Here is a 115343-nt window from a genome sequence, read left to right as displayed (position 1 = left end):
ATTTCCACCCTGCTCATTCTTGGCGAGTTCGGCATTTCCGTCGCGCCACTTCTCGGCGCCGCCGGCGTCGCCGGCATCGCCATAGGCTTTGGCGCCCAAAGCCTGGTCAAGGACTACTTCACCGGCTTCTTCCTTCTCCTGGAAAACCAGATCAGCATTGGCGACGTCATCGAGGCGGGTGGCAAGGTAGGCGCCGTCGAGGAACTCACCCTGCGCTACCTGCGCCTGCGCGACTACAGCGGCAACGTGCACTTCATCCCCAACGGCCAGATCAGCATCGTCACCAACATGAGCGTCGGCTTCGCCTACGCCGTCATCGACCTGAGCATCGCCTACAGCGAGGATACCGACCGGGTCGTCGAAGTCATCAAGGAAGTCGGGAAGGAGATGCGCAAGGACGCGAACTTCGGCCCGCGCATATTCGGCGACCTCGAAATCGCCGGCATCGACCAGTGGGCCGATTCGTCGGTGATCATCCGCTGCCGCTTTCAGGTCATGCCCAACGAGCAATGGAGCGTGCGACGGGAGTTTCTGCGCCAGGCCAAGCACGCCTTCGACCGCAACAACATCGAAATTCCCTTTCCTCACCTCAAGGTGGTCGCCTCACCCCAGGGCTGAACCGGAAGATTCCGGCGCCCAAGCACGAAGCACGCACCTCAAAGTGCGGCCACGGATTCATGTCGGCCGCCAGGGGTGGTTACCGCCACAAACAGCGTAGGCCGCGCCCCCTCGCGAACAAAATCCAGGGGCGACAGGCCGCCCCGCGCGCCCCTATCCGCCCGACACCTCGGCGTGAGCCGCCTGCGTTTCGCGGAAGGTGAGAAAGCCGGAAATTTCCACGCCAGCCCGCCGCCACCATCAAGCAAAGCAGCTTCACCTTGAACCGCCAAAAGCCCCAGCACGCCTGCACAACACCACAAAAAGACCAAAAACCACAAAAAAGAATCCACAAAAACTAAATATTCCGCAATACTGATAGCCAACACACTTATTGTGGTTATAGCAGTTTTCGTCACCGCAACCTCCCTTCTCATATCGGAGAGGCGACTCAATGCTCGGCTTTCGTATTGCGCATCTTTCAGCAAGCTTGCTGCTCTCCGGCCTGCTCGTCTGGCTTGGTGGTGGCGCATGGCCATTCTGGCTCGTCGCTGCCGCGTTGTTGATTCATGCTGCCTTACTGGTCTTCCGCATCGCCCCCATCCTCTCCCCGGAGGATGTCGTCGCCACGCCAACCCTCGACAACCCAGCAGATATCCCATCCTCATCCAAACTGGACGATTTTCTGGAAGAGCTACTACCGCTGTGGAACCGCCATATCGAGCTGGCAAAAACACAAACCAGCGAGGCGGCAGACGGCCTGGGCGAGCAGTTTCTCAGGATGAAGCAGGAGCTTGAGGAAACCATCGCGCTTTCCGGCATCAGCGGCGACAACAGCGTCATCAGCCTGATACACGAAGCGGAGTGCGAATTGCCGAAGGTATTCACCGCGCTTGAGGAAAGCCAGAAACGAAGAAGCGGCCTGCTTGCCGAATTGCACACGATGACCAAGCTGGTCGGCGACCTCTCCAACATGGCCAAGGATGTGGGCGAGCTTGCCAGCCAGACCAATCTGCTGGCGCTCAACGCTGCCATCGAGGCAGCCCGGGCCGGTGAAGCGGGGCGAGGCTTCGCCGTCGTCGCGGACGAGGTACGCAAGCTATCGACAGCCTCGGGCAACACCGGCAAACGGATTACCGAGCAGGTGAACTCCGTGACGCAGACGATCCAGCACGTTATCCAGGCGGCTACCGCGAGCAGCAGCGATGCCAATCGCCTGATCAGCGATGCCGAGAACGTGGTCCGCGATGTCCTGCAGCGCCTGGGCGGCAATGCTCAAGAACTGGAAACGCGCCTCGACACCATGCGCGGCATCAGCAGCAACGTCGATGCCACCCTGAACCAGGTACTCGTCGAACTGCAGTTCCAGGATCGCATTTCGCAAATCCTCGGACACATCCAGGCCGATGCCGACAGGCTCTGCCACACCTTGAAACAGGGCCAGCCGCTTGATCAGGAAAGCTGGCTTCAGAACCTGAAGCAAACCTATACAACGGACGAGCAGCACGCCCTGCACGGCAAACCGGGGACTCTCCCGACAGCGCAGGGCAAAACGCAACAGCAAACCAGCGAAATCACCTTTTTCTAGGAAAGGAAAACAGCGTGGATAAAACCATTCTGGTTGTGGACGACTCGTCGAGCTTCCGCAACGTCGTCTCCATCGCGCTCAAGGATGCCGGATACCAGGTCATTCAAGCCTGCGACGGCAAGGATGCCCTGGGCAAACTGGACGGCAAGAAAATCAACCTGATCATCTCCGACGTCAATATGCCGGTGATGGACGGTCTCAGCTTCGTCAAGGCCGCCAAGCAACTCGCCGCCTACCGCTTCACGCCGATCATCATGCTGACCACCGAGGCAGGCGAAAGCAAGAAGGCAGAAGGCAAGGCCGCCGGCGTGCGCGCCTGGGTGGTCAAGCCATTCCAGCCGCCGGTGCTGCTCGACGCGGTCTCCAAGCTGGTCCAGGCCTGAACCCGCGCGCCACCGCCCCTTTCCACCGGAGGACGAAACATGCTTGATGCAGATATCGAATCCCCGCTCCATCTCGACGGCCACGAGGCCACATTGACCCTGCAGGGCGACCTGACCATCTTCACGGTCGATGCGCTGAAGGACGATGTCTTCCTGGCGCTCAACTGCCCACGCATACGTGTCTCGCTCAGCGGCGTAACCGACATCGACAGCTGCGGATTGCAGTTGTTGCTCCTGCTGGCGCAGCAAGCACAGCACCTGGGTCGCGATTTCGCGCTCAGCGAGCGTCACCCGGAAGCCGATGCCTTGCTGGCGCTCTACGGACTCGACCTCCCGTCAACCGCCGCCGAGGAAAGCACGCCATGAACAGCGAATCCGCCCTGGCGCTTTTTTTCGAAGAAGCCTTCGAGCAAAGCAATCTGCTCGAAAGCCTGCTGCTTTCGCTCGACGAGCAGCCGGAAAGCAACGCCGAAGACCTCAGTGCCATGTTTCGCAGCGCCCACACCATCAAGGGGTCTGCCGGCCTGTTCGCGCTGGACGGTCTGATCGCCTTCACCCACGTGATGGAAAACGTGCTGGATCGCTTGCGCAACGGCGAGCTCGCCATCGACAAACCGCTGGTCGCACTCCTGCTCGCCTGCAACGACCATCTGCAGCAAATGCTGGTGCACTACCGGAACGCCCCCTCCGAGCCCTTCCCGGAAGATGCGGAGCACCGCCGCCTGCTGGCCGCGCTGGAGGAACACACGCAATTCGAGCATTCGGGCGCATCCACGCCGCCAGCCGCCGCACCGGAAAGCACGGCGTGCGGAACCTGGCACCTGTTTTTGCGCTACCACCCGGATTTGTTCCGGCATGGCTTCGATCCCGCGTCCTTCCTGCGCTATCTCGGGAAGCTGGGCGAAATCGTCCACATCCATACCCGTCTCGAAACACCCGACACGCTGCTCGAACTTGACCCAACCACCTGCCGCCTGAGCAACGAACTGGCTTTTCGCAGCCCGGCCACGGCGGCCGAAATCGCCTCCGCCTTTGAATTCATCCAGGACGAGAGCGAAATCGACATCCTGCCGCCCGCCAGCGGCTACGACGTGTTCGCCGCGTTGGCCGCCCGCTATGGCGGCTCGGCGGAAAGCCACCTGGCACGCTGGCAGGAAGCCGGCTACCTGCCGGCCAACACCCCACAGCCGACCGCTCCTCAAGTGCAGGTGCCGACCAGCGAAAGCACGGCAAAACCGAGCGCTGTGCCGGAAAAACGCCGGGGCGCCGACCGCGTCGAAGGCAGTCGTTTCATCCGCATCGAAGCCGCCAAGCTCGACGCCCTGATCAACCGGGTCGGTGAACTGGTCATTTCTGCCGCCAGTTCGCGCATGCGCGCCAAGGAAACCGACGACAGCGACATGATCCAGGCGGTCGAAGTGCTGAGCCAGTTGGTCGAAGGCATACGGGACGATGCCTTGAACCTGCGCATGGTCCCGATCAGCGAGATATTCAATCGCTTTCCGCGCATGGTGCACGACGTTTCCGGGCGCCTCGGCAAGGAAATCGAGCTGGACCTCGTCGGTGCCGACACCGAGATCGACAAATCGATGATCGAAAAGCTCACCGATCCGTTGATGCACATCGTCCGCAACGCCATCGACCACGGCATCGAGGATGCCGCCAGCCGTATCGCGCAGGGCAAGCCGGCGCGCGGGCTGCTCCGCCTCAAGGCCTATCACGACACTGGCGCCATCGTGGTCGATGTCAGCGACGACGGGCGCGGCATGAACAAGGCGGCCATCCTGGCCAAGGCACAGGAGCGCGGCTTGCTGCCGGAAGGGCGGCAACTGAGCGACCAGGAAATATACAAGCTGATCTTCCTGCCCGGCTTTTCCACCGCCGAGCAAGTCAGCGACATTTCCGGACGCGGCGTCGGCATGGATGTCGTGCGCCGCAATATCGACGCCCTGCGCGGCGAAATCGAAGTCCTGAGCAAGCCGGGCCTGGGCAGCACACTGCGCATTCGGCTACCGCTGACCCTGGCCATCATCGATGGCTTCCATGTCGAGGTCGCCGGCTCCTCCCTGGTCCTGCCGCTCGACATGATGGCCGAATGCATGGACATGCCGACCGAACAGATTTCGCGTGAAACCCGGCAGATCTGGCTGCGCGACGCGTGGATTCCCTACGTCAGCCTGCGCGAACTGTTCGCCCTGCCCCCTTGCGACGGCCCGGAATACGTTGTCGTCGCCCAGTTCGGGCAAACCACGGCCGGCATCATCGTCGACCGGCTGATCGGCGACATCCAGGCCGTGATCAAGCCGCTGGGCAGCCTCTTTCGCTCGCTACGCGGCGTCAGCGGCTCGACCATCATGGGTAACGGCCGCCTCGCCCTCATTCTCGACATACCGCAACTGATCCAGCTCGCCCTCAATCGGGAGCATCGCCTGGTCGAACAACGCCAGGCCGAGCTGACCGAACACGGCATCACCCCCACTCATCCCGAAACACGCGCCACTCAACCGCTCACCCCCTGGAGGTCATCATGAATATCGCCAGCAACATGAAAGTCGCCCATCGCCTGATGCTGGGATTCGGCCTGGCTATCGCCGCCCTGATCGGCCTCAGCGTGGCCGCGATCATAGGCGTCGCCAACCTGACCACTTCGCTGACCAGTATCGTCGAAGTCAATTCCCCGGAAGCGACGGCTGCTGCCCGCATGCTGGACTCCGTACAGGAAATGCGCATCCAGTACCGTCAAGCCATGCTCGACAACGACGACCCAGCCAAGCGCTCGAGTGCCATGGAGAAGCTCAAGGCCGCCGAAGCAAGCTACATGCGGGCGGAAAACGAACTGATCAAGCTCTTCGATAAATACGCCTACCTGACCTCGCCCAAGGAACGCGAACTGATCGCCCAGATCGCCCAGCAACGGCCGATCGCCTTCGCCGCCACCGAGCGCGTGCTGCAACTCAACCAGGAAGGCAAGATCGAAGAAGCCAAGCTTTATCTGGATTCGACCACCTCGCCGGCCAACGCCAAGCTCAACAGCATCCTGCGCGAGGTGGCCAAGGAAGAAGAGGAACTGAACAACCAGGCCGCGGCCGATCTGAAAGCCAGCGCCATGTCGATGCGCACGACCTTGACGACGGTGGCAGCAATTTCGATCATCCTGCTCGTACTGATCGCCTGGGCCATTATCCGCGCCATCCTGAACACGCTCGGCGGCGACCCCAGCGAAGTGAAAACCATCGTCGAGAAAGTGGCCCAGGGCGACTTCAGCCTGCAGATCGCGCTCAGGCAAAACGACCAGAACAGCCTGATGTATGCCTTTTCCAGCATGGTCCAGCGTCTGGCCGGCGTGCTCAACGAGGTCCGCTTCATGTCGTCCAACCTCAGCTCGGCCTCGGAGCAACTGGCCCTCACGGCCACCTCGCTGTCCTCCAGCGCCGTACAGCAGGCCGCCAGCGTCGAACAGACCAGCGCCTCGGTCGAGGAGATGTCGGCCACCGTCAGCCAGAATACCGACAACGCCAAGATCGCCGACGGCATCGCCAGCAAGACGGCAGGCAATGCAAACGAAACCGGCCAGGCGGTCGACAACATGGTGCATGCGATGAAGGAAATCGCCGGCCGCATCACCGTCATCAACGACATCGCCAACAAGACCGACCTGCTGGCGATCAACGCCGCCATCGAGGCGGCCCGCGCCGGCGAACACGGCAAGGGTTTTGCCACCGTGGCCGTCGAGGTGCGCAAACTGGCCGAACGCTCGCAGGTTGCCGCCCGCGAAATCGGCGACCTGGCCGGCCGCTCGGTCGGGCTGGCCGAAAAGGCGGGTGGGCAACTTGGCGAAATGCTGCCCGGCATCCAGCAAACCGCCACGCTGGTCCAGGAAATCGCCGCCGGCTCGCGCGAGCAGGCTACCGGAATCCGCCAGATCAACCAGGCAATGACGCAAATCAGCGCGACGATGCAGACCACCTCGTCCTCCGCCGAGGAACTGAGCGCTACGGCCGAAGAGGTCAGTTCCTCGGCCATGCAGCTAAGGGACTTGATGGAACAGTTCAAACTGGCCAGCGGCTCGCCGCGAGAGGCCGGTGGCAATCGCTTCCAGTCCAGCACGAAACCCGGCGGCCCGCTGCGCGCGCTCGAACCGGTAGGAGAAGGCGGAGATGCCGGCGTCGCTAGCAAATTCTCCCGCTTCTGAAAGGAGCCCGGCCATGAGCATGCACGAAAATCGCCCCACGCCCGCCAGCGATGGCGACGAAGGCGTCGCGCATTGCGTCACCTTCGTTCTCGGCGACGAGATGTTCGCGATCGGCATCCACCATATCCGCGAAATCATCGAATACGAAGAAATCACCACCGTTCCGATGATGCCGGTGTTCGTTCGCGGCATCATCAACCTGCGCGGCGCGGTCGTCCCGGTAATTGACCTCTCGTCGCGCTTCGGGCGTCCATTGAGCGAGATCAAGCCGGGGACCTGCATCGCCATCCTCAGCATCGAGGGTGACGACGAATTCTCCCTGCTCGGCATCCTGCTCGACGGCGTGCGCGAGGTGGTCGAGATTCCGCTTCATGCAATCGAGCCGCCGCCCTCATTCGGCACCCGCCTGCGCAGCGAATTCATCCAGGGCATAACGACCGTCGCCGGCCGCTTTGTCATCCTGCTCGACGTCCAAAAAGCACTATCGGTCACCGAATTGAGCGAACTCGCCGACGAAGTGGCAAGAGCCCATTGCAGCGATTCGCTGCTCGGTGAATCCGCCCGGGCATCAACCTGAAGCGCTCCCCATGCCCACCCCGCTGACCCAAGCCGACTTTCTACGCATACGCCGCTTCATGTACGAAGCGTCCGGCGTCGATTTGTCACCCAGCAAGCATGCGATGGTCGAGGCGCGCCTGACGAAGCGGGTCAGCCAACTCGGGCTCAGGGGGTTTTCCGAATACTGGAATGTGGTCAGCGCACCGGAATCCGAAGCTGAGCGGCAACACGTCATCAACGCCTTATCGACCAACGAAACCTATTTTTTCCGCGAACCCGACCACTTCAGCTGGCTGGCTGAATTCGCCCGCGCCAATCAAACACCGGGGCAACCCTTCCGCGTGTGGTCCGCTGCAGCCTCCAGCGGAGAGGAGGCTTATTCGGCAGCCATTTCCCTGACCGAGGCGCTCGGTGAAAAAGGCGCCTTCGAGATTCTGGCCACCGATATCAATACCGAGGTACTGAAAGAAGCCCGCAGCGCGATCTACCCGCGCGACGAGGTGCGCAAGCTTCCCCCCAATTTCATACAACGCTACTTCCTGTGGGGACGCGACGAATACCGCGGCATGCTGATGGTCGCCCCCGAAGTCAGTCGACGAGTGCGTTTCCAGCAACTCAACCTGAACCAGTGCGAACGCAGCGCGATCGGCCTGTTCGACGTGATCTTCCTGCGCAATGTGATGATCTATTTCAACCCGTCGACCAAGGAAAGCCTTCTGGCGCAGATTTGCGACAAGCTGAAAGACAACGGCGTACTGGTCATCAGCCACGCGGAAACCATTACCGGCCTGAACACCCCCTTGGTTCAGATCCGTCCATCGTTGTATCGCAAGAGAAACAACAATGAATAAAACCATCACCGTCCATATCGTCGACGACTCAGCGGTTGTTCGCGAGGTGCTCAGCACCATTCTGGGCAAGGCACCCGATATCGAGGTCATCGCGGCATCGCCCGACCCCTTGTTCGCGATCGAAAAACTCAACCGTCGCTGGCCCGACGTGATCATCCTCGATATCGAGATGCCGCGCATGGATGGCCTCAGCTTCCTGCGCAAGATTATGAAGGAACATCCAACACCGGTGATCATCTGCTCGTCGCTGGCCGAAGCCGGGATGCCGGTGACGCTGGATGCAATGGCGGCCGGCGCGGTATCCATCGTCACCAAGCCCAAGGTCGGCCTGCGCGACTTTCTCGGCGATGCCGCCCGCCAGTTGATCGATGAAGTGCGCGCCGCGGCAGGCGCCCGCCTGGGCAACCTGAGAACGACCGAGCCCCCTCAGATCACAACTCCGCAAAAACTCAGCGCAGATGCGATGCTCTCGGCGCCGACCGGTCGCAACATGTTTCGCACTACGGAGCGCATCGTTGCGCTCGGCACCTCGACCGGCGGCACCCAGGCGCTTGAGTATGTTCTGCCCCGGCTGCCCCGTGACTGCCCAGGCATCGTCGTGGTGCAGCACATGCCGGAAGCGTTTACCGCCTCGTTTGCCCGTCGCCTCGACCAACTGAGCCAGATTGAAGTCAAGGAGGCCAGCAATGGCGACCGCCTGGTCGCCGGGCTGGCCCTGATCGCTCCCGGCGGCAAGCACCTGATGCTCAACCGCAGCGGCACGCAGTACATCGCCGAAGTACGTGACGGCCCCCTGGTCTCCCGGCACAAACCGTCGGTCGACGTCCTGTTCCGCTCCGTCGCCATCAGCGCCGGCAGCAACGCCACGGGAATCATCATGACCGGCATGGGCGACGACGGTGCCCGCGGCCTCGGCGAAATGCTCGCCAACGGCGCCCGCACCATCGCTCAGGACGAAAAGACCTGTGTCGTCTTCGGCATGCCCAAGGTTGCGATTGAGCTTGGTTCCGCACAAAGAGTGGTTTCGTTGAAAGATATTCCCTCGTTGATCTGCGAGGCTTAAGGAGCACCCCATGAATCCACCTCTCACCCAATGGCAAGGACGTACAGCGATGGTGGTCGACGATTCGCCCAGCATGCGCCTTGAGTGCTCTCGAATACTGCGGGAACTCGGCTTCGCCAACATCCTGCTGGCAGAAAACGGACAACATGCCCTGAATCAGCTGATGCAAGGACAGTTGATCGACTTCCTGCTGACCGACCTCAACATGCCGGTACTTGACGGGGTCGAACTGCTGGACGCCGTCGAGAAATCCTTCAGCGGCAAACTGTATGTTGGCGTGATGAGCGGACTCGACAGCAGTTTGCTGTCTTCAGTACGGGAAATCGTGACCGGCAGCGAGCTTGAATTGGTCGCCATCCTGCCCAAGCCGATCACGAGCGACTGCCTGTACCGCGCCCTCAAGCCCCACGACCCGAGTCACCATCAGTTCATTTCCCGCCAGCACGGCACCTTCCCCCCCTTGTTCAGCGACGAGTTTGCCAACGCCATGCAATCGGGCGAAATCCTGGCCTATTACCAACCGAAAATCTCGCTGACCGATGATCAGATTGTCGGCGTCGAAGTCCTGGCTCGCTGGCAGCACCCAAAGCACGGCCTGGTACCACCGGCCGCCTTCCTCGAACATATCGAAAACGGCCCGCTGGCACTTCCGCACTTTCTTTTCCAGCTCGCCACCACGCTGGATTTTCTCAAGGAAGCAAGCGCCTACCACCCCGGATTCTGCGCCAGCATGAACCTCCCCGTCCCGCTGCTGAGCGAACATGAACTGGTCGACAAAATCGCCTCTCTGGTCGAACGAACGGATATTTCCGCTGCGCAACTCACCTTCGAAGTCACCGAAACCTCGGTCATGTCCAACCTCAAAGCCTGCCTCAGTACGCTGACACGCTTGCGCATCAAGGGCTTCGGCATCGCCATGGACGACTACGGCACCGGTTATTCATCGATGAAGCAATTGGCCAAGTGCCCCTTTACCGAGCTCAAGATCGACCGCTCCTTTGTCCATGCCGCGTCGTCAGATCAGAAACTCCTCTCCATCCTGACCGCGGCAATCAATATCTCCCAGGAACTCAAGCTGACCTCGGTTGCCGAAGGCGTCGAGGACTTCGAAGACTGGCGCCTGGCGCGCAGCCTGAATTGCGAAATCGGACAAGGTTATTACTTCAGCCGCCCGCTACCGAAACCAGAAATGCTGGCCTATCTGATCAAGCGCAGCGAATGACCCCGACCCGACCACTGTTTTTGCTCCATTGGCCGGAAGCTCCGCGCCATCGGCCTGCCGAATGCAGCGCATGCTTGGCAACGCGACATACAGTACGATACGCACTGTTGCAAACGGTTACTTGAAACCGCGCGGCCCAGCCCTTATCTTGGACACATGCGCTGAACAGACATCAGCCATGACGGCCCAACCCTCCCCTGACCCCCAAGGGCCGTCCAGAAAGCCTCGTACTCCCCCCGGTACGAGGCTTTCGCCTTTCTGGCGAAGGAATCCTTTTCCAGCTAGGCTAGCGACATGGCAAAACGTAGAAAGAAGAAGCCCGAGCGCATCGTCCACCTGTCCGCCGGACCGTTGCCGGAACGTCATGCACCACGCTTTGCCAACCAGGCGCTACTCTTCACCGACGCCAGTCGCCTGCGCCACGGCGGGCTGGCCGCAGCCCTCTATCGCACGGCCGACGCCACGGTACAAGTCTTCACGCGCAGCGTGGCACTGACCGGCAGCAATGAGCTGGAGCTTCAGGCAGCCATCTTCGGGCTGGAGCTAGCCGCCTTGCACATCCCCGACACGTACTTTGCCCTCTTCTCGGACAATCAGGATGCCATCACCCGCCTGACCCGAGCCAAGCGGCTGGACGCCCCCCAGGACGAGCAACTCGGCCTGCTGTTTCCCGGTGTGGACCTCGATGCCTTGTTGCAATACGCCACGCCCGTCTGGGTTCAGGGCCATGGCCGCTGCCGCGGGAATGCGCTGGCCGATTGGCATGCCCGGCTGGCGGCTGGCGGCACCCCGCCGCCGGATGATCCGTTCAGTCCTTGACCCAGGGCTGCAGCAACTGGCGCAGCGCCCCTTCGTTCCAGCCCTTGATCACATCGTCGCCGACCACGATCAACGGCACGCCGTTGCCGCCAAGCTTGCGATGCTCCTTGAGTGCCTCGGAACTTTTTTCGATGTCGTACTCGGTATAGCGAATGCCATTGGCCGCAAAGAACTCGCGGGTCATCTTGCAGTATCCGCACCATTCGGTTGCATACAGGCGGACTTCGGGCTGGCTCGCCGAGGCTGCCGCAATCGGTGCCGCCCCCGACGGGAGCAGCGGGCGGCCAAACCAGAAGGCCGCGCCGAACGCGAGCAGCACGAGGAACCAGCGCCCAGTGCCGGCACGCCTCGCCGGTTGCACGTTGGGGCCATACTCGCGCAGTCCTTGTGGTGGCAACGAACTGCTCGCCTTGTCGTAAGCTTTTTCACAGGCAGGGCATTGCCAGTCCGGCGCCGTTTCGTCGGCCTTGCGGGCATGGTTGCAGTGAGGGCAAATGCGGGACACGTCGTAATCTTTCGCAGAAGGGTTCAGGAATGCTTGATCAGTGCCTTGGCCGGTGCCCACTGGCGACGACTGACCGGGAGTTTTTCCGGAACACCGCGCAGCAAGGCCCAGCCATAGGCTTCGATATCGTCGCCCGCCGCCTTCTCGAAGCCGGCCAGGGCATTTTTGGCCACCAGCACGGCACGGTGCAGACGCATGAATCGCTCGGCAAACTCGTGCTCCAGGTGGGTCAGCGCCTCGTCGAGCAGGTATTCACGTTCGGCGGTGCGCGCGGTCACATACTTGAGGTCAGCCTTGAAATACAGCACCTCGCCAACCGGAACCAGCAGCAGCCTGCCCCGTTCGTGGCAGGATAGGTGCGTCCGCCCACCACCTCGTATTTCGTTGCCGATGCTGGTCAACAGGACAGGGTCGGGATGCAGCGCCGGTACTTTCTGCAAGGCGGCCAGCAGGCGCTGGGCACGTACCGGCTTGAGGAGGTAGTCGACGGCGTTCAGATCGAAAGCCTGCACTGCGTAGTTGTCGTAAGCCGTCGTGAAGATCACGGCTGGCGGTTTTTCGAGGCGACCGAGATGGGTCGCCAACTCGATGCCATCCATGACCGGCATGCGGATATCCGCCAGCACGATATCGACGGCATTGGCACGCAGGAATTCGAGCGCCAGCAGGCCGTTGGCCGCTTCGCCCACCACCGTGCTCGGCAACTGGACGGCGAGGTCGCCGAGCAGCGTGCGCAGGCGGTCGCGAGCCAGCGGCTCGTCATCGACAATGAGAATTCTCAGCGGGCTTTCGTTTGACATGGCAGCGTGATGCGGACCTCGTAGCGATGCTCACTGATTTCAGTTTCCAGACGAGCTTCGAGATCGTAATACAGGAGCAGACGTTCGCGAATATTCGCCAAGGCCATGTGGTTGCCGACGGCATGCTGGGGCTGACCGGCGGTCGGATTGGCGATAACGATGTGCAAGGTATCGCTCCCTTGCTGGATTGCCACGCTCACCACGCCACCGTCCGGCGACGGTTCGATACCATGGTAAACGGCGTTCTCCAGTAACGGCTGCAACATCAATGGCGGAATCGGCAGGCTCATGTCGACTTCGTCCAGTTGCCAGTCGACCGCCAGGCGCTCGCCGAGCCGCAGCTTCTCCAAGTCGAGATACTGTCGTCCCAGGGAGATTTCGTCTGCCAGGCTGACCAGTTCGCCCGGATCCCGCATGGCGGCACGGAACAGATCGGACAAGGACTCCAGCGCCTCCTCGGCCTGCTGGGGACGTGCCCGGATCAGCGACAGGACGGCATTCAACGTGTTGAACAGGAAGTGCGGCCGGATACGGGCGTTCAGCGCCGCCAGCCGAGCCTCCGCCTGGGCCGGAGACAGCGCCCGCGAACGCAATTCGAAATAGGCGAGCAGCAGGGCGGCGGTGGCCATGGCGAGCAGCACGGCACGCAAGGCCGCTCCAGCCTCGATCAGCGCCAGGCTGCGGGCGTACAGGAACATGGCAGCCGCCAGCCCTCCGGCCAATCCGACGACGCATGCCTGGCCAAGACGCAGCGGCAAGCGCCACAGGACATCGCGCACCAGAGAGAGCAGGCCCAGCTCGATCAACAGCAGAGGCTCGACGACGGCAGCCAGTTGCAGATAGCTCTCCAGCCATTTCCCGATATCGCCCGCCTGGACCAGGGCGGCCAGCGCCGCCAGTCCGTTGACGCCGAGCAGTGCGCGCAGCATCACGCCAAAATTGCGCCAGTCGGGCAAGGGGTGTGTCGCGGGAAAGTGCCGTATACTTGCCATCTTTGTGCGGGTTTCTTCGAAATTCGTCGCCAACCTGCCCCATTTTAGACCAGAGCCATGACTTCCAACGCCAATCAATACACCTGGGCCGGCCGTTTCTCCGAGCCGGTTTCCGACCTCGTCAAGCGCTACACTGCTTCCGTCGACTTCGACAAGCGCATGTGGCGCCAGGACATCCGCGGCTCGCTCGCGCACGCCAAGATGCTGGCCAAGCAAGGCATCATCAGCGCCCAGGATCTTGCCGACATCGAGCGCGGCATGGCGCAGGTCTCCGCCGAAATCGAATCCGGCCAACTGGAATGGTCGATCGACCTGGAAGACGTGCACCTCAACGTCGAAAAGCGCCTGACCGCCCTCGTCGGCGATGCCGGTAAACGGCTGCACACCGGCCGCTCCCGGAACGACCAGGTGGCCACCGACATCCGCCTCTATCTGCGCGACTCGATCGACGACATCCAGGTCCTGCTCAAGGCCTTCCGCAGCGCGCTGGTCGATCTGGCCGAAAAGGAAGCGGCAACCCCGATGCCGGGCTTCACGCACCTGCAGGTGGCGCAGCCGGTCACCTTCGGCCACCACATGCTGGCCTACTTCGAGATGTTCGGCCGCGACGCCGAGCGCTTCGCCGACGCCCGCAAACGCACCAACCGCCTGCCGCTGGGTTCTGCCGCACTGGCCGGCACGACCTACCCGATCGACCGCGCATTCGTCGCCGCCGAACTGGGTTTCGAAGATGTCTGCGAAAACTCGCTCGATGCTGTCTCCGACCGCGACTTCGCCATCGAATTCACCTCGGCCTGCGCCCTGCTGATGATGCACATCAGCCGCCTGTCCGAAGAACTGGTCATGTGGATGAGCCCGCGCGTCGGCTTCATCCAGATCGCCGACCGTTTCTGCACCGGCTCCTCGATCATGCCGCAGAAGAAGAACCCGGATGTGCCTGAGCTCGCCCGTGGCAAGACCGGCCGCGTCTACGGCCAGCTGATGAGCCTCCTGACCCTGATGAAGTCGCAACCGCTGGCCTACAACAAGGATAATCAGGAAGACAAGGAACCGCTGTTCGACGCCGTCGACACCGTCACCGACACCCTGCGCATCTTCGCCGACATGGCCGGTGGCATCACCGTCCGCGCCGAGAACATGAAGGCCGCGCTGACCCAGGGCTTCGCCACCGCGACCGACCTTGCCGACTATCTGGTCAAGAAGGGCCTGCCCTTCCGCGACGCGCACGAAGCCGTCGGCCACGCCGTCAAGGCGGCAGAAGCCAAGGGCGTCGATCTGCCGCAACTGACGCTCGACGAGATCCGCGCCTTCTGCCCGCAGGTGGAATCGGACGTTTTCGCCGTATTGACCGTCGAAGGCTCACTGGCCAGCCGCAACCACATCGGCGGCACCGCGCCGGAACAGGTCAAGGCCGCAATCGTTCGAGCCCGCCAACGCCTCGGCTAAAGGTACACCTCGCATCCGAAAACCGCCGGCAACCCCGGCGGTTTTTTTGCGCCCATCGCTTTCACGGGGTAATATATAAGCACATTCTGATTTACATAACAAACGCACAACGATCACCCAAGGAAGAAACAGCATGTACGCATCCATTGCCGATAACACCCCGCTCATCAAGGTCACAACAGGCAAGCACGAAGCCAGTTACGCACTGGACGGCTCGCTGATGAACCCTCTCGAAGCCTTTTATGCCGCGCTGGCCGCGTGCGCCATTGTCTTCGCCAAGAAGGCCTGCAAGGGCCTGGGCATCAAGGCGGAAGGCATCGCCGTCGAATGCAAGCCCTTCGCCGGCCCCGGCGGCCCGCTGACGCTGAGCAAGTTCAGGACAGAAGTCCGCTTCCCGGCCGATTTCACAGCCGAACAGAAGGCGGTGATCCTCGACAGCATCGCCCACTGCGCGGTCAAGGAAATCGTCGTCGACGGCCCAAGCATCGATTTTCAGGTCAGCGAAGTTTAGAAGCGCTGACAAAATCAAGCGGAGCTGCCCGGGCAAGGCAGGCTGGCAAAGGCAGTACGAGCAGTAAGGCAAGGAGACCCAACGAGGCCGCGGGCATTTTGCCAGTGTAAATTGAATCTTTTTTTTCGGACAGACGGCAGCCCAACACCGGCGTTGCCGCTCGGTTACCGGTTGCGCGGCCTTGTGTCGCCTACCGGTGCCCGCTACAGTATGCGAAACGATTCTTGCACGGAGTTTTTCGCATGCGACCAGGGCCTTACTCCTGGCAATCCCTGAAAACTCAACTGGCGCTTGTCACGCTCGCCATTTTCCTGATTGCCCTCTGGTCACTCTCGTACTACAGCTATCGCATTCTTCGTCAGGACACCGAGAAACTGTTGGGGGACCAACAATTCGCCACCGTATCCGTTGTTGCCGCAAGCATCAATGAAGAAATCGAACAACGCTTTGTTGCGCTCGAATTGCTGGCCAAGCAAGTCACACCCGAGGCGCTCCAACGCCCAGACCAACTTCACACGCTGCTGGAAAGCCAGCCGCTGCTGCTTGAACTCTACAATGCAGGCATCCGGATCACCGGCACCGATGCCGTCCCCCTCGCCTTGGCACCGCGATCCCCCGAGCGCCTGACAACCAGCTACGCCGACCGAGACTACCTGATTGCGGCGCTGAAGCACGGTCAGCGAGGCTTTGGGCGCCCCGTTGTCGGCAAGGTATCTCACGCACCGGTCATCGGCCTCGCCGTCCCTATCCGCGACTCGCAAGGAAAAATCATTGGTGCGCTCGCCGGAATCATCAATCTGGGGCGACCAACATTCATCGAGCGTAGCATCGAAACCCGGATCGGATCCCACAGCGGCTTCCTGCTGATATCCCCAAAGCATCAAATGATCATCACGGCCACCGACAAGACGCGCATCATGCAAGCAGCCCCCGCCCCCGGCCTCAACGCCATGCATGATCGCTACATGCAGGGCTATGAAGGCTACGGCGTCGCCGTCAATTCGCGCGGGGTAGAGGAAATCTCGGCCGGCCGGCGCATTCCTGTCGCCGACTGGTTTGTCGTCACCACCTTGCCGACCAGCACAGCCTTCGCGCCGATCGCATCGATCTGGAAAAAAATGCTGTTCGCCACACTGGCCTTGTCCCTGCTCGCCTGCCTGCTGACCTGGTGGATCACGACGCATTTGTTGCGCAAACGACTCGCCCCTCTGATCGCCGCCACACACGCCCTGAACTCGCCCGTTTACGACCCGGCGTTGCCGGACAATCTGCCCATTCTGTGTGCTGACGAAATCGGCGAACTGGTCGTCGCCTTCAACCGGCTGCTTGCCACCTCGCGCAACCGCGAGGCGCTGCTCGGCAAGCAAACCGAGGCGCTGCGCTCCGAACAAGCAGTTTCGAAAAAGACGGCGGGCGAGCTTGCCCAGGTCAACGCCCACCTCAATGCACTCATCGAATACCTGCCCGACCTGTTGTGGCTGAAAGATCCGGATGGGGTGTATCTCGCCTGCAATCCTCGCTTCGAGGCTTTCTTCGGCACCTCCAAGGAAAATATCCTCGGCCGTACCGATTACGATTTTGTCGACAAGGAACTGGCCGATTTTTTCCGGGAGCACGACCGCAAGGCCATGCAGCGCGGCCTCCCCAGCGTGAACGAGGAATGGATCACCTTCGCCAACGACGGGCATAGCGAATTGCTGGAAACAACTAAGGTGCCGGTCATCGACGGACAGGGCAAGTTGATCGGCGTACTGGGCATCGGGCACGACATCTCCGAACGCAAGCGCAACGAAGCCGAGCTGGAAAGGCATCGCCAACAACTCGAAACTCTGGTTGGCGCGCGCACGATGGAGTTACGCCAGGCCAAGGAGCAGGCGGAAGCGGCCAACCAGGCGAAAAGCACCTTCCTGGCCAACATGAGCCACGAATTGCGCACGCCGATGAATGCCATCATGGGCATGACCGAGAGCGCCTTGCAGCGAAGCAACGACCCCCAGCAAAAAGAACGGCTCAGCAAGGTCATGCACGCCTCGCGCCATCTTCTCGCGGTCATCAGCGACATTCTCGACCTGTCGAAAATAGAAGCCGAGCGAATGACGCTCGAGCAGACGGCATTTACGCTCGAGGGCATTCTGCGTGACATGGATGCTTTGCTCGGAGGCAAGGCCCACGAAAAAGGGCTGAACCTGAACATCGACTTGCCCGCCGAACTCGGCACACAACACCTGTGCGGCGATCCGGTCCGCTTGCGCCAGATCATGATCAACCTTGTCGGGAACGCCATCAAATTCACGCCGCAAGGCGGCCGTGTCGATGTCCGTATCACGCTCCTTGACGAAAGCGAGACCGATTTGCACTACCGTATCGAGGTGATCGATACCGGTATTGGCATTGCCGAATCCAGCCTGCCTCGCCTGTTCAACACTTTCGAGCAGAGCGACAACACGATGACCCGCAAGTATGGCGGCACGGGGCTGGGACTGGCCATCTGCAAACGCTTGATTGCGCTGATGGGTGGCGACATCGGCGTCAGCAGCCTTGAGGGATCGGGCACCACTTTCTGGTTCTCCCTCCAACAGCGCAAGGCAACGACCGAGGCGGATAATACCGGCACGATCAGCGAGGATGCCTGTGCCGCCATCGCCCGGGAGTTTTCGGGGTGGACCATCCTGCTCGCCGAGGACGAGCCGATCAATCAGGAGGTCACCTGCGAACTACTGATCGACAGTGGCCTCAAGGTCGACGTTGCCGATGATGGTGCGACCGCCGTCACCCTGGCAGGCCGCAAGCCGTACGCTCTGATCCTGATGGACATGCAGATGCCCGTCATGAACGGCATCGACGCCACCCGGGCCATTCGCGCCCTCCCCGGCTACGCGCGGGTTCCCGTTCTGGCCATGACGGCCAATGCCTTCGCCGAGGACCGCCAGCGCTGCCTGGAAGCCGGCATGAACGACCACATCGGCAAACCGGTGGCGCCCGACATGCTTTTCCAGAGCATCCTCAGGTGGCTGCGCCATACAAATGACAAGGCCGGCTCAGCGGCCGGCCCTGGGAATTGAGCAAACGAAGCGATCAGGCTTGCGCAATACCCTCGAGCAGTTGCTGCAACTCGCCGGAGTGGTACATCTCCTTCATGATGTCGCAGCCGCCGATAAATTCGCCCTTGATATAGAGCTGCGGGATGGTCGGCCAATTGGCGTATTCCTTGACGCCCTGGCGGATTTCCTCGTCGGCCAACACATTGACAGTGACGAAATCGTTGACACCGCAGACCTTCAGGATCTGTACGGCAGTGGCCGAAAAGCCGCACTGTGGGAAGCGGGCATCGCCTTTCATATAAAGGACGACCGGGTTGCCGGTCACGGTTTCGCGGATGCGTTGCTGAACGTCGGACATGGAATCTCCAGATTACAGTTGGGCGCCTGATACGCGGTCGATGCCGGCCAGGTCGGGATGAGTGAATGGGGCTTTGAACCCGGCCTCGGCCAATAAGTTCCGGCTGGCGGCACCTTGATCGTAGCCATGCTCGAATAATAGCCAGCCGCCGGGATTCAAGTGGGCGGCAGCGGCAGCCACGATGCGCCGGATGCAGGCCAGGCCGTTGCCGCCGGGCTCCTGATCGCTCAGCGCCATGCGTGGCTCATGCGGCAGACCGTCCTGTTCGAGATGCGGATCGCCATCGGCCACATAGGGCGGGTTGGATACGATGAGGTCGAAACGTCGGCCGGCCAGCGGCGCGAACCAGTCGCCGGCATGGAAATCTACGCGCGCCCCGAGGCGACCGGCGTTGTTGCGGGCCACGGCCAGCGCGCCGGGCGACAGGTCGACCGCCGAGACGACGGTTCCCGGACATTCCAGCGCCAGCGAAACGGCGACGATGCCGGAGCCGGTACCAAGATCAACGACCGCCGCAGACACCCTGCCCGCCAGCCTGTCCAGGGCCAGATCAATGAGCACTTCGGTTTCCGGACGCGGAATCAGAACATCGGGCGAGACCTGGAAGATCCGCCCGCGGAATTCGGCCTCGCCGACCAGATAGGCCAGCGGTTCACCGGCGGCGCGGCGCGCCACCCATTCGGCGAACTGGTCGAACGCCGGCGCGACGACCGGCGTTTCCGGGCGCGCCAACAGGTCGGCATGCGTGCAGCCGGTGGCGTATTGCAGCAGAAGCCGGGCGTCGAGCCGATCGATCTTCTGGCGTGCCCAGGCCAAAGCCTCGCCCAGGGTCATGCTCAGTTCTGCTCCGCCAGTTCGGCCAACTGGTCGGCCTGGTGCTCCGAAGCCAGCGCACCGAGCAATTCGTCCATGTCGCCGTCCATGATGGCGGCGATCTTGTACAGCGTCAGGTTGATGCGGTGGTCGGTGATGCGCCCCTGCGGGAAGTTGTAGGTGCGGATGCGCTCGGAACGGTCGCCGGAGCCGATCAGGCTCTTGCGGGTACTGGCGATGGCGCTTTGCTGGGCGCGTACCTGGACGTCCTTGATGCGCGCGGCCAGCACGCGCATGGCCGAAGCCTTGTTGGCATGCTGCGAGCGGCCATCCTGGCACTCGGCGACGATGCCGGTTGGGATGTGCGTGATGCGCACGGCCGAATCGGTCTTGTTGATGTGCTGGCCGCCGGCGCCGGACGCGCGGAAGGTGTCGATACGCAGGTCGGCCGGATTAAGGTTAACGTCCTCGACCTCGTCGGCTTCCGGCATCACCGCGACGGTGCACGCCGAAGTATGGATGCGCCCCTGGGTTTCGGTTTCCGGCACGCGCTGCACACGATGGCCGCCGGATTCGAATTTCAGGCGCGAATAGGCGCCATTGCCGGCCAGGCGGCAGATGATCTCGCGATAGCCGCCAAGTTCCGATTCGCTGGCCGACATGATCTCGACCTGCCAGCGCTGGCGCTCGGCATAGCGCGAATACATGCGGAAGAGGTCGCCGGCGAACAGTGCCGACTCGTCACCGCCAGTTCCGGCCCGGATTTCAAGCAGGACGCTCTTCTCGTCGTTGGGATCCTTCGGCAGCAGCAGCTTTTGCAATTCGACCTCGAGTTCGGGCAGCCGCGCCTTGGCTGCCGCCATTTCCTCCTCGGCGAATTCACGCATATCGGGGTCGGCAAGCATGGCTTCGGCTTCCGCCAGATCGTTTTCGGCCTGCCGGAAGGCGTTGAACTGGATGGCCACCGGCTCGACCTCGGCCCGTTCGCGCGACAACCTGCGGAACTGCTCCATGTCGTTGGCTGCGTCGGGCGATGCCAGCATACGGTCGATTTCGTCGAGGCGATCGACCAGCAACTCCAGTTTTTGGCGAATGCTCGATTTCATCGGAAAAGTCTGCCAGGTAATTGATTCAGGGGGCGAAATTCTAACCGAGATCATCATTCGTCGGCGACGAAAGGAGATTGCCTGCTGCGCGCCATGACGTGATAATGGCCCACCTTCAGGCACCTCCCCATGAACGAAGTCTCCCATTCCCTCATCGCCCTGGCGAAAACCCTCGATCTCCGCTGGCAAAACTACCGCAGCAGCGGCGAATTCGACCAGTTCGTGGAATTCACGCTGTTGCTGAACGGCCTGACTGAGCGCCTGAACCAACACCACCTGCCGGGGCTGGCCGGCGCCTGCCAGGAACTGGAAAACCGTGCCCTGGCCTTCTTCACCGACCACACCCTGCGCCCGGTATCCGACGAACAGGCGGAGGGCATCAGCCAGCAGCTGAACGTCATCCTGCAATTGCTGCACCGGCACGAAATGCCAGCCGTCATGGCCAAGCGTCTCTCCGACGCAACGGACGAAGAGCGCGACCCCTGGGTACGCCAGCGCAACGTCCTGATCGTCTCCCGCCCCGGCCACGCCTGGCGCGCTGCATTGATCGAACAGCTTTCGTTCTACGGTTTTCGCCCCCACGGCATCGACTGGGAGGAGACGCCCGAGGCGGACGAGGAACCACTGGCCATCATCGTCGTTCCCGATCAGGAAAACAGCATCTATCCGCAGCATACGCTGGCCGCCCTGCAGAAGTTGCGCGCCCGCCACCTGGCCAGCTACGTCTATTGCCTCTCGGTGCCGGCATCGCTGGAAGCCATTGTCACCCTGCAGCGGGCCGGTGCCAACGTCTGCATCCCCGCCGAATACAAGCTGAGCGACATGCTTTCACGCATTCTCGACCTGGTCGAAAGCCGCGAACAGGAAACATATCGCGTCCTGATCGTCGAGGATTCGAAAACCGCCACCGCCCACATCCAGCGCGCGCTGAAACTGCACAGCATCGACAGCCGCGCCATCAACACGCCGCTGTCGCTGCTGCAGGCCTGCGCCGACTACCGCCCGCACGCCATCCTGATGGATATGTACATGCCGTTCTGCACCGGTGTCGAGGTGACACGCGCCCTGCGCCAGATTCCCGAATACCACGCTGTCCCGGTCATCTACCTCTCCGGGGAAACCGACATCGGGCAGCAGGTGGAAGCCTTGCGCCTGGGCGGCGACCAGTTCCTGACCAAGCCGGCCAACCCGATCATCCTTGGTGCCGTGGTCAAGACCAAGATCGACCGTTATCGCGACATGTTGCGCTCAGGACGCCACGACGGCCTGACCGGCCTGCTCAACCACTCCGCCTCCAAGGAGCAACTGGAGCAGATGCTGCGCCGCGCCCTGCCGGCCGGACATCTGACGGTAGCGATGATCGACATCGACCGCTTCAAGTCGATCAACGACAACTACGGACATCCGGTCGGCGATCAGGTCATCCGCAGCCTGGCCTGGCTGCTGCGCGGACGTCTGCGCAATACCGACCTGATTGGCCGCTACGGTGGAGAGGAGTTCATTGTCGCGCTGAGCGGCGTCGATGCCGACCTGGCGACCACCCTGCTCAATCGCATTCGCGAGGATTTCGCCCGCCTGCCGCATGCCCACGGGCGCGGCGCGTTGCGCGCCAGCTTCAGTTGCGGTGTTGCCGCCCTGCCCGATCACGTCACCGGCAGTTCGTTGATCGAAGCGGCCGACGAGGCGCTGTTGCAGGCCAAACGCGACGGGCGCAACCGGATTGTCGCAGCCGGCCGCCAGCAGCAGGAACAATAGCCGCTAACTAATCGCCTGCGTGCAGGTGGAACAGGCGGGCCGCCGCCGCCTGGAGTTCGGCACGCTCGCCGGCATTGGCCACGTTCAGTGTCTGTGTCGGGGCATGCAGGAACTTGTTGGTCAGGCGATGCGACAGGTGATCGAGCACCTTCTCGGGATTTTCGCCCTTGGCCAGGAGTTTCAGCGCATGCTCCATCTCGTGGCGGCGCATGCGTTCGGCCGAATCACGCAATGAGCGGATGACCGGCACGGTATCGCGCGACTCCAGCCAGCCGAGAAAATCCCGTACCCGGTTGGCGATGATGTCCTCGGCCTCGACCACGGCCGCCTGACGCGACTCCAGACCGCTCTCGACCACCTGTGCCAGATCGTCAACGGTGTAGAGGAAGATGTCGTCGAGCCGGCCGACCTCTTCCTCGATGTCGCGCGGCACGGCCAGGTCGACCATGAACATCGGCCGGTGGCGACGTGCCTTGATGGCCCGCTCGACCATGCCCAGGCCGATGATCGGCAAGGGGCTGGCAGTGCAGGACACGACGATGTCGTGGGCGGCGAGATGCTCGCCCAGTTCGTCGAGACGAATCGCAGTGCCCCCATACTGTTCGGCCAGCGCGCGGCCGCGCTCGATGGTGCGGTTGGCGATGGTGACCTGCTTCGGTTTCTGGGCGCAGAAATGGGCGGCGCACAATTCGATCATCTCGCCGGCACCGATGAACAGGATGCGCTGTTCGGAAATGGATTCGAAAATCCGCTCCGCCAGGTGTACGCCGGCCGCCGCCATCGACACGATGTTGGCGCCGATGGCCGTCGTGCTGCGTACCTCCTTGGCAACCGAAAAGGAGCGCTGGAAGAGCTTGTGCAATTGGGTGCCCAACGTGCCGTTTTCCTCGGCGGCACGTACCGCATCCTTCATCTGGCCCAGGATCTGCGGTTCGCCAATGACCATCGAATCGAGGCCGCTTGCAACGCGGAAGGCGTGGCGGATGGCTTCCGGCTGATCGTGGGTGTAGATATAGGGCGTCAGTTCGTGACGCGGGACCTGATGGTAGTGCGCCAGCCAATCGATCACCACATCGGGCGATTCGGCGGCACAGTAGATTTCCGTCCGATTGCAGGTAGACAGGATGGCCACCTCGCGCACCGGCCGCTCGCTGGTCAGGTCGGAGAGCGCGTGTCCCAGCTTGTCGGCGCCGAACGCCACCCGCTCACGAATGGCGAGCGGGGCGGAATGGTGGTTGATGCCGAGGGTAAATATCACCGGGTACGGTTGTTGTGCGAACGGAGTGGGGGCCGATTATAGCACCGGCCCCCGGCCACCCGATTTGCCCCGGATCAGAACAGGAACGGCTGCTTGTCGGGACTGGACTGCACTTGCATGTCGCCGCCGAAGACGCGCATCTGGCGGGGCCTGAACCAGACCGACTGACCGACCGCCAGCTGCAGCGCCTCGTGGCGCTCGCGCGACAGTTCGACCTCGACGATTTCCTGTCCATGCAGCAATTCGACGCGAACCACCGGCCCGATCGGATGCACGTGCTGCACCGTCGCCTCCAAACCGCCCTCGCTGACGACGTGCGAGATGTCGATATCGTGCGGACGGACAAAGGCCGTCGCCTTCTCCGGGGCTTCGCAGCGCTCGACCTCGGCATAGCCACCCTGAACCCGGCTGTGGAAGACGTTAACGTTGCCCAGGAACTGGTAGACAAAGGGCGAGGCCGGCGCGGAATACACCTCGTCGGGCGAGCCGATCTGCTCGATCTTGCCGTGGTTCATCACCACAACGCGATCGGCGACCTCCAGCGCCTCTTCCTGGTCGTGCGTCACGAACACCGACGAGATGTGCATGTCGTCGTGCAGGCGTCGCAGCCAGCGGCGCAGTTCCTTGCGCACCTTGGTGTCGAGTGCGCCGAAGGGTTCGTCGAGTAGCAGCACCTTCGGCTCGACGGCGAGTGCCCGGGCCAGCGCGATACGCTGGCGCTGGCCGCCGGAGAGCTGCGAGGGATAGCGGTCGGCCAGCCAATCGAGCTGGACCAGGCCGAGCAGTTCCATGACCCGGCGCTTGATCTCGGCATCGCTCGGGCGCTCCTTGCGCGGTTTGACGCGCAGGCCGAAGGCAACGTTCTCGAAGACCGTCATGTGGCGGAACAGCGCGTAATGCTGAAAGACGAAGCCGACGTTGCGGTCGCGGGCATGCAGGTGGGTGGCCTCGGCACCGGAGAACAGGATCTCGCCTTCATCAGCGGTCTCCATGCCGGCGATGATGCGCAGCAACGTGGTCTTGCCGCAGCCGGAAGGGCCGAGCAGGGCAACCAGTTCGCCAGTCGGGATGTCGAGGTTGATGTTGTCGAGCGCGACGAAGTTGCCGAAGCGCTTGGAGATGTTGCGGATTTCGATACTCATGAGGTTTTCTCGCCGGGGAGTTCAGCGTTCAGCATGTCGGTCTCGGCCTTCATGCGCCATTCGACGACAGTCTTGGCCACCAGCGTCACCAGCGCCAGCAGCGCCAGCACCGAGGCGGCGGCAAAGGCGCCGATCGCGTTGTATTCGTTGTAGAGGATTTCGACGTGCAGCGGCAGGGTGTTGGTTTCGCCGCGGATGTGGCCGGAAACCACGCTCACCGCGCCGAATTCGCCCATCGCCCGGGCATTCGACAGGATCACACCGTAGAGCAGGCCCCACTTGATGTTGGGCAGCGTGACGCGCCAGAACATCTGCCAGCCGGACGCGCCGAGGGAGATCGCCGCCTCCTCCTCGTCCTTGCCCTGCGACTGCATCAGCGGAATCAGTTCGCGGGCAATGAAGGGGAAGGTGATGAACAAGGTGGCGAGGATCATGCCCGGCACGGCGAAGATGATTTTCAGGTCGTGCGCCGCCAGCCAATCGCCGAAATACCCCTGTGAGCCGAACATCAGGATGAAGATCAGGCCGGCGACCACCGGCGACACCGCGAACGGCAGGTCGATCAGCGTAATCAGTAGGCTCTTGCCCCGGAAGTCGAACTTGGCGATGGCCCATGCCGCCGCCACACCGAACAGGATATTGAAGGGCAGCACGGCCAGCGCGATGACGATGGTCAGCCAGATCGCCGAGCGGGTTTCCGAGTCCTTCAACGCCTCAAGATAGATCGGCAAGCCCTGCGCCAGTGCTTCGACGAAGACGGCGATCAGCGGCAGGCCGAGGAAGAAGAACAGGAAGCCGAGACCGACGGCAAGCAGCGTGTAGCGCACCCAGGTCGGTTCCTGCGTCGCACGGGTCAGTTTGTTGGCACTCATGCTTCACCTGCCTTTGCCTTGCCGGCAGCGACTTCCAGCGGCTCGCTGTTCTTGTGCCGGTTGGCAGCCCACCACTGCAAGGCGTTGATGACCAGCAGCAGCACGAAGGAAATAGCCAGCATGACCACGGCCAACGCGGTGGCGCCGAGCACGTCGTACTGCTCCAGCTTGGAGATGATCAGCAGCGGCACGATTTCGGAAATCAGCGGCAGGTTGCCGGCGATGAAGATGACCGAACCGAATTCGCCGAGCGCCCGGGCGAAGGCCAGCGCGAAGCCGGTAAGCAGCGCCGGGCCGATGGCCGGGAAAATCACCTTGACGAAGGTCTGCCAACGCGACGCACCGAGCGAGGCGGCGGCCTCCTCGACCTCGGTTTCGATATCCTCGATCACCGGCTGCAGCGTGCGCACGACGAAAGGCAGGGTGATGAAGGTCAGCGCGACGACGATACCCAGCGGGGTGTAGGCGACCTTGAAGCCAAGCGGCTCGAGATGGCTGCCCAGCCAGCCGTTGCCGGCGTACAGCGTGGCCAGCGTGATACCGGCTACCGCCGTCGGCAGCGCGAAGGGCAGGTCGACCAGCGCATCGACGAAACGCTTTCCGGGGAAGGGGTAGCGCACGAGAATCCAGGCGACGATCAGGCCAAAGAAGGCATTGATCGAAGCGGCCAGCAGCGACGATACGAAGGTGACACGAAAGGCGGCCAGCGACCGCTCGCCGAGCGCAATGTCGAGAATCTGGCCGAAACCGAGCTCGGACGCCTTGAGGATCATGCCGCCCAAGGGCAGCAGGATGAGCAGCGAGAGATAGACCAACGTGTAACCCAGCGCCAGGCCGAAGCCGGGCAACACGCGTTGGGTTTTAGCAGACATGGGAACTCATTTTTTGACCGATTGTTCTGATTGGATGCCGCAAAAGCAACGGCCGGGCACCCCCGGCCGCCAATGATTCTAAATCGCAGGCTTACTTGGCGACATAAATTTGATCGAAGGTGCCGCCGTCCTTGAAGTGCGTGGCGAAGGCCTTGTTGGCACCACCAAACACCTCATCCACGGTGAAAGTCTTCACCGCCGGGAAGAAATGGGCATATTTCTTCAGCAGTTCGGCATCACGCGGACGCAGGTAGTTCTGCGCGGCATTCTCCTGGCCCTCCTTGGACCACAGGTATTCCAGATAAGCCGTCGCCTGCTTGCGCGTGCCTTTCTTGTCCACCACCTTGTCGACGACAGCGACCGGGAACTCGGTTTGCATCGTCAGGCTGGGATAGACCACCTCGAAATTACCCTTGCCGAATTCCTTGGCGATCATTTCGGCCTCGGACTCGAAGGTCACCAGTACGTCGCCCAGCCCCCGCTGCATGAAAGTGGTCGTCGCGTCGCGGCCGCCAGCAGCAAACAGCGGCGCATTCTTCAGCAACTTGCCGACGAATTCCTGGGCCTTGGCATCGCTGCCGCCCGGCTGTTTCAACGCCCAGGCCCAAGCCGACAGATAGGTGTTGCGGCCGTTGCCGGTATTCTTCGGGTGCGGCAGGATGACCTGGATGCCGGGCGCGGCCAGATCGGACCAATCCTTCAGTGCCTTCGGGTTGCCCTTGCGCACGATGAACACCATCGCCGAGGTGTAGGGCGAAGCATTATTCGGGAATTTCTTGGCCCAATCCTTGGCGACCAGCCCCTTGTCGGCCAGGAATTCGACATCGTTGGCCTGGTTCATGGTCACCACATCGGCCTCCAGGCCATCGGCGACGGCGCGTACCTGCTTGGACGAACCACCGTGCGACTGTTTCAGTTCGAGACTTTCACCGGTCTTCGCCTTCCAGTGCTTCTGGAACATCGGGTTGTAATCCTTGTAGACATCGCGAGCGACATCGTAGGAAGCATTGAGCAACGTCGCATCGGCCAGGGCGCTACCGGCAACCAGGCTGAACAGAACGGCGGCAATTGATTTACGGAAATGAGTCATGGGTCACCTCGCTTTGGATAAGCGCTAATTTAGCGAAGCCACATATAACCACAAAGACAATTTTTGAATTTGCTTATTACCAGACAGTAGAGCGAGATCTACTTCATCCGAGGCCTCTATTCGTCACTCATGCGAGCGGCTATCATTGGGGATTATCAAGCCGCCCCAAACCACGATGCGCGCCACCCTGCCAGCCACTCTCCTGCTCTCCGCCCTGCTCGCCGCTTGCTCGGCCAAGGGCACCATTCCGCCGAGCACGCACATTTCGCAAAGCGGCCAGCTACGTGTGCATCCCGGCCTGCTCGGCCAGCCCGTGCCGGCGGAACTGCAGCAGGATGGACAGATGCTCAAGATAGCCAGTACCACCCCGGTCGCGGCCGAGAAGCCAATCAGGATTGATCCCGTAGGCCTGCGCACGCAACGCAGCGTCTATTTCGATCTGAACAGCGCCGACATCAAGGCGGACTACGATCCCGCCCTGCGCGCCCACGCCCGCTACCTGGCCGAACACCCGAAATCCCGCGTGCGCGTGGAAGGCAATGCCGACGAGCGCGGCAGCGCCGATTACAACCGCAAACTGGGTTTGAAGCGTGCCGAGAACGTGCGTTCGACACTGATCTCCCACGGCGCCGGCGAAAAGCAGGTGAGTATCAAGACGCTGGGCGAAGCCCGCCCCAAGCTGACCGGCCACGACGAAAGCTCATGGGCCGAGAATCGCCGTGCCGACGTGGTTTACGAAATCGAGAACTGATCCGCGTTGCGGCGGTTCAGCCCGGACCGCCGCTCAGTTGTCGAAGTGGTAATAACGCTGGTTCAGCCAGGCCGCGACACTTCCCTCTTCCTCGGGAAACCAGCCGGCGCTGACTTGGGCGTTGCATGCCGACACCCGCTGCAGCAACTCCAGCTTGTTGGACAGCATCCGGCCGTCGCGTGAATACATCTTGCTCCCGTCGCCACCATACATCCGGGCATGGCAACCGACGCAACTTTTCTGGTGCATTTCGGGCGCCACCTTCAGGTCAACCTTGCCCCAAGGCTCTTCAGCCGCAGCGACAAGAGGGGCGAGCAACAGCCAGGGTAGCGTGCGATAGAGGGTCATGGCATATCCTTGAGCGCTATGTCGTCGTTCAGAAACTGGCCGCTTCGGCTTCCAGATAGGCAAGACTGACGTACTTGCCGATGTTCGTCTCGAAACCCCGCGTTTCCTTGGCGCGCGAGGCCACCCGCGGGTCGCGCAGGATCAGTTCCTTGGCTGCCTCGAGCGGCAGACCCTCCTTGACCGCCTGTTCGCAGGGCCGGTAGATGCCTTCGAACAAGGCCTTGTTCCAGGCCAGCACACCAGCCCCGGGCTCGCCATGTCCGGGCAACCAGATCTTGCTTGCCACCTCGCGTTCCAGACGCTCGTAGGCCTTGAACGTACCAAGGAAGGAGCCATCGTCCATATTGGCGATGCGCCGGTCCATGGCCACATCGCCTACGCAGGTCAGCTTGTCTTCGAGCACTTCGACACACAGGTCGTATGGCGTATGCGCCGTCCCGTAGTGATGCATGCGCAGCGTCACATCGCCGAAACGCAATTCGGCGCCATCCTCCATTGGCAGACGCGGGGGAACCACGCGCGTGCCCATCGTTGCCTGATTCGTCCATTGCTCGAGCAGGGTCCGCCACATCTTGCCCTGAACCCCCTCGATTTCGCGAATTGTCCCCGGGTGAGCGTAGATCGGCAGGTCCTTGCCATAGGCGTCGACAAAGGCATGGTTTCCCAACCAGTGATCGCCGTGATAATGGGTATTGACGATGGCCACCACGGGCTTCTTCCATTGCCTGCCGATCTGGCGGATGGCCATTTCGCCGATCTGCACCGAAGCGCCAGAGTCGATGACCACCAGCCCCTTGGCGGTATCGACAAAGGTCAGGTTGCACATCATTCCCTGGTTCTCCGGCGTCGGAAAACCGTCCGGGGAGAAGATCATCCAGACATGAGGCGATACCCGACGCAGGGGATGGTCACGCACCGCCGGTCCGCGCACAAAATCGTCCACTTCCCTGGCCAAGGCGCCGACACCCTGCCAGGGCGCAAATTCGGCCGCCAACAACCCGGCCAGCGCAGTAGCAGCCTTGATGAAACCGCGACGTTCCATGAATGTCTCCTCTTTTGCGTTGCACCCCATCCGCCTGCACAGGAAAATACCGGCGCCAGCGGGGCAACACGCCGTTGTTTGCAAGGCAAGTGTAAGCTAATTATTATTTGATAATATATTTACAATCATCAACACGGGGAATATTTTGGGAACCTTCATCTGCCGCCTGCTGGGAGCAGGCCTGCTCGGAATTTGCCTGAGCACTCCCGTTCTCGCCAACGACCAGGCACGCGCGGAGGAAATCGTCAGTGGCCGCTGCTTTCTGTGCCATGGCATGAACGGCGAATCGGCCAGCGCCGTGTTCCCGCGCCTGGCCGGGCAACACGCCGAATACATCGCCCGGCAACTTGCCGACTTCAAATCCGGCAAGCGCGCCAGCGATACCATGAAGCCGCAGGCGGAGGAACTCACCCCGGCGGAGATGAAGGCCCTGGGAAGTTTTTTCCAGAGCAAGGTTGTCGGCCCGCGCCCGGCGCGTGACAAGGAGCTGCTCGCCGTCGGCAAGTACATTTTCGACCGTGGCAACCAGTTCAGCGGCCTGCCGGCCTGTGGCAGCTGTCATGGCGCCAAGGGGCTCGGCACCCCGCAGCTGCCCCGCCTGGCCGGCCAGCATCCGCGCTACATCGAAGATCAGCTCAAGCAGTTCAACAAGCGCGAGCGGACCAACGACAACGCGATCATGCACACCATCGCCTCGAAGCTGAGCGAACTGGAAACGCACGCCGTCGCGGAATACATCGCAACGCTGGATTAGCGGTCCTCACACCCCATGCAAAAGGCCGCCAATTGGCGGCCTTTTAACTGCTTCGGCAGACCCGAGCACCAACCAGGCAAGCGATTACACGCGTCGATACAGCTCGAACCCGGAAATCACCGCCTCCAGCTGGCGAGAGGTAAGCAGCAACTCATCGGCCGCCTGTCTTGCCGAACTGGCGGAACTGGCGTTCTGTTCGATCAGGTCAGTAATCTGCTGCATGCTGACTGCCACCTCTTCGCTGGCAACACCTTGTTGGCGCGCTGCGTCGGAAATCTGCCCCGCCATCTGCGACACGGTCGTCGAGGACTGCGTAATCCCCTCCAGGCCTGCAACGCTGTCACGCAACTTGGCAATCCCGTTCTCGACTTCATTTGCGGCCAGATCCATGCTTGATACTGCTTGCGCGGTAACGCTCTGAATTTCATTCACCGTCGCATTGATATCGCGCGTCGAGGTTGTCGTCCTCTCTGCCAGCTTGCGCACCTCGTCAGCCACCACGGCAAAGCCTCGCCCTTGCTCCCCGGCGCGCGCAGCTTCAATGGCTGCATTCAGCGCCAGCAGGTTGGTCTGGTTGGCTATGTCGGCAATGACGCCGGTGATGTCGCCAATCTTCGCAATGGACAAGTTCAGCTGGGCAATGGTCTGGTTGGAGTGAGTCACCGCCTCGACGACGCGTGTAGTCGCTGCCATGCTCTGGCTGATGTTGCTATTGCTCGCCACTACCTGGGACTGCGAGTCGCGGGCCGCAGAGGCGGTATCGGCTGCATTGGCCGCAACCTCCTGGACCGACTGGCTGAACTGCTCGGTCGCAGCGGCAACACCTTCGACGCTGGCTTGCTGCCGCTCGGATTGCGCCGAAACATCCCGCATCTGCGCCTCAAGCAGATGACTGCGCTGCTCGATCGCCCGCGAGGCCGTGCTGACCTCGTCCAGCATCGCCTTGAGCGTTCCCTGCATCGTTGCCAGGTTGCACATCAGGCGCCCCGCCTCATCGCGCCCCGAAATATCGATTTCCTCGGTGAGCCTGCCTTCGGCAATGTGCTCAAAGTGCGAAATCGCACGGCGCAGCGGCTTGACGATGGCCGACACCAACAAGGCGCCGCCCACCACGGCAACCACAGCAGCCAGAAGCAGCAATCCAATACTGAAATTACGCACGGATTCGTAATGCACCCTCGCCTCGGCATGTCGCGCCTCGGCATCAGCTGCCAATTGCTGTATCAGCGCATCCCCATCGCGCTTGAGCTCAAGATAGAGCGGATTGATCTTGAGCAACAGGACAGAATTGGCTTCGTTGAACTTGCCCTCCTTCAGCAAACCGCGTGCAACATTGACGCCTTCGCTTGAGAAACGCTCGCGCGTTTGACCTAGTTTTTCGAGCAGTACTTTCTCTCGCTCGGGCAGATTGAGTTTTTTTAGCGTATCCAGTTCTGCATTGATCGCCTCGCGATTTTTCAGGGTGTTTTCGATATGCACGTCGAGCGGGTGATCATGCAGCTTGGCATTCGGATTGGCCGCATCATGCTGCAAACCCAACATGATCTGCGAGCGGTTGTCGGCGAGCAGGAACAGGATTTTGTTGACGCTGTTCGAGGGCAGCAGGTTCCCGCGATAGACCGCATTCAATTGGTCATTCGACGTTGCCAGACTACGCAGGCCGACAAACCCCACGAGACTCATCAAGACCAACAGGACTCCCAGAGCCGCCCACAGACGCGGGCCGATCTCCAAGGTTCGCCGACCTATCGCCGGCAATTTCCCCGAAACGCCGGTCTTGCGGTAAAGCGCCTCGGCAGCGGCTTTTTTCTCAGCCGATAGCGGCGTGCGGACCGACATGTAACCTGTGGTTTGCCCGTTCTTTTTGAGAGGAACGACAAAAGCCTCCACCCAATAGAAATCACCATTCTTGCAGCGGTTCTTGACCGCCCCGCGCCATGGTAAACCGGATTTCACCGTTCGCCAGAGATCCTCAAAAGCCGCCTGAGGCATATCTGGGTGGCGGACGATGTTGTGACTGCGACCGATCAACTCGCTACGTGTAAAGCCGCTGATCTCGACGAAAGGATCGTTGGCGTGCGTAATGACGCCTTTCAAGTCTGTTTTCGAAACCAGATAGCTGTTTGGAGGAAAGGGGATTTCCCGCTGGGTCACAGGCTGATTATTTTTCATCGGTCTCTCGCAAAAGCAGGTCACCAAAATTACAAAATTGATTTTACTAACCAAAACATAAAAAAAGCAATGCCCACCTGCAACGCATTGAAAACCGCCCCTATTCAGGCAGTCATCCAACGGAATGAGCCGCGACGCGCCATTGCGATTCGACCTTCAAAAAAAAGAGGCCGTCATCACGGCCTCTTTCTCGCAGACAACCGCAACCTCTCAAGTCAGCATATCAGCCCAGATGTTCTGAGCCCAGCCCAAAGCGATCTTGCCTTCCAACTCATTGCGCGCGGCCGACACGCCACCGGCGCCCTTGACCGGCTGCACGGTCTTGGTCGCGGCATCGTACTGATGAACGGACGAGACGTGGATGACGTTCTTGCTATCGACAAAACTGTAGCAGGTATTCATCACCACCGGCTCCGGGTTTGGCTCCAGGCCGGACAGCATATTCAGGATGGCGGCTGCGGCCAGCTTGCCGTGCTGGTTGGCCATGTGACCGGACTTGGGCATGGTCGGGGCCGGGAAGATGGCATCGCCCAGGACGTGGATACCCGGTGTACTGGTTGATTCCATACTCAGCCAGTTGATGTCCACCCAGCGGTTGTTGACCAGCTTGATGCCCGACTTGTGCGCGATGTCGCCGGCACGATGCGGCGGGATGACATTGAGCACGTCGGCCTTGAACTTGTCGAATTCAAGCACGGCGGTATTGGTGCCGACCTCGACATCCTTGACCTCGCTGTTGTTGCGATATTCAACGATGCCCTTGTAGAGATCGCTCCACGCCTTGGTGAACAAGCCCTTCTTCGACATCACATCTTCGTTGGCATCGAGGATGACAACCTTCGATTTCGGCTTGCTCTGCTTGAAATAGTTGGCGACCAGGCAGGCGCGCTCGTACGGCCCCGGCGGGCAACGATACGGGGCCTTGGGAATGGAGATCGCATAGACACCGCCATCCTTCATCGATTCCAGCTGCTTGCGCAGGGCAACGGTTTGCGGACCGGCCTTCCACGCGTGCAGGATATTGCCCTGGGCCTCGGTGGATTTCAGCGCGGGAATCTCGTCCCACATGAAATCGACACCCGGCGACAACACCAGACGGTCGTAACTCAAGGCACTGCCGCCTTTGAGCGATACCGTTTTCTTGGCGGCATCGACAGCGACCACATCATCCTGAATGACGCGCACGCCCCACTTGTTGCGCAGGCCTTCGTAGCTGACCGTGATGTCCTCCATGGTCTTGGTGCCACCGATAACCAGATTGGAGATCGGGCAAGAGATGAAGGTCGGGTTGCGCTCGATCAACGTCACCTGAACACCGCCTTCGCTCCACATGCGCAGGTATTTGGCGACCGTGGCGCCACCGTAGCCGCCACCAACCACCACAACATGGCCGCTGGCCTTGCCGCCCCCGGCACAGCCGTAAAGCGAAGCCATCGCGCCGGCTGCCGCACCGACCTTGAGGAAATCTCGTCGTTTCATCAGCATCATCTTCGTCTCCCCTTACTTTTGTGCGGCGAAATAAGTCGCGATCAGGTCAAGCTGGGCATCGGTATAGCCCTTGACGATCTGATGCATGATCGAAGCCGGCTTGTCCCCGCTCTTGAAATCGGCCAGCTTCTGCATCGTCTTGTCCTTGGGAATGCCGGCCAGGCCATCGATTCCGGAGCCTTTGACGGCATTGCCGTTGGTGCCGTGGCAGTTGGCGCAGGTGGCGGCCAGGTTGCGGCCGAGGTTGGGGTCAGCGGCATGCGCTGCACCGGCGGCCGCCAGCAGGCAGGCGGTGGCAAGAGGTACGAACATTTTCATCGGGACATCTCCTTCCTCATCGTGATGTTGTTTGTCATATAGCCGGAGTGCTTATTTTTGCCGTAACCAGCATCGTACAAAGGTTATGAGCCTTTCGCACAAAAAGCATGCTGCGTCGCAACAATATTAGTAGTTGACTATATAAGTACGCAGTTATACATTGATTCTTGATCGAAATCAAAAGAACAGCATGGACGAAACTTTGCAGGTCTTCGAGCAGGTAGCGCAGTACTTCGGATTGTTGGCCGATCCGACCCGTTTGCGCATTCTTTCCTGCCTTTGCGCCGAGGAGCGTCCCGTACACGAAGTCGTGGAAAAGATTGGACTGACCCAAGCCAACATCTCGCGACATCTGAACATCCTGTATCGGGCCGGCGTCGTCGAACGTCGCCGGGATGGAAGTTCGGTCTACTACCGGGTCGTCGACCCCAATTTCGTCGACATCTGCCGGACGGTCAGCATCACGGTGGCAAGCCGCGACCTGGGCGACGAGTTGGGTGTCGGCAAGTAATTCGCAGCAAAGACTCAAAAATATTGGAGGGGTGTTTCCAGATGGGTGATATCACACAACAGCCGGGGCGTTTGCGGCATGCGCCGGAAAGCTTCCTGTCGGCAGAACAGGTACAGGCCGTTGCGGCCGGGCGCCGCGACTTCCTGCGCAAGAGTTTCCTGGCGGCCAGCGCAGCCATGGCGGCACCTTTAGCCGCCCGTGCCAGCGAGGGCGATCCGAACATTCTCAACCTGCCGGCGTGGAGCACGTCGCTGGGCCAACCGGTGGCCACCAACCCGTACGGCATGCCGTCGAAATTCGAAAGCCAGCTGGTACGCCGCGAATCGCCGGGCCTCGCCCGCGTCGGCGGCGCCTCGGTATCGTTTGCCCCGCTACAGGGCCTGTTCGGCATCATCACGCCGTCCGGTCTGCACTTCGAGCGCCATCACCAGGGTTGGCAGGATGTCGATCCGACCCGCCACCGCCTGATGATCAACGGCTCGGACGACACGCTGCTCAAGAAGCCCAAGGTCTACACCATGGACGAGCTGATGCGCCTACCCTCGGTATCGCGCATCCACTTCATCGAATGCGGCGCCAATACCGGCCTCGAATGGGGCAACGTCGCCGTGCCGACCGTGCAATACACGCACGGCATGCTGTCCTGCTCGGAATTCACCGGCGTGCCGCTGAAGGCCCTGCTCGAGGACTGCGGCGTCGATTACAAGAAGGCCCGCTACGTGCTGGCCGAAGGCGCCGACGGTTCCTCGATGACGCGCACCATCCCGATGGAAATGGTCGAATCCGGCGAGGTCTTCGTCGCCTATGGACAGAACGGCGAAATGCTGCGCCCGGAAAACGGTTACCCGCTACGCCTGGTGGTACCGGGCGTACAGGGTGTGTCGTGGGTCAAGTGGCTGCGCCGCATCGAAGTCGGCGACCAGCCCTACGCCACCAAGGACGAGGCGGTGCACTACATCGACCTGTTGCCGAACGGGCTGCATCGCCAGTACAGCTCGATCCAGGAATGCAAGTCGGTGATCACCACCCCGTCGGGCGGCCAGACGCTCGTCGAGAAGGGATTCTTCAACGTCTCCGGCCTGGCCTGGTCCGGCCGTGGCCGCATCAAGCAAGTGGATGTCTCCTTCGATGGCGGCATCAACTGGCAGACCGCCCGCCTCGAAGGGCCGATCCAGAACAAGGCGCTGACCCGCTTCAACATCAACTGGGTGTGGGACGGCAAGCCGGCCATCCTGCAATCGCGTGCCATGGACGAGACCGGCTACGTGCAGCCGAGTTACGGCCAGCTGCGCAAGGTACGCGGCACCAAGTCGATCTATCACAACAACGCGATCCAGTCCTGGAAAGTGGTCGAAAGCGGGGAGGTCACCAATGTCCAGGTTCTCTAAATCAATTCTGGCTGCGGCCCTCGGCTTCAGCGTACTCGGCAGCGCCTCGGCATTCGACAATTTCAAGAGCATCGGTCGCCAAGCCACGCCTGCCGAAGTCAAGGCATGGGACATCGACGTCCGTCCGGACTTCAAGGGCCTGCCCAAGGGCAAGGGCAATGTAGAGCGCGGCAACGAATTGTTTGAGGAAAAGTGCGCTTCCTGCCACGGCTCCTTCGGTGAATCGAACGAGGTGTTCACGCCGCTGGCCGGCGGCACGACCAAGGATGACATCAAGACCGGGCGGGTCAAGGGCCTGTCGTCCGGCGAACTGCCACAACGCACCACTTTCACCAAGGTGGCCACCATTTCAACGGTATTCGACTACATCCAGCGCGCCATGCCGTGGACTGCCCCCAAGTCGCTGAAGCCGGATGATGTCTATGCCATTCTCGCCTACCTGCTCAACCTGCAGGAAATCGTGCCGGCTGATTTCGAACTGTCCGACAAGAACATTGCCGACATTCAGAAATTGCTGCCCAACCGCAACGGCATGACCACCGACCACGGCATGTGGCCCGGCGCTCCAGCCAAGAAAGGCGGCATCGGCAACGGCGGCGTGCCGGACATCAAGAACGTGGCCTGCATGAAGAATTGCAAGCCCGAGGTGCTGATCGGTTCGACCCTGCCCGAGTATGCCCGCACCGCCCATGGCGAACTGGCAGACCAGAACCGCAACTTCGGCCCGATCCGCGGCACCCGCACGCTCGGCCCGGAAGCAGCGAAGAAGGCTGCCGATGCCGGCACGCTGGAACTGGCGACAAAGAGCGGCTGCATGGCCTGCCATGGCCTCAAGAACAAGATCGTCGGCCCCGGCTACAACGAAATCGTCACCCGCTACCAGGGCCAGCCCGACGCCGAGTCGCGCCTGATCGCCAAGGTCAAGGCCGGCGGCCAGGGGGTCTGGGGATCGATCCCGATGCCACCCAACGCGCATATCAAGGATGAAGACCTGAAGACCCTGGTCCAGTGGATTCTGGCCGGTTCCAAGTAATTCCCATTTCTACAGAGGAGAAGTCATGAACAATCAACGTCGCACCGTACTCAAATCCGGCTCCGGCGCCGCCCTGCTGGGCATGCTGGCCGCCGCCGGCATCATCACCCCGGGCATGGCCCTGGCCGACTGGAACAAGGCGGCCTTCGACGCCAAGAGCATGGCCGATACGCTGAAGGCGCTCGGCGCCGGCTCTCCGGCCGACAGCAAGGACGTCCAGGTCACCGGCCCGGACATCGCCGAAAACGGCGCTGTCGTCCCGGTCGGTGTCGCCACCTCGCTGCCCAACGTATCGATGCTCGCCATCCTGGTCGAGAAGAACCCGAATGCCCTGGCCGCCACCTTCACGCTACCGGCCGACACCGAAGCCAATGTTCAGACCCGTATCAAAATGGGCCAGACCTCGAACATCTACGCCCTCGTCAAGTCCGGCGACAAGTTCTTCATGGCCACGAAAGAGATCAAGGTCACGCTAGGTGGCTGCGGCGGCTAAAACGGGGGCAAGGCTACTGCGCTCGCTACGCCTTTCCTCCCGTTTTCACACTTACAGAGTTTAGGAGATAGAAACATGGGTAATCCGATGAAAATCCGCGCCGCCAACAAGGACGGCGTTACCGAAGTGAAGGTGCTGGTCAGCCACGAAATGGAAACCGGCCAGCGCAAGGACGCAGCCGGCGCCATCGTGCCGGCCTGGTTCATTACCGAACTGGTCGCCAAGCACGGCGACAAGACAGTACTGAGCGCCGAGTTCGGCCCGTCCGTCTCCAAGAATCCCTACCTCGCCTTCAAGTTCAAGGGCGGCGCCAAGGGTGACAAGGTCACGGTCAGCTGGAAGGACAACAAGGGCGACAGCCGTACCGACGAAGCCGCCATCGCCTGATTCACCCCGTAGTACGGCAGCAAGGTGGCACAGACCGCCGCTGCCGATTATCACTTCCCCTGGAGGAGTATCCGTATGCTTCAACGCATGTTGAAAACCGCGCTTGGCCTGACTATGGCCTGCGCGTTCGGTGGCTTTGCCATCGCGCAGGACAGCAAGGTCGCCGATGAACTGGCCAAGTACCGCGAAGCCCTGGCCGACGGCAATCCCGCCGACCTGCTCGAAGTCAAGGGCGAAGGCCTGTGGGCAGAGAAGCGCGGCCCGAAGAAGGCCTCTCTTGAGCAATGCGACCTGGGCCTTGGCCCGGGCAAGCTCGAAGGCGCCTACGCCAGCCTGCCGAAATATTTCAAGGACACCGGCAAGGTCATGGATGTGGAGTCCCGACTCGTTCATTGCATGGTGACCTTGCAGGGTTTCACGGCCGCCGAGGCAACGAAGAACTGGTACTCGAAGCCGGGCACCGAGTCCGACATCGAGGCCTTGGTCACCTTCATCGGCGCCAAGTCGAACGGCAAGCCGATCAACGTACCGGCGACGCACCCCGAGGAAGCGAAGCTGGTGAAGATGGGCGAGTACATCTTCTATCGTCGCTCCGGCCCGCAAGACTTCTCATGCTCGATCTGCCACGGCCAGGACGGCAAGCGCATCCGCCTGCAGGAACTGGGCAACCTGACCACCAAGGACGGGGCCGGCACGGCGATGAAAACCTGGCCCTCGTACCGCGTCTCGCAAGGTGCGGTATGGACCATGCAGCGCCGCCTGATCGACTGCATGCGCCAGGCCCGTTGGCCCGAGCCGAATTATCTGGCCGACTCGATCATCGCGCTGGAAACCTATCTGCAAAAAACCGCGACCGGCACCGTGATGGAAACGCCGGGCATCAAGCGCTAAGGGGGAATGGATCATGAAACTGAAATCAGCCCTCTTCGGCACCCTGAGCCTTGCCCTCGCCGCTTCCGCCTTCGCCCAGAAAGCAGTTGAAGCACCCGGCGGCAAATATGCCAAGGAAGCCGAGCAGATGTTCCGCACCTCGTTCCGCGCCGACAATCCGAAGTACTGGATGACACGCCTGGAACAGGACGAAACAATGAAAACCTGCCAGCAGTACCGCGACAACCCGCCGCGCGCGATCGGTCAGAAGCTGGAAAAACTGAATGCCGCCACCATCCGCTACCCGGTTGACGGCAAGCTGATCGGCGACTGGAAGGAGGGCGAGAAGCTTGCCGCGGTCGGCACCGGCGGCCACATCGGCTTCATCCAGCCCGACCCGGCGGGGCGCGTGCGCGGCGGCAACTGCTACGCCTGCCATGAACTGGCCAAGAAGGAAGTCGCCTACGGCACCATCGGTCCGAGCCTGCAGCACTTCGGCAAGATTCGTGGCAACTCGGAAGAGATCATCAAGTATGCCTACGACAAGATCTACAACTCCAATGCCTTCACGGCCTGTACCAATATGCCGCGCTTCGGCCTGCACAGCTGGCTGACCCCGGAGCAGATCACCCATATCGTGGCATTCCTGATGGATCCAGAATCACCGGTCAACAAAGATTAACTTGCGTGTTTAGCCCGGCCGGGGCCACCCGCCGGGATTTTTTACGCCTGACACCATTTCCAAGGAAAAAACAACATGAGCATGAATCGTCGTGAATTTTTGCAGGTGATGGCCGTTGCCGCAGCGGGTGGCATGAGCCTGCACAGCGATTTTGCACTGGCCGAGAAGGGCGCCGCCAAGCTGTACGACCTGCCTAAATTCGGCAACGTCAGCCTGCTGCACATCACCGACTGCCATGCTCAGCTGCTGCCGATCTACTTCCGCGAGCCCAACGTCAACCTCGGCTTCGGCGACCAGTACGGCAAAGTCCCCCATCTCGTCGGTGACCACCTGCTCAAGCATTTCGGCTTCAAGCCGAACACCATCGAGGCCCACGCCTACACCTACCTGAATTTCGAAAAGGCAGCCCAAACCTACGGCAAGGTCGGCGGTTTCGCCCACCTCGCCACCCTCGTCAAGCGCATGAAGGCAACCCGCCCCGGCGCGCTGCTGCTCGATGGCGGCGACACCTGGCAAGGCTCCGGCACCGCGCTGTGGTCGAACGCCCAGGACATGGTCGATGCCTGCAAGGCGCTCAGCGTCAATGTCATGACCCTGCACTGGGAATCGACCTATGGCGAGGCGCGGGTCAAGGAAATCGAGGAAAAGGATTTTTCCGGCCACGTCGACATCGTCGCCCAGAACGTCAAGACCACCGACTTCGGCGATGCCGTCTTCAAGCCCTTCGTGATGAAGAACATCAACGGCGTGCCGGTCGCCATCATAGGCCAGGCCTTCCCCTACACGCCGATCGCCAACCCGCGCTGGCAGACCCCGAACTGGAGCTTCGGCATCCAGGAAGACAACATGCAGAAGACCGTTGACGAGGCTCGTGCCGCCGGTGCGCAGGTCGTCGTCGTGCTGTCGCACAACGGCATGGACGTCGACCTCAAGATGGCCTCGCGCGTGCGCGGCATCGACGCCATCATGGGCGGCCACACCCACGACGGCATGCCGGCCCCGGTCGTTGTCAAGAACGCTGGCGGCCAGACCCTGGTCACCAACGCCGGCTCCAACGGCAAATATCTCGGTGTGCTCGATTTCGATGTGAAGAACGGCAAGATCGCCGACTTCCGCTACAAGCTGTTGCCCGTCTTTGCCAACCTGCTGCCGGCCGACAAGGAGATGCAGGCCCTGATCGATAAGGCGCGCGCTCCTTACCTGTCCAAACTCAACGAAAAGCTGGCCGTCAGTGAAGGCACACTGTATCGCCGCGGCAACTTCAACGGTACCTTCGATCAGGTCATCCTCGATGCGCTGATGCAGGTCAAGGATGCCGAAATCGCCTTCTCGCCTGGCTTCCGCTGGGGCAACTCGCTGTTGCCCGGCCAACCGATCCTGATGGAACACGTGCTCGACCAGACGGCGATCACCTACCCGTGGACCACGGTCAGCAACATGAGCGGCGAGATGATCAAGACCGTACTCGAAGATGTCTGCGACAACCTGTTCAACCCGGACCCCTACTACCAGCAAGGCGGCGACATGGTGCGCGTCGGCGGCCTGCAATGGACCTGCGACCCCACCGCCAAAATGGGCAGCCGAATCCAGAACATGATGCTCAAAGGCAAGCTCATTGACCCGGCCAAGACCTACAAGGTGGCCGGCTGGGCGCCAGTCTCGGAAGAGGCGAAGAACGCCGGCGCGCCGATCTGGGAGGTCGTTGCCACCTATCTGCGCGACATAAAGACCGTCAAGCCGGTTAAACTCAATCTTCCAACGCTGAAGGGGTCAGCGAACAATCCGGGGATTGCATAAATGATGAAAAAAATCAGCACACAGCTGCTGGCGACAGCCTTGATCGCCCTCTCGGTGAGCGCTTGGGCGGCCGACTGGACACCGGGCACGACGACGTGGGAACAACTGCCGGAAATCAAGCGCAGCAAGCTGGGGCTCTACCTGACGCCGCAGCAAGCCTACGACATGAAGAAAAAAGACCCGAAGGGCGTCGCCTTCTTCGACATCCGCACCCGCGCCGAGGCCATGTATGTCGGCTGGCCAGGCGATGCTGATGCGCTCGTTCCCTATGTCGAGCACGCGGAAATCATGGGCGAGTGGGACGACAAACGCTTCATGTACATGCTCGAACCGAACGTCGATTTCGTTCCTGAGCTCGAACGTCGCCTCACGCAGATGGGGCTGGGCAAGGATTCCCCCATCATCCTGATCTGCCGTTCCGGCGACCGCAGCTCGAAGGCTGCCGACCGCTTGCAGATGTCTGGCTACAGCAATGTCTATAGCGTCGCCGAAGGCTTCGAGGGCGACACGGTCAAGGAAGGCGCGCGCAGTGGGCAGCGCGCGGTGAACGGGTGGAAGAACGCCAACCTGCCGTGGACCTACAAACTCGACAAGACCCGGATGTATTTCCCGAAATAGGCGCCCAGCTCCGCTGACTTACCCCAAAACAAAACCCCCGGCACCTGTCCGGGGGTTCTTGTTTCTGCCCGCCACATCGACATCACGGTTATCCGTTTACTGGTGCGCCAACTCCGTTTTGCCCGGCATGTGGGCCAGCCATTCGGAAAATGGGATTTCACTGACTTCCGGGACACGTCGTTCAACCGTCCGGCGCCGTTCGCGCCAGCCGCTCGGCGGCCCGATTTCTTTCTGGCGGCGATCCGATCCGGAGCGTTTGTCATTCTTGAAGACCATGTCAGTTCCCGATTTCCATACTGGCTGCTTACGGTTTCACTATATCGACAGCGCGCGGCACAGGCAGTGAAAAAGCTCACGAATCGGGCGGAAAGATGGAAAATTGCAGCGCAGGCGTGAGATTCCTCACGCTTGGGCAAGCTTCGCAACAGAGAACAAGCCGGAACTCAGTCCGACAACTGGCGGACCACCCGTTTGATCTCCTGGCTGTCCGGATGCGGCAGGAAGGCAAACCCGAGGCTGCTCATCAGGCGCAGCATTTTCTGGTTGTCGGCCAGCACATCGCCAACCATGGTCCGATAGGATTTTTCGCGCGCACAATCGATCAGTGCCCCCATCAGGCGTCGGCCGAGGCCGCTGCGCTGCCAGTGATCATCGACCACCAACGCGAACTCGACTGACTCACCATCGGCCGTCAGCGTATAGCGAACGCTTCCCACTTGCTGCTCGACACCATCCTTGGCGACCAGCGCGATCAAGGCCATTTCCCGGTCATAATCGACCTGCGTGAAGCGATTCACCAGGCTCGGCGGCAATTCGCGCAGATTTTCCATGAACCGGAAATAACGCGATTCGGGACTTAGGCGCTTGAAGAAATCGAGGGTCAGCGCGGCATCCTCGGGGCGGATCGGCCGCACCGTCACTGCCTGCCCGTCGCGCATCGGCCACGTTCTTTCCAGATAGGCCGGGTAAGGATGGATGGCCATGTGGGCATAACGGGCCTTGCCGGTGCCTAGGGTATGATCGATCACCATTCGGGCGGCACCGACCGTCACGCCGTTTTCATCGACAATCAGGGGATCAATCGATAATTCGCGCACCCACGGCAGGTCGCACACCATGTTCGACAAGCTAAGGAGCGCATCCTCCAGCGCTGCTTCGTCAACCGGCGGCAACTGACGAAACTCACCCAGCGTTCGCGAAACCCGCGTCGACTCGATCAGCTTTCGAGCCAGGAAACGGTTCAGGGGCGGCAGTGCGACAGCGCGGTCCTGGAAGACCTCCATCTGCTCACCACCGGCGCCGAAGCTAATCACCGGCCCGAATACCGGATCGCGGAAAACGCCCAGCGTCAGCTTGCGGGCATGCGGACGAATGCGACTGGCCTCGATGGCAATCCCGTCCACCGTCAGCCCCGACAAGGTCTCGGCAGCCATCTCGAGAATGTCCTGATAGGCCAGACGAACCGATTCGAGACTGTTCAGATTGCTGCGACCGGACAGGCTGGCGCAGCCGACATCCTGATCATGGAAATCGATGCGCATGTCGACCGGCAAACCCACCTGCTCGGCCAGGAACATGGCCTCCTTGGCCGAGTGTGCCAGCATCGCGGGCTTCACGCCCAACCCGTAGCTGCGCAGTAGCGAGCGCACCTCAACACCTGAAGGAATGCGCCGATGTTCGCCCAGCAGCGTATCCATCAGCAGCCGGCCATTGTTGCCCGCTGCCCCGCCCGCTCCCTGATCCGGGCTGGGCGTTTGCAACAGCAGCTTCTGGTTATCGTAGTACTGCGAAATATTGTGGAACAGCTCGATTACGGTCTCCGGTGTCCGGAAAATCGGCACCCCGGCATCTTCAAGAATCTTTCGTGCCTCGACGATGAGATCGCCGCCCATGAAACAGCAACAGAGCGGTACCCGCTGGCTGCCCCCCATGGCAGCAATACCCCGAGCGACTACGCTGGGCTGCGCCATCGCCAACGGTGACAGAATAACCAGGACGGCATCGACGCCCTCGTCCATGCGCACGGCTTCGATGCTCTGCAGGTAGCGCTCCGGCGTCGCATCCCCGCCCAGATCGACCGGATTGACGCCTTTCCAGTCGGAAGCCAGGACGCGCCGCAATGCCACCACCGTATCGTCCGACAGCCCGGCCATGGGTACGCCGAATGCACGCGCCGAATCCGCTGCCATGGCTGCCGGCCCAGTACCGTTGCTAATCACGGCCAGGCGCTTGCCACGCGGCCGGAAGCCAGCGGCCAAGGCTCTTGCCGCATGGAACAACTGGCTGATGCCGCTGACCCGGATCGCCCCGGCTCGCCGTACCGCCGCATCGAAGACCGCATCGTCCAGGCTCGCCGTCTCGGGCGCCCCGGCCTCGGACAACCCCGAAACGACCTGATCGCTCGATTTGAAAAGGATGACGGGCTTGACCCGCGCCGCCGAACGTAATCCGCTGAGAAAGCGCCGCGCGTTCCCGACCTTCTCCACATGCAGCAGGATGTAGCGTGTCTGTTCGTCGTATACGAGGTAATCCAGCACCTCGCCAAAATCGACATCCTGCGTGTTCCCCAGCGCCACGACAGACGACACGCCAATCCGGTTCATCGTCGCCCAATCGAGCACGGCGGCACACATGGCCCCCGACTGGGTAACCAAGGCCAGCTCGCCGACCAGCGGCTGCGTTTCTGTAAAGGTTGCGTTAAGCGATAGCGATGGACGCAGCAGACCCACGGATTTGGGACCAAGAATCCGTACCCCATGATTGCGCGCTGCCTCCCGGATACGACGCTCAGCGGTCTGGCTGCCGGCACCTGACGGATTGGTCACGATAGTCACGTAACGAATGCCGATCTTGCCGCATTGCTCGATCAGCTGCGGAATCGTTCTCGGTGCTGTCGTCACGATGGCCAAATCGATTTTTGTGCCGATCTGCTCGAGCGATGCCAGGCAAGGCTGCCCCAGAACCTGCGCGTACTTTGGATTCACTGCCCACAGCCGGCCCTTGTAGCCACCATTCAGGATATTGCGGAAAATCACCTGGCCGATGGCGCCTTCCTTTTCCGAGGCACCGATCACGGCCACCGACAGCGGCTCCAACAAGGGTTTGAGGTAATGGGTGTTCTGCATGACTGGCCGTGCTCCAGGGAAAGGCTAGCAATACGATACCATTAATAACAATAATTTATTAATTTTGTATCGCAAACACCGAAGCCAATCAAGCCGCTCTCGCTCGCCCCAATTGTCGGCGCGCGTTTAAATTTGACCACCTGTGCGCGTTGAATTTTGACCAGGTGTGATAGCCACCTGACATAGGTGGGCTTGTGGATAAGTGTAGCTCAGAACAACTGATTTCCGAGCCACGACGAATGCGTTGGGAAAGCCGTGGAGGACGGAGTCCGGAACGGATTTCCCAACGCGGCCTCGATCAGAACGGATCTGCTTCGGGTGGATTTCCCCGCTTGCTCTGCTCCCGCGCCTTGATCCTCGACTTGGCCGTTGCCGTGCTGTGCCGGAAGCGAAACGACTCATTCCCGGTCTCGACGATATGGCAGTGATGCGTCAGCCGGTCGAGCAAGGCAGTGGTCATCTTGGCATCGCCAAAGACGCTCGGCCATTCGGCGAAGGTCAGATTGGTCGTGATCATCACACTGGTGTGCTCGTAGAGTTTCGACAGCAAGTGGAACAGCAAGGCGCCACCGGCCTGACTGAACGGCAAATAGCCCAACTCATCGAGGATGACCAGATCCATGCGCAGCAGCCCCAAGGCAATCCGCCCGGCTTTGCCAGCAGCCTTCTCCTGTTCCAGCGCATTGACCAGATCAACCGTCGAGAAGAAACGCACCCGCTTGCTGTGATGGGTAATGCCCGAGACACCCAGCGCCGTCGCGAGGTGGGTCTTGCCAGTGCCCGTGCCACCAATGAACACGACGTTCTGGGCTTCCTCGGCAAAGGAGAGGTCGGCCAGTTGCCGGATCAGCTTCTGATCCACCTTCGATTGTTCGAAGTCGAATCCGGCCAGATCACGATGTACCGGGAAGCGGGCCGCATGCATCTGATAGCCAATCGAACGCATCACTCGATCAGTATGCTCGGCTTGCAGTAGATGTTCGATCAGCCAACGTGAGGCTTCGACACGGCTGCTACCGTTGGCTGTCAGCTCCTCCCAGGCACCGGCCATGCCGTGCAAACGCAGTTCCTTGAACTCGCTCATCAGCTCACGCATGATCAGTCACCTCGGTACGCAAGCGGTCATAGCGGCCGGTATCGGCAATCGGTACTTCGCTGAGGGTGAGTGGCGTTTCCACCGGTGGCGGCATGGGACCCGACTTCAGGCGGTTGAGCATGTTCTCGATGTGCTCGGCACTGGGTAGGCCGGACTCCAGCACCAGATCGACGGCAACCAGCACCGCTTCCAGATCAAACTGCGAAATTGCCGATAGCACTTTGGCCATCACCCGATCACCACCTTCCCGGCGCAGGAGCAAGCTGCGTAATCGTTGCAATGGCTCCGGCATGTCGGCAAACGGCGCGCCATTTCTCAAGGCCCCTGGCTTGCGTTCGATCAGCGGGATGTAGTGCTGCCAGTCGTAGAGGGTTTGCTGCCGACTGAAGTTGCGGGGATGACTGGCCACCCGAGTATCGTGCGCCACAATGTCGATCCGTTCCGGATAAAGACGCAGGCTGACGGCTTGGCCCACCAGTTCGCACGGTACCGAGTAGCGGTTGCGATCCAGCGTCACCAGGCAGGTGCTCGATACCTTGCCCAAGGTTTCGACGTAGCCATCGAAGGATGCGACCATCGGCATCAGGCTCGGTTGTTCGTGTTCGAGCATCTCGGCCACTGTCAGGTCAGCGTACTCGGGATGACGCAATTCCTGCCACAGCCCCCGGCAGCGCTCGAGCAGCCAGACGTTCAGTTCGGTGAATGAACTGAATCGCTCCTTGCCGGCATCCTGCCAGAGACGGAGCCGACTATCCTGGACGTTCTTCTCGACGACGCCTTTCTCCCAGCCGCTGGCGACATTGCAGAAATCCGGATCAAACAGGTAGTGGGAGGCCATCGCCGAGAAGCGCGAATTGACGATGCGGGATTTGCCTTTCTGCACCTTATCCACGGCCGTCTTCATATTGTCGTAGATGCCGCGCCGGGGAATGCCACCCAGCGCCGCAAACGAGCGGGTATGGGCATCGAACAGCATCTCGTGACCTTGCGTCGGATAGGCTTGAACGACAAAGGCCCGACTGGCGCAGAGTTTCAGATGTGAGGCGAGAATCTTGCGCCAGACCCCGCCAATGACCAGATGCTCTTCGCTCCAGTCGAACTGGAAGGCTTCGCCCAACTCGAAGTGGAGCGGAACGAAGGCTTTACTGACGGCTGCACCGCCATCGGCCCGCCAGCGCCGGATGAATTCGGTGACCCGGCAGTAGGTACCGGTGAATCCGGCGGCCTGCAATTCGCCAAACAGTTTCAGTGCTGTGCGCCGATCCCGTTTCGGACGGCGGGCATCCGCCTCCAGTGCCTTGATCAGGCGCGCCGCATACGGGGCAATCTTGATGTTCGGGTTCTGCCGTTCGTACTTCGGCTCCGCCCCTTCCGGTGTCCGTAACCAACGTTTGACGGTGTTCCGGCTATACCCCGTCTTCCGCGAAATCTCGGACAGCGATAGGCCATCCCGATAAAACAACCGCCGAATCCTTCCCAGATCCTTCATGGTGATCATCTCCTAAAATCCTGCTCAAAAAATGAGCGGACGAGTTAATCACCCTGGTCAATTTTCAGCGCGCACACCCCCACTTTTCTGGTCAGTTTTCAACGAGCGTCAACACCCAATCACCTCACGCGATCAGATGCGCAGCAGCTTCCGCATGAATTCCTCGACCTTGGCCGGCCGCACCGGCTTGAGGAAATATCCCTTGGCACCACCGGCCACCGCCTCAGCAACAACTTGCCGGGTAGCGTTGCCAGTCACCATGACGACCCGGGTCTGGGGGCTAGCGAGTCCGATATGCGGCAAAGCCTCAAGACCGCTCATACCCGGCATGTCGACATCGAGACAAACCACTGCGGGCCGCAACCGTCTGACCAATTCGATGGCATCCTTGCCGCTTGTGGCCATGCCAACCACCTTGATCCCCACCTCCTCAAGAATTCCCTTGAGCAGGAGGCGGATCGAACCGCTATCATCGACCACCACCGCAGTCCGAGACACCACGGCAGCCTGCACAATACCTGCTGAGGCCTGTGTACCCGCTGCCTTCGCTTCGGTCCGCACAATCGGAGGCGCCGCCAGCTCGACCACAGACGCCGCTGCCGCGCGCGCTGCAATCGCACGCGCCTTGGCAATTTCCCGCAATTCCTCGATGACCTGAGCACTCTCGAAAGGCTTACGAATGAAACCCGCAGCGCCCAGGTCGGCAGCATGCCCCTTCAACTCCGGCTCATCGGAACCGGTGATCACTACCACCGCCACCTGATTGACTGCATGATCCATCTCTGCCAGCAATTCGAAACCGTTCCGCCCCGGCAACTCGTAATCCAGGCACACGACATCCGGACGAGCCCCCCTGACGCAGTCAAGAAGCCCCTCCCCATCGGGAAACTCGGCAACGATCTCGTGCCCCTCGCCCTCGCAGATCGCACGCAACACCTTGCGTATCGCCTCGCTGTCATCAACGATCACTACCTTCACTTCACCACGCTCCACGTGAGCGCCGCTTGTCCAAGCGGCGAAAGCAAGCCGGCTACCGCATGAAATCGGCTCCCCATCCACAGGGCACCTCCCCGCACTCCGTTACGTGGAACCCTATGAACCCGCACTCTACAACAAGCTCCGCATCTTCCGAAAACCATTCGACATAATCCATCAGTCAATCCCGACAGGTGCGATCCTTTGAACGATATTGCACCGTGCCTTGCTGAGATCTCTCTGTAGGGCGTTCACACGGGGGAGGCCGGATAATTGGAGGCCATCACTGGTATCGAGGGCGTTTTGCGCGAGATCTAGTGACGTTTATTGACTCAAGCGCTTCAAAGCAAGTTGTCCTGTGTTCTGGGGGGAGGGGACTTTCTTGATGTTTTTGGAGTAAGCGTTCTAGAAGCTGAAAGCACAAAGCCCCAGACGGCTGACCGGCTGGGGCTTTGAATGGGGAGTCTGGCGTTGACCTACTTTCGCGAGCGGAAGCTCACTATCATTGGCGCGATGCTGTTTCACGGTCCTGTTCGGGATGGGAAGGGGTGGTACCAGCAGGCTATTGACGCCAGACGTAACTTGTAACGCTGCGGTTGCAGCGCAAAACTGGAAGAAGGTGTTGTGATTGTTGGTATGAGTTGTTGTAGAGATCCAAGGTTATAGGATCAAGCCGTACGGGCAATTAGTATCAGTTAGCTTAACGCATTACTGCGCTTCCACACCTGACCTATCAACGTCGTGGTCTTCGACGACCCTTCAAGGAGTTCAAGACTCCGGGATATCTCATCTTAAGGCAAGTTTCACGCTTAGATGCTTTCAGCGTTTATCTCTTCCGAACATAGCTACCCGGCGATACGACTGGCGTCATAACCGGTACACCAGAGGTTCGTCCACTCCGGTCCTCTCGTACTAGGAGCAGCCCCCTTCAAATATCCAGCGCCCACGGCAGATAGGGACCAAACTGTCTCACGACGTTTTAAACCCAGCTCACGTACCTCTTTAAATGGCGAACAGCCATACCCTTGGGACCGGCTACAGCCCCAGGATGAGATGAGCCGACATCGAGGTGCCAAACACCGCCGTCGATATGAACTCTTGGGCGGTATCAGCCTGTTATCCCCAGAGTACCTTTTATCCGTTGAGCGATGGCCCTTCCATACAGAACCACCGGATCACTATGACCTGCTTTCGCACCTGCTCGACTTGTGGGTCTCGCAGTCAAGCACGCTTTTGCCATTGCACTTTATGGGCGATGTCCGACCGCCCTAAGCGTACCTTCGTACTCCTCCGTTACCTTTTGGGAGGAGACCGCCCCAGTCAAACTGCCTACCATGCACGGTCCCCGGTCAGGATTCACTGACCAAGGTTAGAACCTCAAACAAATCAGGGTGGTATTTCAAGGACGACTCCACCGAGACTAGCGTCCCGGTTTCACAGTCTCCCACCTATCCTACACAAACCGGTTCAAAGTCCAATGCAAAGCTGCAGTAAAGGTTCATGGGGTCTTTCCGTCTTGCCGCGGGGAGATTGCATCTTCACAAACATTTCAACTTCGCTGAGTCTCAGGAGGAGACAGTGTGGCCATCGTTACGCCATTCGTGCAGGTCGGAACTTACCCGACAAGGAATTTCGCTACCTTAGGACCGTTATAGTTACGGCCGCCGTTTACTGGGACTTCGATCAAGAGCTTGCACCCCATCACTTAATCTTCCAGCACCGGGCAGGCGTCACACCCTATACGTCCACTTTCGTGTTTGCAGAGTGCTGTGTTTTTATTAAACAGTCGCAGCCACCATTTCACTGCAACCCCATCGGCCTTCGAGAGTAAATCTCTACAACCTACCGGGGCACACCTTCTCCCGAAGTTACGGTGTCAATTTGCCGAGTTCCTTCTCCTGAGTTCTCTCAAGCGCCTTAGAATTTTCATCCTGCCCACCTGTGTCGGTTTGCGGTACGGTCGACTCTAGACTGAAGCTTAGTGGCTTTTCCTGGAAGCTTGGTATCAATCACTTCAGCACCGTAGTGCCTCGTCGTCACGCCTCAGCTTAGCCCCCCGGATTTGCCTAAGGGGCACGCCTACACGCTTAAACCAACTATTCCAACAGTTGGCTGACCTAACCTTCTCCGTCCCCACATCGCATCTAGAATCGGTACAGGAATATTGACCTGTTTCCCATCGACTACGCTTTTCAGCCTCGCCTTAGGGGCCGACTCACCCTACGCCGATGAACGTTGCGTAGGAAACCTTGGGCTTTCGGCGAGGGAGCTTTTCACTCCCTTTATCGCTACTCATGTCAGCATTCGCACTTCTGATATCTCCAGCATCCTTTACAAGACACCTTCACAGACCTACAGAACGCTCCCCTACCATATCTTTCGATATCCGCAGCTTCGGTGCACAGTTTGAGCCCCGTTACATCTTCCGCGCAGGACGACTCGACTAGTGAGCTATTACGCTTTCTTTAAAGGGTGGCTGCTTCTAAGCCAACCTCCTAGCTGTCTATGCCTTCCCACCTCGTTTCCCACTTAACTGTGTCTTGGGGACCTTAGCTGGCGGTCTGGGTTGTTTCCCTCTTGACAATGGACGTTAGCACCCACTGTCTGTCTGCCACACTCGCACTTTCCGGTATTCAGAGTTTGCCATGGTTTGGTAAGTCGCGATGACCCCCTAGCCATAACAGTGCTTTACCCCCGGAAGTGATATGTGACGCACTACCTAAATAGTTTTCGGGGAGAACCAGCTATTTCCGGATTTGTTTAGCCTTTCACCCCTATCCACAGCTCATCCCCTAACTTTTCAACGTTAGTGGGTTCGGACCTCCAGTACCTGTTACGGCACCTTCATCCTGGCCATGGATAGATCATCCGGTTTCGGGTCTACGCCATGCTACTAAACGCCCTTATCAGACTCGCTTTCGCTACGCCTCCCCTATTCGGTTAAGCTCGCAACATAACGTAAGTCGCTGACCCATTATACAAAAGGTACGCAGTCACCCCACAAGGAGGCTCCCACTGTTTGTATGCATGCGGTTTCAGGTTCTATTTCACTCCCCTCCCGGGGTTCTTTTCGCCTTTCCCTCACGGTACTGGTTCACTATCGGTCGATCACGAGTATTTAGCCTTGGAGGATGGTCCCCCCATGTTCAGACAAGGTTTCACGTGCCCCGCCCTACTTTTCGCTAACTTAGTACCACGGATCTGTTTTCAAATACGGGGCTATCACCCACTACGGCCGGACTTTCCATTCCGTTCTCTTAACAGTTCCGCTATCACTAGCAGGCTCTTCCCCGTTCGCTCGCCACTACTTGGGGAATCTCGGTTGATTTCTTTTCCTCCGGCTACTTAGATGTTTCAGTTCACCGGGTTCGCCTCCTGACCCTATGTATTCAGATCAGGATACTCATTGCTGAGTGGGTTTCCCCATTCGGACATCGGGGGATCAAAGCTTCATTGCCAGCTCCCCCCCGCTTTTCGCAGGCTTGCACGTCCTTCATCGCCTGTGATCGCCAAGGCATCCACCACATGCACTTAGTCGCTTGATCCTATAACCTTGTGCTCTCGTTAGAGAGCGGCTACAGGCAACTCATTTGTGCTGTCTCGTACTAGCTGTAATACGAGAACAGATGCAATCACAACGTGTATCAGCAGCTCATCACTGCGATACACAACCTTCTTCCGTTTTGTTAAAGAGCGTAGCAATTTGATTTCTCAAAAGCCAAAGATAAACATCGCTGCTTATCTTTGGGTTTTGGTGGAGGATGACGGGATCGAACCGACGACCCCCTGCTTGCAAAGCAGGTGCTCTCCCAGCTGAGCTAATCCCCCGTAAAGCATGCATTACTTTGTTGCTCGGTCAGTTGCATAGCGCTGCTATGCGGCCTTTCCTTGCGCCTCGTACTGCAAGCTTTCTTGATGACGTTGGTGGGTCTGGTTGGAATCGAACCAACGACCCCCGCCTTATCAAGACGGTGCTCTAACCGACTGAGCTACAGACCCTCGTCTGTTTGCTACTTCTGAACAACCGATAAGTTGTGGGTGCCAGGATGCTTCTCTAGAAAGGAGGTGATCCAGCCGCAGGTTCCCCTACGGCTACCTTGTTACGACTTCACCCCAGTCACGAACCCCGCCGTGGTAAGCGCCCCCCTTGCGGTTAGGCTACCTACTTCTGGCGGAACCCGCTCCCATGGTGTGACGGGCGGTGTGTACAAGACCCGGGAACGTATTCACCGCGACATGCTGATCCGCGATTACTAGCGATTCCGACTTCATGCAGGCGAGTTGCAGCCTGCAATCCGGACTACGATCGGCTTTCTGGGATTGGCTCCACCTCGCGGCTTGGCAACCCTCTGTACCGACCATTGTATGACGTGTGAAGCCCTACCCATAAGGGCCATGAGGACTTGACGTCATCCCCACCTTCCTCCGGTTTGTCACCGGCAGTCTCGTTAAAGTGCCCAACTAAATGATGGCAATTAACGACAAGGGTTGCGCTCGTTGCGGGACTTAACCCAACATCTCACGACACGAGCTGACGACAGCCATGCAGCACCTGTGTTCCAGCTCCCTTTCGGGCACTCCCAAATCTCTCCAGGATTCTGAACATGTCAAGGGTAGGTAAGGTTTTTCGCGTTGCATCGAATTAATCCACATCATCCACCGCTTGTGCGGGTCCCCGTCAATTCCTTTGAGTTTTAACCTTGCGGCCGTACTCCCCAGGCGGTCAACTTCACGCGTTAGCTACGGTACTAAATGGTTTTACCCACCCAACACCTAGTTGACATCGTTTAGGGCGTGGACTACCAGGGTATCTAATCCTGTTTGCTACCCACGCTTTCGTGCATGAGCGTCAGTATCGGCCCAGGGGGCTGCCTTCGCCATCGGTGTTCCTCCACATCTCTACGCATTTCACTGCTACACGTGGAATTCCACCCCCCTCTGCCGTACTCTAGCTTCGCAGTCACAAAGGCAGTTCCCAGGTTGAGCCCGGGGATTTCACCTCTGTCTTACGAAACCGCCTGCGCACGCTTTACGCCCAGTAATTCCGATTAACGCTCGCACCCTACGTATTACCGCGGCTGCTGGCACGTAGTTAGCCGGTGCTTCTTATTCCGGTACCGTCATCCACACAGGGTATTAACCTATGCGATTTCTTCCCGGCCGAAAGAGCTTTACAACCCGAAGGCCTTCTTCACTCACGCGGCATGGCTGGATCAGGGTTGCCCCCATTGTCCAAAATTCCCCACTGCTGCCTCCCGTAGGAGTCTGGACCGTGTCTCAGTTCCAGTGTGGCGGATCATCCTCTCAGACCCGCTACAGATCGTCGCCTTGGTAGGCCTTTACCCCACCAACTAGCTAATCTGATATCGGCCGCTCAATCAGCGCAAGGTCTTGCGATCCCCTGCTTTCCTGCTCACAGAATATGCGGTATTAGCGTAACTTTCGCTACGTTATCCCCCACTGAAAGGTACGTTCCGATACTTTACTCACCCGTTCGCCACTCGCCGGCGGACCGAAGTCCCCGCTGCCGTTCGACTTGCATGTGTAAGGCATGCCGCCAGCGTTCAATCTGAGCCAGGATCAAACTCTTCAGTTCAATCCAACAAACTCGCAAATTCACTGACGGTAGATTTCTCTACCTCGATGGATTGCTCCATCTTTTTTCACCAGTGCGTTTGCCTTAATACTCTTTTGCAACTTGCGTCGCTTCGCATCAAGACACCCACACTTATCGGTTGTCCAATTTGTTAAAGATCAGTGCCGCGCCGTTTCGTTCGATTCGTCAGCAGCAGAGAGGCGAGATTATGAACACGATAAACATCTTCGTCAATCAATTTTTCCTTTGGGCAACTAATAGGCGCTTGGCTGGTGCAATTTATTGCCAGCTACGGAGCAGCGCCCTCGTTTTAGTAGCAATGAGCTTTAGCGTCCGGGGGTAATTCACCCGATTTCCAGGTGAGTGATTTGGCATAGACTGCGGACATCAGACCACTCAAGGATTTTTTCGATCGCCCCTCGTTGCACTCACGCTGCCTGCCTTCGATAGCCACTTGAGCCCCCCACTGAGGCAGAGGATCGGCATCATCAGCAACTTCCTGTACAAACCGAACACGCCTACACTTAAACCTCGGAACCACTACGAAACTCGGGACGATCCAGCACAAACCTGAACTCAACATTTCCTGAAAGTCCACTTCTCCGCGTTGGCAATTTCTGAGTTGGACAGATAACCGACTTTTACGGGACAATAATTCCCCCTCACCATGTCAACCTGGCCGGCCCAGCCGATTTAGTCAAAAAAAGCCCGACGGCGCTAAACCGTCGGGCAAGCGGCCATCGGGGTTGGATGGCTGAGGGTGGGATACTTTTACTTCTTGGCAGCGATGCGGTCGCGGATGTGCTGTGCACGCCCCGAAGATGACGGGTGCGAGCTGAGCATGCTATTGCTGTCGCCCAGCTTGGCGAGCTTTTCGAAGGCGGTGATCAGGCCTTCGCGCTTCAGCTTGGCGGCGGTCAGCAGGTCGAAGGAGTAATCGTCGGCATCGGTTTCCTGGGCTTGCGAGAACTGGGCGTTGACCAATTTTTCGGCGATAGCGCCGATGTCGGAGGAACTCAGCGCGGCGACGGCGGAATTGCCGGAGGCGGCAGCGACCTGGCGGGCAGCACCGGCGGCGTAGGCGACCTGCATCGACTTCTTGGAATGCCCCAGGGCAACGTGGCCGATTTCGTGGCCGACCACACCGCGCACCTCGTCGTCGGTCATCAGGTCCATCAGGCCGGAATAGACGCGCACGCAGCCGTTGTTCATGGCCCAGGCATTCACTTCCTTGGTCTCATAGACCTTGTAGCTGATGGTTACGCCCTCGACTGTCTTGGGCATGCTCTTGACGATCCTGGCCAGGCGTAGCGCGTACTTGCTCTTCGGGGCGGCGATTTTCGATCTGCCGTCGAGTTCGGCACAGGATTTATCGGACAACTGCATTACATCGGCATCGCTCAGCGTGGCCGCCTGGACGGCAGACTTGCCGGCCGTGATCAAGCCTTCGGCATTGGCGGCGGAGACAGTGGAAGTGGAACCGGTATTGCTGCACGCACCGAGGAAAAGGCTCGCCAACAGAGCACCTACAACACAACGACCATTCCGGACAAGCACAGGTGAGATATTTGAGAAAGATGGTGCAATTTTCATGACTGGAATCCTATTTCGTTTGCAAGATTGGCCACGCATCGGAGGCCGAACCGAAATTTTATCACCTTGACATAATTCGAAATTCATTTTTATGCACCGGGAATTTGTTCGCCTTTGCGCTCAGGCAATCTCCAGCCCGCATCGCTTCGTTTGCTTTGGATACAGGCGCCAAACCCCCTCGCGAGGCCGGGGAAAATCCACTACCAGAGGAAGATTTCCAACCCGATTGCGTTCTTGACACGCATCAACTACAGGTGTGCAACAGCCAGCTATCTTCTCGCCCGCCTGGCGCCCGAAACGTCCACCGCTAACGCTTGAATAGCAGCACACGCTTCAGATAGCGCCGTCTTACAAATCCCGCCATTTCCCATAAAAATACATAATGAAAAGCCTTAGCATCGCCGCCCGCCTCGGGATTGGCTTCAGTGTCATCATCGCTCTTATGGTGATCGTCGCTGTCATCGGTATTTCCCGCCTCGCCCTGCTCGACAACAATACCCGGACCATCGAGAGACAGGTCCAGATGATGAATCTCAGCACCGATATCATCAGCAAGACAAACCAGATCGCCATCGCCCTGCGCAACATGATGCTGGCTGAAGCACGTGACGATCAGACCCGCCAGAAGCAGATCGTGCTCGAGCAGCGGGCTTCCATCCTGAAGGATGTCGAACAGCTATGGCCTCTGATCACTGATCCGCGCGCCCGTGAAATCCTCGAACGGGCAAAGATGCAACGCGCCCGCTACATCGAAGGCCAGGAAAAGCTGATAGCCCTGATCGAATCGGGATCATCCGAAGAGTCGCGGCGTTACTTGAACACCGAACTCCGTCCCATTCTGCTCCAGTACCAGAATGCACTTGCCGAGTTCACCACCTTCCAGAGCGGGCTTGTATCCGCCGCCGGTACCGAAGCACACAAAGAACACACAATCGCTCGCAATCTCTGTATCGGGATTGTCATCATCGCCCTCGCTGTATCGGCCGTCATGGCCATGTGGGTAATCCGTTCTGTAACAGGGCCCCTCGGCGGCGAACCGGCTGCCGCCCAAGCAGCAATCGAACGGATCGCCGAAGGCGATCTGACGAGAGTAATCCCGGTTCGTGACCAGGACACGCGCAGCCTGATGGCGGCGACACGGAAAATGCAAGCCAACCTTCGGCAAATGCTCGACGACCTACGTCAAAACGCCGACGGTGTCGCCAACGCGGCACATGAAATGGCTACCACCTCCCAGCAAGTCGCCAGCGCCTCGGCACTACAATCGGAGGCTGCCGCGTCGATGGCAGCGGCCGTGGAAGAAATGACGGTATCCATCAACCACGTTTCGGAAAGCTCCCTGCACGCCCATAGCGTGACGACGCAAACAGGAGAGCTATCGAATGCAGGCAACCAGGCGATCGAAGACACGGTTGCCGAAATGCAACGCATCTCGACAACCGTGCATCAGGCATCGAGCACGATCCGCGACATGGGCGAGAGTTCGCAACGGATCAGCAGCATTGTCGGCGTCATCAAGGATGTCGCCGAGAAGACCAACCTGCTGGCCCTCAACGCAGCCATCGAGGCCGCCCGTGCCGGCGAGGCCGGACGCGGATTCGCCGTGGTGGCCGACGAAGTCCGGAAACTGGCCGAACGAACGGCCAAGGCAACGACCGAAATCTCCGACATGGTCGCCACGGTTCAGGGCAATGCCGATTTGGCTGTCGGCACCATGGATGAGACCGTTGCGTGCGTGACGGAAGGCGTCAATCTGGCACGCAAGACCAGCGAATCGATGCTCAGTATCAACCAAGGCTCCCAACAGGTGATGGATACGGTAACCGACATTTCCAATGCACTACGGGAACAAGGCGTGGCCAGTAACGAAATCGCCGCAAACGTCGAGAACATCGCGCGACGCTCTGAAGAAAACAGCAGTGCCATACATACCGTGGCCGAAATTGCCATACGGCTGGAGAAACTGGCCGCCGATACGCGCCAGACGCTCAGTCGCTTCCACATCTGAGGGCAACCAACCGCATAGAGCGCCAAGGAGAAGCATGCGATGTGCTGTATTTAAATACAGCACATCGTGCAAGATGGGCCGCTTTTGCGTATAGTTTCCTCCTCCCCAGCCCAGCCTGATACAGCGATGGAAACCATCCGCATCCGTGGTGCGCGCACCCACAATCTGAAGAACATCAACCTCGATCTGCCGCGCGACCAGCTCATCGTCATCACCGGCCTGTCCGGTTCCGGCAAATCCTCGCTGGCCTTCGACACGCTGTATGCCGAAGGCCAGCGCCGCTATGTCGAATCGTTGTCGGCGTATGCCCGCCAGTTCCTGCAGTTGATGGAAAAACCGGATGTCGACCTGATCGAGGGTTTGAGCCCGGCCATTTCCATCGAGCAGAAGGCGACCTCGCACAACCCGCGCTCGACCGTCGGCACAGTCACCGAAATCCACGATTACCTGCGCCTGCTCTACGCCCGCGCCGGCACACCGTATTGCCCGGACCACAACCAGCCGCTGGAAGCGCAGACGGTGTCGCAGATGGTCGATACGGTGCTGGCGCTGCCTGCCGAAACCAAGCTGATGATCCTCGCCCCGGTGGTCGCCAATCGCAAGGGCGAACAGCTCGACCTGTTCACCGAGCTACGTGCCCAGGGCTTCGCCCGCGTCCGTGTCGACGGCACGGTCTATGAAATTGATGCCGTGCCCAAGCTGGCCAAGACGCAGAAGCACACCGTCGATGTCGTTGTCGACCGTCTGAAGGTGCGCGACGACATGCGCCAGCGCCTGGCCGAATCCTTCGAGACGGCGCTCCGCCACGCCGACGGCCGGGCCATTGCGCTGGAAATGGATTCCGGCACCGAGCATCTTTTTTCGGCCAAGTTCGCCTGCCCGGTCTGCTCGTATGCCTTGCAGGAGCTGGAACCCCGCCTGTTCTCCTTCAACAACCCGATGGGCGCCTGTCCGAAGTGCGACGGCCTCGGCGTCATCCAGTTCTTCGACCCCAAGCGCGTCGTCACCAACCCCGCCGCGTCACTGGCCGCCGGCGCCATTCGCGGCTGGGACAAGAAGAACCAGTTCTACTTCCAGATCATCGAATCGCTCGCCGCGCATTACGATTTCTCGGTCGATACGCCATGGCAGGAACTGCCTGAAGCGGTGCGCCAGGTCGTCCTCTACGGCTCGGGTAGCCAGGCCATCGCCATCCGTTACCTGAATGAGAAGGGTACCCGGTTCGACCGCACACACACCTTCGAGGGCATCATCCCCAATCTCGAACGGCGCTACCGGAGCAGCGACTCCAATGCGGTGCGCGAGGAGCTGTCGAAGTACGTCAGCAACTCGGCCTGCCCGAGCTGCAGCGGCACCCGCCTACGCATCGAGGCACGCCATGTCCGGGTCGGCGACAAGACCTTGCACGAACTCAGCCGCCTGCCGCTTGGCGAGGCGCGCAATTACTTTAATTGCCTGACGCTGGCCGGCGCCAAGGCGCAGGTAGCCGAGAAAATCCTCAAGGAAATCACCGCCCGCCTCACCTTCCTGATCAACGTCGGCCTCGACTACCTGTGCCTGGAACGTTCGGCCGAGACGCTCTCCGGCGGCGAAGCGCAGCGCATCCGGCTGGCCTCGCAGATCGGCTCGGGCCTGACCGGCGTCATGTACGTACTCGACGAGCCCTCCATCGGCCTGCATCAGCGCGATAACGACCGCCTGCTCGAAACGCTGAAGAACCTGCGCGACATGGGCAACACCGTGCTCGTCGTCGAACACGACGAGGATGCCATCCGCAGCGCCGACTACGTGGTCGATATCGGCCCCGGCGCTGGCGTGCATGGCGGCAGCATCGTTGCCGAAGGCACCCCCGCCCAGGTCGCCGCCAACCCGGCTTCGATGACCGGCGACTACCTGTCCGGACGCAAGGCCATCGTCGTCCCGAAGAAGCGCCGCCAGGCCAACCCGGACAAGCAGCTCAAGGTGGTCGGCGCCTACGGCAACAACCTGCGCGACGTCACCCTTGAAATTCCCGGTGGGCTGCTCACCTGCATCACCGGCGTTTCCGGCTCTGGCAAATCGACGCTGATCAACGACACCCTCTATGCTGCTGCTGCCAAGCACCTCTACGGCTCGACCACCGAACCGGCACCGCACAAGGAAATCGTCGGCCTCGACCTGTTCGACAAGGTCATCAACGTCGACCAGTCCCCCATCGGCCGCACCCCGCGCTCCAACCCGGCCACCTACACCGGGCTGCTGACACCGATCCGGGAGCTGTTTTCGCAGGTGCCGGAATCCCGGGCGCGCGGCTACGGCCCCGGCCGCTTCAGCTTCAACGTCAAGGGAGGCCGCTGCGAGGCCTGCCAGGGCGACGGCATGATCAAGGTCGAGATGCACTTCCTGCCCGACATCTACGTCCCGTGCGACGTCTGCCACGGCAAGCGCTACAACCGCGAGACGCTGGAAATCCAGTACAAGGGCAGGAACATCCACGACATCCTCGGCATGACCGTCGAGCAGGCCCGCGAGTTCTTCGATGCCGTGCCCGTCGTCGCCCGCAAGCTGCAGACGCTGGTCGATGTCGGCCTCAGCTACATCACCCTCGGCCAGAGCGCGACCACGCTTTCCGGCGGCGAGGCGCAGCGGGTCAAGCTGGCCCTCGAACTCTCCAAGCGCGACACCGGCCGCACGCTCTACATCCTCGACGAGCCGACCACCGGCCTGCATTTCCAGGACATCGAGATGCTGCTGGCCGTCCTCCACCGCCTGGCCGACCACGGCAACACCATCGTCGTCATCGAGCATAACCTCGACGTCATCAAGACCGCAGACTGGATCGTCGACCTCGGCCCCGAAGGCGGCGGCGGCGGCGGCCGCATCTTGATTTCCGGGACGCCTGAAATCGTGGCGAAACACAAAACCAGCCATACTGGCCGCTTCCTCAAACCGCTACTGGGAAAAAGCTGACGGAATATGGAACACAACGGTATCGCCCTGCTCATCGATGCGGACAACTGCCCGGCCGGCAAGATCACCGACATCCTCGACGAATTGTCGAAGTATGGGGTGATCAACATCCGCCGCGCCTATGGCGACTGGAAGAGCCAGAACCTGAACGGCTGGGCGGAAATCCTGCATGACCACGCCATCCAGCCGGTTCAGCAGTTTGCCTACACCAAGGGCAAGAATGCGACAGACAGCGCCATCATCATCGATGCGATGGACTTGCTGCATGGGCAGAAACTAAGCGCATTCGGCATTGCCTCCAGCGACTCGGACTTCACGCCGCTTGCCATGCGCCTGCGTGCTGCCGGCCACAAGGTTTTCGGGTTCGGCGAAAAGAAGACCCCGCCGCCATTCGTCAATGCGTGCACCAAGTTCCTGTTTCTCGAAAGCCTTGGTCAGCCTGCAACGACAGAGGCCGCGCCGGTACCATCGCCAGCCATGCCCCAACGCAAGACCACCAACGAACTACGTTGCGATACACGCTTGGTTAACGCGTTGCGCAACGCCGTTGCCGCCATTTCAGATGAGGAAGGCTGGGCCGCCCTGGGCGGCGTAGGCTCGCACATCAACAAAAGCTGGCCCGCTTTCGACCAACGGAACTATGGGTACGCCAAACTCGGCGATCTGGTCATCGCCAGTGAGCTTTTCGAGTTGCGCCGGGACAACCATAACCATATGCAGCTTCGCTCAACCGGCAAAAAAAGCCAAAAACCGAAGCCTGCCGAGAAAAGCACGCAATGAATGACTTCGAAGAATTCAAGGGCAAGCAGGGCCTGACCCGGTTGATCAATGCGCTCGGCTACTCCAGGGACGGCCTGTGCGCTGCCTGGAAGAACGAGGCCGCCTTTCGCGAAGAAGTCATGCTGGCGGCGGTCGCCCTGCCGCTGGCCTTCTACCTGGGCAAGACCGGCATTGAGCGCGCCCTGCTCGCCGGCAGCATCATCGTCATCCTGATCGTCGAAATCCTCAATTCGGCAGTCGAGGCCGTGGTCGACAAAGCCTCGCCGGAAAAGCACGAATTGGCCAAGCGGGCCAAGGACATGGGCAGCGCGGCGGTGCTTCTGTCGCTGCTCAATGCGGCGGTGATCTGGGCCTGCGTTCTGCTCTAGCCTCGCCCGGCGCTCAGGGCTTGCGGCACCCGGCCGAAAAATCCATTTCCCGGGTGTAGACCGAGGTCTTCACATCGAGCAGCCCGAGCAGGCTATGGAAGATGTGATCATGGCTGAGCGGCGTGGCAGCGACCTTGCCGATGCAGCCGTCGTCGAGCGCAAAGCGCGCCGGGAAGCCCGCTGAGAACCACATCACCATCGGCACTTTGGTCTGCACGTCCGGGGCGATCTTGTAAGGTACGCCGTGGAGGAAAAGTCCCTTCTCGCCCAGCGATTCGCCATGGTCCGACACATAGAGCAACGCCGAGTCGTGTGCGGCATGGTCGCGCAATGTGCGCACCAGCGAAGCGACGACGTGGTCGGTGTAGCGGATCGCATTATCGTAGGCGTTCACGATGCTCTCGTTGCTGCATTTGGGCAGGTCGGGGTCCTCGCAGGCCGGGGTGAAATGCTTGAAGGCATCCGGATAGCGCTTGAAGTAGGCCGGGCCGTGATTGCCCATCTGGTGCAGGACGATGAGCAGGTTACCTGGAGTCTCGCCGATCAACTGCTTGAGCGAATCGACCAGCGCGCCATCCTGGCACTCGCCGCCAGTACACGCCGCTGGCGACCTGGCCGGGTCGGGGCGAATCGATTCGACGCCATCGCACACCCCCTTGCAACCGGACTGGTTGTCGACCCAGACGACGCGGAAACCCGCCCGGGCAACGACATCGAGAACCGATTCGCTGCGCCGGATGCGCGTTTCGTCGTAGGCGCGCCGCCCCCACGGAGAGAAGATGCAGGGCAGGGAGGTTTCGGTATCGGTACCGCAACTGGTCACGTCGGCGAAATTGATGATGCCGGCTTCCGCCGCCAGTTCCGGCGTTGTCTGCCGGGCGTAGCCGGACAGGCCCCAGTTGGCGGCGCGCGCCGTCTCACCGAGCACCATGACCATGACCACCGGTTTTGTACGCTCGTTCCAGGCGGCGCCCCGGACAGCGTCGACGCCAACCGGTTCGCGCGGCTGATCGGCCTCCTTGGCCTGGCTGCGCGCCACCTGGGCCAGCGAATAGATATAGTTGGCCGGCGTAACCAGAAAGCGCAGCTCCCGGTTGTTGCGCATCAGCGAAGCGATATCCTGGAAATTGGCGAAAATAGCGCCGCCCGCCGCAAGCAGCGCCAGCAGCAGCGCACCGGCACGAACGACCAGGGCGCGCCAAAATACGCGCTGCCGCAGCTCAATGCGACTCAGCACCCAGAGAGGAAGTGCGGCATACAGCGCCAGTTGCGGGATCAGCGACCAGGTCAGCAGGTCGCGCGCCTCGCGCACATCGGTCGCCATCACGTTACGCAGCATGGCGGTATCGAGATAGACCTTGTAGCGGTTCATGAAATGCACGGCAAAGGCCGTTGCCACAAAGAGCAAGGCCAGCAGCGGCTTGGTCGTCCAGCGTGTGGCGACCAGGCCGAGCAGTGCGAAATGCAAAGCAAGCAGCACGATCAACAGCGAGGCACCGAGCAGCCAGCTGTCCGGCTGCGCCATGTCGTAGCCGGACAGCATGCCGGACAGGAACAAGGTATTGCAGAACAGCGCGAAGAAAAGGCTGGCCAGCAGCAGCACGCTCTCGATGGAGAGAACGACCTGCCCCGCAACGAGGCGTTGAACGAAGGAGAAAAATGCCGCCAGCGGTCGACGCATTGGAAATTCCCGAAAATTTCAGCCCGGGATTTTACTGCCCGACACGACCCGCTCAGGGATTTTCTTGTATCGGATTTGTGACGGCCTTGGCGTCATCGATCACCACCCGGTTGCGCCCCTGCCGCTTGGCGGCATACAGCGCTTCGTCGGCATGCCGCAGGGCGGCCTCGATCGAACATTCGCTGGCGTCGGCCAGGCCGATGCTGACGGTTACCGTCACCCGTCGCCCATCGGGCAGCAACACCGCGTTATCGGCACAACCGGCGCGCAGGCGTTCAGCCAACTTGACGGTTTCCACGGTAGAAATCTCGGGAAACAGGAAGGCGAACTCCTCGCCCCCGTAACGGCAGACGAGATCGGACTGGCGCAGCGCCTCGCGAACCCGCTCGGCAAACGCCTTCAATACGACATCGCCTGCAGCGTGGCCATAGGTGTCGTTCAGCTTCTTGAAGAAATCGAGATCAGCCATCGCCACCGTGACCGGCCGGCGATAGCGCTGAGCCCGCTGCAGCTCCATCTCGGCCGACTGCATGAAATGGCGGCGGTTCGTCAGGCCGGTCAGGCCATCCTTGTTGGCCAGCGATTCCAGGCCGCGCCGAATTTCTTCATTCTGGACCAACAGGCCGTGGTGATCGCGGATGGCCTCCTCGACCGCCTGAATCTCGAGCAGCCGCGAGGTATTGAACAGCGGCGCCGGTTGCTCCGCGCTGAGACCCGACAAGGCATGATCGATGCGCTGCAGCGGATCGATCAGGTGGCGGCGCACCAGCACAACGAGAACAACGAGGAACACGGTAACCAGAAGCAACACCGCCACCAGCTTGTAGCGCGCCAGACTCATGACCGCCGACACCTGTTGCAGGTCGTTGCCGGCCAGGTTGACGCCCTCCATCGACACATCGTCGACCTGAGCGCCCAGCCGGCCGGCAATGCGTTGCCACGCATCGTAATGGGCTGCCGGCCGCTGGTTATCCCGTACTGATTGGCTGACCACCTTACCGAGAAACAGCTCGGCTTCCCGCGCCAATCCGGCCGCCTCAGGATGCTCCAGCACGCTGGGATGGCTGGCGATGAGCGTCACGACGAACATCGACTGCTGCCGCGATGCGTGTGAGCTGACAGCAAAGATACGCTCCCCCTCCTGCCTCAACTGCTCCAGATTTCGCGCCAGGCGCTGGTAGCGAATGATTTCGGGGAAAGTCCGCTCCTGCAGGCGGTCATTAACCTCGATCACCCGCTGCTGATCCTCGGCGAGCAGCAACACCGCCAAGCCGAAGGCAATGACGAAAACGGCGGCCAGCAGGCCGAAGGCCCGGCCGGCATGAAAGCCGCGGCGACTGACCGCGGCTTCAGGCATGGCGGTGCGCCGAGGGGGGATGGAAAATCGACGACGGCATCAACTCACCCGAAAAGGGAGAAAGCGGGAGTTGATACGATCATACGTCCCATTCCGTTTGATGCGCGCGAGTGCCGCGTTAATGTCGTTTTTCAAGTGCGCTCTATGGGGCGAGATGCCGAACGCGATATCGCCGCTCAACTCGGGCGCACGCAAAACGGTCGGTGCCAGGCCCAACCCGCGAAAGGCTCGATTCTTCTGCATCTGCAGCGCGGCGATCATGGGCACCAGCGCCGCCTGCGCTTCGCCGGCGATCAGCATGCGCGTCAGTTCGCCGCTGCCGCGCGCAGCCTTGACATCCCAGCCCTGGCGGCGCGCGTAATCCTCCTGAATCGAACCACCAACCACGGCGACGCGTACCCCTTTGCGCCCCGGCGAGGCATCGGCAGGCCCTAGCCACAGACTGAACGAGCGAAAGTACGGATCAGCCTGGATCAGCTTGACCCGCTGCTCCCTGTTTTCGAAAAGACCGGTTGCGGCGATATCGGCCTTGCCCTGCAACAATCGCGGGAGGGCATCGCCCTGGGCAACGACTTCGAATACGCAGTTGGCACCGATCTCGCCGCACAAGGCCCGGGCGATCTCGACACTGAAGCCGGTCAGTTGCCCCGACTCGTCCCGATAGGCCAGCGGCGCGGCATCGTCGGCAACGACGACGCGCAATTCGATGGGACGCCCTCCTTCTGCTCCAGCCCCGAACGGAAGGAAGAACGTCAGCAGGAGAACGAGGAAGAGCCGCATCCCATGGCAATATTATGACAATCGGTAATTATATGACGAGATACGCGACGGCGTGAGGGCTTATTTCCCTAGTGGATCACCTAGTGGCAACTCGACCAGCAAGCCCTGCATGGGAAAGAAAATCGCCGCCCGTACCGGCAGCGGATCGCTGGCGAACAGCGCGGCATAACGCTCCAATTGCGGCCGGTGGATTTCCGCTCTCTGCCGCAACTCCGGCTCCGGCAGGCGGGCCGTCTTGTAGTCGATGATCCAGCGGCACCCCTCGGCGACAAAACAGCGGTCTATCACGTGATGACTGGCCTGCATGTCCCGCAGGCTGCTCCACGCCTGCTCGGCGGCACCTTCGGCATGGGCGGCAAGCACCCAGCGCCCCGCTTCGCTGTTCAGGGTGCAGGCGAGTGCCGCCACCACGTCGGTAGCGCCAGGCCCGGCTGCTTCGGGGGGATGGCCCCGCCCTTCCAGCCAGCGTCGATAGGTTGGTTCGCAAGCGGCCACGCGCTCGGACGACCAGGCCTCCACGCCCTGCAGCGCGATGATCTCCAGGCAACGATGGACCAGCGTTCCAACCGAGGCCTCCAGCGACAGCGCGCCATCGGCATCGTCGAGTTCGAGCGGATTGTCGGCCGCTGGCCGATCGGCAGGAAGGACTTGCAGGGCGTCCGCCATGCCGACCTGGCGAAGACGCAACAGCGGCGGAACGAAAGCGGCCGAATCAAAACCCTTGCCACCGCCTTGCGGCGCCTCTTCTGCCAGCGCCGCAAGGCACGCCGGCTGGGCGATGCCCGACCAGAGCAGCTTGAGCAGGGTGCCGGCAGCCGGCGGTTTAAGGCCGTCATCCTTGCGCTCGTCCGCCTTGGCGATACCGACCAGATGCAGGCAGCGAATCGCCCGCGTCGCAGCTACATAGAGTAGGCGCTCCGTTTCGTGCGCGGCGCGTTCGGCCTCGACGCGACGCAGGTAATCATAGGCAGTCGGTTCGTCATCACCGGCCCCTTTCTGGCGCATGGGCGCGACCAACAGATGCTCGCGCCCGTCGGCAGCCGGGAACAGGTCCCAGAGCAGCAGGCTGCTTTCGTTGCCTCCCGTATCGCGGTGCAGGCCGGGCAGGATCACCGTATCGAATTCCAGCCCCTTCGATTTGTGGATGGTCATCATCTGCACCGCCTCGCCCTGCGGGTCGGCCGGTGCAAACAACTCGGCCGCCTGTTCGGCCAGCGTGTCGGCATCGAGATTGCGGGCGGCGACCAGGCGATCGACCAGCGCGAAGAAGGCAGCCACGTCGTTGAGCGCTTCCGGCGCCTCCAGGCAGCGCGGGCCGCCCAGCATCAACCAGACGCCCTCCAGCCAGCGTCGCGGATGCTGCCGGTCGCGGGCTGCGAAAGCGCTCGCCAGCACCCCGCGCACGTGCAGCAGGCGGCTGCGGCCATCGGCGGAGAGGCGCAGCACGCGCTCATCGTCCCGCATCAGCTGCCAGATCGTTTTCTGGCGCTCGTCGGCGGCCAGCGCATGCAGATCAGCCAGCGTCAGGCCGCACCATGGCGCCCGCAGCAAGGCCAGCCAATGCACGCGGTCGGCCCGGTGGTGCAGGGCACGGAACAGGGTCAGCAGATCCTGGATGTGCTGCCGCCCGTCCAGCCCTTCGATATCGACCGCCTGGAAACGCAGCTCGGGCGCGCTGCGCCGAATCTCCGCGACCAGCGCATCGAGGTGGCTGCGCGCCCGGACCAGCACGGCGACGCGCTGTTCCGGCGCCTCCCGCCGCGCCTGGCGGATCAGCGCCAGCACCTGCCGCGCCTCCTCGGCGGCGCCATCGTCCCCATCCCGCTCGATGACCGGGTGCACGACCACGGCGCTATCCGCCCTTGCCTCCCGGGTGGCCGCCGATTCGGCGTAACGCACGGCGCCGGTTTCCGGCCAGTCCTCGGCCGGGAAGATGCCGGGAAAGGCGGCGTTGACCCAATCGACAATCCCCGGATAAGACCGGTTGTTGCGGAACAAGCGCAGATGTTCGAGGCGGACATCACCGATGCCGCGTTCGCGGACACGCAGGAACAGGCCGACGTCGGCCTTGCGGAAACGGTAGATCGACTGCATCGGGTCGCCAACCACAAATAAAGTACGACCATCGTCGGGCATCCAACCGCGCATCAGCTGCTTGAGCAGATCGACCTGGGTCGGGCTGGTGTCCTGGAATTCATCGACCAGCAAATGGCGAATACGGTAGTCAAGCGCCTGCGCCAGGTCGGTCGGTGCCTCGTCGTCGCCCAGTGCCAGGCCGGCACGGGCGGCGATTTCGATGAAGTCGACCTCTCCTGCTTCCTGGAAGGCCAGCCACAGTTGCCCAGCGACCAGGCGCAGCAGGCGCGAAAAGCACGCCACCGTCGCCCACTCGGCATCGCTCAGGCGCGGCTGCGGCAGACTGCCCAAGCCGCCCAGCGCCGCCTCGACGCCGGGGGTCGCCCGCAGATCGGCCAGCAGTTCGAGCATGGCCTTTTTCTGCTCGGCGAATGGCTTGTCAGCCGGGAAGCCGCAGCGCTTGTCGACCGTCTTGCGCAACGTTCCCGTGCCGGTCAGCAGCAGGCCGGCCAACGCCTGCCAGCGCGCCAGATCGTCGATGCGGGCGTGCAGCGGTTCGGCCCAATCGAGCAGTGCAGCGAAATTCCCCGCCGCGTTGGCCGCCGCGAAACGGGCCAACGGCATGAGCAGCGACTGCATCCGCCCGTCCAGCACATCGCTGACCGACCGAAGGTCACGCTCGATCAGCCCCGCGAAGCCGGCCTCGACCTCGGCTTTCATCTCGCCGCTTTCGATACGTGCGGTATACGCCAGCCATTGGTCACGCTTACCGAGCATTGCAATGAGCAGGCTTTCCAGGCGCCCGGCGTTGTTGTCCATGAAATCCAGCGCGGCGGCCACCACCTCGGCATCGCTGCCTTCGGACTCGACCATCTCCAGCGTGCGACGGGCCGCCGTGGCATAGTGGGCCGCGGCATCCTCGCTGACCGCCGGCTGGCTGCCGAAGCGGCTGAGGTAAGGCATCTGGCGCGCCAGGCTGGCGCACAGCGCGTCGAGGGTGGTGATGCGCAGCCGCCCCGGATGATCGAGCAGCCCCCAGCCCCGCTCGCCGTCGCGGAGCAGTGCCGCGCCAGCCAGCCTGAAGGTCAACTGCTTGTGCGGCTCGACGGGCAGTACCCCACTCGCCGCCGTTTCCAGGCTGCGCAGGATGCGGTCGCGCATCTCGGTCGCCGCCTTGTTGGTGAAGGTCAGTGCCAGGACCTCCTCCGGGTGGTCGACTACGGCAAGCAGGCGCAGGTAGCGCTGGGTGAGCAGTTCCGTCTTGCCGGCGCCGGCAGGCGCCTCGACGATGAACGAGGCGACCTCCAGCGCCCGCTCGCGGGCCTGCCGATCCTCGGCCAGACGGTCGTTCAGCGACATCGGCCCGGACTCAGGAAATCCGGAACAGGCGGGCGAAGTTGGCCACCTCCAGAACCTGCTTGACCGCCCCCCGGGGATTGGCGAGTTCGACCTCCTTGCCGAGCGCTCCCAGTTTTTCCCGCAGCAGCAGCAACATGCCCAGCGCCGAACTGTCGAGGTAGTCCACGTCGGCAAAATCAAGGACGATGACTTTCACCCCGGCGTCGGCGAGAAATACCTCGTAGGCGCTCCGGAACGCGCGGTGCGAATCGAACTGGAATCGACCGCTCAGTCGGAGTGTGACGCGTTCGTTGGTTTGGGACGGCTGGATATTCATGAATTCTCCCTGATTGTTTTTTGCCGACGCCCTCAGCCGCCTAGGCGTCTACTCCAGGTCGCCAGCGCCTGCATCTGGGCGGCAACTTGCTGGATCAGCTTGGCATCGGTGAGATTGCCGTCGGCATCGAAGGCGCCTGCGAACGCATTGGCGAAGACTTCCGGCTTGTTGAGCGGATGCAGGTCGAGAAAGACGCAGACCTGACGCAGATGGTATTGCGCCCGCGATGTCCCCATGCCGCCCCCGGCCCCCAGGATGGCCACGGCCTTGCCGGCGAGCAGGGCGTTGTTGGGCTCGCGCGAGGCCCAGTCGAGGGCGTTCTTGAGCGCCGGAGCGATCGAGTAGTTGTATTCGGGGCAGGCGAGGACCAGCGCATCGGCTGCTTGCATTTGCGCCAGCAGGGCCTGGACGGCGGCCGGTTTTTCGGTCAGGTCGGCGTTGTATAGCGGCACGGCCGACAGATCGGCGATTTCCATGCTCACCCCTTCCGGCAGTTCGGCCATCGCCGCCCGCAACAGACCGGCGTTGGTGGATTGACGGCGCAGGCTGCCGCAAATGCCCAGAAATTTCAGTTCACGCATGCTTTTTCTCCCGTTCAATGGATAGGGGCGCCGGCCTCGGGGCCGGCCATCTTTCCGGCGGCCGCCGCCAGCAGGCGGCGACGCTCCGGCAAACGCAGCAGCGGCAGCACTTCGCAATACTGCAGCCCTTTTTCATCGGCAAAGCTGACACCGGCCACCCCGGCCTTCACTTCGCCCGCCACGGCATGCAACCGCTCCCGCCAGTGGGTAATGACCGCAATCCAGTCGGGAAATTCGGCCGGATCGAATATTTTCTGGCGCTCATCGCCGACCCCCTGCACGCCGGGGAGGATATCCTTCTCGTCGGCAACGCCGGCAAATGCCGGCTTGTCGAGCAACACCTTGGCAAAAACCACGGCGGCGACCTCGTCGTTGACCAGGGCGGCATAGATCGGCAACTGCGGTTCGGTGATCCGCTGACCGGCCCAGTTCTTCGTGTCGATGCCGGCCCCGGTCTTGTAATCGATGATCAGTTGCCGCCCGTCGTCGAGGCGATCAATACGGTCGACGACCATCTTGACCTTGATGCCATCGATCTCGACCTCGGCCGGCTGCTCGCAGGCAATGACCGAAAAAGCCTGACCACGCTGCCTTTCAACCTGCAGCCAGACATCGAGCAGCTTGTGCAGCCGCGCTGCTTCCAGCACCCGGAAACGCGCCGGCAGCGTCATCCGGCGCTCCGTTTCGAATGTCTGAATGGCCACCGCCACCGCGCTCTCGATGACTTTCCGGCACGCCTCGCCGGAGAGGGCCGCAAGCGCGGCCGAGGTCTGCACCGTGCGCCAGAAGGCTTCCAGTGCCGCATGCACCAGGGTGCCACGGGCGGCTGGATCGAGGCCCTCGACCGGCACTTCCATGGCCTCGCCACCCAGGCGGTACTGGTAATAGGCCCACGCCGGGCAAATCGCCTGCGCACGCAACAGCCAGCTGCCGCCCGAAACCTTCTCGCCATCGGACACCGGCGGCGCGACGGCATCGTCGATCTGCTCAACGACGCCCCCCGCCTCGGCGGCCAACTGCCGGGCCACAGTCGCCAATGCGGCCGGCTCGACCGGCTGAACCGGCAGTTTCGCCAGCAGAGGACTGGGGCGCAGCAAGCGATTGCCGTCGGCCAGCGCATAGGAATAGCGCACTTCCGGTGCCGCCTGCGACAGCCGCGCATGGACGCGGCGGGCAAAATCGAGTTCGACCTCGGCGCTGGCGTGGCTGGCCCCAGCCGCACGCAGCAGTTCCGCCGGCAGTAGCGGATTGGGGCGTGGCGGTGGGGGCCACTGATCGTCGTTCAGACCCATCACCCACAGCGCATCGAAGGACAGGCCGGCACTCTCCAGCACGCCCAGCACCTGAATCGCCGGCTTGCCCCGCGTTTCCGGCTGGAACAGGCGCTGGCGGCACAACTGGGAAAGGCGGCGCACCGCCTCGGCAAAACCCAGCGGCCCCAACAGCGTATCGAAACGCCCGAAACTATCGAGAACTTCGCCGAAAGCCCGACGGGCTTGATATTCGTGGCTGGACAAGGGGCGATCGCCCGGCCAGCCGGCCGCTGCCAGCACGGCGCGGAAAACACCGGTCCAACGGCCGGGTAGCTGCTTGCGCGGCGCCCGCTCGCTCGCTTCGACAAACACCGACAATGCCGCCATGCTTCGCGGACAAAGAGACGGCGCATCGGCCGACAAGCGTTCGGCCAAGCCCAGAATGGCGCGCGGCGTGGTGAAATACGGCAAACTGCGACGCACGGCGGCATCCAGTTGCGCCCGGCCATCGGCCTCCGCCTCGGCGGCCGACCAGCCGCCCGCGAGCAACAGGGCCGACAGGCGGCCCTGCTCGATCTTGGCTCGACTGCCGCCGAGCGACAGCAAGTCGAGGGCCACGCGGACCAGCGGGATATCCGCCAGCGCGCGCCCGAGCGAGAAGTTGAAGCAGCGCGGATGCTCGGCCGCGTCGGAGCGGATCAGCAGCGGATGCAGGACATCGTCGAGCAAAAATTCCAGGCGATCGCGTACACCGGCCAGGTTGGGGGCGACGATGCCGAGCCGGGCATTCGGGCTATCCGCCAGGATTTGCTGCGCCCAAGCCACGACCAGCGCACATTCGGCGTCAAGATCGGCACAGGCATGCACCGTTTGCCGGGGCGCCTCGCAAAAAGTCATGCTTTCCTGCCCGACTTCAACGCCGCGCGTAGCCAGCACAGCCATCAGATCACGCTCCAGCGGCGTGAAGCGATCGAAGCCGGCAAAAAGAACCGTCGCCGGCAAGGCGAAATGGCCGGCCTCGATCAGGCCAATCAGTTGCCGGTGCAGCCCGGCCGCGTCGATCCAGCCATCCGTCCGGCAACGCCGCTCGAACTCGGTCTGCCAGCCGATGAACAGGCGCGCCTCGTCGGACAATTGCTGGCCGCCCGGCTTGAGCTGCCAGACGCGGCACAATGCCTGAGCCTCCGCAGCGGAAGCCGCCATGCCCTGGATATCGAACAGGGGCGCCGCTTCGGTCAGCGAACCGGCGATCACCTTCTCCCAGAGCAAGCGCTCGGCAAAGGGATCGAGCGCTGTCGGCAGCTCGGCAACGCCGCTCAGGGCGGCCTCCTCGGCCAGTCCGCTCAGCCACTGGGCGAGCGTCAGCGCCCGCCGCGTCTGCCACACGCGCCGGCCGGCCGGCACCTCGCCGCGCAGTGTCTGGGCAAGGCGCGTCGTCGCGCACAGGGTCAGGATGGCGTTCAATCAGCGCCCCGAGAACGCCACACGATCAATACGACGCTGCCGGAACGGCCGGTTTGGCCGGGCCCGCAGGTTTTGCCGGAGCAGCCGGCGCCGGAATGATGGCGGGACCGGCCGGCTTGACGACCGGAGCGGCGGGTTTCGCCGGCATGCCGGGAACAGCCGGTGCCGCAGGCTTTGCCGGCACCCCCTCCACCTCAGACACAACAGCCGGCGCTGCCGGCTTGTGGTCGAGCATCGGCCTGGCCGGTTGGGCTGGCTGGAGAGGCGAGGCCGGCGTCATGGGCTTTTCCGCAGCCACAGCCGCCGGTGCGGAAACGGCTGGCTTGGCAGGCGCGGCTGGCGCCATTGCGTTACGGGTTGGCGCAGGCAAGCTCCTCGGCTTGGCCGGGCTGGCTGCGCCCTCCGCCCGGGGGGCTTTTTCCGAGGCAGCTTTCTTGTCGCTTGCCCTCGTTGCCGCGCTATCCGCCGCCTCTATCCTGGTTGGCCCGCTGAATGAAACCTTGCCCTTCAAGCCTTCGATCACGTTTTCGTGCAAACCCGGCACCTTCTTCAGGTCGCGTAGCGACTTGAAAGGTCCGTTCTGTCGCCGGTAGTCGATGATTGCCTGGGCACGGGTTTCACCGATGCCATACAGGGTGTCCAACTCTTCCGCGGAGGCGGTATTGACGTTCACCTTGGCCCAGGCCAGGCCCGAACATAGCAGGGTGGCCATCGCAAACGACAGGAAACGGGCTTTCATGGTCTCACTCCCGGTAAATTGATCGTCCAAGTATGCCACTGCCCGCTGGCTCAAGGCGTGCCAACGAACAGGAAGAGGTTGGAAACGCCACTTGTCGAGTAGCCGAAGCCGACATAGGCCGGACCGAACGGTGTCTGCCCGCCCAAATAGATGGCCGCCGAATCGATCAGACCGTCACGATTCGACTCGCTGTAGCGCATCCCGACCTTGGCGGCTTCGAGGGCGAACCCCAGGCGCATGTCGCCGCTCAGGCCGAGCGGCAGGTGGCCGATGATCTGCTCGGTGCGGAGGCCGATATAGCGGATGTTGTCACCGATCAACTGGTTGGGTGCGAAGGCGGTCATGTTCAGGAAACCACCCAGATTACCGGCGTCGTAGACCGGCAGCACGCCACGCGGGGATCCGGTGTAGCGGAAGCGGGCATTGAAGACCGTGCCGCCCAGCGAAAAGGCGCCCTGCAGATTGGCCTCGGCTTTCGAATAGCCTACTTCCGGCGAATCGAAATAGGAGAGTTGCGCCGCCCAGCCGCGGGTCGGGAAATGCATGCGGTCGAACTGGTCGAAATCGATGCTGGCCTTCCATCCACCAAAGGCCGCATCGGCACTGGGCAGTGACGGCGAACCAATATCGAGATCGTAATAGCGATGGCGCTGCACCCAACCCAGGCGCACCGGCCCGAGAACGCCGACGTTGGCGCCAAGATAGGCGGCATAGCCGCTCTCGGTGACCTTGTATTGCGCGATGCGGGTATCGTTCTGGTAGATGTTCAGACGGCCCTGCTCGATCCCGGCGGTCCCCTCGACAAAAAAGCGCTGCGCAGGATCGAGCGGCTGGTAGAAATTGGCGCCGAGACGGTTGGTCGAGCCGACGTCGCCGGTCACGATCAGTTCGCCGCCAAGGCGATTGAGCCAGGTGGAATGATAGGCGGCGCGCAACCCGAACGAGGTTCCCTGACTGTTGTCGGCCTGCAGGTTGAGGCCGAAGCGCAGGTAATCAGGCCCCCAACGCTTTTCCAGCGGGGTGATGCGCAAGATGTTCTTGTCGCGCTGCGTGAGTACCGTGTAATCAACACTCTCGTACCAGCCGTCGCCATACATGCGCAACAAATCGCGGTTAATTTCGGCCGGCTTGATGCCTTGCCCCGGTTCGACATGCAGGTGGCGCTCAATCACCGCCGGATCGACCTTATTCAGTCCGGCAATTTCGATCTTGTCGATGCGCGGCGAGGTACGGCGCTTGACTTCGATACCCTGCCACCAGGCCGCATAAACTTCGGGCGGCAGGGATAGCGCCGCCAAGCGGTCGCTCACCGTTTCGCCGGCGGCCCTTCCTCGATCGGCGGCTTCTGCATGCCGTGAAAAATCGCCGGCCGTGATGCCGTTCAGATCAGGCTTGATGTAGATGTCGCCCTCGCGCAACAGGGCTACCGACCGGCTGACATTCTGTTCGGTCAAGATGGCGATCATCTGTGCCGAAACGGTGATCAGCGAGCCAACTTCCTCGGCTTTGAGCAACGGGGAGCCAACGTTCACGGCGATCACGACGTCCGCATTGCAGCGCTGGCGCACCTCGGCAATCGGCAGGTTGTCGACCAGGCCGCCGTCGACCAGCTTGTACCCCCGAAAATCAACCGGTGCCAGCAGGCCGGGCACCGACATGCTGGCCCGCATGGCCTGGGTCAGCGGGCCATCGCGGAAGACCACGCGTTCGCCTGTACCAATGTCGGTAGCGACGATGGAAATGGGCAGCGGCAGGTCCTCGATATTGCGTTCCCCCTGGTTGGCCCGCACCAGCTGGTTGAAAAACAGCTTGATCTTCTGGCCGTTGACGACGCCTGCCTGGTACTTGACCCCATCGGTCATCACGCCGCTTTCCGATCCCGCCAGAAAGCGCCGGGCCAGCATCTTGTTGCGATGACTCAGTTCCGCATAGTCCGGATTATCGATAAACATGTCGCCCCAGTCCGCCGCGCCCAGGCTCTCGCGCATCGCTGCAGGCGACATGCCGGCCGCCCACGCACCGGCAACCAGTGCCCCCATGCTGGTCCCGGCAACGCAATCGACGGGCACGCGATGCTGCTGCAGGGTTTCGAGGATGCCGATATGCGCCGCGCCGCGTGCGCCTCCGCCACCGAGAACCAGGCCGACCCGGGGACGGGCAAGCTCGGCGGCTTGTGCCAGAGTGGCGACGGAGAGCAGGGCGGGAAGCAGCCAGCAGACAATTCGGGCGTATCGGGACATGTTTGTTCCAAGCGAAAAAAAGCCCCGCTGGGCGGGGCTTTTCGTTGAAGTTCGGTCGGCTTACTTGGTGCCGATGACTTCGATATCGACACGACGATCCGGCTGCAGGCAGGAGATCAGCGCGGCGGTCTTCTTGTCGCCCTTGCACTTGTCGCCGGTAACCGGCTGCTTCTCGCCCTTGCCTTCGGTGTAGACGCGGTTGGCTTCGATGCCCTTGGCAACCAGGTATTCCTTGACGGCGGCAGCGCGCTTCTCGGACAGCTTCTGGTTGTAGGCGTCGTTGCCGATGCGGTCGGTGTGGCCGACAGCGAGGATCACTTCCAGCTTGATGGCCTTGGCCTTGGAGACCAGATCGTCGAGCTTAGCCTTGCCTTCCGGACGCAGGACAGCCTTGTTGAAGTCGAACAGGGCGTCAGCAGCGACGGTGATCTTTTCACCGGACGGCTTCACGCCAGCCGGGGCGGCAGCGGCGCCAGCCGGAGCGGCAGCGGCCTTCGGCTCGCAGGTTTCCTTCGGCAGCAGGTCCTTGTCGCATTCGCAACCGGCCTTGTCGGCGGCAGCAGCAGCCGGGGTCCAGTAGCCGTCGCGCCAGCACAGGCCGAAGCCGCTCTTGGCGACGACGTCACGCTGGTCGATCAGGTAAACGCGCTCTTGCGCAACAGCGGAGAAACCGATACCGGCCAGCAGGGCCAGAACCAGCGATTTCTTAATCATGTTCATAGTCGGGAGTCCCAGGAAAAGTTTTGCGTAGGTACTTGTAGTTTGAAGCTACCCAATTCTATTACGAATCGTCACCTTTCAACCACTTGTCACACACAATCCGGGGCAGTTCGCCCGCAGCACATCCGGTAACATAGGCGGATCGGGCCATTGCGCGCCATCCTGGGGATCATCAAAAAACGATGACAACAATCCGAGCCCTATTCCGCTGGCTGCTGGGCAAGCCGGCGTCCTTGTCCGACCCGCTGATCAAAGCACTCGACCGCTTCCGTAACCCGGAGGCCGATACGCTGGAGTTGATCCGCCGCCTGGTTGCCGTGCTGCGCCCGGCGAATCGGCGCGACGACGCTTATGTCGAGCGCTACCGCGCCATGCTCGACCGCATCGAGGCCGATGCCGAGCTGCGCGCCGCGTTCTGCGGCCATGTCGTGCACTTTCTGGCAACTCGCCGCCTGGTAACCTTCTTCACCGACAGCGGCATCCTGCCCGGTACCGGTTTCTTCTCCGAATGGGGGCGCATCATCGGCAACCGCCTGTTGCCGGAAGTTCCCGACGAACGCCGCCTGAAGGATTGCTTGCACGTCGTTTTCCCCCACGCCGGCGACTGGCGCTGGCTGCAGGAAATTCCACAGGAACTCTCGCTGCGCTTCTGGGAACTGATGACCCCGGACATGGCATTGCGCAACATCGACTGGCGCGGTATCCAGGAGCAGATGCTCGATGCCGTGCTGCTGCTCGCCCACCGTGTCAGTGGCCTCGGCGTGGAAAGCGAGTTGATGCGCGCCTCGACCAATTTCGACGACGACACGCCGCGCTTCGTCGCACTGTCGGCAGAAGCCCTCGACTACGTCACCACCTTCCGCAGCGCACTGAACGACAACGCACAGTCGGCCGACGACGGCAGCCAGTTGCTGGTCATCGCCGACCAGTGCGCCGAAACGCTGCAAAAAATACGCAAGCGGGCGCTCACTGTCGGCACAAGCCTCCATTTGTCTTATGTATTGACACGCAGCGAACAGAGCATCGAACGCCTGCGCGAGCTGGTCGCCATCCTCGGCGCCGGCCAGCAGGCCGAGACGCATGCCGGAGCGATCCGCGCCTGGGGCGCCTTCGCCCACGCTGCCTTCATCGCCGAGAACCGCCGCAACAGCCTCCGCTTCTACCTCGGCCAGTTATCCAGCCTGCTCGCCGTGCGGGTGACCGAAAACGCAGCCCGCTCCGGCGAGCACTATATCTGCGACTCAGCCAGCGACTATCGCCAAATGTGGCGTTCGGCGGCCGGCGCCGGCGTACTGATCGGCATCATGGCCCTGCTCAAGATCAAGGCCGCAGCGCTGCACGCCCCGCTGTTCGGCGAGGCCTTCCTGTTCAGCATGATCTACGGCCTGGGCTTTGTCGCCATCTACCTGCTCGGCATGACGGTGGCCACCAAGCAGCCGGCGATGACTGCCCAGACGCTGGCCGGCCTGCTCGGCGACCTGCGCCTGAACCGCAGCGCCGATCTCGAACACCTGGTCGACGTCATCGCCGCCGTCTGCCGCAGCCAGTTGGCTGCCATCGGCGGCAACGTAATGCTCGCCCTGCCGGTCGCCATTGCCGTCGGCGCAGGCCTGGGCTACCTCAACGGCGCCCCGGTCATCGATGCCGGGAAAGGCGCCCATCTGGTCGCCAGCCTTGACCTGCTGTCCTGGGCACTGCCCCATGCGGCGATCGCCGGTTGCTACCTCTTCCTCTCGGGCCTGATCACCGGCTATTTCGACAACCGCGCGGCCTATGCCGGGATCGGCCCGCGCATCGCCCGCCTCGGCTGGCTGCAGGCCGTTTTCGGAAGCCGGCGTGCCGGACGCATCGGTGTCTATATTCAGGACCGACTGGGCGGCATCATGGGCAACTTCCTGTTCGGCTGCATGCTCGGCTCGACCGGCGTCATCGGCACCATTCTCGGCCTGCCGCTGGATATTCGCCATATCGCCTTCTCGTCGGCCAACCTGGGCTACGCCCTGGTCGGCTTCCAGTTCGACCTGCCGTTCAAGGTCATCGTCTGGGCCGCGCTGGGTGTTGCCGCCATCGGCTTCGTCAACCTAGCGGTGAGCTTCCTGCTTGCCCTGCGCACGGCCATGCGCGCCCGGGGCGTCCAGTTCACCCACCACGGCCCGCTGCTCAAGGCTTTGTGGCGCCGCTTGCGCCAGCAACCCGCCACCTTCGTCATGCCGCCCCGCCAGCCGGTCGACGACGCGTAAAATGACAGCGTGTTCGCCCGTCCGCTCCCCCTCTTCCTGTCCGCCCTGCTGCTTGCCGTCGCCCCCCCGCTGGCCGCCGGCGAGCTGCGCCTGCAGGCGCCGGACGATATCGATGAACTGCTGGCACCCTACTTGCCCGAGGAAGCCGGCAATCCGCTGCGGCTGCAAGCTACGCTCAGCGAGATCCTGGCCACCGAAGGTTATTTTTCGCCGAATTTCGAATTCAAGGACAGCGACAACGGGCTGCAACTGAACCTCGACCCCGGCCCGCGCACGCTGATCAAAAACGTCGCCCTGAGCCTCGACGGCCCGCTCGCCGCATCGACCCGTGAAGAACTGCAGCGCGACTGGCGCCTGCCAGTCGGCCAGCCCTTTCGCCAGGAGGACTGGAACGAGGCCAAGCAGCAAGTGCTCGCTCGCCTGCTCGCTGTCGAGCACGCCGACGCCCGCCTGGTCGACAGCGAGGCGACGATCGATGTCGAAACACACAGCGCTCGCCTGAGTGCCCACTACGACACTGGGCCGCGCTACCGCTTCGGCCCTTTGCGCGTCGAAGGCCTGCAACGTCATGAGCCTTCGCTGGTCGATCGCTATAACCGGGTCGTGGCGGTCGGGCAACCCTATCGCGAGGAAAGCCTGAACGCCCTGCGGAGCACCTTGCAGGCAACACCCTATTTCGCTTCCGTGCAGACGGTGCTCGATCGCGAGGCTGCGGAGCTGAACAGCGACGGCACGTTGACCGTTCCCGTCGTGGTCCGCGTCCGCGAACGGGCTCCGCACCGGGTCGCCTTCGGGGCGGGCGCCAGTTCGAACACCGGCGCCCGCGTCGAACTCAACTATCACTCGTCCGACCTGCTGGGCCAGGCCTGGGAACTCAACAGCGGCCTGCGCCTGGAGCAGAAGAAACAGACTGCCTACACCGACATCTTCCTGCCGCCGGACGAGCGCTTCCGCCGCAACAGCGTGGGCGCAATGGTCGAAACCACCGACATCGCCGGCCTGAAGACGGAGCGCTATGCCTTTGGGGCGCAAACCGTGCAGCAACGCGGCAGCGTCGAACAGCGCCTGTCACTGAACTGGCAAAACGAATTGCGCGAACCCGATGGCGCCCTGCCAGAAACCAGCCGGGCGCTGGTGCCCAACGCGATGTGGACCTGGCGGCGCGTCGACAACCTGCTCGATCCGCGCCGGGGAACGGTTCTGCAGATGCAAATCGGCGGCGGCGCCCGCGCCGCACTGTCCGACAAGGATTTCGTCCGCCTCCACGGCCGCATCCAGCACTACATTCCGCTCGGACAACACAACACGCTGACCCTGCGCGGGGAAATCGGCACCACGCTGGCCGATTCCCGCCGCCATATCCCGCAGGACTACCTGTTCCGGACCGGCGGAGCCAGTTCGGTACGCGGATACGCCTACCAGAGCCTGGGCGTCAAGGAAGGCGCAGCGACGGTCGGCGGCCGCTACCTCGGTATCGCCAGTGCCGAAATAACACACTGGCTGGACGAGGACTGGGGCATCGCCGCCTTCATCGATGCCGGCGACGCCTTCGATTCGCGACAGGATGTCCGCCTGGCCGTCGGCTACGGACTGGGCGCCCGCTGGCGCAGTCCGGCCGGCCCGATCGGCGTCGACCTGGCCTACGGCGAGCGTGTCCGCGGCTTCCAGCTCCATTTCGCACTGGCCATCCCGTTCTGACATGTTGCGCCGCATTGTCCTTCTCGCCCTCCTCGCCAGCGTTTTCCTGTTTGCTGCCGCCGCCTGGCTGGCGGGCAGCGAAAGCGGCCTGCAAACGACCCTTCGTTTAGCTGCGCAAGCCAGTTCCGGGCGCTTGCAGGCTGAGGACGCGCGAGGCAGCCTGAGCGGCCCCCTCGACATCGCCGGGCTAAGCTGGCAAGACGGCGGTCAGCGAATCGCCATCACCGACATTCACCTCGACTGGTCGCCAAGCGCCTTGCTCTACGGCCAACTGCGGATAACCGAACTGAAGGCGGAGAGCCTGGAAATCCAGCAGCCCGCCAGCGATGCTCCGTTGCTGCCACCGGACAAGCTGACGCTCCCGCTTACCATCGCCATCGAGCGCGTAACCCTGGGCATGTTGAGCGTCAACGGCAATCGACTCGCCGAAGGCGTCAGCGCTCGCCTGGCGAGCGATGGGCGCCAACACCATGTCGAGCAGCTGGCCTTGCGCCTGGCCGATGTGGCCGTCGAAGCGCAGGCTCGCCTTGATGGCCAGGCCCCCTTCCCGCTGTCCGGCACGCTCACGCTCAGCGGCCAGCTCGAGCAGCGCCCACTCGCCCTGGCCGCAACCGCCGGCGGCGAACTGGAGCGGATCGAACTGGCCATCGTTGCCACCCAGGGCATCGACGGCCATGCCGACGTGTCGCTGACGCCCTTTGCCACGGCACCGTTCGCCCGCGCCCGCCTGCAACTCGACCATATCGATCCGGCCAGCTGGGTAGCCGACGCCCCGCGTGCCGACCTCAACGTAGTCGCCGACATCGTGCCTCAGCCCCCGGGGGTTGTCGGCAGTTTCGGGCTGACCAACCAGCGCCCCGGACCGATCGACCGCCAGCGACTTCCGCTGCAGACCCTGGCCGGCACCCTGAACTGGCAGGACAAGCTGTTGCGGCTCAGCGACCTGCACGCCGCCCTGCCCGGCGGCGGCGAACTCAACGGCCATGGCGAATGGCGCGACGCCACCTTGTCGCTCGACTTGCAAGCCCGACGCCTCGATGCCCGGCAGCTCGCCTCCCCCCTCCAGTCCACCCGGCTGGCCGGCCCCCTGGCAGCGACGCTGGCGGCCGAACGTCAAAGCCTGCGCGTCGATCTGCGCGACCCGGCCTTCAGCCTGCTCGCCGAAGCCAACCTGGCCCGGCAGCACCTGCAAATCCCCCGGGTCCTGCTCGCGGCCGGCGAAGCACGCCTGGAGGCGCAAGGCGAATTAAGCCTTGCCTCGCCGCGTACGTTCTCGATCAACGGGGAACTGCGGCACTTCGACCCCAGCCGCTTTGGCAGCCTGCCGGCGGCGCGCATCAACGCCCAGTTGCAGGCCAGCGGGCGCCTTGCACCCCAAGCCGTCGTCGATGCCGGCTTCACCTTGCAGGATAGCCGGATAGCCGGCCAGTCCGTCAGCGGCAGGGGGCAGCTCGCCATCGCCTGGCCGCGTATTCCGCGCGCCGACATCGAACTGCTGGCCGGCAACAACCGCCTGACAGCACAAGGTGCCTACGGACAGGCCGGCGACTTGCTCAAGCTCGACATCGACGCCCGGCAACTCGCTCCCTTTGGCCTCGAAGGGGGCGTGCAAGGCCACTGGGAATTGTCCGGAACACCGCAGGCCCCCATCCTCAGCGGATCACTGCAGGCCGACAGGCTCGGTTGGCCCGGCCATGGCAGGCTGAACGGACTCAAACTGAGCGCCACCCTGGGCAGCGACGCCTCCTCGCCCCTGGCGCTCGACCTGAGTGTCGCAGCCCTCGACAGTGCCGATCAACCCGCCCTGCTGCGCGCCCTGCGCCTGCGTGGCGAAGGCAACAAACTGGCCCATCGCCTGACAGCACAAACCGATATCGCCGGCCAGAATCGGCTTGCCCTCGCTGTGGCAGGCGGCTGGAACGACACCCGCGCAACCTGGAGCGGGCAGCTCGACGAGGCGCGCCTCGACAGCGGCGATCCAGCACGTAACATCCGGCTGCGAGCCCCGGCACCCTTGCTGCTATCCGCTACGGCATGGCGAATCGGCCCACTGCGCCTGGGTGGCGACCCGCTGGACTGGCAAGCGACACTACAGGCGAGTGCCGACGACAAGGCATTCACCGCTTCGCTCGCGGCGCGGGGCAGCCGTATCGGGCAGATCGACGGTCGCGCCGATGCCGCCATGCGGGGTGCCTGGTCGCTGGCCCGCGACAGCCGCTGGCAGGGCACGCTGCAGGCGGATGTCGCCAGCCTCGGCTGGCTCGGCGAGCTGATCGGCGAAGGCTGGCAAAGCGAGGGCAGGCTCAACGGCGAACTTCGGCTCTCCGGTACGCCCAACCGACCGCTGCTCGGTGGCCGGCTGCGCGGCGACCAACTGGCGCTGCGCCTGGCCACGCAAGGACTGAATCTCACCCGGGGCGAACTCGATATCGATCTGCGCGACAACCTGTTGCACATCACGCGGCTGGGATTCGACAGCATCCTCCAACCCATGCCGCGCGCGCTCCGCCTCGAATCCGACAAAGCACTGGCCGGGCTCGACAAGACGCCAGGGCGACTCGAAATCAGCGGCGAGATGCGGCTCGACCGACGCCTGGGAAGCGTCGCCGACGAGCGCAGCAACGACAGCGCCTTTCTCGATGTGCGACTGGACAGACTCGGCGCCTTCCAACTACCCGATCAATGGGTTGCCGTATCGGGCAACGGCCGACTGAGCTGGCAGAATGGCACCCTCGGCGCGCAGGGCAAGCTGGCAGTCGATGCCGGCTACTGGCAATTGGCCAAGAGCGGCACCCCGCGCCTGTCAGACGATGTGGTGGTCAGGCGCCCCGGCAGCGAAAAAACCGCTGCCGCACCGCGCCCAAAACTGGATCTTGACCTCAGCGCCGACCTCGGCAACGCCTTCCTGTTCAATGGCGCCGGCCTCACCAGCCGCCTCGGCGGTGAAATACGCATCACCGCCAAGGGTCGGGACCTGCCGCGGGCCAACGGCACCATCCGGACCCGCAGTGGCCGCTTCGAGGCCTACGGGCAGAAACTCGATATCGAACGAGGCATCCTCAGCTTCAACGGCTTGCTCGACAATCCGGGACTCGATGTCCGGGCCGTCCGCAAGGGGCTGGCAGTCGAACCGGGCGTTCACATCGGCGGTACGGCGCAGAAGCCTGTCGTCAAACTGGTTTCCGACCCGGAGCGGCCGGATGCCGAAAAGCTCGCCTGGCTGGTTCTCGGCCACGGCCCGGAACAGACCGGCGCAGGCGATGCGACCACCCTGCTGGCCGCCGCCAGCGGCCTGCTCGGCAACGATTCCGGCAATGTCGTCCAGCAGATCAAGAAAACCTTCGGCTTCGACGAACTCGGTGTCCGCCAGGGCAACCTCGGCGACAGCGGCGGGCGGCAGCAAAGCAGCCGGGTCGCCGGCAGCAGCGTCGATACGACAGGCAGCACCGGCCAGCAGATATTCTCGGTCGGCAAGCGCCTGTCGTCGAACGCCCTGCTCTCCTATGAACAAACACTGGGCAGGGCGGAAGGCATCGTCAAGCTGACCGTCAACCTCAGCCGTCGAATCGCCGTCATCGGTCGGGCCGGCAGCGACAATGCGCTGGATGTGTTCTACACGCTGACCTTCGGTCGCGACGGGATAAAGGACGGCACCAAACAGTAGGCGATGCCGATAAGGCAAACCGCCTTGGAAGCGGTAATAAAACGAAGCGCAGCGGTCCTGGCCAAGCGTGCCGACGCAGACAGTACAACGCGTACGGCAAGGCGGCACAACAACCCCAGGATCATTTTGTTAGCGCTTCTTGAAGCGGCTCGCCATCCCGAGGCTGTGCCCCCTCTTTTCGCCCCAGGTGGCTGACCACGACAGCCAGCAAGGCATCCTGCCTGAGCGGCTTGGACAGGAAATCATCCATGCCGGCAACACGAGTATGCTCGGCATCCTCGGCGAAAACTCCGGCACTCAGGGCGACAACCGGCAAACGCCCGGCCCCCTGTTCCATTTCCCAGGCACGTATGCGGCGAGTTGCCTCCAGGCCATCCATGACCGGCATCTGCACATCCATGAGAACCAGGTCGGGACGCGGAATGCTGGTCGCCGCGACCACGGCCTCGCTACCGTTGGCCGCCTGATCGATGCTCAGCCCCAGGCGGGAGAGCATGGTCTGGGCGACCTTGCGATTGATCGGATTGTCATCGACGACCAGCACGCGACCAGACATCGCCACAAGATCGCCGGCTGCCTGGCGTACCATTTGCCGGCTGTCCGCATGGCTGTCGAGCGCCTCGACACGAATCCGGAACCAGAAGCGCGAGCCCTTGCCCATCTCGCTTTCGACCCCCGCCTCGCCCCCCATCAATTCAGCTAGGCGACGAACGATGGACAGGCCAAGGCCGGTCCCGCCATACTCCCGGGTCGTCGAGCTGTCGGCTTGTGAAAATGGCTGAAACAGCAGCACAAGCTTGTCTTCCGCGATACCGATGCCACTGTCGGTAACCGAAAACTCCATCAGGAGGTGCCCCTGGGCATTGACGACCTCGTTGGCTTCGATACGCACAAAACCATTGTCAGTAAATTTGAGCGCGTTGCTGAGTAGATTGGTCAGCATCTGCCGAATACGGATCGGATCGGCCATGTAGCGTGCGCCCGCACTCCCGTGCCAAGCCAACTGCAGATCGATGCCTTTTTCCTGCACGCTACCGGCAAACAAGGTGGCGGCCTCGTGGAGAATCTGCGCGGGATCAAAGGGCGCGCTGCTGATATCCAGCTTGCCGGCCTCGATTTTTGACAGGTCCAGCACATCGTTCAGCAGGGTCTGGCCGGAATTGAGGATGGTTCGCGCAAAATCCTGCCGCTCCTCCTCCGTCAGGTTGGGCATTAACAGTAGTTGAGCCATGCCAAGAACCGCATTCATGGGTGTACGAATTTCATGCGACATGACAGCGAGGAAGTCGCTCTTGGCACGGTTTGCCGCCTCCGCCGCCTCTTTGGCTTCGTAAAGCTCGGTAATGTCGATGCGAAAACCGACGATAAAGCCTTCCGGCGTCTTGCGCTCGCGAATTCTCAACCAGCGGCCGTCATCAAGCCGCTGAATGAGATCGCTTTGCCCGCTGCGATGAGCCGCCAGCCGCTCGGCCACCCAGGCATCGAGCCGCCCGCTCGCCTGCTCGTACTGCCCCCGTTCCGCCCCTATCCGGATAATGTCCTCGAAGCGCCGTCCCGGCACCAGCAGATCTGCCGATGACTGGTAATACTCGCGATAGCGCTCGTTGCAATAGGCCAGCCTGTCCTCCTGGTCATAGATGACAAAGGCTTCCCCGATAGTCTCGATTGAGGATTGCAGCATGGCCTGGCTTTCCTGCAGGCGGCCCTTCATGGCCAGATGCTGCGCAAAGGTCCGGAACAAGGTGAGAAGAAGCGCAAGGACAAGCACTGAGAGCAATATCGCCACGAGCACGACCCGGGTTCGGTAATCGCGATAACTGGCAAGTACCTCGTCCTTAGGATGTCCGACGATAAAGCTCAAGCCGTACTCCGGCAGGCGCTCGAAACCGTAAACACGATCGATACCGTCAACCGGATCAAGCTGCGCAAAGCTACCGGACAGGGGTGCGCCCGCTGCCAGATAGGGCACCCCCTGCAGTTTCTGCCCCATGACCCGCTCACCGTCCGGATAACGCGCCATGATATCCCCGCTGTCGGCAACGACCGACACCACCGCGTTCTCGCCCAGCTTGCCCCGGAAGGCGGTCAAGGCATCCGGACTGACCGAAAGCACCAGAACCCCCATGAAGCCTTTTTCGGACAACAGGGGTCGCGTGATCTGGATGGACCACTTGCCGGAGCGCTTGCCCTCAACCGGTTTACTGATCACCAAGCGGTCACCGCCATCGACATGAGCCCGAAAATGCTCGCGCTCGCCAAGGAACAACGGCTCTTTCGGCAGACCCAGGTTGGAATAGACCAACCACCCCTGCGCATCGATTACCGCAATCTGGAAAGTCGTGTCTTCCATGTATTTCTGGCGACGGCCGACCTGCATGTCGAATTGGGCCGGCCCTTCCATCCAGTGCATACGCAGGTCGATCAGCGCCGCATTCAGGCGCTTGATGAGCGACGCGGCATTCTCTGCCGAGGCCTGAGCCTGGAATTCGGTAACGCGCTCCATTTCGTGCAGATCGCCACTCTGGCGGCGCTCGAGCTCGTGGAGCGCGCCGCCCCAGATCATTGCCAGGCAGACCAGAATAGCCAGGCCAAGAATCAGCCGGCGAGACTGCTCGCCCCCGTAGGAAAGAGTCGATTTAGCCATGGTCTTCTTCGTTTATTACAGGGGGGTGACCTGACCGCTGCTCAGGGAAATATGGTAAATCCCAGACATGGCATTTTCATCCAGCTATGACCAAAGTAATGAATACACCCCATCTCTCCACTCTCCCAGACGCGCTCCCGGCACTTACCGGAAAACAATCGATACAGCCAAGATGGCCTTGCTCTCTGAAAGTCGCCCCCTCAACAATAACCGTATTGATTGCGCTTCGCAGTATTTATTGACAAAAGACAAACAATAGAACGACAATCAAAAAAAACAAAATTGACAAATTTACGGAGGCATCACAATGTTAAATCGCTTTGGTATTGCTTCGCGGCTATTGATCGGCTTCGGGATCATCATCCTGATCGCCATCGTGATGGCCATCGCCGGCATCATGCAACTGTCGCGCATCGATACGCATCTGTACAACATCACCCAGGTCAACGGACCGGAGAAAGACATGGTGCTGAGGATGCGGATCATCGCCGATAGTCGCGCCATAGCCAACCGCGACCTGGCACTGGAAAAGGATCAGGCCGGACGCGATGCCGTCCTGGCTCGCCTGAACGAGATGCGCGGCCAGTTCAATGCTGAGCACAACAAGCTACTCGACCTACTCAAGGCAACGGACGGCGAACCGCGCGAATTCCAAGCGCTGGAAAAGATCATGGCGGCTAATGCTGCGGCCCGCGAGCAAGGCGACAAGCTGGTCGCGCTAATCAAGGCGGGCAAAGAAGCCGAGGCCCGGGAAACAGCCCTGACCGTTCGCACTTTTTTTGGCAAGCTCCGCACCGAGATCGAAGCACTCGCCAAGATCGAGGACGAGCTCAACGAACAGGAAATCAAGAATGCCAACGATGCCTATGCCAGCGCCAGAACCCTGCTCATCGGACTGGTGCTCGCCGGCATGGTCATCGCTGTCGCAGCAGCCCTCCTGATCACCCGCTCGATCACCGGCCCGGTCAATCGCGTCTTGCGCTCCGTGGAGACAATCGCCGCCGGCGACCTGACAGTCAAGCTCGCGCCTCAAGGCAACGACGAGATGGCCCGCCTCGAAACCGGCGTCGCCACCATGAGCGAATCCTTGCTCAAGGCTATCGGCGAGGTTCGCCGCAACGCCGAGAGCGTGGCGCAGACCTCAGGCTCCCTGAGCACATCGGCGCAACAAGTCCGCAACGGCTCCGAGGAGCAATCCGAATCGGCTTCGGCCATGGCTGCGGCGCTGGAGGAAATGTCCACCAGCATCAGCCATGTTGCCAGCCTGTCCAACGACGCCCGTAGTCAGGCGCTGGCCGCCAGCGATGGCGCCGACCTGGGGGCGAGGGAGATTGCCGCCATGATCAGGGAGCTGGACAGCCTGTCGCACAGCCTGGAAGGAAGCGCCGCCAGCGCTCATGAGCTGGACAAGGAGTCCGAACGCATCTCCAGCATCGTCAGCGTGATCAAGGATGTGGCCGACCAGACCAACCTGCTGGCGCTGAACGCCGCCATCGAAGCGGCGCGGGCCGGGGAAATGGGCCGTGGCTTCGCCGTCGTTGCCGACGAGGTGAGGAAACTGGCCGAGCGTTCAGCCAGTTCCGCCCAGGAAATCACCAACATGGTTCATGCGATCCAGGAGCGCAGTCGCCAGATGACCGGCAACATGGAGAACACCGTCACACAAATGCGCGACGGCATGGAACGGGCGAAATCTGCTGGCGAATCCATCGCGGCAATCAACGATGGAGCCAAGCAAGTGGCTGGGGTGATCGACGATGTCAGCGTGGCGCTCGAAGAGCAATCGAGCGCCAGCCAGGAACTGGCCAACCGCGTCGAAAAGATCGTACACATGGTCGAGGAAAACACGATGGCCGTCGGTTCGGTTGCTCAATCCGCCACCGATCTGAGCGCGCTCTCCGACTGTCTTGTAAACGCCGTTTCGCGCTTCAGGACCGCCTGATTCAGCCTTTTCACACGGCGCTATCGTCGGTTTTTCGATTGAATAGCGCCACGCAACGTTCGATCAGGTCGTCGACATAGGTAAACACCACCGGGATGACCAGCAGGCTGAGGAAGGTGGAAGTGATCAGTCCGCCGATCACGACAATCGCCATCGGCGCCCGGAAACTCGGATCGACGCCGATGCCGATCGCAATTGGCATCATGCCGGCCCCCATCGCCACCGTCGTCATGACGATCGGCCGTGCCCGCTTGCGGCAGGCATCGAGCAGGGCATCCCAACGGCTCAGCCCATGCTCGCGGCGGGCCAGCACCACGTAGTCGATGAGCAGGATGGAATTCTTGGTGGCGATGCCCATCAGCATGATCAGGCCGATCATCGACGGCATCGACAGCGCCTTCTGCGCCACGAAGAGCGCCAGGAAGGCCCCCGGCACCGACAGCACCAGGGCCGCCAGGATGGTCACGGGCTGCACGAAATCCTTGAACAGCAGCACCAGCACGATGTAGATGCACAGCACGCCGGTGGCCATGGCCAGACCGAAACTGGCGAACAGCTCGCCCATCGCCTCGGCATCGCCGATCGTGGTCTGGATGATGCCCGGCGGCAGGTTGGCGATGCTCGGCAGGGCCAATGCCTTGGCCTCGACCTCGCCGAGCGGCACACCGTTCAGCTCGATCTCGAAATTGATGTTGCGCAAGCGGTCGTAGCGGTCGATCTCGGCCGGGCCGCCGGCAATACCGATCGACGCCACGTTGGCCAGCGTCACCGGCCCGCGCGCGCCGGGCACGGTCAGCCGTTCGAGCAAGGCCAGGTCGGTGCGCGCCTCGGGCGGCAGCTTGACGACGATGGGCACCTGGCGTTGCGCCAGATTGAGTTTGGCCAAGCCTTGATCGTAGTCGCCGGCAGTGGCAATGCGCAGCGTATCGGCGATGGCCTGCGAGGTAACGCCAAGGTCGGCCATGCGCGCGAAATCGGGGCGAATCACCAGCTCCGGGCGAACCAGGCTGGCGGTGGTCGTCACGTTGCCGATACCCGGAATCCCCCGTAGCTCCCGCTCCACCTGGCGGGCATGTTCGGAGAGCAGCGGGCCGTTTTCGCTGGCCAGAACCAGGATGTATTTCTCGTTGGCCGATCCGAGGCCGACCTTGACCTGGGCGCCGGGAATCGCCGACAAACCATCGCGCAGCTGAGCCTCGATATCCTGCTTGGTTGTCCCCGGGCGCTCCTGGCGCGGCGTCAGGTTCAACGTCAGCGTCGCCTTGCGCACCTCGGCCGCACCTTGCGGCGCGAACGGGTCGCTGCCCGCCTTGCCGCCGCCGACGGCGGTATAAACCAGCTTGACGTGCGGATTGGCCTGGGCGATGGCGCGCGCCTGCTCGGCGGCGGCAAAGCTGTCCTTGAAGGTGACGCCGGGCTGCAGGGTCAGGTAGATCTGCGTCTGCGACAGGTCGTCCGGCGGCAGGAAGCCCTTGGGCAGCAGCGGCACCAGCATGAAGGAGCCGAAGAAAAAGACCGCCGCAGCCAGCAGGGTTACGACGCGATGGCGCAGGCACCAGGCCGCCCAGCCTTCATAGACCTGTAGCCAGCGTGGCGGCCGGTGCTCGTCGGCGACCGGCTTGAGGATGTAGGCCGCCATCATCGGCGTCAGCATACGGGCGACAACCAGCGAGAAGAAGACGGCGATGGCCGCCGTCCACCCGAATTGCACGAAGAACTTGCCGGCCACGCCGCTCATGAAGGCCGTTGGCAGGAAGACGGCGATCAGCGTGAAGGTGGTGGCGATGACCGCCAGGCCGATTTCGTCGGCCGCCTCCATGGCCGCCTGGTAGGGCGTCTTGCCCATGCGCAGGTGGCGCATGATGTTCTCGATCTCGACGATGGCGTCGTCAACCAATATGCCGACCACCAGCGACATCGAGAGCAGGGTCACGACATTGAGGGTGAAGCCCATCTGCCACATGACGAAGAAAGTCGGGATCGCCGACAACGGCAAGGCGGCGGCCGACACGAAGGTGGCCCGCCCATCGCGCAGGAAGAGCCAGACGACGAGCACGGCGAGCAGCGCCCCTTCGATGAGCAGCTTCATCGAACCTTCGTAGTTCTCGACGACCGGATCGACGAAATTGAAGGCCTCCGTGATCTCGATGTCCGGATGCTCGGCCTTCAGCTTGTCCAGCGCGACGAGCACGGCATCGCGCACCTCGATCTCGCCCGCCCCCTTGCTGCGCGTGACCTCGAAGCCGACCACCGGCTTGCCGTTGAGCAGGGCCGCCGTCCGGCGTTCCCCTACGGTATCGCTGACCCTCGCCACCTGATCGAGGCGGATGCGCCGACCATCGGAGAGCACGATGTCCATGCCGCCCAACTCGTCGGCGCTACGTACCGTCGCCAGGGTGCGCACCGACTGCTCGACGCCGCCGATATCCGACTTGCCGCCGGAAGCCTCCTGCTGGATACGACGCAACTGCCGCGAAATATCGGCGGCCGTGGCATTCAGCGCCAGCATGCGGGCCGGATCGAGCTCGATGCGTATCTCGCGGGTCACGCCGCCGACCCGCGACACGGCCCCGACGCCGCGCGCCGAGAGCAGCGCCTTGCTCACCGTATTGTCGACGAACCACGACAGCGCCTCGTCGTCCATGCGCTTCGATGCCACGGTATAGGTCAGGATCGGCGCCCCGGACAGGTTAACCTTGCTAACCACCGGATCCTTGAGGTCGCCCGGCAGGTCGGCGCGGATGCGCGACACGGCATCGCGCACGTCGTCCAGCGCTTCCTGCGTCGGCTTTTCCAGGCGGAACTCGACGGTCACGATGGCCGTGCCATCCTGCACCTTGGTATAGATATGCTTAATGCCCTGCAGCGTCGCCACCGAATTCTCGATCTTGCGCGCCACCTCGGTCTCCATCTGTGCCGGCGCCGCGCCGGGCAAGGTGGCGGTGACCGTCACGGTCGGCAATTCGATGTCCATGAATTGCTGGATCTTCATGCCCTTGAAGCCCATCAACCCGGCCAGGGTGAGCAGCAGGAAGAACAGGATGGCCGGCGTCGGATTCCGGATCGACCAGGACGAAACGTTCATGGCTTGGCGTCCGGCGCGACCTTGACGGCATCGCCGTCAGCCAGGAAGCCGGCCCCCGATTCGACGACGCGCATACCCGGCTGCAGCCCGGAAACCACCTCGACCCGGTCGCCCGAGCGCCGGTCGAGCACAACCTTGACCTGCACCACGCGGTCCTCGCCCTCCAGGCGGAACAGGTAGGCAAAGCCTTCGCGCAGCACGATGGCGCTCTGCGGGAGCGTTAAGGCCGGCGCACGCCCGAGTTCGAAGGCGCCGCGCGCGAACATGCCGGCACGCACTGCCGGCGACGGCGGCAAATCGACATAGACCAAGCCGTTGCGCGTCTGCGGGTCGATGCTCGGCGCCACGGCCCGCACCGTCCCCTTCACCGTCTCGCCGCCCGGTGCGGTCAGAACAGCGGCGATGCCGGGCTTGACCTGGCCCAGATCGGCCGATGGAACCTCGGCGCGCCATTCCAGGCGACCGCCGCGAATCAGACGGAACAGCTCCTGGCCCGACTGGGTCAGCGAACCGACGGTCGCATTGCGCGCCGAGATCACACCATCGTCCGGCGCCAGCACACCGGTCTTGTCCATTTTCAATTGGGCTGACTGCAAGCGGGCCTGCCCAGCGGCAAGGCGCGCCTGTGCCGTATGCAAGGCGGTCTGGTACTGGGTGTTGAGCTGCGAGCTGTAGAAACCCTTCTCGCGCAGTTCCCTGGCGCGTTCGGCATTGGCCTTCGCCTCGCCGGCGCTGGCTTCCAGCTCGGCAACCGCCGCCCTGGCCTCGGCCAGTTCGCTGGCCACCGTGTCATTGGCGATACGGGCCAGAACCTGGCCTTTCCGGACGACATCGCCCACCTGCACCCGCACCTCGGTGATCCGGTAGTTCGCGATTTCCGCGCCGATCACCGCCTCCTGCCAAGCCACGATATTGCCGTTGGCCGATAGCAGTTTCGGCCAGTCCAGCGTTTGCGGCAAAGTCAGGCCGACAGTCAGCGCCGGACGGGCTGCGGGCGGCCTGGCCGCCTCGTCGGGCGGCGAGGCATCCGGGCGCAGCAAAACGAAGGCCATGCCCACCACCCCCAGGGTAGCCAGCACCAATAAGCGGGATTTGCGCCCGCGGAGCAGACCCGATGTCTTTTCACTCATGCCTAAACCTGTATCGACCGCATGCAAAGAGAAGTCCCCCTTGCGGGGGACGAAAAAAACGGCCAATGATACCGCGTTCGGCGCTTATGTCAGCGCCGTAATGACCCCTTGGTCATCAAGGTTTCGCCAGCTCGGCCTTGGCCTCGGCCTCCGTTCCGCTGATCTTCGGCGCGATCTGCCGCTTGGCCAGCGCCTCGCCCAGCTTCATGCGCAGGAAGGTGCTGGCGGTGTAGCGCGTCACGTCGTGGTAGTGGCGCTCGACAACGCCTTTCACCATGTCGATGTAGGCATCGACCAGCTCCGGCGAGATGTTGAAACGGTCGTAATTGACGATGGCGTTGACCTTGTGGCCGACCGGGTCGAGCGCTGCGTCAACCGCTGCCTCGATGCGCCGGATGTCGTCAGCGCTGCGCACGTTGAGACCCGAAAAGTCGAGGAAGAACAGGTTTTGCGCCGCATCGTAGGAAAGGCGCTCGGGTAGCGGCACGTCGAGCAGTTCAGGACGGATGCCCATCGGGCCATCGGCGAAGATGCGCGCGTCCATGATCGCCGGTTCACCGTCGATGATCGGCCGGAAGGCCATCTTATCGAGGATGTCCTTTTGCAGGTCGACGCCGGGTGCAATTTCGGTCAGCTGCAAACCCTGCGCCGTCAGCCGGAATACGCAGCGCTCGGTGACATAGACCACCTCCTTGCCACGCCGCGCCGCCTCCGGGCCGCTGAAGGTGCGGTGCTCGACCTCGTCGACGAACTTGACCGACTTGCCGTCTTCCCGGATGTGCAGCTTTCCGGCCTCGATCGCCACCTCCAGGTTGCCGGCGGTGAAGGTGCCGACGAAGACGACCTTCTTGGCGTTCTGGGAGATATCGATGAAACCGCCCGAGCCAGCCAGGCGCGGTCCGAACTTCGAGACGTTGAGGTTACCCTGCTTATCGGCCTGGGCCAGCCCGAGGAAGGCGATGTCCAGACCGCCGCCCTGGTAGAAATCGAACTGGCTGGGCTGGTCGATGATGGCCTGGGTGTTGGTCGCCGCGCCGAAATTGAGACCGCCTGCCGGCACGCCGCCGACCACGCCCGGCTCGGCGGTCAGGGTCAGCAGGTCGATGATGTGCTCCTCGGCCGCCACGTTGGCGACGCCTTCCGGCATGCCGATGCCGAGGTTCACCACGGCATTGGCCTTGAGTTCCATGGCGGCCCTGCGGGCGATGATCTTGCGCTCGCTCATTTCCATGGCCGGAATGGCCGACATCGGCACCTTGATCTCGCCCGAAAAAGCCGGGCTGTACTGCTCGATGAAGGTCTGCATGTGGTACTCGGGCTTCTCGGCGACCACCACGCAATCGACCAGGATGCCCGGGATCTTGACCTGGCGCGGATTCAGCGTGCCGCGCTCGGCCACCCGCTCGACCTGGACGATGACGATGCCGCCCGAGTTCTTGGCGGCCATCGCGATGGCCTGGGCCTCCAGCGTCAGCGCCTCCTTCTCCATCGTGATGTTGCCGTCCGGGTCGGCCGTCGTGCCGCGAATGATGCCAACGTGGATGGGGAAAGCCTTGTAGAACAGGTATTCCTCGCCATCGATCTCCATCAGGCGGACGATGTCCTTGGTCGTCATGGCGTTCAGCTTGCCGCCGCCGAAACGCGGATCGACGAAAGTGCCGAGGCCGACCCGGGTGATCGTCCCCGGCTTGGCCGCGGCAATGTCGCGGAACAAGTGGGTGATCACCCCCTGCGGCAAGTTATAGGCCTCGATGCGGTTGGCCACGGCCAGCGCCTGCACTTTCGGCACCAGCCCCCAGTGCCCGCCGATGACGCGGGAAACCAGGCCGTCGTGCCCGAGGTGGTTGAGGCCGCGTTCCTTGCCGTCGCCCTGCCCGGCCGCATAGACCAGGGTCAGGTTGCGCGGACTCCCCTGGCCTTGCGCATCGGCCGCCTGGCTTTCAACGAAACGCTGCTCGATGGCCACGGCGATATTCTCGGCAAAGCCGATGCCGACGAAGCCGCCGGTGGCGACCGTATCGCCATCGCGGATCAGGCGCACCGCGTCGCGCGCCGACACCACCTTGCCGGTGTCGGAAGCGCGCAGTGAATTCGCCATGGGGTGACGGGTAATTGGCATGTTCATCTCCTCGCTATTTTTGTTGGACTAGACGATACCCGTGGCGTAGAAAACCGCAATGACCACGAACACCGCCAGCGTCTTGATGCAGGTGATGGCGAAGATGTCCTTGTACGACTGGCGATGGGTCAGGCCGGTCACCGCCAGCAGCGTGATCACCGCGCCGTTGTGTGGCAAGGTATCCATGCCGCCGGAAGCCATCGACGCGACGCGATGGAATACTTCGAGCGGAATGCCGGCAGCCTGGGCATTGGCGATGAAGGTATCGGCCATTGCGGCGAGCGCGATGCCCATGCCGCCGGAAGCCGAACCGGTAATACCGGCCAGCGCCGTGACCGTGATCGCTTCATTGACCAAGGGATTGGGAATCGCCGACAGGGCATTGGCAACAACCAGGAAGCCCGGCAATGCCGCAATGACGGCACCGAAGCCGTATTCGGAGGCCGTGTTCATGGTCGCCAGCAGGGCGCCGCCGATGGCCGTCTTGCTGCCTTCGGCGAATTTGGTGAACACCATCTTCCAGGCAAACAGGAAAACGGTCGCAATGCCGATCAGCAGCGCTCCCTCGACCGCCCAGATGGCCGCCACCGCCTTGGTTTGCTGGACCACCGGCGTGGCCTTGCCGATCACCGCCGGGATGAACGACACCTTCTCGCCGTAGAGTGCAGGAATGGCAGCGGTGAACACCTTGTTCATGACACCGACCATGACCAGCGGCAGGATGGCGATCAACGGATGGGCCAGGTTGCTGCTGTCGATCGGCTCCGGCTCGTTGCTGTGACCTTCGCCATACCCTTCACCGGCAGCGGCGGCACGACGACGGCACCATTCGAGGTAGCTCAGGCCGCAAACGAGGATGAACAGGCCACCGATGATGCCCAGCCACGGCGCGGCGTAGATGTCGGTTTTGAAGAAAGTGGTCGGGATGATGTTCTGGATCTGCGGCGTGCCGGGCAGCGAATCCATCGTGAAGGTGAAGGCGCCGAGCGCGATGGTGCCCGGAATCAGGCGTTTCGGAATGCCGCCCTGGCGGAACATTTCCGCCGCGAACGGATACACCGCGAAGACAACGACGAACAGCGACACGCCGCCGTAGGTCAGCAGGGCGCAGACGACAACGATGGCCAGCATGGCCCGTTCGCGGCCGATCAGCTTGATCACCGCCGCGACGATCGACTTGGAGAAGCCGGACAGTTCGATCACCTTGCCGAACACCGCACCGAGCAGGAAGACCGGGAAGAAGTTCTTGACGAAGCCGACCATCTTGTCCATGAACAAGCCGGTGAACATCGGCGCGACCAAGTTCGGATCGACGAACAGCACGGCGCCGAGAGCGGCGATGGGGGCAAACAGGATGACGCTGTAGCCGCGATAGGCCACGAACATCAGGAAAGCCAGCGATGCCAGCACGATCAGAAAATCCACGACTGTCTCCTTGATCCGTTGTTGTAAAGGCGGCCTATATGCACGCCTCGTGCCATAACGCGCAAGCAATTGATCAATAGGGAATTCTCGAAACCCGGAAAGCCCCGGCGCAAGTTACCCTGTTCGCGATTCAGGACAGGGTGTCCGGATCGGCAGACAGGTCAGGCCGAGCGGGCATCCACGTCGAGCGCGGCCATTTTCTCGTATAGGGCAGCCCGTGAAATCCCGAGCTGGCGCGCCGCTTCGGCCTTGTTACCCCGGGAACTGAGCAGCGCCAGACGGATTGCCTCACGCTCCGCCTGCGCCACGGCCTCGGCCATGCCCAGCGGACGCAGGCCAACCACCTTGGGTAGTGCGACAGCAGGCGCCGTCGGCATGACACTTTCCATGTCGTCGGCCTCCAGCGTGTCACTATCCGACATCAACAATGCCCGCTCCAGCACATTGGCCAGCTCCCTGACATTGCCGGGCCAATCGTGCCGGCACAGGCGGTTGATGGCACCGGTAGCGATCCCGCGCGGCGGCATGCCCTGGTTGCGGCAAATGGCATCGACCAGATAATCGGCGAGCAGGGCGATATCCTCAAGCCGCTCGCGCAATGGCGGCGTACGCAAGGTAATGACGTTGAGCCGGTAATAGAGGTCGGCCCGAAAGCTGCCATCGGCGACCATCCCTTCCAGATCGCGGCTGGTCGCCGCAATGACCCGGACATCGACCGACAGCAAGCGATTCGAGCCCACCGGCTCGAATTCGCCCTCTTGCAGGGTGCGCAGCAACTTGGCCTGGAGCGCCGGCGACATGTCGCCGATTTCGTCCAGGAAGAGCGTCCCGCCGTCGGCCAGCTTGAACTTGCCGTCCCGCCCGTTGCGCTCGGCGCCGGTATAGGCGCCCGGCGCAACGCCGAAAAATTCGGCTTCGAGCAGCGTTTCCGGCACCGCCGCGATATTGACGGCGACGAAGGGCGCCTCGGCGCGCACGCTGGCGGCATGGATCGATTGCGCCAGCAGTTCCTTGCCAGTACCCGTTTCGCCGAGGATGAGCACGGGCGCTGCCGTTCGCGCCGCCCGCCGGGCGGCCTGCTTGACGACGCTACTGGCTGTTCCGGCGCCGACGAAACTGGCGAAGGTGTACTTCGTCTTGCGCGCCTCGGCCAGTTTTTTCCGGGTTTCCGCAAGGTCGCGGCGCAAACGCTGGTATCGCGCCGTCAACGACACCACATGCCCCGGATCGTCGTACAGCATGAAGCCGACCGCGCCGAGCACCTTGCCGGCCTTGTCGTGCAGGGGCAGCCGGGTCACCACGAAGGCGGCTTCGCCATACTCCATGATATCGAGCATGATCGGCCGCCCGGTTTCCACCACCTGGCGCATCAGGCTATTGGGAATAACCTTCTCGATCTCCTGGCCAACCACGCACTCGGGCATGGCAATTCCCAGGCGCTCCGGATAACGCTCGTTCATCCAGACGATACGCGCCTCGGCATCGACGATGACCGCCCCTTCGCAATACTCGGCGTAGTGCGCGAGCAGCGATTCGGAAGCCAGCTGCCGCAATTCCTCGGCAGAAGTCATGCCCATGCGAACATGTCAGTCAGCAAGCGCCGCCTCGATTTCGGCAAAGGTGCGTGCCAGTTCAAAACCGAGAACCGGCACACCGAGCAGGCGCCCGATATGGGTGGCCGAGAACACACCGCGCACCCGGGGCTGGCCGGAAGTCGGGTCGACGTCCTCGACCAGGATATGCTGGCGCCCCAGATGCTTCAGGGCATCGAGAATATCAACCACCTTGGCGTGCAGCACCTCGTTCAGGTACAGCGTGTCGACACTGCCGATCGGCGTCATCAGGTCGGCCACCAGCAGCTCGTCACGCTTGCAGCCGCGGGCCTGCGCCACCTGGATCGGCTTTTCGCCGAGAATGTCGCGTGCCGTGATCAGGCCGAGCACCGAATCGCCGACGCCATTGACGATCAACATGCGAACACCCCGCGAAATCATCCGCGCATTGGCCTCGACCACCGATTCGTCGGCGCCGATCATGACCACGTTGACGCGCAGGAAGTCGGTCATCGCCTCGATGGCCGGCGATTCGGCACCGACCAGGTTGTAGCCGGAAGCACTCAGGGTAACGTTCTTGGAAATCTTGTGCGTGCGCACTTTGGCAGCCAAAGTCATGTCTCGATCCTCCTACTGGTTAGTGTTTTGCAGGCAAAACAGCACAGCGGAGCCGGCCCGTCCAAGCCATAGCTGGTCATTACCGGCGAAAGGTCAGTATTCTGCGAATCGCCCCGCAAGACAAGCACCCCAAGGGAAATCCCTAAGTCAACATAACGTCCGTTCAATCGATTAGCCAATGGCAGCAATAGACCTTTACTTCTAAACGACAGGTCTTGAATGCACGTGAACCCTGCTCTCAAGACTATCTCGGCACAATCACACCCGCAGTAAAAACCCAGATACCGCCTGCCTATACGGTGAGGAAGCAGCCATCCCCTTCAACTACCGATTTTCCTGGCAATACATATAGGCATTCGCCAATTGCTGCGTCCAAAACCCGTGCATTTGACCATTGGCATAACTTGCCGCACTACCTCGAAGATCCTTTACTTTGGCCATCGCGGTGTTCAGAAGCTGTCCAATTGCCTCTGCTCTTGAATCTTTATCCATCCGGCACAACAGCTTTTTCGAAATCAGATGTGCCTTCAAGCGCCCATCATTGCGGCAATCATCAAACAAAAAATAACCTTGGTCGATATCCGTCTGCCTTATCCGGAACAGTGTTTTCAACTGTGCAGTATCCAGCACCAGAAACCCGTATTCGTGCGCCTTCTCGCCAACCGGAATTCGCTGGTCTTCGACCAGCAGCAAAAATCCATCCGGTCTGAGTCCCCGCATGATCATGGAACCTGAAGCGAACATCGGCAACCATTGGTTGGGCGGAATTTCATGGAGTACGTTACACATCACAATGACATCTATCGACTCATCGTCTGACGACTCGAAAAATTCCTCTTCCGAGCCAAAGTAGCGCCCCTCCGCATTACCGTACAACTCCCGAATAACGGCACAGCAAATCTCTCTGTCACTCGGATAAGCATCATGAGCAAAATACTGGATACGCCTTGCAACCTCATCCCCGCCAAGCTCTTCGGCAATCCCCTCCAACAGACGCCCCTTCCCAGCGCCGAAATCAAGAATTTTTAAAGCACCAGAGGGGAAATGACGACTCAGCATCTGCGATATCTGACTAACTTGCGGATCATGCTCCCCAGCAGAAACAACCTTCGGCGGCAGCAAGCTTTCTATGGCATATGTCGTTGCCGCCAGAACCGACGGCATTCCGGAAAATGCGTGTAGCTGACCAACACGATCATCCCCTCCCAGCAATGCCTGCAAAATTTTCTCGGGTTTTCTTCCGGCATGGGTCGCTTGCCCCGCATCCATGCACCAAATCGCCATCGGTTCAATGTGCGCTATATGTGCAAGAAGCGGAACCGAATGCGTTGCAATCCAGATTTGCGAACTCGGTGCTGCCAATTGCAGCCTCTCCAGAAACTCGATGACGGCAGAAGGATGCAGATGGTTTTCCAGCTCATCGAGAATAAAAACCGTATCGGCCAACTCCTGGCTCTGTGCATGCAGCGCCACCGCCAGTTGCAGTATTATTTTTTGTCCTTCTGACAGTCCCGCTTCTGCCAGTGGCTCGTTGAACAGCGTTGCTTCGTCTTCAGTACTGCGTCCGAGAGGCACCCCAAGAAACGTCGAAATCAACGCATTCAAGGACTCATAACTTGCTATCGCCGAAGCTCGATCAGTATCGGTCCCGGCATACTCTTGATGCGTGGCTGCCCAGCGCTTGTCCTGAACTTTCTGAATGTAATGAAGACAATGATGCTGGTAGTTCTCTACCGGTGCATTTTTTGCTTCGGAAAATCGCAATTCCAGTATTGATTTGGTCAGGCCCCGCGGATCTTCCAAATCCAATCCTTTCGGCACAAATCGGAGTGTTTTTATGGCCGAACCAGCGCCTTCAACCTCCAACCCTCCATTCAGACGCTCCCGATTCTCCCTGGCCACCTTAACCCCATGCTCATACATGATTCTGCTTGGGCTATCGGGTCTATTCTCAATTTCCTTTTGCCAAATCCCAATGTTGTATTGGAGATTTTCCCGCTCTTTGCGGGTATTGAAATGATCTTTGGCGCAATCCTCAAGGGCATTCAATAGACGGCTTTTACCCGAGCCATTTTTCCCGGCCAGAGAGGTGGTTCCGCGAATCCGGACATCGAGTTAAGTGAAATCTCTGCTTCAATGGGCGATGGAAATCGCCTGCCTAGGAGCAGAAGCAATGAGAAGACCCCGCCGTAACCACACAGCCGCCTTCAAGGCCAAAGTGGCGATTGCCGCCCTCAAGGGCGATGAGACGCTGGCTGCGTTAGCAGAGAAGTTTGACGTTCATCCGAATCAGATTACGCAATGGAAGACACAATTGCTCGAGAACGCCTCGGGTGTCTTTGCGACGGCTGCCGAGAAGCAGGCGGCCACGCCGGACCTGAAGGATTTGCATGCAAAGATAGGCCAGCAGGCGTTGGAGATTGATTTTTTGGCCGTCGCGCTCGGTCGCATCGGCGATGCGAGCGCAAAACGATGATCGACAAGGCCCACGATCTGCCTGTCGTCAGGCAAGTCCAGTTACTTGAGCTTTCGCGTTCTTCTGTCTATTACCAGCCGCAGCCCACATCCGAAATCGATTTGATGCTGATGCGGCGGATTGATGAACTGCACCTGGAGCATCCCTTTGCCGGTGCGCGGATGTTGCGCGATATGCTCAAGCTCGAAGGCCATGAAATCGGTCGCAAACATGTCGGTACGCTGATGAAGAAGCTCGATATCCAGGCCATCTACCGCAAGGCCAACACCAGTCGGCGCAACCAGGCACACCGCATCTATCCCTACCTGCTGCGCGGCCTTGCCATCGAGCGTCCGAATCAGGTCTGGGCCATGGATACGACCTACATCCCGATGCGCCGGGGCTTCGTCTATCTGAGCGCGGTGCTTGATTGGGCAACCCGTCGGGTGCTGAGTTGGCGCCTGTCGAACAGCCTGACGGCTGATCCCTGCGTCGATGCTCTGGAAGAGGCCATCATGAAGTATGGCCGACCGGAAATCATGAACACAGACCAGGGCAGCCAATTCACCAGTTCGGCCTTCATTGGCTTGCTTCAGGAGCACAGCATTCAGGTCAGCATGGATGGCAAGGGCTGCTGGCGCGATAACGTATTCGTCGAACGCCTCTGGAAATCGGTCAAGTACGAGGAGATTTACCTGCACGGCTACGACACCGTTTCCGAGGTCCGACAGGCGCTGGCCCGCTACTTCGATTTTTACAATCGTCGTCGCCCGCACTCAACGCTTGACGGGCAAACCCCGGATACGGCTTACTTCAACCAGCCGCTGCTCGCCGCAGCGGCTTAACCCGCAGAGAACTCACTTAAGAAAACCAAATTTCTGTCCAACTGCGCGGGGCCACCTCTCAGCGCAACGATGCGCCCCAGGCGAGACATATTGATTTCCTTCAGGCCAAAGGCCTCTGATTTAATTTCGGGGTAATAAAACCGTCTGATTAACATGTGAACGAATGCTATCCATTAGTTGGGCAAAAGTGCCCAGCCATCATACGTTTCTTGAATCAAGATGTTAATTGGGTTTTATTGATACCGAGTCAAAGATATCGATTGATAAAACTTGGCAAGGAAATATGATTAATGCCATTTAACTAAAACGGATGCACCGCAGGCCTATACGAGTTTCTTGCCCCCAAAAAGCACTAGGGCAACCTCTTAAGCGTTTAACGGGAAAACAGGCGTAGCGGGCGTACCTTCAGCCATCCTAGCATTTAAAAGCAGGATAAAAAAAGCCAGAAACCTAGATACACCGTGGTTTTCTGGCCTTCTTCGGACTACCTGAAAGTTGTCGATGGTGGTGGAGTTTAACACTCCATCGAACTTTCCTCAATAACGCCTGCGGGTTGGTGCGGAAGCACGCGGAGGAAACTACTATCGCTCCCGAACTCCAGCGGGGCCGATCTCCGGGCGTAGCCCACGTCGTTCCTCGGTACGATCCCGCAACAAGAGCTTCGCGGCTCGCGCCGAATTCGCCACTCCCAACTCGTACAACCACTCAGCCGCAATATCTTCTTGGGCCTGCCGTGCCCGGATCTCACTGCTGTATCGCTGGATTCGCTTTTCCAGTGAGGCCATCCTTTTAGATTCGCGCTGAGCCCAAACGGTTACCAATCCACCACCAAGTGTTCCAACGACGGCGATTGCCGCCGCGATGATCTGACTATCCATCTTCCCTCCCTCTCACATTAGCACCTTCACCCCCGCTGCAAGCAGCACTAACGCCAAGGCGATCTGAACCCCTCGGCCAGTTATCTTCCCGGCCAACAAACTTCCCAGAAGCACGGTGGGTATAGAGCCCACCAACAAACTGGCCAGCATCCACCAATCCACCATGCCCGCGAACAGATAGCCCAACCCGGCCACCACCGCCAAGGGAATGGCATGCACGATGTCGGTTGCCACCAGCCGATGCGGCATCATCCGCAGCGGATACAGGTAGAGCAACATCACACTACCCAGCGCACCGGCACCCACCGAGGTGAGGGCGACGCACAGACCCAACACCCCGCCAGATATCACCGTAAGCGCTGGTTGAATTGCCTTGAAACGTTCTGGCTGCCCAATCCGCCGCCACCGGGCATAAGCCACCAGCCTTGGAGCAACAAGCAACCCGACGGCAGTGATCAACACCACCACGCCAATCGCCTTCGTCAACCAGTCCACCTTCGCAACCTGCGCCCCCAGGCTGACGATGACCACAATCAGCAAAGCCATGGGCAAACTGCCCAACCACAGGCGTTTGGCGACCTGCCAGTCGACATTGCCGTTGGTGTGATGCACCCTGGCTCCAACCAGCTTGGTGATAGCTGCAAACCATAAATCGGTCGCAATGGCCGTGGTCGGCGACACGCCAAAAAAGATCAGCAGGATCGGTGTCATCAATGCACCGCCACCGACGCTGGTTAAGCCTACAACAAAGCCAGTAAACGCACCGGCCAGGGCATACGCGGTATCGATCATGCCGGGATCAGCGCTGTATCACGAGTGGCGATGAATGAGGGATTGAGCACGTCGGGCTTGCCGTACAGCAAGGGAATGCCCTGAGGGTCTACGACCACCCCACCTGCACCCTCCAGCACCGCCTGGGCTGCCGCCGTGTTCCATTCGCAAGTCGGCGCCAACCGAGGATAGATGTCGGCCTCGCCCTCAGCCACCCGGCAGAACTTGAGCGAGCTGCCAGCCTGGACCAGGCTGACATCACCCAAGCGATCTATCAAGGATCGCGTTGCCTCATTGAGATGGCTCTTACTTGCCACAACCCGGCATGCACCCCCTGCCTCGGCAGCCGCCACTTTGATCGCAACAGTTTGGGCACCCATGCATCGAAATGCCCCCATGCCTGCGCCTCCCCAGTACATTGCATCAATGGCTGGCGCATACACCACGCCAAACACAGATCGGGCATCTTCAATCAAGGCAATGTTCACCGTGAACTCGCCGTTGCGGGCGATGAACTCCTTGGTGCCATCCAGCGGGTCCACCAGCCAGAAGCGGTACGAAGGAGCATTCGCTGCCAGTGAAGCCGAATCCTCCTCGGATACCACTGGGCAATCCGGCAACAGAGGCGCCAGCCCTGCTGCCAACACCCGATGGGCAGCCAGGTCGGCCTCAGTCACCGGGCTGGCATCGGCTTTGTATACCACTTGGGACCCACCCTCTTGGTAGATCGCCATGACGGCATCGCCCGCAGCGCGCACAACGGGCAGCAGCTTGTCCAACAATATGGCTCGATCCACTTGTCGCATTATGTGTTTGTTTGTGATTTAATACGAATGTCGATCGTATCACAAGCGATTTTCTATAAAGCACATGAATAAAAAGCAATCTGCGACAGACCTAGATGCCAATCTGCTTGGCCTCGATGCCCCCCAGGTGTGGGACACCGAACTCGCCTTCGCCCACCTCCAATCGCTGGGCGAAGCCGATACCAAACGCACGGCCGAGCGGCGCCTGAACGCCATGGACTTGCTGCCGCAGGAACTGGCGCCCGAGTTGCTACTGGACGAGCGCGATCGATCAACCAACCGGCTGGTGCTGGACTGGGCCATCGAGCAAGCGCGCAAGCGGCGCGACCGGGTACTGTTTGTTCAACTGAATCCCCTGCCTGGCGGCCAACCCTGCCTGCACGCCAACGACGCGCGCGGCGCCCGTTTCTGGGTGCCGTTGGCTAACCTGAACGATGCAGCCGTTCATCAAGCGTTGGCCGACCTGCAACGCCACATCGGCAAACCCATTGCCGTGTTCCCCCATGGTGCTTTGGTGGCGCATCTGCGTCACATGAACAGCACCGCCGACATCCACCTCTGCCCGCAAGCCTACCGCCCGGTATTGCCTGCGGGCTTAAGCTTGAGCGGCAACGCCAAAACCGATCTGGCACCGTCCCCCCACCTCAAGCGGCTGGAGGCCGAGAGCATCCACATCATCCGCGAAGCGGTGGCCGAAGCGCAGAACCCGGTGATGATGTACTCCATCGGCAAAGACAGTGGCGTCATGCTGCACTTGGCGCGAAAGGCCTTTTACCCCGCACCGCCGCCGTTTCCGCTGCTGCACATCGACACGCGCTGGAAATTTCAGGAAATGTACCTGTTTCGGGACTTCATGGCCCGCGAAAGCGGCATGGACCTGCTGGTGCACACCAACCCCGAAGCCGTCGAAAAAAATATCAACCCCTTCGACCATGGCTCGGCGCTGCACACCGACATCACCAAGACCGAAGGCCTCAAGCAGGCGCTGGACCATTACAAATTCGACGTGGTGTTTGGCGGTGCCCGTCGCGACGAAGAAAAGTCCCGCGCCAAGGAACGCGTCTTCTCCTTCCGCACGTCCACCCACCGTTGGGACCCGAAGAACCAGCGCCCAGAACTCTGGAACCTCTACAACACCCGCAAGAGTCCGGGCGAAAGCATCCGGGTCTTTCCTTTGAGCAATTGGACCGAGCTCGACATCTGGCAGTACATCTACCAGGAGAACATCCCCATGGTCCCGCTGTACTTTGCCAAGCCCCGGCCCGTGGTGGTACGGCCCGAGATGATCATGATGGTGGACGACGAGCGCTGCCGCTTGCTGCCTGGCGAAGAGGTGCAGATCAAGAAGGTCCGCTTTCGAACCCTGGGCTGCTACCCGCTCACCGGGGCGGTGGAGTCCGAAGCCGAGACGCTGGAAGACATCCTGCTGGAGATCATTCACGCTCGCCAGTCCGAGCGCCAGGGGCGCAAGATCGACACCGACAGCGCTGGCTCCATGGAAAAGAAAAAACAGGAAGGCTACTTCTGATGGCTCGCCCCAAACACGTGGTCATCATCGGTGGCGGCTTCAGTGGCACGCTCACGGCCATCCATCTGGCGCGCAGCTGCACACCGAATCGCCTGCGAATCACACTCGTTAACCCCACCCCAGACATCGGTCGCGGCCTGGCGTATCGGTTTGACGACGACAACCTGTTGCTCAACGTCCCTGCGGGCAACATGAGCGCCCTGGCCAATGAGCCTGGGCACTTCGTGGCGTATTGCCAGCGCATCGACCCTTCTCTGTCGCCAGGCTCCTTTGTCTCGCGTCGGCTCTATGGTCAGTACCTGCGAAGCCTGTGGTCGCAAACCCAAGTCGCCAGCCCGGGCCTGATCGAACTGCGGGTGGATGAAGCAGTGGCATTGAACCGCGCCATCGGGGAGTCTGGCGAGTCCACATGGCAGGTGGCACTGGCCAGCGGAGAACAATTGATTGCTGACCAGGTGGTCCTGGCCCTGGGCCACCAGCGGCCTCGATTCCCCATTCCATTGGACCCAGAGGTTGGTGCGCACGTGATCGACCCGTGGAACTTTGACGACATGCACCGCCTGCCCAACGATCAGCCGGTGTTGATCGTGGGCACCGGCCATACAGCGGTCGATGCCTTGTTCTGCCTGGCGCAATCTCCGCACCGAGGATCCATCTACCTGCTGTCTCGCCATGGTCTGCTACCGCATCGCCACCGGCTATCGACGACCGCGCCCAAGCCTCAGTCATTCCCAGAATATCTGCGCGATGTGCCACCCACGGTTCGGGCCTACACCCGGGTCTTGCGCCAACACCTGAAAGCACTGGCCCAACAGGGGGGTGATTGGCGCGATGCCTTGAATGAACTGCGCCCGCACACGCCTCAACTCTGGCAATCGCTGCCAGCAAATGAGCAACGGCGATTCTTGCGCCATCTACAGGCGCACTGGGATGTGCATCGCCATCGGCTCGCACCCATGGCCGCCCAGCGGCTGGATCAACTGCTGGCAGAGCGTCGAGCTCAGGTCATCGCAGGGCGAATCACCACCCTGCGGCAACTTTCCGATGGGGTTGAAGTGGCGTATCGGCGCAGGGGATCGCAGCAAGTGAACACCCTGCAGGTCTGCGCTATCGTCAACTGCATCGGACCCAATACCGACATACAACGCCACGCCAATCCACTGATGGCTCAGCTACTCAAAAAGGGCTGGATAGCACCGGATACCCATGGCCTGGGCCTGAGGGTCACACCAGACCTTCAGGTCATAGACACCCACCAGAATCCCGTCGAGGGCCTGTGGTACGTGGGCCCGCTGCTCAAGGGAACGCTCTGGGAAGCGACCGCTGTACCCGAGTTGCGCCTGCATGCCCAACATCTTGCACAAACCCTGCTGCATCTGCCATGAACAAAGCCCCTTCCAAAGCCACACGCCAACCCAAAGCACCCACGGCAAGCAAACACCCGTCGATGGATCGGTGCCCCAAGACCGCCACCATCCACGATTGGATGGTCCAGCAAGCCCAACAGGACTTGCTGCGCTTCATCACCTGCGGCAGCGTGGACGATGGCAAGAGCACCCTGATTGGTCGCTTGCTGTGGGAATCACAACAGGTGTTCGACGACCAACTCACTGCCTTGCAGGCCGACTCCAAGCGGCACGGCACCCAAGGGCAGGACATTGACTTCGCTTTGCTGGTCGATGGCCTGGCGGCTGAGCGTGAGCAAGGCATCACGATCGACGTGGCCTACCGCTTCTTCGCCACGCCCCGGCGCAAGTTCATCGTGGCCGACACACCCGGGCACGAGCAATACACCCGCAACATGGTGACGGGTGCCTCCACAGCCGATGTGGCGGTGCTGCTGATCGATGCCCGCCAAGGCGTGCTCACGCAAACCCGGCGCCATGCCTACCTGGTGTCGCTGGTGGGCATCAAGCAGGTCATCCTGGCTGTCAACAAGCTGGACCTGGTGGGCTACCAGCAAGCGGTCTTCGACGCCATCGTGGCCGACTTCCACATACTGGCCCAGCCGCTCGGCTTCACGAGCATCACGCCCATTCCGCTATCGGCCCTGAAAGGCGACAACATCACCGAGCGCTCCCGGCACACCCCCTGGTATCAGGGTCCCACCTTGATGGGTTGCCTGGGGACACTTCCCATCACCCAACCCGTTCACAACAAAGTTGTGTTCCCGGTGCAGTGGGTGAATCGGCCTAATGCCAGCTTCCGGGGCTTCAGTGGCACCCTGGCAGCAGGTCAATTGAAGGTTGGCGATCTAATCCGAGTCACCGCGTCTGGTCAGACGGCGACTCTGTCACGGATGGTCACCGCAGACGGTGATTTGCCAATTGCCCATGCTGGCGACGCCGTCACCTTGGTGCTCGACAGAGAAGTCGACGCCTCGCGCGGCGACGTGTTGGCCCTGGCCGAACAACCGCTGGAGATGACCGACCAGTTCGAGGCCACGCTCGTGTGGATGCACGATGAACCCGGTCATATGGGGCGGGCCTACGAGATGAAGCTTGCCAACCAGTGGGCCAGCGCCAGCCTCACCAGCCTGAAATATCAGGTCAACGTGAACACACAGGCGCATGAGTCGTGCAAACAGCTCACACTCAACGACATTGCCGTGGCCAACCTGGCGCTGAGCAAGCCGGTAGTGTTTGCCCCTTACGACGACAACCGCACGTTGGGCGGCTTCATCCTGGTAGACAAGTTCACCCACGCCACGGTGGCCGCCGGCATGATCCGCCACAACCTGCGCCGTGCGCAGAACGTGCACCGGCAGGCACTCAGCATCACCCATGAAGACCGCGAACGCCTCAATGGCCACAAAGGCAAAGTCATCTGGTTCACCGGCCTGTCCGGTTCCGGCAAGTCCACCCTTGCCAACGTCCTGGAGAAGGAACTTCACGCCCAGGGCAAGCGTACTTACATTCTGGACGGTGACAACATACGGCAAGGACTGAACAAAGACCTGGGGTTTACCGACGCCGATAGGGTCGAAAACATTCGCCGTGTGGCGGAAGTCGCCAAGTTGATGATGGATGCAGGCCTGATTGTGATGACCGCCTTCATCAGTCCCTTTAGGGCCGAACGCGAAATGGCACGGGAGTTGATCGGTGCTGAAAACTTCATCGAAGTGTTCGTGGACACGCCGCTGGAAGTATGCGAGCAGCGTGATCCCAAGGGGCTGTACAAAAAGGCCCGTAGTGGTCAGTTGCCAAACATGACGGGGATCAACAGCCCCTACGAACGACCTTCGAACCCAGATTTGGTGATTAACTCAACTGTTACGAACACAGAGGACTGCGTGAAACAAATAAGCCTTTATCTTGCAGGCGCACACACATAACGCATCGCCTCGGAAAGTTGACTGATGGCGATGGTGTCGCCCCCGACATGCTCGCCGCCGAAATGCAAGAGCGTCCCCACTCCCGCTGAGCGGCCTGCCGCCATGTCACTCAGCTTGTCGCCAACAAGAATCGATCGCTCCAGGTCGATCCCTAGTTCACTTTGGGCTTGCAGCAACATGCCTGGAGCTGGCTTGCGGAATTCACTCTCCCGGCGGTACTTACCGATACCGTGTTCCGGATGATAGGGGCAGAAGTAGACACCGTCGATTCGTCCACCATGCTCGGCGAATCTGCACTTCATCCAATGAGTCAAGTTATGAAACTGCGCCTCACTGTAGTAGCCACGTCCAATACCGGCCTGGTTCGTCACCACGACAACGAGGTAGCCCGACCGATTGGCGGCGGACACAAGGTCAAAAATACCGTCGATGAAGTGAAACTCTTCTGGCGTGTGCACATACCCGTGATCCACATTGATCACGCCATCCCGATCCAGAAACAGCGCGGGTCTCTTCATAGATCTGCAAGGAGTGTCTGCGCCCGCGCATAGTCTGCGGGGATTCCAATGTCGATGAACACTCCCTTGGTCACAAATACCTCAACCATTTCACGCGCAACCTCTGGTACAAGGTAGTCGGTCTCGATGGAGAAGGCCTGGTTCAGAGGGAATCTCGCCAGCGCATCTCTTGACAGCACATAGCAACCCGCATTGATTAAGCCTTGGCCCGTGATTCCCTTTTCTTCAAAACTGGTTATCCGATCGCCATCTACAACCAAACGCCCATAGCGTGCGGTATCCGACACCTGCCTACCGACAACGATCGGATGCCGCCTGACCTGCCATTGCTGTTCGAGCAGTTCGACCTCAAGGTCGAGATAGGTGTCGCCGTTAAAGACATATACATGGTCTTGGGTGCATGCCTCGGCGGCAAGCCGAGTTGCGCCCCCGGTGCCAAGGGGTGTGTCTTCCACAACGTATGCGATGTCCAGCCCAGCGAACCGGGAACCAAAATGGCCGCTGATCTTTTCAGCCATGAACCCCAGCGAGAGAACCGCTCGCGAAAAGCCCTTTTTCGCGAGCGAGCCAAGCAAAATCTCCAAAAACGGGCGACCAGCAATAGGCGCCATCGGCTTGGGCACATCTGCCACCACTTGGCGCAACCGTGTGCCAAACCCGCCGGCCAGAACAATTGCCTCCATCAGGCGGGCGCCTTGAACAGTGCCTGTTCGACCAAGCCGCACAGGATATGGCCCAGCACGGCATGCCCTTCCTGGATCTTTGGCGTGTCAGCCGAAGGAACGTCTAGGTAGTATTCGCACAGCTCCTTCATCGGACCTCCACGGTTACCTGTCATGCCAATGCATACGACGCCACGGCTTTTCGCCTCCTGGAGCGCAGCAATCACATTGGGAGACTTTCCAGAGGTCGAATAGGCGATGAAGACATCGCCCTTTTGGGCATGTGCCTGCACCTGACGAGCAAACAGCTTGTCATAGCCGTAGTCATTGCCAATCGCCGTAAGAATGGACGTGTCTGTGGTCAACGCGATGGCAGGCAGACCAGGACGATCAAAAGCAAACCGGCTGACAAATTCACCGGCAATGTGTTGTGCATCGGCGGCGCTACCGCCATTTCCGGCAAGCAAAATCTTGCCGCCGTTGTTCATGGACGCGACGCAAGCCTCGGCCGCCGCCGCCACCCGCGCCAGTAGCGAATCGTCCGCCAACATGGCCGACATGACCCGCTGGGTCTCCTGAATCTGACCAGTGATGTAATCTCTCATGAAATTCTCCATGCCTGCGTACCGTGTTTCGTGAAGTGACAGTTACTTACCTGCCCACCAAAGCCACTCAGGGTGCGGATCACATCCATGCGCTTTTCTGTGGGCACAAAGAACCACATGAAGCCACCGCCGCCTGCACCGGATACTTTTCCGGCTAAGGCACCGGCCTGAAGGGCCGAATCGTAGATTGCATCGATGTGCGGATTGGATACCGTTTTAGCCGAACGTTTCTTGTTTTCCCAGCCTAGGCGCATAGACTCCACCAAGCCCTCAAAGTCCCCCCGCAACAAGCATTCTTTCATCGCAAGGGCCTCACGCTTGATGCCATGCATCGCCTCCAGCGCATCTGCCGCACCGGACTTCACATTGCTACTCTGGTCCGCGATGATGTGCGCCGACTCACGCGACACTCCGGTGAAGTACAGCACCAAGGAGGCCTCAAGCTCGCACAGGATCCAGTTCTTGACGCGCAGCGGATTAATAACTGCCCGCTCGTCAGCGTAAAACTCCATGAAGTTGAAACCACCGAACGTCGCCGAATACTGATCTTGCCGGCCTCCTTGCAGCCCACAATCCACCCGTTCGATTTGGTAAGCCATGTGGGCGATGGTGTAGTCATCCAGGGGCAGGTTCAGCAATTCCGCAAAGGCGCGGATCATGGTCACCACCAACGTCGAGGATGACCCTAAACCAGAACCGGCCGGCGCATCGCAGAACGTACTCAATTCCAACGGGATAGGCTTGCCGCCATTGAAGTTTTGCACGATGTGGTTGTACACCGACTTGTGCAAATCCAGATTGCCATCAAGCGGTAACGGCACTTCCGCCGGCCTAACCTTCTCCACCTGCTGGTCGGTAGCAATAAAGCGGACCACTGGCTCGTCCAGGGTTTTGATCACCGCATAGGCGTAGCGGTCAATGGCCGCATTGAGCACAAAACCACCATAGATATCGCAATACGGAGACACGTCGGTGCCGCCACCAGCCAGTCCAAGGCGAAGAGGTGCACGGGCTCGAACTACAGGCATCTTATCTCTCCGTTTAGCGATTCAGTGGAATGCGTCCCTTGGCAATTTCGCTGCGCCAGTGGTTCAACAAGTCTTCAAACATCTTTCTGGCCGGAATTTCGGGCTTCCAATCGATCGCTGCACGAATCTTGGTGTTATCGAACATTTGATAGTCAGCATCGATCGGCCTTAACCGGTCCTGATCGGTCACAACCTTGATGTCGGTACGGGTGCTGAATCCAAGGAGGATATCGATCACCTCAGGCAGTTGGAAAGCTTCTTCACCAGCGATGTTGAAATATTCTCCGCAGGCTATCTTGCCTTGAGCGCTCGCTTCCAACAAAAGGAAGTAGGCCCTGACCGCATCTCGCGCATCCTGGAACGTTCGGGTGCTGGAAAGATTCCCAACGCGGATCTCCGGCGTCTGATATCCAGCCTCGATCAGTGCGATCTGTTTTGCCACAGTGCTCTCAAAGAACACGTCGCTGCGCCGGGGGCCGGAATGCGTACCCATGCGGGTAACGAAGGTGCGCAAGCGATACGCTTCGCCGTAAAAGCGGCCCAGATAATCCGTGCCGATCTTGCTGATGCTGTAGGGGCTCGCTCCATGAAAGGGCGTGTCTTCCGCAAGCGGCATCCCAGGCTTGGCGCGCCCATAAACTTCACTTGAAGAACAAACATGCACGACCGGGTCGTAACCGTCAGCCTCCTTTTGCTGGCGGATGGCTTCGAGCAAATTGGCGGTACCGATGATGTTGGTCTGTAAGGTCTCGATCGGAATGTCGAACGAGGTCTTCGGATATGACTGCGCGGCCAAGTGCGAGACGTAATCTGGCCGAACGGCCTTGAGCATGCGCGCAAGGGCCGAGTAGTCATTCAGATCGGCGTAGTGCAGGCTGATACGGTCTTTACGATTGATCCGGTCAGTCAGGTGATAGAGGTTATCCATCGGCTCCTGCCATCGCATCATGCCGACGACATCGTACGACGTGTTCTCGAGTACGAAGTCAGCCAACTGCGAGCCCACCTGTCCGGTGATTCCAGTGATTAATACTTTTTTGCTCATAAAAATCTCTCAGTATTTGAAGACGCCGCAAACTCCAGACGAGCAGCCTCGCGAAGCGTGCGAGGCGGCCGTCCAAGCAGTCTGGATAAAACTGGGGACGTCATCGCAATGACACGGGGGCGATTCTTGAAGAAGTCTGCGCCGGGTTCTGTCACCTTGAAGCGCAGGTCATGGAGATGAGTCTCTCGAAGGCATTCGGCGAACTCGATCCGAGAAAGCACCTGCGGGCCGCCGAAGTTGATGACCTGCTCAGGCACGTCATTCCAGCGAGCCGCCAGCGCCAACGCGCCCTCGACGACATCATCGCGATGCACGATGGCACGGAAAAACGGATGGAATAGATCGGCTTCCTCGTGACGCGTGGCGCATCCGGCTAGGTAGCGGGTGAAACTTGTCTTCGCGAGAGAACACGTATGAAAGACGAATCGCCTTGAATGATGCGTTGCCCGAAAAGCGTTGTTCGACCTCGCGTTTCATTTCCGCATACTCGCCTGTCGGATTGCACGCTGCTGACTCGTCGAACGAATCTTCGCGCTCGCCATAGACGGTATCGCTGGAAAAAAAGAGTACGCGGGCACCGCGATCGATAACGCTCTGGATAAAGCTCGACGTTCCGGTAACGTTCACCGCCCACGCACGATCGTGCTCACGAGCGCAGATGTCGGGCGCTGAAATGGCGGCTGTTAGCAGCGCGACATCACCGGAACGGACCTTGCCGTAATCAAAATCAGCAGGCGCATCCAGGCGGAGCGGCAGAAGGCCTTTTCCGCCAGAGGATGATGTGCCAAGAGCAGAGCCCGACTTGTTGGCATTCGCTAACAAGACGCTACCAACGTAGCCTGTAGCACCTACTATAAAGAAGGTCGATTTGGTTCTCATCACGCCAACCCTCTGAATTTTAATACGGCATGCGGCTTAATTCCTCGCGAATAAAATGACTCACAATGCAATGTTTTACAAAAAACTGCCATCATGTGCGTCGGAGTTAATGTACCAGCAGCAAATCCCGCTTCATCTTCTGCATGAACTTTATCTATAAGGGCCTTATCTTCTTCGGATTCACGGCTGAAGTTGTGACCAAAACATCTGTCAACAAAAATATCAATGACATTCCCAAAACCGACAAACTTTTCGCACTGAAATCTTTGAACAAGCAAGGGCAGAATATCTTCTGCACGAATCCCCTCAAAGCCTTCTATACTACAATCCCAGTTGTCGTACTCAGCCTCAAATCTATTAAGAAGATGATTATATTTCTTTGTATCCGGCAATTCCTTCCAATACCTTTGAACGATCTCCAATGCTTCCGGCCATCTCTGGTGGCCGTTTCGACCAATCATGTCACTAATCACAAAGCTTCCATCTCTATGCAGAGCATTTCTTACTTGATCAAATAAATTTTCGAGTTGGGTTACGTGATGCAGTGATTGATTTGCCATTACCCCATGGTATTCACGGCTTGCTTGCCACGTATTGAAGTCAGCCTCAACAAAAACCATCTTACTCAAGACACCATTTTCTTTGGCTATCTGCTTACCCCGTTCAAGCATCACAGGATTTATCTCAAGACACTCCAATACAAATTCACTCAAGCCAGCTTGGAGTAGGTTTTTGGCAATAGAGACCTCCAAATCACAATTTCCCGCCCCTACGCTAACAAAATAGGCTTTTGTACAACCTGTTCTTGTTGCAGCGACTAGAAGATTAGATGAGAAAAAT

Annotated in this window: 89 protein-coding genes, 2 tRNA genes and 3 rRNA genes (2 of these 94 cut by a window edge); 39 read left to right on the top strand and 55 right to left on the bottom strand. The window is 61.1% G+C overall.

Annotation, left to right across the window (positions count from 1 at the left end; genetic code table 11):
• Positions 1-618, top strand: the 3' portion of a protein-coding gene (locus AB6Q56_RS21920; RefSeq protein ID WP_434515119.1) for a mechanosensitive ion channel family protein. Its footprint begins 228 nt before the window's first position; 618 of the gene's 846 nt are visible here — the last part of the coding sequence; its start codon lies off the left edge, out of view; it ends in the stop codon at positions 616-618.
• A gap of 38 nt (positions 619-656) precedes the next feature.
• Here the strand turns inward: AB6Q56_RS21920 and AB6Q56_RS21915 are convergent, their stop codons facing one another.
• Positions 657-1085 carry a hypothetical protein gene (locus tag AB6Q56_RS21915; protein WP_434515118.1) on the bottom strand — a complete coding sequence of 143 codons (429 nt, stop codon included), beginning with the start codon at positions 1083-1085 and terminating at the stop codon, positions 657-659.
• On the opposite strand from AB6Q56_RS21915, the gene AB6Q56_RS21910 reads away from it, so the two are divergent.
• The 10 genes from AB6Q56_RS21910 (at position 1052) to AB6Q56_RS21865 (ending at position 11273) form a co-directional block, all read left to right on the top strand.
• Complete coding sequence (locus tag AB6Q56_RS21910) at positions 1052-2185, top strand: methyl-accepting chemotaxis protein (RefSeq protein ID WP_434515117.1); 1134 nt, start codon at positions 1052-1054, stop codon at positions 2183-2185. The genes AB6Q56_RS21915 and AB6Q56_RS21910 overlap by 34 nt on opposite strands.
• 14 nt (positions 2186-2199) lie before the next feature.
• On the top strand, positions 2200-2568 hold the full coding sequence (locus tag AB6Q56_RS21905; protein WP_434515116.1) for a response regulator: 369 nt from the start codon (positions 2200-2202) through the stop codon (positions 2566-2568).
• Between the two features lie 39 nt (positions 2569-2607).
• The gene (locus tag AB6Q56_RS21900; protein ID WP_434515115.1) at positions 2608-2934 is read left to right on the top strand and encodes an STAS domain-containing protein; all 327 of its coding nucleotides are present in this window, start codon (positions 2608-2610) and stop codon (positions 2932-2934) included.
• Entirely contained in the window at positions 2931-5099 is a 2169-nt protein-coding gene (locus AB6Q56_RS21895; RefSeq protein WP_434515114.1) for a chemotaxis protein CheA, read from the top strand. Before AB6Q56_RS21900 ends, AB6Q56_RS21895 begins: the two co-directional genes overlap by 4 nt.
• Positions 5096-6760 carry a methyl-accepting chemotaxis protein gene (locus tag AB6Q56_RS21890; protein WP_434515113.1) on the top strand — a complete coding sequence of 555 codons (1665 nt, stop codon included), beginning with the start codon at positions 5096-5098 and terminating at the stop codon, positions 6758-6760. Before AB6Q56_RS21895 ends, AB6Q56_RS21890 begins: the two co-directional genes overlap by 4 nt.
• A gap of 13 nt (positions 6761-6773) precedes the next feature.
• Entirely contained in the window at positions 6774-7337 is a 564-nt protein-coding gene (locus tag AB6Q56_RS21885; RefSeq protein WP_434515112.1) for a chemotaxis protein CheW, read from the top strand.
• A 10-nt stretch (positions 7338-7347) separates the two neighbouring features.
• On the top strand, positions 7348-8169 hold the full coding sequence (locus AB6Q56_RS21880) for a CheR family methyltransferase (RefSeq protein WP_434515111.1): 822 nt from the start codon (positions 7348-7350) through the stop codon (positions 8167-8169).
• Positions 8162-9232 (top strand): protein-glutamate methylesterase/protein-glutamine glutaminase, encoded by a 1071-nt coding sequence (locus AB6Q56_RS21875; protein WP_434515110.1) that lies wholly within the window; start codon positions 8162-8164, stop codon positions 9230-9232. The genes AB6Q56_RS21880 and AB6Q56_RS21875 overlap by 8 nt, the downstream gene beginning before the upstream one ends.
• A 10-nt stretch (positions 9233-9242) precedes the next feature.
• Positions 9243-10454 (top strand): EAL domain-containing protein, encoded by a 1212-nt coding sequence (locus AB6Q56_RS21870; RefSeq protein WP_434515109.1) that lies wholly within the window; start codon positions 9243-9245, stop codon positions 10452-10454.
• 294 nt (positions 10455-10748) lie between these two features.
• Positions 10749-11273 carry a hypothetical protein gene (locus AB6Q56_RS21865; RefSeq protein ID WP_434515108.1) on the top strand — a complete coding sequence of 175 codons (525 nt, stop codon included), beginning with the start codon at positions 10749-10751 and terminating at the stop codon, positions 11271-11273.
• Here AB6Q56_RS21865 and AB6Q56_RS21860 read toward each other — a convergent pair.
• Genes AB6Q56_RS21860 through AB6Q56_RS21850 form a run of 3 tightly spaced genes read right to left on the bottom strand, consistent with a single transcriptional unit; the run spans position 11263 to position 13570 of the window.
• Positions 11263-11778 carry a glutaredoxin family protein gene (locus tag AB6Q56_RS21860; RefSeq protein WP_434515107.1) on the bottom strand — a complete coding sequence of 172 codons (516 nt, stop codon included), beginning with the start codon at positions 11776-11778 and terminating at the stop codon, positions 11263-11265. The genes AB6Q56_RS21865 and AB6Q56_RS21860 overlap by 11 nt on opposite strands.
• 23 nt (positions 11779-11801) lie before the next feature.
• Positions 11802-12578 carry a LytR/AlgR family response regulator transcription factor gene (locus tag AB6Q56_RS21855; RefSeq protein ID WP_434515106.1) on the bottom strand — a complete coding sequence of 259 codons (777 nt, stop codon included), beginning with the start codon at positions 12576-12578 and terminating at the stop codon, positions 11802-11804.
• Positions 12557-13570 (bottom strand): sensor histidine kinase, encoded by a 1014-nt coding sequence (locus AB6Q56_RS21850; RefSeq protein ID WP_434515105.1) that lies wholly within the window; start codon positions 13568-13570, stop codon positions 12557-12559. Before AB6Q56_RS21850 ends, AB6Q56_RS21855 begins: the two co-directional genes overlap by 22 nt.
• A 57-nt stretch (positions 13571-13627) precedes the next feature.
• On the opposite strand from AB6Q56_RS21850, the gene argH reads away from it, so the two are divergent.
• The 3 genes from argH to AB6Q56_RS21835 all read left to right on the top strand — a co-directional run bounded on the left by argH (position 13628) and on the right by AB6Q56_RS21835 (position 18589).
• Positions 13628-15016, top strand: a complete 1389-nt coding sequence (gene argH / locus AB6Q56_RS21845) for an argininosuccinate lyase (RefSeq protein ID WP_434515104.1) — start codon at positions 13628-13630, stop codon at positions 15014-15016.
• 133 nt (positions 15017-15149) lie between these two features.
• On the top strand, positions 15150-15527 hold the full coding sequence (locus tag AB6Q56_RS21840; protein ID WP_434515103.1) for an OsmC family protein: 378 nt from the start codon (positions 15150-15152) through the stop codon (positions 15525-15527).
• A 242-nt stretch (positions 15528-15769) separates the two neighbouring features.
• Positions 15770-18589, top strand: a complete 2820-nt coding sequence (locus tag AB6Q56_RS21835; protein ID WP_434515102.1) for an ATP-binding protein — start codon at positions 15770-15772, stop codon at positions 18587-18589.
• Between the two features lie 13 nt (positions 18590-18602).
• Here AB6Q56_RS21835 and grxD read toward each other — a convergent pair whose 3' ends face one another.
• Genes grxD through prfA form a run of 3 tightly spaced genes read right to left on the bottom strand, consistent with a single transcriptional unit; the run spans position 18603 to position 20845 of the window.
• Positions 18603-18926, bottom strand: coding sequence for a Grx4 family monothiol glutaredoxin (gene grxD / locus AB6Q56_RS21830; protein ID WP_150429857.1), 324 nt, complete (start codon positions 18924-18926; stop codon positions 18603-18605).
• Positions 18927-18938: 12 nt separating this feature from the next.
• Entirely contained in the window at positions 18939-19760 is an 822-nt protein-coding gene (prmC, locus tag AB6Q56_RS21825; RefSeq protein ID WP_434515101.1) for a peptide chain release factor N(5)-glutamine methyltransferase, read from the bottom strand.
• Between the two features lie 2 nt (positions 19761-19762).
• Positions 19763-20845 carry a peptide chain release factor 1 gene (gene prfA / locus AB6Q56_RS21820; protein WP_434515100.1) on the bottom strand — a complete coding sequence of 361 codons (1083 nt, stop codon included), beginning with the start codon at positions 20843-20845 and terminating at the stop codon, positions 19763-19765.
• A 129-nt stretch (positions 20846-20974) separates the two neighbouring features.
• Between prfA and AB6Q56_RS21815 the strand changes: the two genes are divergently transcribed.
• Positions 20975-22600 (top strand): diguanylate cyclase domain-containing protein, encoded by a 1626-nt coding sequence (locus tag AB6Q56_RS21815; RefSeq protein ID WP_434515099.1) that lies wholly within the window; start codon positions 20975-20977, stop codon positions 22598-22600.
• A gap of 7 nt (positions 22601-22607) precedes the next feature.
• Here AB6Q56_RS21815 and hemA read toward each other — a convergent pair whose 3' ends face one another.
• The 5 genes from hemA to AB6Q56_RS21790 all read right to left on the bottom strand — a co-directional run bounded on the left by hemA (position 22608) and on the right by AB6Q56_RS21790 (position 27834).
• On the bottom strand, positions 22608-23858 hold the full coding sequence (gene hemA, locus AB6Q56_RS21810) for a glutamyl-tRNA reductase (protein ID WP_434515098.1): 1251 nt from the start codon (positions 23856-23858) through the stop codon (positions 22608-22610).
• 74 nt (positions 23859-23932) lie between these two features.
• A complete protein-coding gene (locus tag AB6Q56_RS21805; protein WP_434515097.1) occupies positions 23933-25000 on the bottom strand; it encodes a sulfate/molybdate ABC transporter ATP-binding protein in 1068 nt (355 codons plus the stop codon).
• Positions 24997-25872, bottom strand: coding sequence for a sulfate ABC transporter permease subunit CysW (gene cysW, locus AB6Q56_RS21800; protein WP_434515096.1), 876 nt, complete (start codon positions 25870-25872; stop codon positions 24997-24999). Before cysW ends, AB6Q56_RS21805 begins: the two co-directional genes overlap by 4 nt.
• The gene (gene cysT / locus AB6Q56_RS21795) at positions 25869-26744 is read right to left on the bottom strand and encodes a sulfate ABC transporter permease subunit CysT (RefSeq protein WP_434515095.1); all 876 of its coding nucleotides are present in this window, start codon (positions 26742-26744) and stop codon (positions 25869-25871) included. Before cysT ends, cysW begins: the two co-directional genes overlap by 4 nt.
• 91 nt (positions 26745-26835) lie before the next feature.
• Positions 26836-27834: a sulfate ABC transporter substrate-binding protein gene (locus AB6Q56_RS21790; RefSeq protein ID WP_434515094.1), complete on the bottom strand. Its 999-nt coding sequence runs from the start codon at positions 27832-27834 to the stop codon at positions 26836-26838.
• Positions 27835-28009: 175 nt separating this feature from the next.
• On the opposite strand from AB6Q56_RS21790, the gene AB6Q56_RS21785 reads away from it, so the two are divergent.
• Positions 28010-28585 carry an OmpA family protein gene (locus tag AB6Q56_RS21785; RefSeq protein ID WP_434515093.1) on the top strand — a complete coding sequence of 192 codons (576 nt, stop codon included), beginning with the start codon at positions 28010-28012 and terminating at the stop codon, positions 28583-28585.
• 33 nt (positions 28586-28618) lie between these two features.
• On the opposite strand, the gene AB6Q56_RS21780 is transcribed toward AB6Q56_RS21785, so the two are convergent.
• Both AB6Q56_RS21780 and AB6Q56_RS21775 read right to left on the bottom strand, forming a co-directional pair.
• Positions 28619-28933, bottom strand: a complete 315-nt coding sequence (locus AB6Q56_RS21780) for a cytochrome c (RefSeq protein ID WP_434515092.1) — start codon at positions 28931-28933, stop codon at positions 28619-28621.
• Positions 28934-28961: 28 nt separating this feature from the next.
• The gene (locus tag AB6Q56_RS21775) at positions 28962-29975 is read right to left on the bottom strand and encodes an MBL fold metallo-hydrolase (RefSeq protein ID WP_434515091.1); all 1014 of its coding nucleotides are present in this window, start codon (positions 29973-29975) and stop codon (positions 28962-28964) included.
• Positions 29976-30120: 145 nt separating this feature from the next.
• On the opposite strand from AB6Q56_RS21775, the gene AB6Q56_RS21770 reads away from it, so the two are divergent.
• Positions 30121-30729, top strand: a complete 609-nt coding sequence (locus AB6Q56_RS21770; RefSeq protein WP_434515090.1) for a c-type cytochrome — start codon at positions 30121-30123, stop codon at positions 30727-30729.
• Positions 30730-30813: 84 nt separating this feature from the next.
• Here the strand turns inward: AB6Q56_RS21770 and AB6Q56_RS21765 are convergent, their stop codons facing one another.
• From AB6Q56_RS21765 to AB6Q56_RS21755, 3 genes are all read right to left on the bottom strand, one after another.
• Positions 30814-33021: a methyl-accepting chemotaxis protein gene (locus tag AB6Q56_RS21765; protein ID WP_434515089.1), complete on the bottom strand. Its 2208-nt coding sequence runs from the start codon at positions 33019-33021 to the stop codon at positions 30814-30816.
• Positions 33022-33111: 90 nt separating this feature from the next.
• On the bottom strand, positions 33112-34389 hold the full coding sequence (locus AB6Q56_RS21760; protein ID WP_434515088.1) for an FCSD flavin-binding domain-containing protein: 1278 nt from the start codon (positions 34387-34389) through the stop codon (positions 33112-33114).
• A gap of 12 nt (positions 34390-34401) precedes the next feature.
• Positions 34402-34707: a c-type cytochrome gene (locus tag AB6Q56_RS21755; RefSeq protein WP_434515087.1), complete on the bottom strand. Its 306-nt coding sequence runs from the start codon at positions 34705-34707 to the stop codon at positions 34402-34404.
• A 190-nt stretch (positions 34708-34897) separates the two neighbouring features.
• Here AB6Q56_RS21755 and AB6Q56_RS21750 point away from each other — a divergent pair, with 190 nt between their 5' ends.
• The 9 genes from AB6Q56_RS21750 to AB6Q56_RS21710 all read left to right on the top strand — a co-directional run bounded on the left by AB6Q56_RS21750 (position 34898) and on the right by AB6Q56_RS21710 (position 42486).
• The gene (locus AB6Q56_RS21750; RefSeq protein WP_295004388.1) at positions 34898-35218 is read left to right on the top strand and encodes an ArsR/SmtB family transcription factor; all 321 of its coding nucleotides are present in this window, start codon (positions 34898-34900) and stop codon (positions 35216-35218) included.
• 41 nt (positions 35219-35259) lie between these two features.
• A complete protein-coding gene (gene soxC, locus AB6Q56_RS21745; RefSeq protein WP_434515086.1) occupies positions 35260-36606 on the top strand; it encodes a sulfite dehydrogenase in 1347 nt (448 codons plus the stop codon).
• A complete protein-coding gene (locus AB6Q56_RS21740) occupies positions 36590-37639 on the top strand; it encodes a c-type cytochrome (protein ID WP_434515085.1) in 1050 nt (349 codons plus the stop codon). Before soxC ends, AB6Q56_RS21740 begins: the two co-directional genes overlap by 17 nt.
• 25 nt (positions 37640-37664) lie before the next feature.
• A complete protein-coding gene (gene soxY / locus AB6Q56_RS21735) occupies positions 37665-38132 on the top strand; it encodes a thiosulfate oxidation carrier protein SoxY (RefSeq protein WP_434515084.1) in 468 nt (155 codons plus the stop codon).
• A gap of 75 nt (positions 38133-38207) precedes the next feature.
• Positions 38208-38519 (top strand): thiosulfate oxidation carrier complex protein SoxZ, encoded by a 312-nt coding sequence (gene soxZ, locus AB6Q56_RS21730; protein WP_434515083.1) that lies wholly within the window; start codon positions 38208-38210, stop codon positions 38517-38519.
• Between the two features lie 75 nt (positions 38520-38594).
• Positions 38595-39410, top strand: coding sequence for a sulfur oxidation c-type cytochrome SoxA (soxA, locus tag AB6Q56_RS21725; RefSeq protein ID WP_434515082.1), 816 nt, complete (start codon positions 38595-38597; stop codon positions 39408-39410).
• A 13-nt stretch (positions 39411-39423) separates the two neighbouring features.
• Entirely contained in the window at positions 39424-40071 is a 648-nt protein-coding gene (gene soxX, locus AB6Q56_RS21720) for a sulfur oxidation c-type cytochrome SoxX (protein WP_434515081.1), read from the top strand.
• A 75-nt stretch (positions 40072-40146) separates the two neighbouring features.
• Positions 40147-41868 carry a thiosulfohydrolase SoxB gene (soxB, locus tag AB6Q56_RS21715; RefSeq protein WP_434515080.1) on the top strand — a complete coding sequence of 574 codons (1722 nt, stop codon included), beginning with the start codon at positions 40147-40149 and terminating at the stop codon, positions 41866-41868.
• A complete protein-coding gene (locus tag AB6Q56_RS21710) occupies positions 41869-42486 on the top strand; it encodes a rhodanese-like domain-containing protein (RefSeq protein WP_434515079.1) in 618 nt (205 codons plus the stop codon).
• Between the two features lie 96 nt (positions 42487-42582).
• Here the strand turns inward: AB6Q56_RS21710 and AB6Q56_RS21705 are convergent, their stop codons facing one another.
• From AB6Q56_RS21705 to AB6Q56_RS21655, 11 genes are all read right to left on the bottom strand, one after another.
• On the bottom strand, positions 42583-42762 hold the full coding sequence (locus AB6Q56_RS21705) for a hypothetical protein (RefSeq protein ID WP_434515078.1): 180 nt from the start codon (positions 42760-42762) through the stop codon (positions 42583-42585).
• Between the two features lie 167 nt (positions 42763-42929).
• Positions 42930-45611 carry a GNAT family N-acetyltransferase gene (locus AB6Q56_RS21700; RefSeq protein WP_434515077.1) on the bottom strand — a complete coding sequence of 894 codons (2682 nt, stop codon included), beginning with the start codon at positions 45609-45611 and terminating at the stop codon, positions 42930-42932.
• A 298-nt stretch (positions 45612-45909) separates the two neighbouring features.
• A complete protein-coding gene (gene istB / locus AB6Q56_RS21695; RefSeq protein ID WP_434517117.1) occupies positions 45910-46710 on the bottom strand; it encodes an IS21-like element helper ATPase IstB in 801 nt (266 codons plus the stop codon).
• Positions 46700-48196, bottom strand: coding sequence for an IS21 family transposase (gene istA / locus AB6Q56_RS21690; protein ID WP_434517118.1), 1497 nt, complete (start codon positions 48194-48196; stop codon positions 46700-46702). Before istA ends, istB begins: the two co-directional genes overlap by 11 nt.
• A gap of 132 nt (positions 48197-48328) precedes the next feature.
• The gene (locus AB6Q56_RS21685; protein WP_434515076.1) at positions 48329-49165 is read right to left on the bottom strand and encodes a response regulator; all 837 of its coding nucleotides are present in this window, start codon (positions 49163-49165) and stop codon (positions 48329-48331) included.
• A gap of 469 nt (positions 49166-49634) precedes the next feature.
• Positions 49635-49747 (bottom strand): 5S ribosomal RNA (gene rrf, locus AB6Q56_RS21680).
• An 88-nt stretch (positions 49748-49835) separates the two neighbouring features.
• Positions 49836-52716 (bottom strand): 23S ribosomal RNA (locus tag AB6Q56_RS21675).
• 207 nt (positions 52717-52923) lie between these two features.
• Positions 52924-52999 (bottom strand) — tRNA-Ala (locus tag AB6Q56_RS21670).
• Between the two features lie 94 nt (positions 53000-53093).
• A tRNA-Ile gene (locus AB6Q56_RS21665) sits at positions 53094-53170 on the bottom strand.
• Positions 53171-53229: 59 nt separating this feature from the next.
• Positions 53230-54767: ribosomal RNA gene (locus AB6Q56_RS21660) — 16S ribosomal RNA — on the bottom strand.
• The 16S, 23S and 5S rRNA genes sit together here with 2 tRNA genes alongside, the layout of an rRNA operon.
• Before the next feature lie 771 nt (positions 54768-55538).
• Entirely contained in the window at positions 55539-56285 is a 747-nt protein-coding gene (locus AB6Q56_RS21655) for a M48 family metalloprotease (RefSeq protein WP_434515075.1), read from the bottom strand.
• A gap of 457 nt (positions 56286-56742) precedes the next feature.
• Here AB6Q56_RS21655 and AB6Q56_RS21650 point away from each other — a divergent pair, with 457 nt between their 5' ends.
• The 4 genes from AB6Q56_RS21650 (at position 56743) to AB6Q56_RS21635 (ending at position 62465) form a co-directional block, all read left to right on the top strand.
• The gene (locus AB6Q56_RS21650; protein WP_434515074.1) at positions 56743-58368 is read left to right on the top strand and encodes a methyl-accepting chemotaxis protein; all 1626 of its coding nucleotides are present in this window, start codon (positions 56743-56745) and stop codon (positions 58366-58368) included.
• 126 nt (positions 58369-58494) lie between these two features.
• Entirely contained in the window at positions 58495-61317 is a 2823-nt protein-coding gene (uvrA, locus tag AB6Q56_RS21645; RefSeq protein ID WP_434515073.1) for an excinuclease ABC subunit UvrA, read from the top strand.
• Between the two features lie 6 nt (positions 61318-61323).
• On the top strand, positions 61324-62097 hold the full coding sequence (locus AB6Q56_RS21640; RefSeq protein WP_434515072.1) for an NYN domain-containing protein: 774 nt from the start codon (positions 61324-61326) through the stop codon (positions 62095-62097).
• Complete coding sequence (locus AB6Q56_RS21635; protein WP_434515071.1) at positions 62094-62465, top strand: diacylglycerol kinase; 372 nt, start codon at positions 62094-62096, stop codon at positions 62463-62465. Before AB6Q56_RS21640 ends, AB6Q56_RS21635 begins: the two co-directional genes overlap by 4 nt.
• 13 nt (positions 62466-62478) lie before the next feature.
• Here AB6Q56_RS21635 and AB6Q56_RS21630 read toward each other — a convergent pair whose 3' ends face one another.
• Genes AB6Q56_RS21630 through AB6Q56_RS21585 form a run of 10 tightly spaced genes read right to left on the bottom strand, consistent with a single transcriptional unit; the run spans position 62479 to position 77031 of the window.
• Positions 62479-64146 carry a phosphoethanolamine transferase gene (locus tag AB6Q56_RS21630; RefSeq protein ID WP_434515070.1) on the bottom strand — a complete coding sequence of 556 codons (1668 nt, stop codon included), beginning with the start codon at positions 64144-64146 and terminating at the stop codon, positions 62479-62481.
• Between the two features lie 52 nt (positions 64147-64198).
• Positions 64199-65503, bottom strand: coding sequence for a diguanylate cyclase (locus AB6Q56_RS21625; protein ID WP_434515069.1), 1305 nt, complete (start codon positions 65501-65503; stop codon positions 64199-64201).
• Positions 65504-65542: 39 nt separating this feature from the next.
• Complete coding sequence (locus AB6Q56_RS21620) at positions 65543-66283, bottom strand: substrate-binding periplasmic protein (protein ID WP_434515068.1); 741 nt, start codon at positions 66281-66283, stop codon at positions 65543-65545.
• Between the two features lie 60 nt (positions 66284-66343).
• Positions 66344-69718, bottom strand: coding sequence for a UvrD-helicase domain-containing protein (locus tag AB6Q56_RS21615; RefSeq protein ID WP_434515067.1), 3375 nt, complete (start codon positions 69716-69718; stop codon positions 66344-66346).
• A gap of 10 nt (positions 69719-69728) precedes the next feature.
• Complete coding sequence (locus tag AB6Q56_RS21610; protein WP_434515066.1) at positions 69729-70034, bottom strand: STAS domain-containing protein; 306 nt, start codon at positions 70032-70034, stop codon at positions 69729-69731.
• 32 nt (positions 70035-70066) lie between these two features.
• The gene (locus AB6Q56_RS21605; RefSeq protein ID WP_434515065.1) at positions 70067-70615 is read right to left on the bottom strand and encodes an NADPH-dependent FMN reductase; all 549 of its coding nucleotides are present in this window, start codon (positions 70613-70615) and stop codon (positions 70067-70069) included.
• 14 nt (positions 70616-70629) lie between these two features.
• Positions 70630-73332, bottom strand: coding sequence for a PD-(D/E)XK nuclease family protein (locus AB6Q56_RS21600; RefSeq protein WP_434515064.1), 2703 nt, complete (start codon positions 73330-73332; stop codon positions 70630-70632).
• Positions 73333-73357: 25 nt separating this feature from the next.
• Entirely contained in the window at positions 73358-74071 is a 714-nt protein-coding gene (locus AB6Q56_RS21595; RefSeq protein ID WP_434515063.1) for a ComEA family DNA-binding protein, read from the bottom strand.
• 50 nt (positions 74072-74121) lie between these two features.
• The gene (locus AB6Q56_RS21590; RefSeq protein ID WP_434515062.1) at positions 74122-76311 is read right to left on the bottom strand and encodes a patatin-like phospholipase family protein; all 2190 of its coding nucleotides are present in this window, start codon (positions 76309-76311) and stop codon (positions 74122-74124) included.
• A gap of 60 nt (positions 76312-76371) precedes the next feature.
• Positions 76372-77031 (bottom strand): OmpA family protein, encoded by a 660-nt coding sequence (locus AB6Q56_RS21585; protein WP_434515061.1) that lies wholly within the window; start codon positions 77029-77031, stop codon positions 76372-76374.
• Positions 77032-77213: 182 nt separating this feature from the next.
• Between AB6Q56_RS21585 and AB6Q56_RS21580 the strand changes: the two genes are divergently transcribed.
• The 3 genes from AB6Q56_RS21580 to AB6Q56_RS21570 are packed head-to-tail and all read left to right on the top strand — an operon-like array spanning position 77214 to position 84633.
• Entirely contained in the window at positions 77214-79271 is a 2058-nt protein-coding gene (locus AB6Q56_RS21580; RefSeq protein ID WP_434515060.1) for a site-specific recombinase, read from the top strand.
• 9 nt (positions 79272-79280) lie between these two features.
• Positions 79281-80969: an autotransporter assembly complex protein TamA gene (locus AB6Q56_RS21575; RefSeq protein WP_434515059.1), complete on the top strand. Its 1689-nt coding sequence runs from the start codon at positions 79281-79283 to the stop codon at positions 80967-80969.
• A 1-nt stretch (position 80970) separates the two neighbouring features.
• Positions 80971-84633: a translocation/assembly module TamB domain-containing protein gene (locus AB6Q56_RS21570; protein ID WP_434515058.1), complete on the top strand. Its 3663-nt coding sequence runs from the start codon at positions 80971-80973 to the stop codon at positions 84631-84633.
• Between the two features lie 121 nt (positions 84634-84754).
• Here AB6Q56_RS21570 and AB6Q56_RS21565 read toward each other — a convergent pair whose 3' ends face one another.
• Positions 84755-87277 (bottom strand): ATP-binding protein, encoded by a 2523-nt coding sequence (locus tag AB6Q56_RS21565; protein WP_434515057.1) that lies wholly within the window; start codon positions 87275-87277, stop codon positions 84755-84757.
• 307 nt (positions 87278-87584) lie between these two features.
• Here AB6Q56_RS21565 and AB6Q56_RS21560 point away from each other — a divergent pair, with 307 nt between their 5' ends.
• Entirely contained in the window at positions 87585-89219 is a 1635-nt protein-coding gene (locus AB6Q56_RS21560) for a methyl-accepting chemotaxis protein (protein ID WP_434515056.1), read from the top strand.
• A gap of 10 nt (positions 89220-89229) precedes the next feature.
• On the opposite strand, the gene AB6Q56_RS21555 is transcribed toward AB6Q56_RS21560, so the two are convergent.
• The 7 genes from AB6Q56_RS21555 to AB6Q56_RS21525 form a co-directional block, all read right to left on the bottom strand.
• Positions 89230-92304 (bottom strand): efflux RND transporter permease subunit, encoded by a 3075-nt coding sequence (locus tag AB6Q56_RS21555; protein ID WP_434515055.1) that lies wholly within the window; start codon positions 92302-92304, stop codon positions 89230-89232.
• Entirely contained in the window at positions 92301-93434 is a 1134-nt protein-coding gene (locus tag AB6Q56_RS21550; protein WP_434515054.1) for an efflux RND transporter periplasmic adaptor subunit, read from the bottom strand. The genes AB6Q56_RS21555 and AB6Q56_RS21550 overlap by 4 nt, the downstream gene beginning before the upstream one ends.
• A 115-nt stretch (positions 93435-93549) precedes the next feature.
• Positions 93550-95553: an acyl CoA:acetate/3-ketoacid CoA transferase gene (locus tag AB6Q56_RS21545; protein WP_434515053.1), complete on the bottom strand. Its 2004-nt coding sequence runs from the start codon at positions 95551-95553 to the stop codon at positions 93550-93552.
• A 27-nt stretch (positions 95554-95580) separates the two neighbouring features.
• A complete protein-coding gene (locus tag AB6Q56_RS21540) occupies positions 95581-96978 on the bottom strand; it encodes a GntP family permease (protein WP_434515052.1) in 1398 nt (465 codons plus the stop codon).
• Between the two features lie 161 nt (positions 96979-97139).
• Positions 97140-98555: a sigma-54 interaction domain-containing protein gene (locus AB6Q56_RS21535; RefSeq protein WP_434515051.1), complete on the bottom strand. Its 1416-nt coding sequence runs from the start codon at positions 98553-98555 to the stop codon at positions 97140-97142.
• A gap of 9 nt (positions 98556-98564) precedes the next feature.
• The gene (locus AB6Q56_RS21530) at positions 98565-99149 is read right to left on the bottom strand and encodes a CBS domain-containing protein (protein WP_434515050.1); all 585 of its coding nucleotides are present in this window, start codon (positions 99147-99149) and stop codon (positions 98565-98567) included.
• Positions 99150-99473: 324 nt separating this feature from the next.
• Positions 99474-101198 carry an AAA family ATPase gene (locus tag AB6Q56_RS21525; protein WP_434515049.1) on the bottom strand — a complete coding sequence of 575 codons (1725 nt, stop codon included), beginning with the start codon at positions 101196-101198 and terminating at the stop codon, positions 99474-99476.
• A 124-nt stretch (positions 101199-101322) separates the two neighbouring features.
• Here AB6Q56_RS21525 and AB6Q56_RS21520 point away from each other — a divergent pair.
• A protein-coding gene (locus tag AB6Q56_RS21520) for an IS3 family transposase (RefSeq protein ID WP_374755713.1) occupies positions 101323-102449 on the top strand; the annotation gives its coding sequence in 2 pieces (ribosomal slippage) (positions 101323-101581 and positions 101581-102449; 1128 coding nt in all).
• Between the two features lie 890 nt (positions 102450-103339).
• Here AB6Q56_RS21520 and AB6Q56_RS21515 read toward each other — a convergent pair.
• On the bottom strand, positions 103340-104119 hold the full coding sequence (locus AB6Q56_RS21515; protein WP_434515048.1) for a sulfite exporter TauE/SafE family protein: 780 nt from the start codon (positions 104117-104119) through the stop codon (positions 103340-103342).
• Positions 104116-104877: a 3'(2'),5'-bisphosphate nucleotidase CysQ gene (cysQ, locus tag AB6Q56_RS21510; protein WP_434515047.1), complete on the bottom strand. Its 762-nt coding sequence runs from the start codon at positions 104875-104877 to the stop codon at positions 104116-104118. Before cysQ ends, AB6Q56_RS21515 begins: the two co-directional genes overlap by 4 nt.
• Before the next feature lie 652 nt (positions 104878-105529).
• On the opposite strand from cysQ, the gene cysD reads away from it, so the two are divergent.
• From cysD to cysN, 3 genes are read left to right on the top strand one after another with little or no spacing between them, the layout of a single operon-like run.
• The gene (gene cysD / locus AB6Q56_RS21505; RefSeq protein WP_434517190.1) at positions 105530-106432 is read left to right on the top strand and encodes a sulfate adenylyltransferase subunit CysD; all 903 of its coding nucleotides are present in this window, start codon (positions 105530-105532) and stop codon (positions 106430-106432) included.
• Positions 106432-107817 carry an FAD/NAD(P)-binding protein gene (locus AB6Q56_RS21500; RefSeq protein ID WP_434515046.1) on the top strand — a complete coding sequence of 462 codons (1386 nt, stop codon included), beginning with the start codon at positions 106432-106434 and terminating at the stop codon, positions 107815-107817. Before cysD ends, AB6Q56_RS21500 begins: the two co-directional genes overlap by 1 nt.
• Positions 107814-109766, top strand: a complete 1953-nt coding sequence (gene cysN, locus AB6Q56_RS21495) for a sulfate adenylyltransferase subunit CysN (protein ID WP_434515045.1) — start codon at positions 107814-107816, stop codon at positions 109764-109766. Before AB6Q56_RS21500 ends, cysN begins: the two co-directional genes overlap by 4 nt.
• Here the strand turns inward: cysN and gmhB are convergent.
• Genes gmhB through AB6Q56_RS21470 form a run of 5 tightly spaced genes read right to left on the bottom strand, consistent with a single transcriptional unit; the run spans position 109742 to position 113624 of the window.
• Positions 109742-110284, bottom strand: coding sequence for a D-glycero-beta-D-manno-heptose 1,7-bisphosphate 7-phosphatase (gene gmhB, locus AB6Q56_RS21490; protein WP_434515044.1), 543 nt, complete (start codon positions 110282-110284; stop codon positions 109742-109744). The two genes, cysN and gmhB, sit on opposite strands and share 25 nt — an antisense overlap.
• Entirely contained in the window at positions 110281-110967 is a 687-nt protein-coding gene (locus tag AB6Q56_RS21485; protein ID WP_434515043.1) for a nucleotidyltransferase family protein, read from the bottom strand. Before AB6Q56_RS21485 ends, gmhB begins: the two co-directional genes overlap by 4 nt.
• Positions 110967-111551, bottom strand: coding sequence for a D-sedoheptulose 7-phosphate isomerase (locus AB6Q56_RS21480; RefSeq protein ID WP_434515042.1), 585 nt, complete (start codon positions 111549-111551; stop codon positions 110967-110969). Before AB6Q56_RS21480 ends, AB6Q56_RS21485 begins: the two co-directional genes overlap by 1 nt.
• Positions 111548-112579: a GHMP family kinase ATP-binding protein gene (locus tag AB6Q56_RS21475; RefSeq protein ID WP_434515041.1), complete on the bottom strand. Its 1032-nt coding sequence runs from the start codon at positions 112577-112579 to the stop codon at positions 111548-111550. The genes AB6Q56_RS21480 and AB6Q56_RS21475 overlap by 4 nt, the downstream gene beginning before the upstream one ends.
• Before the next feature lie 13 nt (positions 112580-112592).
• On the bottom strand, positions 112593-113624 hold the full coding sequence (locus AB6Q56_RS21470; protein ID WP_434515040.1) for a GDP-mannose 4,6-dehydratase: 1032 nt from the start codon (positions 113622-113624) through the stop codon (positions 112593-112595).
• 170 nt (positions 113625-113794) lie between these two features.
• Here AB6Q56_RS21470 and AB6Q56_RS21465 point away from each other — a divergent pair, with 170 nt between their 5' ends.
• Positions 113795-113965 carry a hypothetical protein gene (locus tag AB6Q56_RS21465; RefSeq protein ID WP_434515039.1) on the top strand — a complete coding sequence of 57 codons (171 nt, stop codon included), beginning with the start codon at positions 113795-113797 and terminating at the stop codon, positions 113963-113965.
• On the opposite strand, the gene AB6Q56_RS21460 is transcribed toward AB6Q56_RS21465, so the two are convergent.
• Positions 113925-114503 carry an NAD-dependent epimerase/dehydratase family protein gene (locus AB6Q56_RS21460; protein ID WP_434517189.1) on the bottom strand — a complete coding sequence of 193 codons (579 nt, stop codon included), beginning with the start codon at positions 114501-114503 and terminating at the stop codon, positions 113925-113927. The genes AB6Q56_RS21465 and AB6Q56_RS21460 overlap by 41 nt on opposite strands.
• A protein-coding gene (locus AB6Q56_RS21455; protein WP_434515038.1) for a class I SAM-dependent methyltransferase crosses the window boundary here: on the bottom strand, positions 114503-115343 show its 3' portion. It continues 92 nt past the right edge of the window; the window shows 841 of its 933 coding nt (coding positions 93-933); its start codon lies off the right edge, out of view; the stop codon is at positions 114503-114505. The genes AB6Q56_RS21460 and AB6Q56_RS21455 overlap by 1 nt, the downstream gene beginning before the upstream one ends.

It is taken from the genome of Dechloromonas sp. ARDL1 (assembly GCF_051122455.1).
In the GTDB taxonomy this organism is placed as follows: domain Bacteria; phylum Pseudomonadota; class Gammaproteobacteria; order Burkholderiales; family Rhodocyclaceae; genus Azonexus.
Note: the sequence above shows the minus strand (reverse complement) of the source record. Positions and strands in the feature narration are given on the sequence as shown.

Coding starts and splice junctions, on each gene's coding strand:
- AB6Q56_RS21910 (WP_434515117.1), top strand. CDS start 1,052: ATGCTCGGCTTTCGTATTGCGCATCTTTCAGCAAGCTTGCTGCTCTCC.
- AB6Q56_RS21900 (WP_434515115.1), top strand. CDS start 2,608: ATGCTTGATGCAGATATCGAATCCCCGCTCCATCTCGACGGCCACGAG.
- AB6Q56_RS21895 (WP_434515114.1), top strand. CDS start 2,931: ATGAACAGCGAATCCGCCCTGGCGCTTTTTTTCGAAGAAGCCTTCGAG.
- AB6Q56_RS21890 (WP_434515113.1), top strand. CDS start 5,096: ATGAATATCGCCAGCAACATGAAAGTCGCCCATCGCCTGATGCTGGGA.
- AB6Q56_RS21885 (WP_434515112.1), top strand. CDS start 6,774: ATGAGCATGCACGAAAATCGCCCCACGCCCGCCAGCGATGGCGACGAA.
- AB6Q56_RS21880 (WP_434515111.1), top strand. CDS start 7,348: ATGCCCACCCCGCTGACCCAAGCCGACTTTCTACGCATACGCCGCTTC.
- AB6Q56_RS21875 (WP_434515110.1), top strand. CDS start 8,162: ATGAATAAAACCATCACCGTCCATATCGTCGACGACTCAGCGGTTGTT.
- AB6Q56_RS21870 (WP_434515109.1), top strand. CDS start 9,243: ATGAATCCACCTCTCACCCAATGGCAAGGACGTACAGCGATGGTGGTC.
- AB6Q56_RS21865 (WP_434515108.1), top strand. CDS start 10,749: ATGGCAAAACGTAGAAAGAAGAAGCCCGAGCGCATCGTCCACCTGTCC.
- AB6Q56_RS21855 (WP_434515106.1), bottom strand. CDS start 12,578: ATGTCAAACGAAAGCCCGCTGAGAATTCTCATTGTCGATGACGAGCCG.
- AB6Q56_RS21850 (WP_434515105.1), bottom strand. CDS start 13,570: ATGGCAAGTATACGGCACTTTCCCGCGACACACCCCTTGCCCGACTGG.
- argH (WP_434515104.1), top strand. CDS start 13,628: ATGACTTCCAACGCCAATCAATACACCTGGGCCGGCCGTTTCTCCGAG.
- AB6Q56_RS21840 (WP_434515103.1), top strand. CDS start 15,150: ATGTACGCATCCATTGCCGATAACACCCCGCTCATCAAGGTCACAACA.
- AB6Q56_RS21835 (WP_434515102.1), top strand. CDS start 15,770: ATGCGACCAGGGCCTTACTCCTGGCAATCCCTGAAAACTCAACTGGCG.
- grxD (WP_150429857.1), bottom strand. CDS start 18,926: ATGTCCGACGTTCAGCAACGCATCCGCGAAACCGTGACCGGCAACCCG.
- prmC (WP_434515101.1), bottom strand. CDS start 19,760: ATGACCCTGGGCGAGGCTTTGGCCTGGGCACGCCAGAAGATCGATCGG.
- prfA (WP_434515100.1), bottom strand. CDS start 20,845: ATGAAATCGAGCATTCGCCAAAAACTGGAGTTGCTGGTCGATCGCCTC.
- AB6Q56_RS21815 (WP_434515099.1), top strand. CDS start 20,975: ATGAACGAAGTCTCCCATTCCCTCATCGCCCTGGCGAAAACCCTCGAT.
- AB6Q56_RS21805 (WP_434515097.1), bottom strand. CDS start 25,000: ATGAGTATCGAAATCCGCAACATCTCCAAGCGCTTCGGCAACTTCGTC.
- cysW (WP_434515096.1), bottom strand. CDS start 25,872: ATGAGTGCCAACAAACTGACCCGTGCGACGCAGGAACCGACCTGGGTG.
- cysT (WP_434515095.1), bottom strand. CDS start 26,744: ATGTCTGCTAAAACCCAACGCGTGTTGCCCGGCTTCGGCCTGGCGCTG.
- AB6Q56_RS21790 (WP_434515094.1), bottom strand. CDS start 27,834: ATGACTCATTTCCGTAAATCAATTGCCGCCGTTCTGTTCAGCCTGGTT.
- AB6Q56_RS21785 (WP_434515093.1), top strand. CDS start 28,010: ATGCGCGCCACCCTGCCAGCCACTCTCCTGCTCTCCGCCCTGCTCGCC.
- AB6Q56_RS21780 (WP_434515092.1), bottom strand. CDS start 28,933: ATGACCCTCTATCGCACGCTACCCTGGCTGTTGCTCGCCCCTCTTGTC.
- AB6Q56_RS21775 (WP_434515091.1), bottom strand. CDS start 29,975: ATGGAACGTCGCGGTTTCATCAAGGCTGCTACTGCGCTGGCCGGGTTG.
- AB6Q56_RS21760 (WP_434515088.1), bottom strand. CDS start 34,389: ATGATGCTGATGAAACGACGAGATTTCCTCAAGGTCGGTGCGGCAGCC.
- AB6Q56_RS21755 (WP_434515087.1), bottom strand. CDS start 34,707: ATGAAAATGTTCGTACCTCTTGCCACCGCCTGCCTGCTGGCGGCCGCC.
- AB6Q56_RS21750 (WP_295004388.1), top strand. CDS start 34,898: ATGGACGAAACTTTGCAGGTCTTCGAGCAGGTAGCGCAGTACTTCGGA.
- soxC (WP_434515086.1), top strand. CDS start 35,260: ATGGGTGATATCACACAACAGCCGGGGCGTTTGCGGCATGCGCCGGAA.
- AB6Q56_RS21740 (WP_434515085.1), top strand. CDS start 36,590: ATGTCCAGGTTCTCTAAATCAATTCTGGCTGCGGCCCTCGGCTTCAGC.
- soxY (WP_434515084.1), top strand. CDS start 37,665: ATGAACAATCAACGTCGCACCGTACTCAAATCCGGCTCCGGCGCCGCC.
- soxZ (WP_434515083.1), top strand. CDS start 38,208: ATGGGTAATCCGATGAAAATCCGCGCCGCCAACAAGGACGGCGTTACC.
- soxA (WP_434515082.1), top strand. CDS start 38,595: ATGCTTCAACGCATGTTGAAAACCGCGCTTGGCCTGACTATGGCCTGC.
- soxX (WP_434515081.1), top strand. CDS start 39,424: ATGAAACTGAAATCAGCCCTCTTCGGCACCCTGAGCCTTGCCCTCGCC.
- soxB (WP_434515080.1), top strand. CDS start 40,147: ATGAGCATGAATCGTCGTGAATTTTTGCAGGTGATGGCCGTTGCCGCA.
- AB6Q56_RS21710 (WP_434515079.1), top strand. CDS start 41,869: ATGATGAAAAAAATCAGCACACAGCTGCTGGCGACAGCCTTGATCGCC.
- AB6Q56_RS21705 (WP_434515078.1), bottom strand. CDS start 42,762: ATGGTCTTCAAGAATGACAAACGCTCCGGATCGGATCGCCGCCAGAAA.
- AB6Q56_RS21700 (WP_434515077.1), bottom strand. CDS start 45,611: ATGCAGAACACCCATTACCTCAAACCCTTGTTGGAGCCGCTGTCGGTG.
- istA (WP_434517118.1), bottom strand. CDS start 48,196: ATGAAGGATCTGGGAAGGATTCGGCGGTTGTTTTATCGGGATGGCCTA.
- AB6Q56_RS21650 (WP_434515074.1), top strand. CDS start 56,743: ATGAAAAGCCTTAGCATCGCCGCCCGCCTCGGGATTGGCTTCAGTGTC.
- uvrA (WP_434515073.1), top strand. CDS start 58,495: ATGGAAACCATCCGCATCCGTGGTGCGCGCACCCACAATCTGAAGAAC.
- AB6Q56_RS21640 (WP_434515072.1), top strand. CDS start 61,324: ATGGAACACAACGGTATCGCCCTGCTCATCGATGCGGACAACTGCCCG.
- AB6Q56_RS21635 (WP_434515071.1), top strand. CDS start 62,094: ATGAATGACTTCGAAGAATTCAAGGGCAAGCAGGGCCTGACCCGGTTG.
- AB6Q56_RS21630 (WP_434515070.1), bottom strand. CDS start 64,146: ATGCGTCGACCGCTGGCGGCATTTTTCTCCTTCGTTCAACGCCTCGTT.
- AB6Q56_RS21625 (WP_434515069.1), bottom strand. CDS start 65,503: ATGCCTGAAGCCGCGGTCAGTCGCCGCGGCTTTCATGCCGGCCGGGCC.
- AB6Q56_RS21620 (WP_434515068.1), bottom strand. CDS start 66,283: ATGCGGCTCTTCCTCGTTCTCCTGCTGACGTTCTTCCTTCCGTTCGGG.
- AB6Q56_RS21615 (WP_434515067.1), bottom strand. CDS start 69,718: ATGTCGCTGAACGACCGTCTGGCCGAGGATCGGCAGGCCCGCGAGCGG.
- AB6Q56_RS21610 (WP_434515066.1), bottom strand. CDS start 70,034: ATGAATATCCAGCCGTCCCAAACCAACGAACGCGTCACACTCCGACTG.
- AB6Q56_RS21605 (WP_434515065.1), bottom strand. CDS start 70,615: ATGCGTGAACTGAAATTTCTGGGCATTTGCGGCAGCCTGCGCCGTCAA.
- AB6Q56_RS21595 (WP_434515063.1), bottom strand. CDS start 74,071: ATGAAAGCCCGTTTCCTGTCGTTTGCGATGGCCACCCTGCTATGTTCG.
- AB6Q56_RS21590 (WP_434515062.1), bottom strand. CDS start 76,311: ATGTCCCGATACGCCCGAATTGTCTGCTGGCTGCTTCCCGCCCTGCTC.
- AB6Q56_RS21585 (WP_434515061.1), bottom strand. CDS start 77,031: ATGAACATGATTAAGAAATCGCTGGTTCTGGCCCTGCTGGCCGGTATC.
- AB6Q56_RS21580 (WP_434515060.1), top strand. CDS start 77,214: ATGACAACAATCCGAGCCCTATTCCGCTGGCTGCTGGGCAAGCCGGCG.
- AB6Q56_RS21570 (WP_434515058.1), top strand. CDS start 80,971: ATGTTGCGCCGCATTGTCCTTCTCGCCCTCCTCGCCAGCGTTTTCCTG.
- AB6Q56_RS21565 (WP_434515057.1), bottom strand. CDS start 87,277: ATGGCTAAATCGACTCTTTCCTACGGGGGCGAGCAGTCTCGCCGGCTG.
- AB6Q56_RS21560 (WP_434515056.1), top strand. CDS start 87,585: ATGTTAAATCGCTTTGGTATTGCTTCGCGGCTATTGATCGGCTTCGGG.
- AB6Q56_RS21555 (WP_434515055.1), bottom strand. CDS start 92,304: ATGAACGTTTCGTCCTGGTCGATCCGGAATCCGACGCCGGCCATCCTG.
- AB6Q56_RS21550 (WP_434515054.1), bottom strand. CDS start 93,434: ATGAGTGAAAAGACATCGGGTCTGCTCCGCGGGCGCAAATCCCGCTTA.
- AB6Q56_RS21545 (WP_434515053.1), bottom strand. CDS start 95,553: ATGCCAATTACCCGTCACCCCATGGCGAATTCACTGCGCGCTTCCGAC.
- AB6Q56_RS21535 (WP_434515051.1), bottom strand. CDS start 98,555: ATGGGCATGACTTCTGCCGAGGAATTGCGGCAGCTGGCTTCCGAATCG.
- AB6Q56_RS21530 (WP_434515050.1), bottom strand. CDS start 99,149: ATGACTTTGGCTGCCAAAGTGCGCACGCACAAGATTTCCAAGAACGTT.
- AB6Q56_RS21515 (WP_434515048.1), bottom strand. CDS start 104,119: ATGATCGATACCGCGTATGCCCTGGCCGGTGCGTTTACTGGCTTTGTT.
- AB6Q56_RS21500 (WP_434515046.1), top strand. CDS start 106,432: ATGGCTCGCCCCAAACACGTGGTCATCATCGGTGGCGGCTTCAGTGGC.
- cysN (WP_434515045.1), top strand. CDS start 107,814: ATGAACAAAGCCCCTTCCAAAGCCACACGCCAACCCAAAGCACCCACG.
- gmhB (WP_434515044.1), bottom strand. CDS start 110,284: ATGAAGAGACCCGCGCTGTTTCTGGATCGGGATGGCGTGATCAATGTG.
- AB6Q56_RS21485 (WP_434515043.1), bottom strand. CDS start 110,967: ATGGAGGCAATTGTTCTGGCCGGCGGGTTTGGCACACGGTTGCGCCAA.
- AB6Q56_RS21480 (WP_434515042.1), bottom strand. CDS start 111,551: ATGAGAGATTACATCACTGGTCAGATTCAGGAGACCCAGCGGGTCATG.
- AB6Q56_RS21475 (WP_434515041.1), bottom strand. CDS start 112,579: ATGCCTGTAGTTCGAGCCCGTGCACCTCTTCGCCTTGGACTGGCTGGT.
- AB6Q56_RS21470 (WP_434515040.1), bottom strand. CDS start 113,624: ATGAGCAAAAAAGTATTAATCACTGGAATCACCGGACAGGTGGGCTCG.
- AB6Q56_RS21465 (WP_434515039.1), top strand. CDS start 113,795: ATGGAGATGAGTCTCTCGAAGGCATTCGGCGAACTCGATCCGAGAAAG.
- AB6Q56_RS21460 (WP_434517189.1), bottom strand. CDS start 114,503: ATGAGAACCAAATCGACCTTCTTTATAGTAGGTGCTACAGGCTACGTT.